Origin of the sequence: Pseudomonas asplenii (assembly GCF_001293465.1) — a bacterium.
GTDB lineage: Bacteria > Pseudomonadota > Gammaproteobacteria > Pseudomonadales > Pseudomonadaceae > Aquipseudomonas > Aquipseudomonas fuscovaginae_B.
Window position 1 is genome coordinate 1 of sequence record NZ_JSYZ01000006.1, and the last position, 115,343, is coordinate 115,343.

Annotated in this window: 98 protein-coding genes, 2 tRNA genes, 1 other RNA gene and 2 pseudogenes (1 of these 103 running past the window's edge); 52 read left to right on the top strand and 51 right to left on the bottom strand. The window is 62.4% G+C overall.

Features of this window, described 5'->3' with window-relative positions; genetic code table 11:
• Positions 1–204: 204 nt before the first annotated feature.
• The 6 genes from msrQ to PF66_RS08740 form a co-directional block, all read right to left on the bottom strand.
• On the bottom strand, positions 205–816 hold the full coding sequence (gene msrQ / locus PF66_RS08715; protein ID WP_054062473.1) for a protein-methionine-sulfoxide reductase heme-binding subunit MsrQ: 612 nt from the start codon (positions 814–816) through the stop codon (positions 205–207).
• The gene (msrP, locus tag PF66_RS08720; protein WP_054058222.1) at positions 816–1,829 is read right to left on the bottom strand and encodes a protein-methionine-sulfoxide reductase catalytic subunit MsrP; all 1,014 of its coding nucleotides are present in this window, start codon (positions 1,827–1,829) and stop codon (positions 816–818) included. The genes msrQ and msrP overlap by 1 nt, the downstream gene beginning before the upstream one ends.
• 63 nt (positions 1,830–1,892) lie before the next feature.
• Positions 1,893–2,750 (bottom strand): CDP-diacylglycerol--serine O-phosphatidyltransferase, encoded by an 858-nt coding sequence (gene pssA, locus PF66_RS08725; RefSeq protein ID WP_054062474.1) that lies wholly within the window; start codon positions 2,748–2,750, stop codon positions 1,893–1,895.
• Between the two features lie 145 nt (positions 2,751–2,895).
• Complete coding sequence (gene ilvC, locus PF66_RS08730) at positions 2,896–3,912, bottom strand: ketol-acid reductoisomerase (protein WP_017903922.1); 1,017 nt, start codon at positions 3,910–3,912, stop codon at positions 2,896–2,898.
• A 52-nt stretch (positions 3,913–3,964) separates the two neighbouring features.
• Positions 3,965–4,456, bottom strand: coding sequence for an acetolactate synthase small subunit (ilvN, locus tag PF66_RS08735; protein ID WP_010444113.1), 492 nt, complete (start codon positions 4,454–4,456; stop codon positions 3,965–3,967).
• A 1-nt stretch (position 4,457) separates the two neighbouring features.
• Positions 4,458–6,182, bottom strand: a complete 1,725-nt coding sequence (locus tag PF66_RS08740; protein WP_054058267.1) for an acetolactate synthase 3 large subunit — start codon at positions 6,180–6,182, stop codon at positions 4,458–4,460.
• A 402-nt stretch (positions 6,183–6,584) separates the two neighbouring features.
• On the opposite strand from PF66_RS08740, the gene PF66_RS08745 reads away from it, so the two are divergent.
• The gene (locus PF66_RS08745) at positions 6,585–7,016 is read left to right on the top strand and encodes a DUF4124 domain-containing protein (protein WP_054062475.1); all 432 of its coding nucleotides are present in this window, start codon (positions 6,585–6,587) and stop codon (positions 7,014–7,016) included.
• A gap of 126 nt (positions 7,017–7,142) precedes the next feature.
• Here PF66_RS08745 and PF66_RS08750 read toward each other — a convergent pair whose 3' ends face one another.
• Genes PF66_RS08750 through mrcB form a run of 3 tightly spaced genes read right to left on the bottom strand, consistent with a single transcriptional unit; the run spans position 7,143 to position 10,556 of the window.
• Positions 7,143–7,472 (bottom strand): YqcC family protein, encoded by a 330-nt coding sequence (locus tag PF66_RS08750; protein ID WP_054058226.1) that lies wholly within the window; start codon positions 7,470–7,472, stop codon positions 7,143–7,145.
• Positions 7,472–8,215, bottom strand: a complete 744-nt coding sequence (locus PF66_RS08755) for a tetratricopeptide repeat protein (protein ID WP_054062476.1) — start codon at positions 8,213–8,215, stop codon at positions 7,472–7,474. Before PF66_RS08755 ends, PF66_RS08750 begins: the two co-directional genes overlap by 1 nt.
• A 16-nt stretch (positions 8,216–8,231) precedes the next feature.
• Entirely contained in the window at positions 8,232–10,556 is a 2,325-nt protein-coding gene (gene mrcB, locus PF66_RS08760; RefSeq protein WP_054058228.1) for a penicillin-binding protein 1B, read from the bottom strand.
• A gap of 115 nt (positions 10,557–10,671) precedes the next feature.
• Between mrcB and PF66_RS08765 the strand changes: the two genes are divergently transcribed.
• From PF66_RS08765 to PF66_RS08780, 4 genes are all read left to right on the top strand, one after another.
• Positions 10,672–12,228, top strand: coding sequence for an AAA family ATPase (locus PF66_RS08765; RefSeq protein WP_054062477.1), 1,557 nt, complete (start codon positions 10,672–10,674; stop codon positions 12,226–12,228).
• A 90-nt stretch (positions 12,229–12,318) separates the two neighbouring features.
• The gene (locus PF66_RS08770) at positions 12,319–12,663 is read left to right on the top strand and encodes a pentapeptide repeat-containing protein (protein ID WP_017904163.1); all 345 of its coding nucleotides are present in this window, start codon (positions 12,319–12,321) and stop codon (positions 12,661–12,663) included.
• Positions 12,664–12,897: 234 nt separating this feature from the next.
• Positions 12,898–13,170, top strand: a complete 273-nt coding sequence (locus PF66_RS08775) for a TfoX/Sxy family protein (protein ID WP_010444127.1) — start codon at positions 12,898–12,900, stop codon at positions 13,168–13,170.
• Positions 13,171–13,185: 15 nt separating this feature from the next.
• On the top strand, positions 13,186–13,986 hold the full coding sequence (locus PF66_RS08780) for a Crp/Fnr family transcriptional regulator (RefSeq protein WP_054058230.1): 801 nt from the start codon (positions 13,186–13,188) through the stop codon (positions 13,984–13,986).
• A 210-nt stretch (positions 13,987–14,196) separates the two neighbouring features.
• Here the strand turns inward: PF66_RS08780 and deoC are convergent, their stop codons facing one another.
• The 4 genes from deoC to PF66_RS08800 form a co-directional block, all read right to left on the bottom strand.
• The gene (gene deoC / locus PF66_RS08785) at positions 14,197–14,976 is read right to left on the bottom strand and encodes a deoxyribose-phosphate aldolase (protein WP_054062478.1); all 780 of its coding nucleotides are present in this window, start codon (positions 14,974–14,976) and stop codon (positions 14,197–14,199) included.
• Between the two features lie 207 nt (positions 14,977–15,183).
• On the bottom strand, positions 15,184–16,002 hold the full coding sequence (locus PF66_RS08790; RefSeq protein ID WP_425357890.1) for a heme ABC transporter ATP-binding protein: 819 nt from the start codon (positions 16,000–16,002) through the stop codon (positions 15,184–15,186).
• Positions 15,951–16,934, bottom strand: a complete 984-nt coding sequence (locus tag PF66_RS08795) for a FecCD family ABC transporter permease (protein WP_193394197.1) — start codon at positions 16,932–16,934, stop codon at positions 15,951–15,953. The genes PF66_RS08790 and PF66_RS08795 overlap by 52 nt, the downstream gene beginning before the upstream one ends.
• A 50-nt stretch (positions 16,935–16,984) precedes the next feature.
• Positions 16,985–17,860 carry a heme/hemin ABC transporter substrate-binding protein gene (locus PF66_RS08800; protein WP_054062481.1) on the bottom strand — a complete coding sequence of 292 codons (876 nt, stop codon included), beginning with the start codon at positions 17,858–17,860 and terminating at the stop codon, positions 16,985–16,987.
• 213 nt (positions 17,861–18,073) lie between these two features.
• Between PF66_RS08800 and PF66_RS08805 the strand changes: the two genes are divergently transcribed.
• Positions 18,074–18,391, top strand: a complete 318-nt coding sequence (locus tag PF66_RS08805) for a Rieske (2Fe-2S) protein (RefSeq protein ID WP_054062550.1) — start codon at positions 18,074–18,076, stop codon at positions 18,389–18,391.
• On the opposite strand, the gene sfsA is transcribed toward PF66_RS08805, so the two are convergent.
• Positions 18,388–19,095 (bottom strand): DNA/RNA nuclease SfsA, encoded by a 708-nt coding sequence (sfsA, locus tag PF66_RS08810; RefSeq protein WP_054062482.1) that lies wholly within the window; start codon positions 19,093–19,095, stop codon positions 18,388–18,390. The genes PF66_RS08805 and sfsA overlap by 4 nt on opposite strands.
• Positions 19,095–20,267: a pyridoxal phosphate-dependent aminotransferase gene (locus PF66_RS08815; protein ID WP_054062483.1), complete on the bottom strand. Its 1,173-nt coding sequence runs from the start codon at positions 20,265–20,267 to the stop codon at positions 19,095–19,097. Before PF66_RS08815 ends, sfsA begins: the two co-directional genes overlap by 1 nt.
• A gap of 309 nt (positions 20,268–20,576) precedes the next feature.
• Between PF66_RS08815 and dksA the strand changes: the two genes are divergently transcribed.
• From dksA to PF66_RS08885, 14 genes are all read left to right on the top strand, one after another.
• Positions 20,577–21,020 (top strand): RNA polymerase-binding protein DksA, encoded by a 444-nt coding sequence (dksA, locus tag PF66_RS08820; RefSeq protein ID WP_017904154.1) that lies wholly within the window; start codon positions 20,577–20,579, stop codon positions 21,018–21,020.
• Positions 21,021–21,116: 96 nt separating this feature from the next.
• Positions 21,117–22,016 (top strand): tRNA glutamyl-Q(34) synthetase GluQRS, encoded by a 900-nt coding sequence (gluQRS, locus tag PF66_RS08825; protein ID WP_054062484.1) that lies wholly within the window; start codon positions 21,117–21,119, stop codon positions 22,014–22,016.
• A 76-nt stretch (positions 22,017–22,092) separates the two neighbouring features.
• The gene (locus PF66_RS32650) at positions 22,093–22,269 is read left to right on the top strand and encodes a hypothetical protein (protein ID WP_003176118.1); all 177 of its coding nucleotides are present in this window, start codon (positions 22,093–22,095) and stop codon (positions 22,267–22,269) included.
• Entirely contained in the window at positions 22,253–25,207 is a 2,955-nt protein-coding gene (locus PF66_RS08835) for a sensor histidine kinase (protein WP_162491334.1), read from the top strand. The genes PF66_RS32650 and PF66_RS08835 overlap by 17 nt, the downstream gene beginning before the upstream one ends.
• A gap of 22 nt (positions 25,208–25,229) precedes the next feature.
• Positions 25,230–26,666, top strand: a complete 1,437-nt coding sequence (locus PF66_RS08840) for a sigma-54-dependent transcriptional regulator (protein ID WP_054058239.1) — start codon at positions 25,230–25,232, stop codon at positions 26,664–26,666.
• Between the two features lie 734 nt (positions 26,667–27,400).
• Positions 27,401–28,789 (top strand): polynucleotide adenylyltransferase PcnB, encoded by a 1,389-nt coding sequence (locus PF66_RS08845; protein ID WP_054062485.1) that lies wholly within the window; start codon positions 27,401–27,403, stop codon positions 28,787–28,789.
• A 4-nt stretch (positions 28,790–28,793) separates the two neighbouring features.
• Positions 28,794–29,276, top strand: coding sequence for a 2-amino-4-hydroxy-6-hydroxymethyldihydropteridine diphosphokinase (gene folK, locus PF66_RS08850; RefSeq protein WP_054062486.1), 483 nt, complete (start codon positions 28,794–28,796; stop codon positions 29,274–29,276).
• A 427-nt stretch (positions 29,277–29,703) separates the two neighbouring features.
• A complete protein-coding gene (panB, locus tag PF66_RS08855; RefSeq protein WP_054058241.1) occupies positions 29,704–30,504 on the top strand; it encodes a 3-methyl-2-oxobutanoate hydroxymethyltransferase in 801 nt (266 codons plus the stop codon).
• Positions 30,501–31,361 (top strand): pantoate--beta-alanine ligase, encoded by an 861-nt coding sequence (gene panC, locus PF66_RS08860; protein WP_054058242.1) that lies wholly within the window; start codon positions 30,501–30,503, stop codon positions 31,359–31,361. The genes panB and panC overlap by 4 nt, the downstream gene beginning before the upstream one ends.
• 306 nt (positions 31,362–31,667) lie before the next feature.
• Complete coding sequence (gene pgi / locus PF66_RS08865; RefSeq protein WP_054058243.1) at positions 31,668–33,332, top strand: glucose-6-phosphate isomerase; 1,665 nt, start codon at positions 31,668–31,670, stop codon at positions 33,330–33,332.
• A gap of 193 nt (positions 33,333–33,525) precedes the next feature.
• A complete protein-coding gene (gene acs / locus PF66_RS08870) occupies positions 33,526–35,463 on the top strand; it encodes an acetate--CoA ligase (RefSeq protein ID WP_054062487.1) in 1,938 nt (645 codons plus the stop codon).
• A gap of 110 nt (positions 35,464–35,573) precedes the next feature.
• Positions 35,574–36,590, top strand: a complete 1,017-nt coding sequence (locus tag PF66_RS08875) for a class I SAM-dependent rRNA methyltransferase (RefSeq protein WP_054058245.1) — start codon at positions 35,574–35,576, stop codon at positions 36,588–36,590.
• A 109-nt stretch (positions 36,591–36,699) separates the two neighbouring features.
• Positions 36,700–39,624, top strand: a complete 2,925-nt coding sequence (locus PF66_RS08880; RefSeq protein WP_054058246.1) for a DUF748 domain-containing protein — start codon at positions 36,700–36,702, stop codon at positions 39,622–39,624.
• Between the two features lie 2 nt (positions 39,625–39,626).
• Positions 39,627–39,929, top strand: coding sequence for a DUF2845 domain-containing protein (locus tag PF66_RS08885; protein ID WP_054058269.1), 303 nt, complete (start codon positions 39,627–39,629; stop codon positions 39,927–39,929).
• Positions 39,930–40,189: 260 nt separating this feature from the next.
• Here the strand turns inward: PF66_RS08885 and PF66_RS08890 are convergent, their stop codons facing one another.
• The 16 genes from PF66_RS08890 to rlmE form a co-directional block, all read right to left on the bottom strand.
• Positions 40,190–40,546: a BON domain-containing protein gene (locus tag PF66_RS08890; RefSeq protein ID WP_054058247.1), complete on the bottom strand. Its 357-nt coding sequence runs from the start codon at positions 40,544–40,546 to the stop codon at positions 40,190–40,192.
• A gap of 290 nt (positions 40,547–40,836) precedes the next feature.
• Entirely contained in the window at positions 40,837–42,942 is a 2,106-nt protein-coding gene (gene pnp, locus PF66_RS08895) for a polyribonucleotide nucleotidyltransferase (RefSeq protein WP_054062488.1), read from the bottom strand.
• Between the two features lie 225 nt (positions 42,943–43,167).
• Positions 43,168–43,437 (bottom strand): 30S ribosomal protein S15, encoded by a 270-nt coding sequence (rpsO, locus tag PF66_RS08900; protein ID WP_017904137.1) that lies wholly within the window; start codon positions 43,435–43,437, stop codon positions 43,168–43,170.
• A gap of 114 nt (positions 43,438–43,551) precedes the next feature.
• The gene (gene truB / locus PF66_RS08905; protein ID WP_054058249.1) at positions 43,552–44,469 is read right to left on the bottom strand and encodes a tRNA pseudouridine(55) synthase TruB; all 918 of its coding nucleotides are present in this window, start codon (positions 44,467–44,469) and stop codon (positions 43,552–43,554) included.
• 3 nt (positions 44,470–44,472) lie between these two features.
• Positions 44,473–44,889 (bottom strand): 30S ribosome-binding factor RbfA, encoded by a 417-nt coding sequence (gene rbfA / locus PF66_RS08910; protein WP_054062489.1) that lies wholly within the window; start codon positions 44,887–44,889, stop codon positions 44,473–44,475.
• A gap of 159 nt (positions 44,890–45,048) precedes the next feature.
• On the bottom strand, positions 45,049–47,565 hold the full coding sequence (gene infB, locus PF66_RS08915; RefSeq protein WP_054058251.1) for a translation initiation factor IF-2: 2,517 nt from the start codon (positions 47,563–47,565) through the stop codon (positions 45,049–45,051).
• 27 nt (positions 47,566–47,592) lie between these two features.
• Positions 47,593–49,074, bottom strand: a complete 1,482-nt coding sequence (nusA, locus tag PF66_RS08920; RefSeq protein WP_017904133.1) for a transcription termination factor NusA — start codon at positions 49,072–49,074, stop codon at positions 47,593–47,595.
• Between the two features lie 47 nt (positions 49,075–49,121).
• Positions 49,122–49,580: a ribosome maturation factor RimP gene (gene rimP, locus PF66_RS08925; protein WP_054058270.1), complete on the bottom strand. Its 459-nt coding sequence runs from the start codon at positions 49,578–49,580 to the stop codon at positions 49,122–49,124.
• Between the two features lie 141 nt (positions 49,581–49,721).
• Positions 49,722–49,798, bottom strand: a tRNA-Met gene (locus PF66_RS08930).
• Between the two features lie 96 nt (positions 49,799–49,894).
• Positions 49,895–49,980, bottom strand: a tRNA-Leu gene (locus PF66_RS08935).
• A gap of 29 nt (positions 49,981–50,009) precedes the next feature.
• The gene (secG, locus tag PF66_RS31880) at positions 50,010–50,393 is read right to left on the bottom strand and encodes a preprotein translocase subunit SecG (RefSeq protein ID WP_081005950.1); all 384 of its coding nucleotides are present in this window, start codon (positions 50,391–50,393) and stop codon (positions 50,010–50,012) included.
• Positions 50,394–50,396: 3 nt separating this feature from the next.
• Positions 50,397–51,152 (bottom strand): triose-phosphate isomerase, encoded by a 756-nt coding sequence (tpiA, locus tag PF66_RS08940; RefSeq protein ID WP_054058252.1) that lies wholly within the window; start codon positions 51,150–51,152, stop codon positions 50,397–50,399.
• Between the two features lie 66 nt (positions 51,153–51,218).
• Positions 51,219–52,556 (bottom strand): phosphoglucosamine mutase, encoded by a 1,338-nt coding sequence (gene glmM / locus PF66_RS08945; protein WP_054058253.1) that lies wholly within the window; start codon positions 52,554–52,556, stop codon positions 51,219–51,221.
• 16 nt (positions 52,557–52,572) lie between these two features.
• Positions 52,573–53,424 (bottom strand): dihydropteroate synthase, encoded by an 852-nt coding sequence (gene folP, locus PF66_RS08950; RefSeq protein WP_054062490.1) that lies wholly within the window; start codon positions 53,422–53,424, stop codon positions 52,573–52,575.
• 8 nt (positions 53,425–53,432) lie between these two features.
• The gene (gene ftsH, locus PF66_RS08955) at positions 53,433–55,343 is read right to left on the bottom strand and encodes an ATP-dependent zinc metalloprotease FtsH (protein WP_054058255.1); all 1,911 of its coding nucleotides are present in this window, start codon (positions 55,341–55,343) and stop codon (positions 53,433–53,435) included.
• Between the two features lie 199 nt (positions 55,344–55,542).
• Complete coding sequence (gene rlmE / locus PF66_RS08960; RefSeq protein ID WP_017904126.1) at positions 55,543–56,175, bottom strand: 23S rRNA (uridine(2552)-2'-O)-methyltransferase RlmE; 633 nt, start codon at positions 56,173–56,175, stop codon at positions 55,543–55,545.
• Positions 56,176–56,271: 96 nt separating this feature from the next.
• Here rlmE and PF66_RS08965 point away from each other — a divergent pair, with 96 nt between their 5' ends.
• Positions 56,272–56,580: a YhbY family RNA-binding protein gene (locus PF66_RS08965; protein WP_054058256.1), complete on the top strand. Its 309-nt coding sequence runs from the start codon at positions 56,272–56,274 to the stop codon at positions 56,578–56,580.
• Between the two features lie 12 nt (positions 56,581–56,592).
• Here the strand turns inward: PF66_RS08965 and PF66_RS08970 are convergent, their stop codons facing one another.
• From PF66_RS08970 to grpE, 8 genes are all read right to left on the bottom strand, one after another.
• Positions 56,593–56,997 carry a hypothetical protein gene (locus tag PF66_RS08970; RefSeq protein ID WP_054058257.1) on the bottom strand — a complete coding sequence of 135 codons (405 nt, stop codon included), beginning with the start codon at positions 56,995–56,997 and terminating at the stop codon, positions 56,593–56,595.
• Between the two features lie 28 nt (positions 56,998–57,025).
• Positions 57,026–57,502: a transcription elongation factor GreA gene (greA, locus tag PF66_RS08975; protein WP_054058271.1), complete on the bottom strand. Its 477-nt coding sequence runs from the start codon at positions 57,500–57,502 to the stop codon at positions 57,026–57,028.
• 2 nt (positions 57,503–57,504) lie between these two features.
• On the bottom strand, positions 57,505–60,726 hold the full coding sequence (gene carB, locus PF66_RS08980; RefSeq protein WP_054058272.1) for a carbamoyl-phosphate synthase large subunit: 3,222 nt from the start codon (positions 60,724–60,726) through the stop codon (positions 57,505–57,507).
• A 105-nt stretch (positions 60,727–60,831) separates the two neighbouring features.
• Positions 60,832–61,968 carry a glutamine-hydrolyzing carbamoyl-phosphate synthase small subunit gene (carA, locus tag PF66_RS08985; protein ID WP_054062491.1) on the bottom strand — a complete coding sequence of 379 codons (1,137 nt, stop codon included), beginning with the start codon at positions 61,966–61,968 and terminating at the stop codon, positions 60,832–60,834.
• Between the two features lie 357 nt (positions 61,969–62,325).
• Complete coding sequence (dapB, locus tag PF66_RS08990; RefSeq protein ID WP_054062492.1) at positions 62,326–63,132, bottom strand: 4-hydroxy-tetrahydrodipicolinate reductase; 807 nt, start codon at positions 63,130–63,132, stop codon at positions 62,326–62,328.
• Between the two features lie 9 nt (positions 63,133–63,141).
• Positions 63,142–64,266, bottom strand: a complete 1,125-nt coding sequence (dnaJ, locus tag PF66_RS08995; protein WP_054062493.1) for a molecular chaperone DnaJ — start codon at positions 64,264–64,266, stop codon at positions 63,142–63,144.
• Positions 64,267–64,416: 150 nt separating this feature from the next.
• Positions 64,417–66,333: a molecular chaperone DnaK gene (gene dnaK / locus PF66_RS09000; protein ID WP_054058261.1), complete on the bottom strand. Its 1,917-nt coding sequence runs from the start codon at positions 66,331–66,333 to the stop codon at positions 64,417–64,419.
• Positions 66,334–66,432: 99 nt separating this feature from the next.
• Complete coding sequence (grpE, locus tag PF66_RS09005) at positions 66,433–66,999, bottom strand: nucleotide exchange factor GrpE (protein ID WP_017904117.1); 567 nt, start codon at positions 66,997–66,999, stop codon at positions 66,433–66,435.
• Between the two features lie 239 nt (positions 67,000–67,238).
• On the opposite strand from grpE, the gene recN reads away from it, so the two are divergent.
• On the top strand, positions 67,239–68,912 hold the full coding sequence (gene recN, locus PF66_RS09010; protein WP_054058262.1) for a DNA repair protein RecN: 1,674 nt from the start codon (positions 67,239–67,241) through the stop codon (positions 68,910–68,912).
• Between the two features lie 88 nt (positions 68,913–69,000).
• On the opposite strand, the gene fur is transcribed toward recN, so the two are convergent.
• On the bottom strand, positions 69,001–69,405 hold the full coding sequence (gene fur / locus PF66_RS09015) for a ferric iron uptake transcriptional regulator (protein ID WP_026145177.1): 405 nt from the start codon (positions 69,403–69,405) through the stop codon (positions 69,001–69,003).
• 98 nt (positions 69,406–69,503) lie between these two features.
• Between fur and PF66_RS09020 the strand changes: the two genes are divergently transcribed.
• Positions 69,504–70,034 (top strand): outer membrane protein assembly factor BamE, encoded by a 531-nt coding sequence (locus tag PF66_RS09020; protein ID WP_054058263.1) that lies wholly within the window; start codon positions 69,504–69,506, stop codon positions 70,032–70,034.
• Positions 70,035–70,144: 110 nt separating this feature from the next.
• Here PF66_RS09020 and PF66_RS09025 read toward each other — a convergent pair whose 3' ends face one another.
• Positions 70,145–70,459, bottom strand: coding sequence for an RnfH family protein (locus tag PF66_RS09025; protein ID WP_054062494.1), 315 nt, complete (start codon positions 70,457–70,459; stop codon positions 70,145–70,147).
• Positions 70,452–70,886: a type II toxin-antitoxin system RatA family toxin gene (locus PF66_RS09030; protein WP_054058265.1), complete on the bottom strand. Its 435-nt coding sequence runs from the start codon at positions 70,884–70,886 to the stop codon at positions 70,452–70,454. The genes PF66_RS09025 and PF66_RS09030 overlap by 8 nt, the downstream gene beginning before the upstream one ends.
• 127 nt (positions 70,887–71,013) lie before the next feature.
• Here PF66_RS09030 and smpB point away from each other — a divergent pair, with 127 nt between their 5' ends.
• The gene (gene smpB / locus PF66_RS09035) at positions 71,014–71,496 is read left to right on the top strand and encodes an SsrA-binding protein SmpB (protein WP_010447282.1); all 483 of its coding nucleotides are present in this window, start codon (positions 71,014–71,016) and stop codon (positions 71,494–71,496) included.
• Positions 71,497–71,703: 207 nt separating this feature from the next.
• Here the strand turns inward: smpB and PF66_RS09040 are convergent, their stop codons facing one another.
• Entirely contained in the window at positions 71,704–72,471 is a 768-nt protein-coding gene (locus tag PF66_RS09040) for an FCD domain-containing protein (RefSeq protein WP_054062495.1), read from the bottom strand.
• A gap of 261 nt (positions 72,472–72,732) precedes the next feature.
• Here PF66_RS09040 and PF66_RS09045 point away from each other — a divergent pair, with 261 nt between their 5' ends.
• From PF66_RS09045 to ssrA, 5 genes are all read left to right on the top strand, one after another.
• The gene (locus tag PF66_RS09045; protein WP_054062496.1) at positions 72,733–74,427 is read left to right on the top strand and encodes a lactate permease LctP family transporter; all 1,695 of its coding nucleotides are present in this window, start codon (positions 72,733–72,735) and stop codon (positions 74,425–74,427) included.
• 69 nt (positions 74,428–74,496) lie between these two features.
• Complete coding sequence (gene lldD, locus PF66_RS09050) at positions 74,497–75,642, top strand: FMN-dependent L-lactate dehydrogenase LldD (protein WP_054062497.1); 1,146 nt, start codon at positions 74,497–74,499, stop codon at positions 75,640–75,642.
• Between the two features lie 85 nt (positions 75,643–75,727).
• Positions 75,728–78,565 carry an FAD-binding and (Fe-S)-binding domain-containing protein gene (locus PF66_RS09055; protein ID WP_054062498.1) on the top strand — a complete coding sequence of 946 codons (2,838 nt, stop codon included), beginning with the start codon at positions 75,728–75,730 and terminating at the stop codon, positions 78,563–78,565.
• Between the two features lie 236 nt (positions 78,566–78,801).
• A complete protein-coding gene (locus PF66_RS09060; RefSeq protein ID WP_054057150.1) occupies positions 78,802–79,080 on the top strand; it encodes a hypothetical protein in 279 nt (92 codons plus the stop codon).
• Between the two features lie 85 nt (positions 79,081–79,165).
• Positions 79,166–79,554: a transfer-messenger RNA gene (gene ssrA, locus PF66_RS31885) on the top strand.
• 176 nt (positions 79,555–79,730) lie between these two features.
• On the opposite strand, the gene PF66_RS09065 is transcribed toward ssrA, so the two are convergent.
• Positions 79,731–80,099 (bottom strand): hypothetical protein, encoded by a 369-nt coding sequence (locus tag PF66_RS09065; RefSeq protein ID WP_054057151.1) that lies wholly within the window; start codon positions 80,097–80,099, stop codon positions 79,731–79,733.
• 372 nt (positions 80,100–80,471) lie between these two features.
• Between PF66_RS09065 and PF66_RS09070 the strand changes: the two genes are divergently transcribed.
• From PF66_RS09070 to PF66_RS09105, 9 genes and pseudogenes are all read left to right on the top strand, one after another.
• The gene (locus PF66_RS09070; protein WP_054062499.1) at positions 80,472–81,071 is read left to right on the top strand and encodes a type IV toxin-antitoxin system AbiEi family antitoxin domain-containing protein; all 600 of its coding nucleotides are present in this window, start codon (positions 80,472–80,474) and stop codon (positions 81,069–81,071) included.
• On the top strand, positions 81,068–81,985 hold the full coding sequence (locus PF66_RS09075; protein WP_054062500.1) for a nucleotidyl transferase AbiEii/AbiGii toxin family protein: 918 nt from the start codon (positions 81,068–81,070) through the stop codon (positions 81,983–81,985). Before PF66_RS09070 ends, PF66_RS09075 begins: the two co-directional genes overlap by 4 nt.
• A gap of 77 nt (positions 81,986–82,062) precedes the next feature.
• The gene (locus PF66_RS09080; protein WP_241494307.1) at positions 82,063–83,541 is read left to right on the top strand and encodes a Fic family protein; all 1,479 of its coding nucleotides are present in this window, start codon (positions 82,063–82,065) and stop codon (positions 83,539–83,541) included.
• Between the two features lie 158 nt (positions 83,542–83,699).
• A pseudogene (locus tag PF66_RS33390) lies at positions 83,700–83,888 on the top strand (site-specific integrase); the annotation flags it as partial.
• 80 nt (positions 83,889–83,968) lie between these two features.
• The gene (locus tag PF66_RS09085; RefSeq protein WP_152972992.1) at positions 83,969–85,027 is read left to right on the top strand and encodes a hypothetical protein; all 1,059 of its coding nucleotides are present in this window, start codon (positions 83,969–83,971) and stop codon (positions 85,025–85,027) included.
• Positions 85,028–85,037: 10 nt separating this feature from the next.
• On the top strand, positions 85,038–85,535 hold the full coding sequence (locus PF66_RS09090) for a hypothetical protein (protein WP_054062503.1): 498 nt from the start codon (positions 85,038–85,040) through the stop codon (positions 85,533–85,535).
• A gap of 408 nt (positions 85,536–85,943) precedes the next feature.
• Complete coding sequence (locus tag PF66_RS09095) at positions 85,944–86,327, top strand: nucleotide pyrophosphohydrolase (protein ID WP_054062504.1); 384 nt, start codon at positions 85,944–85,946, stop codon at positions 86,325–86,327.
• A gap of 29 nt (positions 86,328–86,356) precedes the next feature.
• Positions 86,357–88,258, top strand: coding sequence for a DUF2075 domain-containing protein (locus tag PF66_RS09100; RefSeq protein WP_054062505.1), 1,902 nt, complete (start codon positions 86,357–86,359; stop codon positions 88,256–88,258).
• Between the two features lie 314 nt (positions 88,259–88,572).
• Positions 88,573–90,333 (top strand): DNA/RNA helicase domain-containing protein, encoded by a 1,761-nt coding sequence (locus PF66_RS09105; RefSeq protein ID WP_054062506.1) that lies wholly within the window; start codon positions 88,573–88,575, stop codon positions 90,331–90,333.
• Between the two features lie 69 nt (positions 90,334–90,402).
• On the opposite strand, the gene PF66_RS09110 is transcribed toward PF66_RS09105, so the two are convergent.
• Together PF66_RS09110 and PF66_RS09115 are read right to left on the bottom strand one after the other, a co-directional pair.
• A complete protein-coding gene (locus PF66_RS09110) occupies positions 90,403–90,759 on the bottom strand; it encodes a hypothetical protein (protein WP_054062507.1) in 357 nt (118 codons plus the stop codon).
• 416 nt (positions 90,760–91,175) lie between these two features.
• Positions 91,176–92,858: an AMP-binding protein gene (locus PF66_RS09115; RefSeq protein WP_054062508.1), complete on the bottom strand. Its 1,683-nt coding sequence runs from the start codon at positions 92,856–92,858 to the stop codon at positions 91,176–91,178.
• Positions 92,859–93,093: 235 nt separating this feature from the next.
• Between PF66_RS09115 and PF66_RS09120 the strand changes: the two genes are divergently transcribed.
• From PF66_RS09120 to PF66_RS09140, 5 genes are read left to right on the top strand one after another with little or no spacing between them, the layout of a single operon-like run.
• The gene (locus PF66_RS09120; protein WP_054062509.1) at positions 93,094–93,549 is read left to right on the top strand and encodes a type IV pilin protein; all 456 of its coding nucleotides are present in this window, start codon (positions 93,094–93,096) and stop codon (positions 93,547–93,549) included.
• A complete protein-coding gene (locus PF66_RS09125; protein WP_054059339.1) occupies positions 93,549–94,013 on the top strand; it encodes a pilus assembly FimT family protein in 465 nt (154 codons plus the stop codon). The genes PF66_RS09120 and PF66_RS09125 overlap by 1 nt, the downstream gene beginning before the upstream one ends.
• Complete coding sequence (locus PF66_RS09130; RefSeq protein ID WP_054062510.1) at positions 93,997–94,410, top strand: hypothetical protein; 414 nt, start codon at positions 93,997–93,999, stop codon at positions 94,408–94,410. Before PF66_RS09125 ends, PF66_RS09130 begins: the two co-directional genes overlap by 17 nt.
• On the top strand, positions 94,407–95,144 hold the full coding sequence (locus PF66_RS09135) for a PilW family protein (protein ID WP_054062511.1): 738 nt from the start codon (positions 94,407–94,409) through the stop codon (positions 95,142–95,144). The genes PF66_RS09130 and PF66_RS09135 overlap by 4 nt, the downstream gene beginning before the upstream one ends.
• Before the next feature lie 11 nt (positions 95,145–95,155).
• A complete protein-coding gene (locus PF66_RS09140; protein ID WP_054062512.1) occupies positions 95,156–97,324 on the top strand; it encodes a beta strand repeat-containing protein in 2,169 nt (722 codons plus the stop codon).
• A 75-nt stretch (positions 97,325–97,399) separates the two neighbouring features.
• On the opposite strand, the gene PF66_RS09145 is transcribed toward PF66_RS09140, so the two are convergent.
• Both PF66_RS09145 and PF66_RS09150 read right to left on the bottom strand, forming a co-directional pair.
• On the bottom strand, positions 97,400–98,107 hold the full coding sequence (locus PF66_RS09145) for a dienelactone hydrolase family protein (protein ID WP_054062513.1): 708 nt from the start codon (positions 98,105–98,107) through the stop codon (positions 97,400–97,402).
• A gap of 94 nt (positions 98,108–98,201) precedes the next feature.
• Positions 98,202–99,842: a glycosyltransferase family 39 protein gene (locus tag PF66_RS09150; RefSeq protein ID WP_054062551.1), complete on the bottom strand. Its 1,641-nt coding sequence runs from the start codon at positions 99,840–99,842 to the stop codon at positions 98,202–98,204.
• A gap of 188 nt (positions 99,843–100,030) precedes the next feature.
• On the opposite strand from PF66_RS09150, the gene ggt reads away from it, so the two are divergent.
• Complete coding sequence (ggt, locus tag PF66_RS09155; RefSeq protein ID WP_054062514.1) at positions 100,031–101,857, top strand: gamma-glutamyltransferase; 1,827 nt, start codon at positions 100,031–100,033, stop codon at positions 101,855–101,857.
• A 141-nt stretch (positions 101,858–101,998) separates the two neighbouring features.
• Positions 101,999–103,453, top strand: coding sequence for an ArnT family glycosyltransferase (locus PF66_RS09160; protein WP_054062515.1), 1,455 nt, complete (start codon positions 101,999–102,001; stop codon positions 103,451–103,453).
• Positions 103,454–103,512: 59 nt separating this feature from the next.
• Here the strand turns inward: PF66_RS09160 and PF66_RS09165 are convergent, their stop codons facing one another.
• Entirely contained in the window at positions 103,513–103,848 is a 336-nt protein-coding gene (locus PF66_RS09165; protein ID WP_054062516.1) for a hypothetical protein, read from the bottom strand.
• A 128-nt stretch (positions 103,849–103,976) separates the two neighbouring features.
• Complete coding sequence (locus PF66_RS09170; RefSeq protein WP_416770651.1) at positions 103,977–104,651, bottom strand: histidine phosphatase family protein; 675 nt, start codon at positions 104,649–104,651, stop codon at positions 103,977–103,979.
• A gap of 563 nt (positions 104,652–105,214) precedes the next feature.
• On the opposite strand from PF66_RS09170, the pseudogene PF66_RS33875 reads away from it, so the two are divergent.
• Positions 105,215–106,099: pseudogene (locus tag PF66_RS33875) on the top strand (methyl-accepting chemotaxis protein); the annotation flags it as partial.
• Positions 106,100–106,297: 198 nt separating this feature from the next.
• The gene (locus PF66_RS33880) at positions 106,298–107,002 is read left to right on the top strand and encodes a methyl-accepting chemotaxis protein (RefSeq protein ID WP_425357891.1); all 705 of its coding nucleotides are present in this window, start codon (positions 106,298–106,300) and stop codon (positions 107,000–107,002) included.
• 124 nt (positions 107,003–107,126) lie between these two features.
• On the opposite strand, the gene PF66_RS09180 is transcribed toward PF66_RS33880, so the two are convergent.
• Positions 107,127–109,058, bottom strand: a complete 1,932-nt coding sequence (locus PF66_RS09180) for a sigma-54-dependent Fis family transcriptional regulator (RefSeq protein ID WP_054062519.1) — start codon at positions 109,056–109,058, stop codon at positions 107,127–107,129.
• A gap of 404 nt (positions 109,059–109,462) precedes the next feature.
• Here PF66_RS09180 and exaC point away from each other — a divergent pair, with 404 nt between their 5' ends.
• The 5 genes from exaC to PF66_RS09205 all read left to right on the top strand — a co-directional run.
• On the top strand, positions 109,463–110,983 hold the full coding sequence (exaC, locus tag PF66_RS09185) for an acetaldehyde dehydrogenase ExaC (protein ID WP_054059792.1): 1,521 nt from the start codon (positions 109,463–109,465) through the stop codon (positions 110,981–110,983).
• A gap of 223 nt (positions 110,984–111,206) precedes the next feature.
• The gene (eat, locus tag PF66_RS09190; RefSeq protein ID WP_054059793.1) at positions 111,207–112,577 is read left to right on the top strand and encodes an ethanolamine permease; all 1,371 of its coding nucleotides are present in this window, start codon (positions 111,207–111,209) and stop codon (positions 112,575–112,577) included.
• A 138-nt stretch (positions 112,578–112,715) separates the two neighbouring features.
• Positions 112,716–114,110 carry an ethanolamine ammonia-lyase subunit EutB gene (locus tag PF66_RS09195; RefSeq protein ID WP_054059794.1) on the top strand — a complete coding sequence of 465 codons (1,395 nt, stop codon included), beginning with the start codon at positions 112,716–112,718 and terminating at the stop codon, positions 114,108–114,110.
• Positions 114,107–114,937, top strand: a complete 831-nt coding sequence (gene eutC / locus PF66_RS09200; protein WP_054062520.1) for an ethanolamine ammonia-lyase subunit EutC — start codon at positions 114,107–114,109, stop codon at positions 114,935–114,937. Before PF66_RS09195 ends, eutC begins: the two co-directional genes overlap by 4 nt.
• 107 nt (positions 114,938–115,044) lie before the next feature.
• Positions 115,045–115,343, top strand: the 5' portion of a protein-coding gene (locus tag PF66_RS09205; RefSeq protein WP_054058412.1) for a GNAT family N-acetyltransferase. Its footprint extends 160 nt past the window's final position; 299 of the gene's 459 nt are visible here — the first part of the coding sequence; the start codon lies at positions 115,045–115,047; its stop codon lies off the right edge, out of view.

A 115,343-nucleotide genomic window follows, 5' to 3' on the forward strand; every position in this document is an offset into this window, starting at 1 on the left:
AGTGGGGCGCATTATAGGCCCCTGGGAATGAGCGTCAACCGTTATTTTCAGATTTCTGTCATAAAGGCCAAAACACCCAACCCGCACCACCCAGCATCCCTGTAGGAGCCGGGCTTGCCCGCGAATACGCCCTCAAGCCTTGCGTCGCCAGGACAACCCTATTCGCGGGCAAGCCCGGCTCCTACAGATTGGAGGGTATGCGCCCTAGAGGGAGGCGGCGTTTTTTGGGGTGAGGCGCGGCATCCGCCGTGCAACCATCGGGATACGCAAAAGCAGGAGCAAGGCACCTATGACGGCATACACCGTCCACTCCTTCAGATCCGCCCTGACGATCCACAACATGTGCAACAATCCCAGCCCGAGGATCACATAGGCCAGGCGGTGCAACTTCTTCCACGCCTTGCCCAGCCGACGCTGGCTATAGCGGTTCGACGTAACGGCAAGCACCAGTAGCCCCAGAAAACCCAGGGCCCCGACAATGATGTAGGGCCGCTTGCTCAACTCCACACCCAATTGCGACCAGTCCAGCCCCAGCACAAAAACCAGGTAGGCCGCCAGGTGCAACACCCCATAAGCAAAACACCACAACCCCAACTGCCGCCGCACCGCTATCCAACCCGGCCAGCCACTCAACTTCTGCAATGGCGTCATCCCCAGGGTCACCAGCAGCAGAATCAATGCCCCCAATCCCAACCGGTCCACCAGCACCTTGCCCGGGTCCGGCCCCAGGGCAAAGATCCAGGCCTGATACAACCAGAGCAACGGCCAGACCATTGCCGCGACAAACACACTCAAACGCCAGAACGGATATCGCATCAGTAGTTCTTCCGCAGATCCATGCCGGCATACAAGGAGGCGACCTCCTCCGAGTAACCATTGAACATCTGCGTCTCCCGCACATTCGGGCTGAACAGTCCGCTGGGCAGGCGCCGCTCCCGGGCCTGAGTCCAGCGCGGATGGTCAACTGTCGGATTGACGTTGGCATAGAAGCCGTACTCATTCGCCGCGATACTCTGCCAGGTGGTCTTCGGCTGTTCCTCCACCAGACTGATGCGCACGATGGACTTGACGCTCTTGAAGCCATATTTCCATGGCACCACCAGACGCAACGGCGCACCGTTCTGATTCGGCAGTTCCCGTCCATACATGCCCACCGCGAGGATCGCCAGCGGATTCATCGCCTCATCCAGGCGCAGCCCCTCCACATAGGGCCAGTCGATCAGGGCAAACCCGGAGCGCTGCCCCGGCATGCTCTTCGGATCCTGCAGAGTCTCAAAACGGATGTATCTGGCCTTCGAAGTCGGCTCGACCTGCCTGAGCAAGGCCGAGATCGGGAAACCGATCCACGGGATGACCATCGACCAGGCCTCGACACAGCGCAGCCGATAGATCCGCTCCTCCAACTGATAGGGCTTCATGAAGTCTTCGAGGGCATAGCGGCCAGGCTTGCCAACCTCGCCATCGATCACCACCGACCACGGCTCGGTCTTCAGCGAACCGGCATTCTGCGCGGGGTCGCCCTTGTCGGTGCCGAACTCGTAGAAGTTGTTGTAGTGCGTCGCGTCCTTGTACGGCGTGATAGCTTCGTCCTTGACCGTTACCGCACCCCAGCGGGTATCCGGCAGCTTGCCGGCAAACCAGGACGGCGCATGGCCTGCCTCGACATCGGCATAGGGCGCCATCTGTTCGGCACCGGCCCAACCCGGCATGCCAGCGAGCGCCAAGGCAGCCACGGAGCCACCCAACAGGCTGCGACGGGAAAGATAGAGTGCTTCAGGCGTGACCTCCGACTCCCTGGAGTCGGAGGTTCTGGAAAGCTTGATCAGCATGGCGACTCCGCAGTATTGGATGACAGATGCATCAATAGACTACGGAGTCTGGAGGAAATTACATCACTTGCCGTTGTTGTTCCGACGTAAATGCAGCAGGTACTGGATAGGCCCCGACGCCGCATAGGCGAGGAAAATCAGCAACAGGATGCGTGGCGGGTCGCTGAAGACCACGGCAAACACCAGCACCACGGCCAGGATCGCCACGAACGGTACGCGGCCCTTGAGATCCAGCTCCTTGAAACTGTTGTACTTGATGTTGCTGACCATCAGCATTCCAGCCGCCGCCACCAGCAACGCCACCAGGAACGACATCTTCGACCCCTGGATACCGTAGTCGCTGAACGCCCAGACCGTGCCGGCCACCACACCGGCTGCCGCCGGGCTGGCCAGGCCGATGAAGTAACGCTTGTCGGCCGTGCCGACCTGGGTGTTGAAGCGCGCCAGACGCAACGCCGCGCCCGCCACATAAATGAAGGCCACCATCCAGCCGACCTTGCCCATGTCCCCCAGCGCCCAGCCGAAGGCCAGCAGGGCCGGAGCGACGCCAAAGGCGACCATGTCGGACAGCGAGTCATATTCGGCACCGAAGGCGCTCTGCGTATTGGTCATCCGGGCCACACGCCCGTCCAGGCCATCGAGCACCATGGCAACGAAGATCGCGATGGCGGAAAACGCGAAATACTTGCTCGCTCCGGCCGGATCGCCGGCACTGGCGGCGCTTTGCGCACTCATCGCACTGATGATGGCGTAGAAACCGGCGAACAGGTTCGCGGTGGTAAAGAGGTTAGGCAGCAGATAGATACCACGATGCCGGACCTTACGGCCTTCGGCGTCATGCCCTTCTTCGACATGTTCATCGATCGGCAGCAGGCTTTCGGCGTCAGGAGCCTGGCTCGGCTCTTCGGGACGTTCGCTCATGGACAGTACCTTGCAACGGTGAAAAGTGATTCGACAGGGGTTCGCAACCGGCGTTCGGCGGCAAAACGATGCAGCTTTATACCAGAAGCCGCCCCCTAAACGAAAAAACGCGGCCTAGGCCGCGTTTTTCCAGACAGACTCGAACTTAGTTCTTGGTCTTGTCGACGATCTTGTTGGCGCTGATCCAAGGCATCATCGAACGCAGTTGCTCGCCGATGATCTCGATGCCGTGAGCAGCGTTGTTACGACGCTTGGCGGTCATCGATGGGTAGCCGGTGGCACCTTCGGAAATGAACATCTTCGCGTATTCGCCGTCCTGGATGCGCTTCAGAGCGTTGCGCATGGCCTGACGGGATTCGGCGTTGATGACTTCCGGACCGGTCACGTACTCGCCGTACTCGGCGTTGTTGGAGATCGAGTAGTTCATGTTGGCGATACCGCCTTCGTACATGAGGTCAACGATCAGCTTCAGTTCGTGCAGGCACTCGAAGTAGGCCATTTCCGGCGCGTAGCCTGCTTCAACCAGGGTTTCGAAACCGGCCTTGACCAGCTCGACGGTACCGCCGCACAGAACGGCCTGCTCACCGAACAGGTCGGTTTCGGTCTCGTCCTTGAAGGTGGTTTCGATGATGCCGGTACGGCCGCCACCGACGCCAGCAGCGTAGGACAGCGCGACGTTCTTGGCGTTGCCCGAGGCGTCCTGGTAGATAGCGATCAGGTCAGGGATACCGCCGCCCTTGACGAACTCGGAACGTACGGTGTGGCCTGGAGCCTTCGGCGCGATCATGATCACGTCCAGGTCGGCACGTGGAACGACCTGGTTGTAGTGGATCGAGAAGCCGTGGGAGAAGGCCAGGGTAGCGCCCTTCTTGATGTTCGGCTCGATCTCGTTCTTGTACAGCTGGCCCTGGAACTCGTCCGGGGTCAGGATCATGACCAGGTCGGCCGCGGCAACGGCGGTGGCAACGTCAGCCACTTTCAGGCCATGGGCCTCGGCCTTGGCAACGGTGGCCGAGCCTTTACGCAGGCCGACGGTCACGTCGACGCCGGAGTCTTTCAGGTTGCAGGCTTGCGCGTGGCCCTGGGAACCGTAACCGATGATGGCGACTTTCTTGCCCTGGATGATCGACAGGTCGCAGTCTTTATCGTAGAAAACTTTCATGAAATACCCCTATATATCCAGGCCATCAGGCCATTCGCTAAATTGATTGAAATCAGATGCTCAGTACTTTGTCGCCACGGGCAATCCCGGTGACGCCACTGCGTACGGTTTCCAGAATCGAGGCCGTCCCGATCGCCTGGATGAAGCTGTCCAGCTTGTCGCTCGTACCGGTCAGTTGCACGGTATAGACGCTGGCGCTGACATCGACGATCTGCCCACGATAGATATCGGTGGTGCGCTTGATCTCGGCGCGCTGGGCGCCGGTGGCCTTGACCTTGACCAGCATCAGCTCGCGCTCGATATGAGCACTTTCCGACAGATCGACCAGTTTGACCACTTCGACCAGCTTGTTCAGGTTCTTGGTGATCTGCTCGATGATCTCGTCATGCCCGACGGTGGTCAGCGTCAGACGCGACAGGGTCGGGTCTTCGGTCGGTGCCACGGTCAGGCTTTCGATGTTGTAGTTGCGCTGCGAGAACAGGCCGACTACACGGGACAGAGCACCCGGTTCGTTTTCCAGAAGCAGGGAAATGATGTGCCGCATGTTAGGTACGCTCCGTCTTGCTCAGCCACATATCGCGCATGGAGCCGTCTTTGATCTGCATCGGGTAGACGTGCTCGCTGGTATCGACCTGGATGTCGAGGAACACCAGGCGATCCTTCATGGCGAACGCTTCTTCCATCTTCGGCTTCAGGTCTTTCAGATCCGTGATACGGATACCGACGTGACCGTAGGCCTCGACCAGCTTGACGAAGTCAGGCAGCGATTCCATGTACGAGTGCGAGTGGCGGCTGCCGTAGCTCATGTCCTGCCACTGGCGGACCATGCCGAGCACACCGTTGTTCAGGTTGACGATCTTCACCGGCAGGCCGTACTGCATGCAGGTGGACAGTTCCTGGATGTTCATCTGGATACTGCCCTCGCCGGTGACACAGGCGACGTCAGAATCCGGGAAGTTCAACTTGACGCCCATGGCCGCCGGGAAGCCGAAGCCCATGGTGCCCAGGCCACCGGAGTTGATCCAGCGGTTGGGCTTGTTGAACTTGTAGTACTGCGCCGCGAACATCTGGTGCTGGCCCACGTCGGAGGTGACGAAGGCATCGCCCTTGGTCACTTCGCACAGGGTCTCGATCACGGTCTGTGGCTTGATGATACTGCCGTCGCCCTTGTCGTAAGGGAACAGGCCGCGATCGCCGCGCCACTCGTCGATCTGCTTCCACCAGCTGGCAACCGACTCCTTGTTCGGGGTCTCGCCGATTTCCTTGAGGGCTGCAACCATTTCGGTCAGCACGCTCTCCACAGGACCCACGATAGGCACGTCTGCCTTGATGGTCTTGGAGATCGATGCCGGGTCGATATCGACGTGGATGATCTTGGCGTTCGGGCAGAACTTCGGCGCGCCGTTGATGACACGGTCATCGAAACGCGCACCGACGGCCAGGATCACGTCGGCGTGGTGCATGGTCAGGTTGGCGGTGTAGCTGCCGTGCATGCCGAGCATGCCGACGAACTGACGGTCGGTGCCAGGGTAGCCACCCAGGCCCATCAGCGTGTTGGTCACCGGCAGATTGAGCATCTTTGCCAGTTCGGTCAGCGGTGCGGAACCGCCGCCAAGGATCACGCCACCGCCGGAGTAGAGCACCGGACGCTTGGCGGCCAGGAGCATTTCGGCAGCCTTGCGGATCTGGCCGGAATGGCCACGGACCGCCGGGCTGTAGGAACGCAGCTTGGCTTTCTTCGGAAAAACGTATTCGAACTTCTCGGCCGGGTTGGTCATGTCTTTCGGGACATCGACAACGACAGGACCAGGACGGCCGGATTGCGCCAGGTAGAACGCCTTCTTCATGACCTCCGGGATTTCCGAGGCGTGCTTGACCATGAAACTGTGCTTCACGATCGGCCGGGAGATACCGATCATGTCGGTTTCCTGGAACGCGTCGGTACCGACCAGGGTGCTCGGCACCTGACCGGAGATGATCACCATCGGAATGGAGTCCATGTAGGCCGTGGCGATACCGGTGATGGCGTTGGTCGCGCCAGGACCGGAAGTCACCAGTACCACGCCGGCCTTGCCGGTGGCACGGGCGTAGCCGTCAGCCATATGGGTAGCGGCCTGCTCGTGACGAACCAGGATGTGGGTTACTTCCGGTTCCTTGAACAGGGCATCGTAGACATGAAGAAGAGCACCACCCGGGTACCCGTAGATATATTTGACGCCTTCGTCACGCAAGAAGCGGACGAGCATCTCACCGCCAGATAAAAGCTCCACGTTGTTCACCTCTAAAACGCCAGAATACCGTCCACAGACACTGGAGACGGGTCTTAATAGGTTTACTTCTCGACAGAGCATGAGCGACGGTGGTCGCCGACTACGTCAGCACTGACTGAGCAAGTATTGGGAGTGCCCCAAGTGTTGCGGGGGTTTCCCACCCAGCGCGAGGTAACGCGTTGCGGGTGTAACAGGTCGGCGCGGATGTGCGCCTCATGATCTGCCGAGTGGGTCTGCTTCTGGCAGTCCCTCTACAGCGGACTTTGGATTGTTCTGATTCGCCTCGCTCAAGTCAAGTCATCTATGCGCTTTCTTCGAACCAAGTGCATGAGAATGCAGCAGAAAACCCTGACACAAGGTATATGCTAGCTTGCTGATTGAACTGCCTGACAAGGAAACCCGATGCGTACGAGCATTCTCACGGCCAGCCTGCTGTTTGCCCTGAGCCCGCTGTGCCTGGCCGCTCCGATCTACAAATGGGTGGACGCCCAGGGCGTGACCCATTTCGACGCAACCCCTCCTCCCGGGCAGTCCGCGACCGTGGTGACCCCGGCGATCAGCCCCAACCCGACCTCGCCGACCAGAGGCGACGTCCCGGCCAGCAAGCCGGTGGGCGACCAGAATGCCGTGGATGCCAAGGTCAGGAAGCAGGTGGCCGAGCAGGAAGCGGCGCGCAAGGTGTTCTGCGAAAAGGCCAGGACCAACCTGGCGCAACTACTGAACGACCCGCGGGTTCGGGAGGAAGTGAACGGGGAATTGCATCGGCTGACCGATGAGGAACGGCAGACACGCCTGATCGAGACGCGCAAGGTGATCGAGGATCACTGCTCCTGAAGGTTCGTGGCGCCCTCTTCGCGGACAGATCCTGCTCCCGCAGTGTCAGCGCCGTTCGCAGGATTCATGCATGGCGCGAGCACCTGTAATAGCCGGATTCATCCTTGAAGGTGCTCGCTGGTCGAACTAGCTGGACTCGCCGATCAATCGATCGAACTGCGCCAGCAATGCCTGCAACTCCACGCCCTCTCCCGGACGCTGGCCGTAGACCATCTCGGCCATGGCCAGGATGCCCGAAGCGCTGGGCAGCGGCAGATCCTCTTCGAGGATGATCTTCATCCTCGGCAGGAAGATCCATTGCAGCCACTGCTCGAACTCCAGCGTATCGACACTGAACGGCTCGACACTGGACAACGCCTCCTCGCTCGGCGCCTCCTCGTCCCACCACCCCTGGGCACGCAGCTCACGCTCGATCAGCAGCAACTGGTCGGCGATCAACGGAAAGCGGCTATCCATCAGAGATTGACCCTGGCCTTCTGGCGAGCCTGGGCAGCACCGGCGGCGTCACCCTGCTTTTCCCGGGCCTGGGCGATCAGTTCCCAGAGGCTGGCCTGCAGGTCCGGACGACCGTTGGCAAACCCCAGGCCACGCCGTGCCAGTTGCTCGGCCTGCGGCGCATCGCCCTGGGCCATGCGCACCTGGGCCAGGCGATACAGCACTTGCGGCTCACGCGGTGCCACACGCTGGGCGCGCTCCAGGCTCGACGACGCACCGTTCAGGTCGCCGCCGGACTGCTGCTGTTGGGCCGTGGTCAGCAGTGCCAGCACCGGACCATCCAGTTGTTCGTCCGCCGACAGGCCACCGCTGTTGCCGGATGGAATGCCGGTCGGTTGCGACAGGCCGTAGCCGCCCTGGTTGATCGACGACGTCTGGATCGGCGTGCTGTCCACCGGACCCGGCGTGATCGGACCGGTGGTGGAAGGACCGGGCGTCCACGGCTCGCTGCTGATCGGCGCGGACGTCGTCGCCCCACCACCGGGCACCATCACCACCACGCCGGAATCCTGCGGAACGGCCTGGGTCTGGTTCGGCGCGGCACGGCGGATGGTGGTCTGGCGGAAGCCGCCGTTGGCCGAAATCCGGTCATTGTTGGAGACGGCTGTCCCGGAGTCGACGACCGGGATCGAACCATGGGGCACGCTCGAGCAACCGCCAAGCAAAGCCAGAGCTGTAAAAGCTGGAAACCACCATTTGTTCACTGCAAACCCTCTTCGCTTAATTCAACCAGCCCTTGACCCAATCCATCACTTCGCTGGCCGGCGCGGGCGCCGAGCCACCGCAAGCCGCACCGGGTGCCGGCTCGCTGCCGCGAATATACGGCATCTGTACCGCACCGGGGCAATTGGCATCGGAGCCCTGCCCGGTATGTGGATCGATCCAGGCCTGAACAATGTTATCCGGTTGCGGCATGTCCAGCGGCAGCGGATCGGATTTCTTCATGAAACTGGTCCACACCTGCAGCGCGCCGGTGGCACCGGTGAACGGCGTCTTGCCGTTGTCGTCGCGCCCCAGCCAGACCACGGCCAGCAGGTCCTGGCTGAACCCGGCGAACCAGCTGTCCCGGGAGTCGTTACTGGTACCGGACTTGCCCGCCAGGGTCAGGGTCCGGGGCAGGACGTTATAGGCACTGGCCCCGGTCCCCTCGCGCATCACCCGCTGCATCGCCGCCTGGATCAGGTAGATCGAGCCCGGGTCGAAACGCTGCTGGACCTGGAACGGATAACGCTTGAGCGGTTCGCCCTCAGCCGTCAGGACGCTGCGGATACCGCGCATCGGCGTATTGAAACCGCCGTTGGCGAGGGTCTGGTACATGGTCGCCACTTCCATCGGCGTCATGCCGCCGGCCCCCAGCAGAATCGACGGATAGGCCGGGAATTCGCGGGTAATGCCGAGTCGGGCAACCGTCTTGAGCACGTTCGGCACCCCGACTTCCAGGCCGAGGCGCGCCGTCGACAGGTTGTAGGAGTGCGCCAGCCCCTGGTACAGGAAAATCGTGCCATGGGAGCGGCGATCGAAGTTCTGCGGTTTCCAGACCTGCCCGTCCGCGCCTTTCACCGAGAACGCCTCGTCCGACAGCCAACTGGTCAGGGTGTACTGGCTCGGTTTCTCCAGCGCCGTCAGGTAGACCGCCGGCTTGATCAGCGAGCCGATGTTGCGCACGGCATCCAGGGCACGGTTGAAACCGGCGAAACCGGGCTGGCGGCTGCCGATCATGGCCTGGACCTCACCGGTTTCCGGGTTGGTCACCACCATGGCCGCTTCCACATCCTCGGCGCCCTTGCGGGCCCCCAGGCGCTTGAAGGTGTCATTGACCGACGCCTCGGCCTTCATCTGCAGGATCGGGTCGAAGCTGGTGAAGATCCGCAGCCCTTCCTCGGTCAAGTCTTCGTCACGGTAGTCTTCGCGCAACTGGCGCTTGACCAGGTCAAGGAAGCCGGGGAACGAGCTGTCGGCCAGGCTGCCGCGCTTGGTCACACCCAGCGGCATCTTCTTCGCCGCCTCGGCCTGCTCGGTGGTCACCACGCCCTGCTGGGCCAGCAGGTCGAGCACCAGGTTACGCCGCTCCAGCGCCCGGTCCGGATAACGCCGCGGGTTGTAATAGGAAGGGCCCTTGACCATCCCCACCAGCAATGCCACCTGGTGCAGTTTCAGCTCGGCCAGCGGCTGGCTGAAGAAGAACTGGCTGGCCAGGCCGAAACCGTGCACCGCGCGCTGGCCGTCCTGGCCGATGAAGACCTCGTTGAGGTAGGCCTCGAGAATTTCCTGCTTGCTGTAGTGCATCTCCAGCAGCAGGGACATCATGGCCTCGGTGAGCTTGCGGCTCAGGCTGCGTTCGTTGGTCAGGAAGAAGTTCTTCACCAACTGCTGGGTCAGGGTACTGCCGCCCTGGCGCATCTGCCCGGAGGAAGTGTTGACCCAGACCGCCCGGGCGATCGACTTCGGCGAAACCCCGAAGTGGTGATAGAAATCGCGGTCTTCCACGGTGACCAGGGTATCGAGCAGGTAGGGCGGCACCTGGTCGAGCTTGATCAGAATCCGGTCTTCGAGGTTTTTCGGGTACAGGCCGCCGATCAGCAGCGGCTCCAGGCGCACCACCGAGAGTTTCGCGCCGTTGAGCCCGGCCAGCTCCGCCACATAGTCGCCGGAGAAGCGCACCCGTACCGGCTGGGCAGCCTCCATTCCTTCGTAGAACTGGAAGCCACGGGTGTTGAGGTCGACCGTGTTGCCATTGACGGACGCCGCGCCGGGGCCATTGACCACCGACTCACGGCGGTAGCCCAGGGCATCGAGCTCGGTCAGGAAGTCTTCCTTGCTCAGCTTCTGGCCGACGAACAGCTCCAGCGGCCGGGCATAGACCTTGGCCGGAATGGTCCAGCGCTTGCCGGAGAACTTCTCCTGCACCACGGCATCGAGGTAGACGGCAAAGCCGGCCAGCACCACGAGACCGACCAGGCTGAGCTTGAGCGCCCAGCCGAGCCAGGGACGAAGGCCACCGGACGGAGGTTTGGGTTTGGAACGAGGGGATCGGGTACGAGTCATGGGCGCGGATTATACGCACTTTATTCATGATCAACATGTACACCCGGCGGTTTGCACTCCCCACCTTAGCGGCCATAATGACGCCCTTGAATTTCTGACCTCTGAAGGATCGCTCGTGAGCCAGTCCCTAATCGCCGCCCTGCAAAACCCGGCCCTCTACCCGCATCCGGTAGAAGGGTTCCAGCTCATCGAAACCCATATTTCCTGGGTGCTGCTCACCGGCTCCTACGCCTACAAGATCAAGAAGCCGATGAACTTCGGCTTCCTCGACTTCACCGAACTGTCCGCCCGCGGCCACTTCTGCAATGAAGAACTGCGCCTGAACCAGCGCCTGACCGACGATCTGTACCTGGAAGTCCTGCCGATCACCGGCAGCGCCGAGGCGCCACAACTGGGCGGCGACGGCCCGGCTATCGAATACGTGCTGAAAATGCGTCAGTTCCCCCAGAGCCAGTTGCTCAGCACCCTGCAGGCCAACGGTGAGCTGACCACCCGGCATATCGACGAGATGGCCCAGCAGATCGCGCAGTTCCACCTGAACGCCCCGCACGTTCCCCAGGAGCACTACCAGGGCACGCCGGAAGCGGTCATGGACCCTGTCCGCCAGAACTTCGAGCAGATTCGCCCCTTCCTCCAGGACAAGGCCGACCTGCAGCAGCTCGATGCGCTGCAAGCCTGGGCCGAATCCAGCTTCGAGCGCCTCAAGCCGCTGTTCACCCAGCGCAAGGCCGAAGGCTTCATCCGCGAGTGCCACGGCGATATCCACCTGGGCAACGCCACCGTGATCGACGGCAAGGTGGTGATCTTCGACTGCATCGAGTTCAACGAGCCGTTCCGCTTCACCGACGTCTATGCCGACACCGCGTTCCTGGCCATGGACCTGGAAGACCGCGGCCTCAAGAGTCTGGCCCGACGCTTCATCAGCCAGTACCTGGAACTGACCGGCGATTACCAGGGCCTGGAAGTGCTGAACTTCTACAAGGCCTATCGGGCCCTGGTGCGGGCCAAGGTCGCGCTGTTCAGCCTGTCGCCCGAAGCCACCGCCGTGCAGCGCGCGACCACCCTGCGCCAGTACCGCAACTACGCCAACCTGGCGGAAAGCTACAGCACCATTCCATCGCGCTTCCTGGCGATCACCCACGGCGTCTCGGCAGTCGGCAAGAGCCACGTCGCCATGCGCCTGGTCGAGGCGTTGGGCGCGGTACGCCTGCGCTCGGACGTCGAACGCAAGCGCCTGTTCGGCCTCCAGCAGGGCAAGCAGGACGTCGGCGCCGGCATTTACAGCCAGGACGCCAGCGCGCAGACCTACCAGCGCCTGCACGAGATCGCCGACATCATCCTGCGTGCCGGCTTCCCGGTGGTGATCGACGCCACCTACCTCAAGCGCAACCAGCGCGACGCCGCCGCCAAGGTGGCCGAGGCCACCGGGGCGCCGTGCCTGATCATCGATTGCGACGCCCCCCAGGCCGTCATCGAAAGCTGGCTGGCACAACGCCAGGCCGACGCCGTCGACCCATCCGATGCGACCCTGGAAGTCATCGCCGCGCAACAGGCTTCCCGCGAAGCACTGGGTGCCGATGAAATTCTCCACACCAAGCGTGTCCAGACCAATGAAAGTGGCAGTCTCGACACCCTGATCGCGCAAATTCGCCTGCGTTTGCCTAATCTGTAGAAACTATATTCAGCCGTGAAGCCGCATTCGCTTCACGGCTGAAACATAGTGGCATTATACTGGCGTCATAAATCCAACGGGAGACGCCCCATGAGCCAGCCCAAGCTTCTCGACTCTGCCTTGTATGCCCTGCTGCACAAAGATGATATTGCCGGCTTCAACAAGGCCCGTCCCAAGGACGGCCCGATCGACATGCGCGGTGGTGATTTCCGCGGTCTCGACCTGCGCGAACTGAATGCCGACGGGATCGACTTCACCAACGCCTACTTCCGTTCTGCCGACCTGCGCGGGGTGGACTTCCAGAACTCCCGGCTCGAAGGTGCCAGCGTGGCCCACGCACAGATCTCCGGCGCCTACTTCCCTCCCCAACTGAAGGCTGCGGAAATTCTGATGTCGGTCCAGTTCGGTACGCGGATGCGCTACGAACCGGAATAATCCGTCCGGCAACATCACACTCGTCGAGTCCGGCGCCAGTCGATGCCCCGGACAGCGGCAGGTATCGCTTATCCCTTCCCAGCCCCCGCCTGACCAGGGCGGTTTCGCACTGGCCCTTAGAAGCTTTTGCGCCCAAACCGACCAACGAACCACGCTTTTCCTACTGACCGCTACACTCTTTTCAGGCTTGCCTACTCTCGTCAACGCAGCGTTCGGCCATCGCAAGGAGGCTTGATGAACGATGAACTGCAACATCTGAAAAACCTGGGCAAGACGTCGGCGCAATGGCTGCACGCGGTGGGCATCCACAGCGCATCGGACTTGCGGCGGCTAGGGGCAGTGGACGCCTATCGCGCAGTCAGAACCCGGGGATTCAGAGCATCGAAAGTGCTGTTGTACGCCATCGAGGGCGCCTTGATGGACATTCACTGGAACGACATCCCGCTGGAACGTAAAGAGGCCTTGAATAAACAACTGGAAGCGATATCGTCACGCCATAAAAATTGATTGTGCAGGTTTGTCATGTATCTACTCGGGGAGCAACCGGCGTACGCCGATGAATTGATCAATCGGCTGCAGAGCATTCCCGCTCGGCTACTGGAGGGCTTGTCTCCCTGTGACGAGGCCGTCGAACTGGAGGAGACTGCCGACCTCTCCGCGCAGTTGGCCGACGACCGGCTCTACCTGATCGAAAGCGGCCTGGTGCATGCCAGGGTCGACGAACGCCCCCTGTTCTACCTGCATGAAGGCGACCTGGTGGGCTTGCGCCAGGGCATCGACTGGCCACGCTGCCTGCTGAGCAGCGATGGTCCGCTGCGCCTGCTGCCCTACCGGCGGCGCGAGGTGTTCCAGCATATCCATGCCGACGAAACCCGCAGCGAAATGCTGCTGCGCTACCTGGTGGGGCACACCGCCCTGCTGTCGGATGCCGTCACCCGCCTCAAGCAGCCGGAATTTCGCAGCAGCAACGGCTTCCAGCAGGTAGCGGCCGGCGAGGTGCTGATCCGCCAGGGCGACGATGCCGATCACGTCTTCATTATTATCGAGGGGCACGCCGAGGCCTTTGTCGACGGCCACAAGGTCGGCGATGTGCCCAAGGATGAGATTTTCGGCGCCATGGCGGTGTTCACCGGCGAGAAACGCAGCGCCACGGTGATCGCCAGCCAGGCCTGCTCGGTCATGCTGATTCCCAAGGACCAGTTCCTCAGCCTGACCCAGAGCAACCCGCGCATTGCCCACAGCCTGATCCAGAGCATGGCGCGCCGCATCGACCTGCTGAACCGGGAAGTCACCCGCCTGAACACGGCCAGGCTGTCCGGTTGAGCCCGCCCAGGGAACGGCGACGGGCGGTCGAAAAAAAGCTGTTGACTTAGAAATGAGAATCGTTATGATTATCACAACTGATCGCGAGATCGGTTGGATTTTCTGAAAGGCCCTTGGTTCGGACTCTTCAGATTATCTCCTCATCAGGCTAATCACGGTTATTGACCCGGCTTTTTGCCGGGTCTTTTTTTGTCTGGAACAAGCCCCTGCTCAGTCGCTGCCCGAAGGCTCCGCCGACCACTCCAGGTGCGCCAGCAGTTCGTCCAGCAGCCCCGAAGCCCCCAGACGCAGATGATCGGCGTCGACCCAGCCCGCGCCGAAGCGACTCCTGGCCAGTTCGATGTAGGTACGGGCATCGGCCAGCGTGCGAATACCGCCCGCCGCTTTCAGGCCCACCAGCCCACCACGCTCGGCAATCGCCTCGAGCATGATCCGCACCGCCTGTTCGGTCGCGTTGACCAGCACCTTGCCGGTACTGGTCTTGAGAAAATCGGCACCGGCGGCAATCGCATCCTGGCTGGCCTGACGAATCATCTGCGGGTCGCGCAACTCACCGGTTTCCAGGATCACCTTGAGCCTGGCCCGGCCAGTGCACAGGTCACGGCAGGCCGACACCATGGTCAGCCCCGTCTGCGTGTCGCCCATCAGCAGCGAACGATAGGGATAGACCAGGTCCACCTCGTTCGCGCCGGCCCTGAGCACCGCTTCCGTCTCCGAGACGGCCGAGGCCACGTTCGGCCCGCCATAGGGGAAATTGACCACCGTGGCCACCCGAATTCCCGGTGCGCCCAGGCCATCGAGCGTCTTGCGCGCCAGGGCGACGAAGCGTGGAAAGACACACACCGCGGCCACCGGCCCGAACGGCGTCATGGCCCGCTGACACAGCGAAACGATTCGCTCGGCATCGTCGTCATTGCTCAACGAGGTCAGGTCGAGCAGACCCAGGGCCTGGTGCGCCAACTGCCGATCCGTCTGATTAATCTGCTTCATGTTTGCTCCCACATCCGATCACACCTCCCGGACACAATAAAGGACTCATTCGGCGGAAATCATGGAGAGCCAAAGACAAGGACCCTGACTACACAAGAACAGGAAAAATCTTTGCCCACCCAGGTGTCGGTCCCACAAAAATAAGCCTGTCGACTCATGACGACAGCATTTGCGAAGCGACCTACATGACGCGGCGATGCGCGCCGCTCAACGGGCGACGATCAATGGGTGCCCGCGCTCGGGATGAGGCAACACCAGCACCTCCAGGCCGAACACCGTCTTGAGCATGTCGGCCTGCAGCACCTCTGCCGGGCTTGCCAAGGCGCGGGGGCAGCCCTGTTCCAGCAATAGCAGGCGATCGCAGTAGCGTGCCGCCAGGTTGAGATCGTGCAGGATGATCAGCACTGCGGCACCGCGGTCGGCGAACTCGCGAATCGCCTGCAGGGTGGTGTGCTGGTGCAGTGGATCGAGCATCGAGGTGGGCTCGTCAAGCAGCAGCGTCTGGCCGCTGTGCCCCGGCCAGAGTTGCGCCAGCACACGGGCCAGGTGCACCCGCTGACGTTCGCCGCCGGACAACGCCAGGTAGCTGCGCCCGGCCAGGTGAGTGGCGTCGGCGGCTTGCAGGGCCTCGCTGACGATTTCCCGATCGCGTACCTGCCCGGTCTGGTGTGGCAGGCGCCCCATGCCGACCACCTCTTCGACGCGAAAGGCGAAATCGAGGGTCGAGGTCTGCGGCAGCACCGCCAGACGCTGTGCCCGCTGCGTGCCCTGCCAGTGGGCCAGGGGCTGCCCACCGAGCCAGACACGCCCCTGGCTCGGTGCCAGTTCGCCGCATAGGGCGCCGAGCAAGGTGCTCTTGCCGGCGCCGTTCGGGCCGAGCACGCCCAGCAGCTCACCGGGCTTGAGCTCAAGATCGATGTCGGCCAGCACGGTCTTCACGCCGCGACAGACCGTCAGCTTCTGCGCGCGCAGCATCAGGCCCGCCCCCGCAACAGCAGATACAGAAAGAAAGGCGCGCCCAGGAATGCCGTGACGATGCCGATCGGCAGTTCCGCCGGCGCCAGCGCCAGACGTGCCACAAGATCGGCGAACAACAGCAGGCAGCCTCCCGCCAGCATCGATGCCGGCAACAGCACCCGGTGATCCGGGCCCGCCAGCAGCCGGACCAGGTGCGGCACCACCAGGCCGATGAAGCCGATCATGCCGGCAGCCGCCACCGCCGCCCCAACGCCCAGGGCCGTGCACAGTACCAATTCGCGCTTGAGCCCTTCGACATCGATGCCCAGGTGGCCGGCCTCCGACTCGCCGAGCAGCAGCGCATTCAGCGCCCTGGCCCGACGCGGCAACCACAGCGCCACGCCTGCGGTGACCAGCAGCAGCGGCCACAAGCGTGCGTAGCTGGCGCCATTGAGGCTGCCCAGGTTACAGAAGGCCAGGGTACGCAAGGTCGCATCGTCGGCCAGGTAGGTAAAGAGCCCGACCGCCGAGCTGGCCAGGGCGGTCAGGGCAATCCCCGCCAGCAACATGATCGCCACGCTGGTCTGGCCGTTGCGCCGTCCCAGCCGATAGACCAGCGCCGTCACCGCGAGCCCGCCGAGGAAAGCGCAGAGCGACAACAGATAGGGCCCCATCACCTCCGGCACTCCACCGAATGCCGCCCCGCCGACAATCGCAATCGCCGCACCGAGCGCCGCACCGCTGGAAACGCCCACCAGCCCCGGGTCAGCCAACGGGTTGCGGAACAAGCCCTGCATGGCGACACCGGACAGCGCCAGCACCCCACCCACCGCCAGCCCCAGCAAGGTCCGCGGCAGGCGGATCTGCCCGAGGATCAGTTCCGCCTGCTCCAGCCCCTCGGCCGGCAACGGCAGGCCCAGCAGGCGCAATGCCGCACGCAGGATATCGGCCAGCGGCAGACTGACCGGCCCCAATGCCAGCGACAACCAGGTTGCCAGCAGACACAGCAGGCCCAGGCCGATGAACAGGGCGCGGGGTTTGACCGGCGCGGTCATGGCGTGGCCGGGGCCTTTGCGTAGAGCTCAGTGGTCAGTTTTTTCAGCGACTCGGGCAACCGCGGACCGAGACCACCCACCAGCAGGGTCGGGTCGAGCTCAAAGAGCCGGCCGGACCTGGCCGCCCGGGTCGAGGCCAGAATCGGGTTTTCCTTCAGCAGCGCCTGGCGGGCAGCCTCACCGGTCAGGCTGCGATCGGCGAATACCAGCACCTCGGGATTCAATCCGGCCAGGGCTTCGACCGAAAACGGCTTGTAGCCAGTGTGGCTCGCCAGGTTATGCCCACCCGCCTGGGTCAACAGCCACTCGGCGGCGGTGCCCTTGCCGGCGATCAGCGGCTTGCCACCGGCGTTGCCGATCAGCAGCAACACTTCTGGCGCCGGCTGCCGGGCCTGGACCTCCCTGAGCCGGGCCTGCTGCCGGTCGAGCTGTTGTCGGAAGCCCTGAAACAGCTCTGCGGCCCGATCCTCATCGCCCAGCAACCGGCCCAGGTGTTGCAGATTGCCTTGCAGGGTCGGCAAGTCCGGCTCGGCAGAGAACAGTTCCACCTGTACCCCGGCTCCGCGGACCTGCGCCAGCACGGGTGGCGGCCCCATCTCCTCGGTGCCGATCAGAATCTGCGGGCGCAGGCTCAGGATGCCTTCGGCCGACAACTGCCGCTGATAACCGATGCTCGGCAACGCCTTGAGGGTTTCGGGGTGCTGGCTGGTGGTGTCGACGCCAACCAGCCGCGCCTGCCCGCCCAGCGCACTGACCCACTCCGACAACGCGCCGCCGGCGCTGACCCAGCGTTGCGGCACCTCATCCGCCAGCGCCGCATGGCTGAGCGATAGCGCGGCTCCCAGTGCAATCAGACGTGAACTCAGGCGCATGGACAGACATCCTTGGAAAGGTGATCGAGCGACAGGCCCAAAGGAAGAAAGGCAGCAGACGCCCCTCAGGCAAATATCTATTTGATAATTATTTGCATTTGACCGTCAACCCGGAACATCTCTTGTCACAGGTTTCTCCCCATACCACCGATTGCCTTATCCTTCTCCCATGAAGGCAAGACCGGCTTGCAAAAGATCGATGAAAGGATCGGGATGAAATTTCTCTGCGCTTCAGACACCCTCGCCAACAATAGCAGCCGCGGCTTCGAGCTGGACGGCAGCGCATTGCTGGCCGTGCGTCGTGACGGTCGGGTGTATGTCTATCGCAATCGCTGCCCGCATCGCGGCATTGCCCTGGAGTGGCGGCCCGACCAGTTTCTGGATGCCAGCGCCAGCCTGATCCAGTGCGCCACCCACGGCGCCCTGTTCCTGATCGAAAGCGGCGAATGCGTGGCCGGGCCCTGCACCGGGCAATCGCTGACGGCGCTGGACTGCCGGGAAGACGCCGAGGGCGTCTGGGTCCGCGCCTAGAACAGCACCGGCAGGCGCCGATCCACGCGGATTTCCTCGGCACTGAGGCTGACCCCATAGGCAAGCACCTCGACGCCCGCCGCCACCGCCTCCCGCAGTGCCTGGGCGTAGGCCGGGTCGATTTCCCGGGCCGGACGCACCGCCTCGATCCCCGTCAGGTTCACGCAGTACAGTTGCACCGCCCGCACGCCCTCACGCGCCAGGGTGGCCAATTCACGCAGGTGCTTGGCCCCGCGCTGGGTCACCGCATCCGGAAACGCCGCCACCGCGCTGTCGTCAAACCCGAGGGTGACGCTTTTCACCTCGACGAACGCCGGCCCCGCCGGATAGTCCAGGCGAAAATCGATCCGGCTGTTTTCCTGGCCGTAGGCGACCTCGCGCTTCAACCCGGTGAAGCCGGCAAGCTCGCTGATCAGCCCGGCACGCAGGGCCTCCTCGATCAACGGATTGGCCCGCGCGGTGTTGATGCACGCCAGCCGGCCCTGGGGCGTCTCGCCGATTTCCCAGGTGCCGGGCAGCTTGCGCCTCGGATCGTTGGAACGGCTGAACCAGACCAGCCCACCTTCGACCATACAATTGAGCATCGAGCCGGTGTTCGGGCAGTGGATGGTCAGAAATTCACCGCTGACGGTCTCGATGTCCGCCAGGAAGCGCTTGTAGCGCCTGATCAGCCGCCCCTCTTCGAGTGCAGGAGAAAAACGCATCAGCCTTGCCAGCTCCGCAGGCCACGGGCAATCCGCTCCACCGCTTCCTGCAGGCGCGGCAGGCTTTGGGTGTAGGCGAACCGCACATGCCGGCCGGCCAGGTGATGACCGAAATCCAGGCCCGGGGTGAACGCCACGTGCTCAGTCTCCAGGAAATGTTTGCAGAACGCGAAGGCATCACCGCCGAACGCGCTGACATCCGCGTAGAGGTAGAACGCCCCTTCAGGCTCCACCGCGATGCCGAAACCCAACTCGCGCAACGCCGGCAGGAGGAAGTCCCGGCGACGGGCGAACTCGGCCCGACGCTCCTCGAGAATGCTCAGGGTCTGCGGTTCGAAACACGCCAGGGCAGCATGCTGGGCCATGCTCGGAGCGCTGATGTAGAGGTTCTGGGCCAGTTTCTCCAACTCGGCCACGGCCTGCGGTGGCGCCACCAGCCAACCCAGGCGCCAACCGGTCATGCCGAAATATTTGGAAAAGCTATTCAGGACAAAGGCACCGTCGTCGACTTCCAGCACGCTGGCGGCGTCGCAGCCATAGGTCAGCCCATGGTAGATCTCGTCGACCACCAAGTGACCGCCATGGGCCGTGACCGCTTTCGACAGCCCCGCCAACTCGTCACGGCTCAGCAGGGTTCCGGTCGGGTTCGCCGGGGAAGCGACCAGGGCGCCGACGCTGTCAGGGTTCCAGTGCCGGTCCACCAGTTCGGCGGTCAGCTGGTAGCGGACATCCGGCCCCACCGGCACCAACTGGGCGGCACCTTCCACCAGGCGCAGGAAGTGGCGATTGCACGGGTAACCCGGATCGGCCAGCAGCCAGTGCTTGCCCGGGTCGACCAGCAGGCTGCTGGCCAGCAGCAGCGCCCCGGAGCCGCCGGGGGTGACCAGGATGCGCTGCGGATCGATGTCCAGGCCGTAGCGCTGCCGGTAGAACCCGGCGATCGACTCGCGCAGTTGCGGCAGGCCGCGGGCGGCGGTGTAGCTGGTCTTGCCCGCCGCCAGGGCCGCCTGGCCGGCCCGGATGATCGGCTCGGCGGTGGTGAAATCCGGCTCACCGATTTCCAGATGGATCACGTCGTGCCCGGCGGCCTGCAGCTCGTTGGCGCGCGCCAGCAGGGCCATCACGTGGAACGGTTCGATCGCGCGACTGCGCGCACTGTAGAGCTGAGCCATTGGCCTTCCTTGCATTCGGGTGGGCAAAATCGCTTTGGGCAAAGCCTGATCTTACCCGAGCGCAGCCCGCCGGGAACCTTTAAAAGATCGCCGAAGTCCATGAATACCGGTAACGAAGCATTCCGACATCATGGCCAGGATTGACTAAAATGAATGATCAGTGATCCCTTCCCGCCAGGCTCGACAACCGGGAGTAGCGCGCCCCGATTTGATCTGGTAAGTTCGCCCGCTTGCAGCCGCAGGGCCGGCAGGTGTCGGTAACGTTTCAATCCTGCGCAATGGATTAGAAGAGTAGAGGCGGTCCATTACATGCCCACCCAAGCAAAGCAGCAAAACATCCAGTCGATCAGCGGCTTCGAACCCTACGTTGAAAGCCAGGGCGAGGAGTACATGGGTGAGCCCATGCGCAAGCACTTCACCAAGATCCTGCAGAAGTGGAAGCAGGACCTGATGCAGGAAGTCGACCGCACCGTTGATCACATGAAAGATGAAGCAGCCAACTTTCCTGATCCCGCCGACCGAGCCAGCCAGGAAGAGGAATTCAGCCTCGAACTGCGCGCCCGCGACCGCGAACGCAAACTGATCAAGAAGATCGACAAGACCCTGCAGCTCATCGAGGACGAAGAGTACGGCTGGTGCGAATCCTGTGGCGTCGAGATCGGTATCCGCCGTCTGGAAGCCCGTCCGACCGCCGACATGTGCGTCGACTGCAAGACCCTTGCAGAAATCAAGGAAAAACAGGTCGGCAAGTAAACGTCGCCGGACTGAACGAACGGAGCGTGCGAACGCTCCGTTTTCGTTTCTGCGTCTACTGGCACCACCCGCGGACTCTCCAGTACCCTGCCCGTCATGACTGCCCTTACCGCTTCTCCCGCCTACATCGGGCGCTTCGCCCCGACGCCCAGTGGGCACCTGCACTTCGGCTCGCTGGTCGCGGCGCTGGCCTCCTACCTGGACGCCCGCGCGGTCGGCGGCCGCTGGCTGCTGCGCATGGAAGACCTCGACCCTCCGCGGGAAGAGCCCGGTGCCCAGGCGGCGATTCTCGACGCCCTGGAGCGCTACGGTTTCGAGTGGGACGGCGAACTGATCCGCCAGAGCGAGCGCCATGACGCCTACGCCCAGGTGCTCGAACGCCTGTTCAGCCAGGGCCTGGCCTACGCCTGCACCTGCTCGCGCAAGGAACTGGAGGCCTACCACGGCATCTACCCGGGCCTGTGCCGCAACCTCGGCCATGCCCGCGAGAACGCCGCCATCCGCCTGCGGGTCCCGGAACTCGGCTACAGCTTCCAGGACCGGGTCCAGGGCGAGTTCCGCCAGCACCTGGGCCGCGAGGCCGGCGACTTCGTGATCCGCCGCCGCGACGGCCTCTACGCCTACCAACTGGCGGTGGTCCTCGACGACGCCTGGCAGGGTGTCACCGATATCGTGCGCGGTGCCGACCTGCTCGACTCGACGCCGCGCCAGCTCTACCTGCAGGAACTGCTCGGGTTGCCGCAACCGCGCTACCTGCATGTGCCACTGATCATCCAGCCCAATGGCAACAAGCTCGGCAAGTCCTACCGTTCACCGCCGCTGACCGGCGACCAGGCCACCCCCTTGCTGCTGCGTGCCCTGCGCACCCTGGGCCAGCAACCACCGGCCGAACTGCAACAGGCCACCCCGCGGGAAGTGCTCGACTGGGGAATTGGCCATTGGGATGCCACACTGATTCCCAGGGTCGCGACCCTGGCCGAGGCGCAATTGCACTGACGCCCCTTGCAGGTTGGCGCCCATCCGTTACCATCGCCGCACGTTTTCGGGCACGTCACAAAAAAGAGAGGCCAGGATGTACATCTATCGTTTGGTCCTGCTCCTGGTCGTCGGGATCTACCTGTTCTCGCCAGCGATCATGGATTGGTGGATCGACGCGACAGGCGCCTGGTATCGGCCTTACCTGCTCTGGCTGATCCTGATCGTCGTGACCTTCATCCTGCAGAGCCAAAAAGATGCCGATGAGCTTTAGCCTGACCCAGATGTTGCTGGTCAGCGCCGCGTACCTGCTGGCGCTGTTCGGCGTGGCCTGGATCAGTGAACGGGGTGTGATCCCGCGCTCGATCATTCGCCACCCGCTGACCTACACCCTGTCGCTGGGCGTCTACGCCAGCGCCTGGGCGTTCTATGGCACGGTGGGCTTGGCCTACCAGTACGGCTACGGCTTCCTCTCCAGCTACCTCGGCGTCTCCGGCGCGTTCCTGCTGGCGCCGGTGCTGCTCTACCCGATCCTGAAGATTACCCGCACCTACCAGTTGTCCTCGCTGGCCGACCTGTTTGCCTTTCGCTTTCGCAGCACCTGGGCCGGGGCGCTGACCACAGTGTTCATGCTGGTCGGCGTCTTGCCGCTGCTGGCCCTGCAGATCCAGGCGGTGGCCGACTCCATCGGCATCCTCACCCGCGAGCCGGTGCAGCACCGCGTGGCCCTGAGCTTCTGCGCACTGGTCACGCTGTTCACCATCTTCTTCGGCTCGCGGCACATCGCCACCCGGGAAAAACACCAGGGCCTGGTGTTCGCGATCGCCTTCGAGTCGGTGATCAAGCTGGTGGCCATCGGCGGGGTCGGCCTCTACGCCCTCTATGGCGTATTCGACGGCCCGCAGCAACTGGAGCTGTGGCTGCTGCAGAACCAGACCGCCCTCGCCGCCCTGCACACGCCGCTGCAGGAAGGCCCCTGGCGCACCCTGCTGCTGGTGTTCTTCGCCTCGGCCATCGTCATGCCGCACATGTATCACATGGCCTTCACCGAGAACCTCAACCCGCGCTCGCTGGTCAGCGCCAGTTGGGGCCTGCCGCTGTTCCTGCTGCTGATGAGCCTGGCGGTGCCGCTGATTCTCTGGGCCGGCCTGAAGCTCGGCGCCACCACCAACCCGGAATACTTCACCCTCGGCATCGGCATCGCCGCCAACAACCCGGCCCTGGCCCTGCTGGCCTATGTCGGCGGACTCTCGGCGGCCACCGGGCTGATCATCGTCACCACCCTGGCCCTCTCCGGCATGGCCCTCAACCACCTGGTGCTGCCGCTCTACCAGCCACCGGCCGAAGGCAATATCTACCGCTGGCTGAAGTGGACCCGCCGTGCCCTGATCGTCGCGATCATCATGGCCGGCTACGGCTTCTACCTGCTGCTGGGCGCCGAGCAGGACCTGGCCAACCTGGGCATCGTCGCCTTCGTCGCCACCCTGCAGTTCCTGCCCGGCGTGCTCTCGGTGCTGTACTGGCCGACCGCCAATCGCCGCGGCTTCATCGCCGGCCTGCTGGCCGGGGTGCTGGTGTGGGTGGTGACCATGATGTTGCCGTTGATCGGCAATCTGCAGGGTTTCTATATTCCATTACTGAACATGATCTACGTGCTGGACGACACCAGTTGGCATATGGCGGCCATTGCCTCGCTGGCGGCCAACGTGCTGATGTTCACCCTGGTCTCCCTGTTCAGCAACGCCAGCGCCGAGGAAGCCAGTGCCGCCGAGGCCTGCGCGGTCGACAACGTCCGCCGCCCGCAACGCCGCGAACTGCATGCCGCCTCGCCCCAGGAATTCGCCACGCAACTGGCCAAGCCGCTGGGGGCCAAGGCTGCGCAGAAGGAAGTCGAGCAGGCCCTGCGTGATCTCTACCTGCCCTTCGACGAACGCCGCCCCTACGCCCTGCGCCGCCTGCGCGACCGCATCGAGGCCAACCTCTCCGGCCTGATGGGGCCGAGCGTGGCCCAGGACATGGTCGAGACCTTCCTGCCCTACAAGGCCGGCGGCGAAAGCTACGTGACCGAGGATATCCACTTCATCGAGAGCCGCCTCGAGGATTACCACTCGCGCCTGACCGGCCTCGCCGCCGAACTCGATGCCCTGCGCCGCTACCACCGCCAGACCCTGCAGGAACTGCCGATGGGCGTCTGCTCGCTGGCCAAGGACCAGGAAATCCTGATGTGGAACAGGGCCATGGAAGAACTGACCGGCGTCGCCGCGCAACGGGTGGTCGGCTCGCGTCTGCCGACCCTGGGTGAGCCCTGGCGAGAATTGTTACAAGGTTTTATCGACCTGCCGGACGAACACCTGCACAAGCAGCGCCTGGCCCTTGACGGCCAGACCCGCTGGCTGAACCTGCACAAGGCGGCGATCGACGAACCGCTGGCCCCCGGCAACAGCGGGCTGGTGCTGCTGGTCGAGGACCTGACCGAAACGCAGATGCTCGAGGACAAACTGGTGCACTCCGAGCGCCTGGCGAGCATCGGCCGCCTGGCGGCCGGGGTCGCCCATGAAATCGGCAACCCGATCACCGGTATCGCCTGCCTGGCGCAGAACCTGCGCGAGGAGCGCGAGGAAGATGGCGAGATCACCGAAATCAGCGGGCAGATCCTCGAACAGACCAAGCGCGTATCGCGCATCGTCCAGTCGCTGATGAGCTTCGCCCATGCCGGCAGCCACCAGCACAACGACGAAGCGGTGTGCCTGGCCGAGGTCGCGCAGGATGCCATTGGTCTGCTGGCCCTGAACCGGCGCAATTTCGAAGTACAGTTCTTCAACCTCTGCGACCCGGACCATTATGTCGAGGGCGACCCGCAGCGCCTGGCGCAGGTGCTGATCAACCTGCTGTCCAACGCCCGTGACGCGTCGCCCGCCGGCAGCGCGGTACGGGTCAAGAGCGAGGCCTTCGAACATACCGTCGATCTGATCGTCGAAGATGAAGGCAGCGGTATTCCGAAGAACATCATGGACCGATTGTTCGAACCCTTCTTCACCACCAAGGATCCTGGCGAAGGTACCGGACTGGGCCTTGCACTGGTCTATTCCATCGTTGAAGAGCATTATGGACAAATCACCATCGACAGCCCGGCTGACACCGAAAGCCAACGTGGCACCCGTATACGGATAACCCTGCCCCGTCATGTCGAAGCGACGTCCGCTGTGAACTGAGACCGTCGAGAGAACCGAATCAATGCCGCACATTTTGATCGTCGAAGACGAAACCATCATCCGCTCCGCGCTGCGCCGCCTGCTGGAGCGCAATCAGTACCAGGTCAGCGAGGCCGGCTCGGTACAGGAAGCCCAGGAACGCTTCAGCATCCCCTCGTTCGACCTGATCGTCAGCGACCTGCGCCTGCCCGGCGCACCGGGCACCGAACTGATCAAGCTCGGCCAGGGCACCCCGGTACTGATCATGACCAGCTACGCCAGCCTGCGCTCGGCCGTCGATTCGATGAAGATGGGCGCGGTGGACTACATCGCCAAGCCGTTCGACCACGACGAAATGTTGCAGGCCGTCGCGCGCATCCTGCGTGATCGCCAGAACGGCCAGGCCGCCCCCGCCGAGCGCAGTGCGCCCAAGAGTGGCGGCGCGGCGGAGAAATCCCTGGGCGGCAACAGCAACGGCGAGATCGGCATCATCGGCTCCTGCCCGCCAATGCAGGATCTCTACGGCAAGATCCGCAAGGTCGCGCCCACCGACTCCAACGTGCTGATCCAGGGCGAGTCGGGCACCGGCAAGGAGCTGGTGGCCCGCGCCCTGCACAACCTGTCCAAGCGGGCCAAGGCGCCGATGATCTCGGTCAACTGCGCGGCCATTCCGGAAACCCTGATCGAGTCCGAGCTGTTCGGCCACGAGAAAGGCGCATTCACCGGTGCCAGCGCCGGTCGCGCCGGCCTGGTAGAGGCTGCCGACGGCGGCACGCTGTTCCTCGACGAGATCGGCGAATTGCCACTGGAGGCCCAGGCCCGCCTGTTGCGCGTACTGCAGGAAGGCGAGATCCGCCGGGTCGGCTCGGTGCAGTCGCAGAAGGTCGATGTGCGCCTGATCGCCGCGACCCACCGCGACCTCAAGAGCCTGGCCAAGATCGGCCAGTTCCGCGAAGACCTGTATTACCGCCTGCACGTGATTGCACTGAAGTTGCCGGCCCTGCGCGAACGCGGTGCAGACGTCAACGAGATCGCCAACGCCTTCCTCGCCCGCCAGAGCGCGCGGATCGGCCGCAACGACCTCAAGTTCGCCGCGGACGCCGAACAGGCCATCCGCCACTATTCCTGGCCGGGTAACGTCCGGGAACTGGAGAACGCGGTCGAGCGCGCGGTGATCCTCTGCGAGAACCCGGAAATCTCCGCCGACCTGCTGGGCATCGACATCGAGCTGGGCGACCTGGAGGAAGAGGAATTCATCGGTCTCACGCCGGCGCCGAGCAACCCGGCCAATACCAGTCATGAGCCGACCGAGGACCTGTCGCTGGAAGACTACTTCCAGCACTTCGTCCTCGAGCACCAGGACCACATGACCGAGACCGAGTTGGCGCGCAAGCTCGGGGTCAGCCGCAAGTGCCTGTGGGAGCGCCGCCAGCGCCTGGGCATTCCACGGCGTAAAACCGGAGCGACCAGCGAAAGCTGAGTGGGGAGCCAGCCCCACAGGTAACACCCTCCTCTGTGAAAAAACTGTTACCTCAGATTTTTCACGTAACAAAAGCCGGGTCTATCGGTAACGAAAGCCCGGCTTTTTTTCGGCCATGAAAAACTGGAAAACCCTCGAAACCCCCGGTTTTGCTGGGGTTTGCAAAAGTTGGCACGGCACCTGCTATATGTCTGACACAAGAACAATAACAAGCAACGTACAAGACAATAAAAATAAGACGAATCGACTCACGCATAACAAAAACAACACGGCGGAGGCGCAGCTAACTGATTCTTTTGGAGAGGCGTTGTATTTGGGGCTTGCCCCACGACCAGGCCGAGAACAACAAAAACTGCACTTGACGCAGAGCCTGAACTGGTTGGATCCACGGATCACCACAACACAGCGACCAAAACAATCCGTTTGCTCTTATCTCCCGATTGGGAGATGTCACAGGCAAGAAGACCTGCGACACAGGGCAATCACAAAAACAAGAAGCCCGCGACCATAATAAAAAGAGCACACAACTACTTCTGGGGGAGCCTCGAGCTCCCCTTGTAGTTTCCGCAACATCCTTCCCGCCCCTGTTTCAGCCCCGCGCCACAAGGCCTCAAGCCACCTTGGGCTCTCGTCCCGCAGCGTCCTACACCATCCCTCGACTAAATGCTAGAATCCCCGCCCATCATGCGGCCATTATCCGTGCTCGCCGAATATTCCTTCAAACAGTGCATCCCATGCTGAAGAAGCTGTTCCAGTCATTCCGTTCTCCCTTGCGTCGAACGCAACACAAGCGCAGTACCCCTGAAGTGCTCAACAGCAGCCAGCATTCGCTGCAAAAGGCCCAATTCAGCCGGTATGCGGTGAATATCGTCGAACGCCTGCAGAACGCCGGCTACCAGGCCTACCTGGTCGGCGGATGCGTGCGCGACATGCTGCTGGGTATCACGCCCAAGGACTTCGACGTCGCCACCAGCGCCACGCCGGAACAGATCCGTGCCGAGTTTCGCAACGCCCGTATCATCGGACGCCGGTTCAAGCTGGTGCACATTCATTTCGGCCGGGAAATCATCGAGGTCGCGACCTTCCGCGCCAACCATCCGCAGGATGAAGACGAGGAAGACAGCAACCAGTCCTCCCGCAACGAAAGCGGGCGCATCCTGCGCGACAACGTCTACGGCACCCTCGAAGACGACGCCCAGCGCCGTGACTTCACGATCAATGCCCTGTACTACGACCCGGTCAGCGAGCGCATCCTCGACTACGCCAATGGCGTGCACGATATCCGCAACCGACTGATCCGCCTGATCGGCGACCCGATCCGCCGCTACCAGGAAGACCCGGTACGGATGCTGCGGGCCGTACGTTTCGCCGCCAAGCTCGACTTCGGCATCGAACGCCATACCGTCACCCCGATCCGCGACCTGGCGCCGCTGCTGCGCGAGATCCCGTCGGCGCGGCTGTTCGAGGAGGTACTCAAGCTGTTCCTCTCCGGCCATGCCGCCGACACCTTCGAGATGCTGGTCGACCTGAACCTGTTCGAGCCCCTGTTCCCGGCCAGTTTCGAGGCGCTGGAAAACAATCCGACCTACACCCACACACTGATCAGCCAGGCGCTGATCAACACCGACCTGCGCATCAAGCAGAACAAGCCGGTGACCCCGGCGTTCCTGTTCGCCGCGCTGCTGTGGCCGGCCCTGCCGGCGCGGGTGCTGCGCCTGCAATCACGCGGCATGCCGCCGATTCCGGCGATGCAGGAAGCCGCCCACGAACTGATCAGCGAACAGTGCCAGCGCATTGCGATCCCCAAGCGGTTCACCCTGCCGATCCGCGAGATCTGGGACATGCAGGAACGCCTGCCACGTCGCAGCGGCAAGCGCGCCGACCAGTTGCTGGACAACCCGCGCTTCCGCGCCGGCTACGACTTCCTGCTGCTGCGCGAAACCGCCGGCGAGCAGACCGATGGCCTGGGCGACTGGTGGACCGACTATCAGGACGCCACCGATGCCGGCCGCCGCGACATGATCCGCGACCTCAGCGGCAAGGAAGAGAGCAGCGGTGCGCCCCGCAAGCGGCGGCGCAGCAGCGCCGGCAAACGCAAGCGCACCGCCGGTTCGGAAGAGTGACGTGATGGAACGCATCTACATCGGCCTGGGCAGCAACCTGGCGGACCCGGCGGAGCAATTGCGCAACGCGGTACAGGCCCTGGCCCAACTGCCGGACAGCGAACTGGCCGGCGTTTCCGCGTTCTACCAGAGCGACTCGCTGCTTCCCGGCCAACCGCGCTACACCAACGCGGTCGCGGCCCTCGACAGCCGCCTGGCGCCCCTGGACCTGCTCGACGCCCTGCAGCGCATCGAACTCGACCAGGGCCGCGAGCGCCACGAGCGCTGGGGCCCGCGCACGCTGGACCTGGACATCCTGCTGTTCGGTGACCGCCTGATCGACGAACCGCGGCTGAAAGTCCCGCACTACCACATGCAGGCGCGCCCGTTCGTGCTGTATCCGTTGGCGGAACTGGCTCCGGCCGACCTGCAACTGGCCGATGGCCGCAGCCTGCAGAACCTGCTCGCCGAATGCCCGTTCGTCGGCCTGGAGCGCCTGGCCCAGTAATCCCCCTCCCTGTAGTAGCCGGGCTTGCCCGCGAACCGCCAAGGGCGGCCATCCGCCGAGATGTTCGCAGCCTGCCCAGGCATAGGCGGCGCCAGCGAGGGGCCTTCGCGGGCAAGCCCGGCTCCTACAGGCCGCGTTTCAACCAGCACCCCGAATTTCATCAACACAGGGTTGCGTTTTTTTTTCGGCAACACTGCTGAATCGCATCAGTCAGAGCGGTAACACTTGTGCCGTAACATCGCGGTAACACACACGATTGACTTCCCCAGTCCTCCTCACGACTATAGGCGTCCCATTGCCGCCCCTGCGGCGTTAAAGGGCGCAATCCAGGCTTTATAAGCACGACAGAAGAACGTGCGCCTGTATAAATGACGAATCACGCGCGTTACTCGCAGTAATTTGCACGGCGCCTGAAGAGGACTTTTTCATGCCAGACATTACCCTGACCACCTTGCAAGGCCTCAAGCAGAAAGGTGAGAAAATCACCATGCTGACCTGCTATGACGCCACCTTCGCCCATGCCAGCTGTGAAGCCGGCGTAGAGGTGCTGCTGATTGGCGATTCGCTGGGCATGGTTTCCCAAGGGCATGACAGCACACTGCCAGTGACGGTGGCCGAAGTCGCCTACCACACCGCCAGCGTCAAGCGCGGCAACCAGGGCGCCTTCATCGTCGCCGACCTGCCGTTCATGGCCTACGCCACCGTCGAACAGACCCTGCACAACAGTGCCCAACTGATGCAGGCCGGCGCCAACATGGTCAAGGTCGAGGGCGCCGCCTGGCTGGCCGAGTCCATTCGCCTGCTGGCCGAGCGCGGTGTGCCGGTGTGTGCGCACATGGGGCTGACCCCGCAGTCGGTGAACATCTTCGGCGGCTACAAGGTCCAGGGCCGCGGCGAAGCCCAGGCGCGACAGATGCGCGCCGACGCCATTGCCCTGGAACAGGCCGGCGCCGCGATGATCCTGCTCGAATGCGTACCGAGCGACCTCGCCGCGGAAATCACCCAGGCGGTCAAGGTACCGGTCATCGGCATCGGTGCCGGCAGTGCGACCGACGGCCAGGTGCTGGTGCTGCACGATATGCTCGGCCTTTCCATCAGCGGCCGCGTGCCCAAGTTCGTCAAGAACTTCATGGCCGGCCAGACCAGCATCCAGGCCGCCATCGGCGCCTACGTGAGCGAAGTCAAGGCAGTCACCTTCCCTGGAACCGAACACGGGTTTTCGGCATGAACACAGTAAAGACCGTCCGTGAACTGCGGGCCGCCGTCGCGCGCGCCCGCAGCGAAGGCAAACGCATCGGCTTCGTGCCGACCATGGGCAACCTGCACGCCGGCCACGCCGCGCTGGTGACCAAGGCCGCACAACGGGTGGACTTCGTGGTGGCGAGCATCTTCGTCAACCCGCTGCAGTTCGGCGCCAACGAAGACCTCGACAAGTACCCGCGCACCCTCGCCGCCGACCAGGAAAAACTGCTGGAAGCCGGCTGCCACCTGCTGTTCGCGCCAACGGTGGAAGAGATGTACCCCGACGGCATGGCCGGCCAGACCCGGGTCAGCGTCCCGCAATTGTCCCAAGGCCTGTGCGGCGCCAGCCGCCCCGGGCACTTCGAAGGCGTGGCGACCGTGGTCAGCAAGCTGTTCAACATGGTCCAGCCGGATCTGGCCGTGTTCGGCCAGAAGGACTTCCAGCAACTGGCGGTGATTCGCGCGCTGGTCCACGACCTGAACATGCCGATCCAGATCATCGGCGAGCCGACGGTGCGTGCCGCCGATGGCCTGGCGCTGTCCTCGCGCAACGGTTTCCTCAGTGAAACGGAGCGTGCCACCGCCCCGGCCCTGTATCGCAGCCTGAGCCAGATCGCCACGGCCATCGAGCAGGGCGAGCGCGATTATCCGAAGCTGCTCGCCGAGCAGACCCGGCTGATCGAGGCCGCCGGTTTTCGGGTGGACTACCTGGAAATCCGCCACGCCCTGAACCTGCGCACCGCCACCGCACAGGATCGCGACCTGGTGATTCTGGTTGCGGCGTTCCTCGGTACCACCCGCCTGATCGACAACCTGCACCTGAACCTCGACACCCCGGCCTGAGCAGCGATTGCCCGAGCCCCAGGCTTCGGGCAAACTGCCGCCGCACCTGGACTTCCATACGACCTCGGAACTGTTCGCCCACCCACCGGAAAACCCGGGGAGTGCGAAAAAGTACCGGGAAAAGGTCAGACAAAGCCAAGACAGACGCCAGCGCGAGGTTTACTGTAATCGCGCTGCGTCTCCCCAACCGTGCCGACGCAGGTTGCCGGACACTGCCACCGATAAAAGCAGGACGTTCCGGCGTTTCTGGTGTCCAAAAAAGCCACATGTCCAAAAGGCAGTTCTCGTAAAAGGAAATCCGCAGCGATGGCGTACTACCGCACTCCTCACGACGTGACCGCTCTGCCCGCCTGGCAGGCGCTGAATCAACACCGCGAAAACATGCACAACTTCAGCATGCGCGAAGCCTTTAATGCCGATCCGCAGCGCTTCAACCAATTCACGCTCAGCAGCTGCGGGTTGTTTCTCGACTACTCCAAGAACCTGATCACCAGCGAGACCCGCAACCTGCTGGTCGGCCTGGCCAACGAAGTCGACCTGCAAGGCGCGATCAAGGCACTGTTCGCCGGCGAGCCGGTCAACTCCTCCGAGGCCCGCCCGGCACTGCACACCGCCCTGCGCCGGCCGGTCGGCGACAAGCTGCTGGTCAACGGCGTCAACGTGATGCCCGACGTGCACAAGGTGCTGAACCAGATCACCGAACTGGTCGGGCGCATTCACGACGGCCTGTGGCGCGGCTACAGCGAGAAGCCGATCACCGACGTGGTGAACATCGGTATCGGTGGCTCGTTCCTCGGCCCGGAGCTGGTTTCCGAAGCCCTGCTGTCCTACACCCACAAGGGCGTGCGCTGCCACTACCTGGCGAACATCGACGGCAGCGAGTTCCACGAACTGTCGGCGAAGATTCGCGCCGAGACCACCCTGTTCATCGTCTCGTCGAAATCCTTCAACACCCTCGAAACCCTGAAGAACGCCCAGGCCGCCCGTTCCTGGTACCTGGCCCAGGGCGGTTCCGAGGCCGAGCTGTACAAGCACTTCATCGCGGTGTCGAGCAACAATGCCGCCGCCGTGGCCTTCGGTATCCGCGAAGAGAACATCTTCCCGATGTGGGACTGGGTCGGCGGCCGCTACTCGCTGTGGTCGGCCATCGGTCTGCCGATCGCCCTGGCCATCGGCATGTCGAACTTCAAGGAACTGCTGTCCGGTGCCTACACCATGGACCAGCACTTCCAGAACGCGCCGTTCGAACAGAACATGCCGGTGCTGCTGGCCCTGCTGGGCGTCTGGTACGGCAACTTCTGGGGTGCGCAGAGCCATGCGATCCTGCCGTACGACCACTACCTGCGAAACATCACCAAGCACCTGCAGCAGTTGGACATGGAATCCAACGGCAAGAGCGTACGCCAGGACGGTACGCCGGTTTCGACCGACACCGGCCCGGTGATCTGGGGCGGCGTCGGCTGCAACGGCCAGCACGCCTACCACCAGTTGCTGCACCAGGGCACCCAACTGATCCCGGCCGACTTCATCGTGCCGATCGTCAGCTTCAACCCGGTCGCCGACCACCACCAGTGGCTGTACGCCAACTGCCTGTCGCAGAGCCAGGCGCTGATGCTCGGCAAGACCCGCGCCGAGGCCGAAGCCGAGCTGCGTGAGAAAGGCCTGAGCGAGGCCGACGTGCAGAAACTGGCGCCGCACAAGGTGATTCCGGGCAACCGTCCGAGCAACACCCTGGTGGTCGAACGCATCAGCCCGCGCCGCCTGGGCGCCCTGGTCGCAATGTACGAGCACAAGGTTTTCGTGCAGAGCGTGATCTGGGGTATCAACGCCTTCGACCAGTGGGGCGTGGAGCTGGGCAAGGAGCTGGGCAAGGGCGTCTACAACCGCCTGACCGGCACCGAAGAGTCCGCTGCCGAAGACGCCTCGACCCAGGGGTTGATCAACTACTTCCGCGGTCGTCATCGCGGTTGATTCCGGGCGCTCTCTCCCGGCGGGAAAGGTCCCGGGGTCTGGGGTAGGGTTTGCCGGCCCATTCGCGGGCAAGCCCGGCTCCTAAAGGGGGCCGAGAGAGGCCCCTACAGAAGACAGGCCCACCACGGGCCTGTCTTTTTTCGCCAACTGGGCGCACCCTTAGGCTTGTCGCAGACAAGAACAAGGAATCGCCATGTTCGATATCAGCACATACCCCCAGGCCGAAGCCACCCGCCAGGCCGCACAACTGAGCCAGGACGACTACCAGCGGCTCTACCGGCAATCCATCGACCACCCCGACACCTTCTGGGCCGAGCAGGCCAGGCGCTTTCTCGACTGGTCCAGGCCCTGGGACACGGTCCGCCAATACGACCTGCGCACCGGCCAGGCGCAATGGTTCGGTGGCGCCCAACTGAACGTCAGCTACAACTGCATCGATCGCCACCTCGCCGCGCACGGCGACAGCACCGCGCTGCTCTGGGAAGGCGACAATCCGGCCGAGTCGGCACAGATCACCTATCGCAAGCTGCATCATCACGTCTGCCGGCTGGCCAACGTGCTGAAACAGCGTGGCGTGAAGAAAGGCGATCGGGTGTGCATCTACATGCCGATGATTCCCGAGGCGGTCTATGCGATGCTCGCCTGCACGCGGATCGGCGCAATCCATTCGGTAGTGTTCGGCGGCTTCTCGCCCGACGCCCTGCGTGACCGCATCCTCGATGCCGGCTGCCAGACCGTGATCACCGCCGACGAAGGCGTGCGCGGCGGCAAGTACATCCCGCTCAAGGAGAACGTCGACAAGGCGTTGCGCAGTTGTCCCGAAGTCGGCAGCGTGCTGGTGGTGCAGCGCACCCAGAGCCCCGTGCCCTGGCTCGAAGGCCGCGACCTCTGGTACCACGAGGCCGTGCACGGGGCCAGCGACGACTGCCCGCCCGAGCCGATGGACGCCGAAGACCCGCTGTTCATCCTCTACACCTCCGGCAGCACCGGCAAACCCAAGGGCGTGCTGCACACCACCGGCGGCTACCTGCTGCAGGCGGCGATGACTTTCAAGCATGTCTTCGACTACCGCCAGGGCGAGGTTTTCTGGTGCACCGCCGATGTCGGCTGGGTCACCGGCCATAGCTACATCGTCTATGGCCCGCTGGCGAACGGCGCCACCAGCCTGATCTACGAAGGCGTGCCGAACTACCCCGACAGCTCACGCTTCTGGCAGGTGGTCGACAAGCACCAGGTGAACATCTTCTATACCGCCCCGACCGCCATCCGGGCGCTGATGCGCGAGGGCGCCGAGCCGCTGAAACGGACCTCGCGGGCCAGCCTGCGGCTGCTCGGCAGCGTCGGCGAACCGATCAACCCCGAGGCCTGGGAGTGGTACTTCAATGTGGTGGGCGAGCAACGCTGCCCCATCGTCGATACCTGGTGGCAGACCGAGACCGGCGGCATCATGCTCACCCCGCTGATCGGCTCCCGGCAGCTCAAGCCCGGCTGCGCCACCCAGCCGATGTTCGGCGTGCAGCCGGTGCTGCTGGATGAACAGGGTCAGGAGATCTGCAGTGCCGGCAGCGGCGTGCTGGCCATCAAGTCCAGTTGGCCCGGGCAGATCCGCAGCGTCTACGGCGATCCGCAGCGTATGGTCGACACCTACTTCAAGCCCTACCCCGGCTACTACTTCACCGGCGACGGCGCGCGCCGCGACGAGGACGGTCATTACTGGATCACCGGGCGGATCGACGACGTGATCAACGTCTCCGGGCACCGCATCGGCACCGCCGAGGTGGAGAGCGCCCTGGTCCTGCATGAAAGCATCGCCGAGGCCGCCGTGGTCGGTTATCCCCATGACCTCAAGGGTCAGGGCATCTATGCCTTCGTCACGCCCATGAAGGGTGTCGAGGCGGACGACGACCTGAAGAAGGCCCTGCTGGCCCATGTCAGCCAGGAAATCGGCAGCTTTGCCAAGCCGGACCTGATCCAGTGGGCGCCAGCGTTGCCGAAGACCCGCTCGGGCAAGATCATGCGGCGCATTCTGCGCAAGATCGCCGGCAACGAACTGGACAGCCTGGGCGATACCTCGACCCTGGCCGATCCGAGTGTGGTCGAGAACCTGACCGCTCAACGCCTGAACCGCTGAGCCTCGTAACAAAAACCACTCCCAGCCCCCGTATGACGGGGGCGACGGGAAGGATCGCCCAGCAAAAGGCTGGTAGAATCGCCCGCCAATTCCGACCCAAGGCGCGCTCCATGTCTTCCTTGAACCAGGCGCTGCGCGCCGCCCTCGACCAACGCCAGGACCTGCTGGCCGAACTGCATGCCCAGGGCACCGACTGCTACCGGCTGTTCCATGGCAGCCAGGAAGGCGCCGGCGGCCTGACCATCGACCGTTACGGCCCGCAACTGATGGTGCAGAGTTTCCACCAGACGCTGGACCGCGAGTCGCTGCTGACCGCGCACGAGGCCGTCAACCGGGCCCTGGGACTGGAGACCCTGCTGGTCTACAACGACCGCTCCCGTGGCCATTCGCGGATCGACCGGGAAGACCCGGTCTACCGCGCCGAGGACAGTGCCCTGGCCGACCTGGTCGGCCACGAGTGGGGCCTCAACTACCGGGTCCGTGGCCGCCACGCCGGGCAAGACCCGCTGCTGTTCCTCGACCTGCGCAATGCCCGGGGCTGGGTCAAGCGGCACAGCCGCGGCAAAAGCGTGCTCAACCTGTTCGCCTACACCTGCGGCGTCGGCCTGAGTGCGGCGGCCGGTGGGGCGCGGGAAATCTGCAACCTCGATTTCGCCGAGGGCAACCTGGCGGTGGGCCGCGAGAACGGCCAGCTCAATCCCGAACTGCCGGCCATGCAGTTCGTGCAATCCGACTATTTCCCGGCCATCCGCCAACTGGCCGGGCTGCCGATTGCCCAGCGCCGGGGTCAGAAGTTGCCCAGCTATCCGCGTCTGGAACAACGCCAGTACGACCTGGTGCTGCTCGACCCACCCGCCTGGGCCAAGAGTGCCTTCGGCACCGTCGATCTGCTGCGCGACTACCAGAGCCTGCTCAAGCCCGCACTGCTGGCCACCGCCGACGATGGCGTGCTGATCTGCTGCAACAATCTGGCGAAGGTCGGCCTGGACGACTGGCGCGAACAGGTGCTGCGCTGTGCGCAAAAGGCCGGCCGCCCGGTCCGCGACTGGCAGGTGCTCAAGCCCGCCGAGGACTTTCCTTCCATGGACGGTCAGCCACCGCTGAAGACACTGGTCCTGCAGCTCTAGAAATGACGCCAGAAAACCGGGGGTTGCGAAGAAAAAAGGGGATTGCTTCGCAACCATAAACGCGTGCCATACTCCAAGGCACCTCCGACTGAGAAAGACGACGCATCACATGTCCAAAGGATTGAAACGCGCCCTGGGCGCCTTGCTGACCGTCCTCGCGCTGTACACCGTGCTGGGCTTTTTCATCCTGCCGGGCGTGGTGCTGCGCATCGCCAACCAGCAACTGGCAAACTACGCCACGGTGCCTGCCAAGCTCCAACGCCTGGAACTCAACCCGTTCAGCCTGGAAGTCACGCTGTGGGGGCTGAACATCGGTGAGCCGGGCAAGGAACAGGTGGCGTTCGAGCGCCTGTACGTCAACCTGCAGATCGACAGCCTCTGGACCCACGCCCTGCACCTGGCGGAGGTCCGGCTCGACAAGCCCCACACCGAAGTGGCCTTCAACAAGGACGGCACGCTGAACCTGGCCCAACTGTTCAAGTTGCCGGCCAGCGAACCGACGCCGGCCGACCCGAATGCCAAGCCGTTCCCGGTGCGCATCGACAAGATCGCTCTGGATGACGGTTACCTGCACTTCCAGGACCTGCGCCCCAGCGAGCCCATCGAGTTCGTCTACGACAAGCTCGACCTGCAACTGAAAAACCTCAGCACCCTGCCCGACGACAGCGCCGACATGGTGCTGGTGGCCGCCGGCCCCGAGGGCGGGCGGATCGACTGGAAAGGCAACTTCAGCCTGACGCCGATCACCTCCGAAGGCTCGCTGAAAGTCACCGATGGCAAGATGAAACTCTGGTGGCCCTATGTTCGCGACGCCCTGCCGCTGGTGCTGGAAGATGGCCTGCTGAATCTCAGCACCGACTACAAGCTCAGCCTCGCCAAGGAAACCGAGATGTTGCTGAGCAACGCCTCGGTCAGCGTCGCCCCCTTCGCCATCAAGGCCCCCGACGGCCGTCCGCTGGCACGCCTGGAACGCCTGGACGTGAGCGAAACCAGCGTCGACCTGGCCAAGCAGCAGGTGGTGGTGGGCAAGATCCACAGCACCAAGCTGGAAACCTGGGCCGCCCGCGAAGCCGATGGCCAGCTCGACTGGCAGAAACTGTTCGCCAGCCAGCCGGCCAAGCCCGAGGCGAAGAAACCGCCGCCGGCCACCGCCGATGCGCCACCGCCGGCGCCGGCCGCGCCGAGCAAGCCTTGGCAGGTGCTACTCAAGGACGTGCAACTGCGCGACTACCGCGTGCACCTGGCCGACCGCGCGAACAAGACCCCGGTCGCGCTCGAGGTCGGCCCGCTGAACCTGGACCTGCAGAACTTCGACAGCCTCAACCAGTCGCCCTTCACCCTCAAGCTCGACAGCGGGCTGGGCAAGCAGGGCAAGGTCCTGGCCAGCGGCGAGGTCAACCTGAGCCCCATCAGGGCAAAATTGAAGGTCAACACCAAAGACATCGACCTGCGGGTGGCACAGGCCTACGTCGAGCCGTTCATCCGCCTGGAGGTGCGCAGCGGGATGCTCGGCAGCGACCTCGACGTCAACCTGAAAAGCGTCGAACCGCTGGCCTTCAGCGTCACCGGCCGGGCCCAGGTCGACCAGATGCATACGCTCGATACTCTCAAGAGCCGCGACTTCGTCAAATGGCAAAAACTGCAGGTCGATGGCCTGAACTACCAGCACGGTGACAGCCTGTCGATCGACAAGGTCAGCCTGTACCAGCCCTACGCACGCTTCATGATCAACGACGACCGCACCACCAACGTCGATGACCTGCTGATTCCTCAGCCCGCTGGCGGCGACAAGAAATCGGCGAGCAAAGCCGCCCCGTCGAACAGCAAGCCGCTGGGTATCCATATCGGCGGCATTGCCATCAATGACGGCTCGGCCAACTTCGCCGACTTCAGCCTGACGCCGAACTTCGCCACCGCCATCCAGCAGCTCAACGGCCAGATCGGCACCATCGACAGCCGCCAGGCGAAACCGGCGGATGTCGACGTCAAGGGCAAGGTCGACCGTTACGCACCGGTGACCATCAAGGGCGCGCTGAACCCCTTCGACCCGATGGCCAGCCTGGATATCGCCACCAGCTTCAAGCGTGTCGAGCTGACCACGCTGACCCCCTACTCCGGCAAATTCGCCGGCTATCGCATCCGCAAGGGGCGGCTCAACCTAGACCTGCACTACCTGATCACCAAGGGTCAGCTCAAGGCCGAGAACAAGCTGGTGGTCGAACAGTTGCAATTGGGTGAGAAAGTCGACAGCCCGGATGCCGTCGACCTGCCGATCAAGCTGGCCATCGCCCTGCTCAAGGACACCGACGGCAAGATCTCCATCGAGCTGCCGGTTTCCGGCGACTTGAACAACCCGCAGTTCAGCGTGATGCCGATCGTCTGGCAGACCCTGCGCAACCTGATCCTGCGCGCGGCGACAGCGCCCTTCAAATTCATCGGTGGGCTGATTGCCGGTGGCGATGCCCAGGACCTGAGCAACGTATCGTTCGAACCGGGCTCCAGCGACCTGAGCAAGGACGCCGAGTCGTCGCTGACCAAACTGGCCGAGGCACTGAAAGAACGCCCCAACCTGCGCCTGGAAATCGAAGGCACCAGCGCCCAGAGCAGCGACGGCATGCTGATCGCCCAACAGCGCCTGGAGCGCGAATACCAGGCGACCTACTACAAGATGCTCCAGCGCCGCGGTGACAAGGTGCCGGCCCAGGCGGCGCAACTGCAGGTGCCCGAAGACGAGAAGGCACCGATGCTGGAGGGCATCTACCGCAACCTGATCAAGCAGCAGCCACCGGCCGAATGGGCGCAACTGAGCCGCGACGAGCGTACCGCCAAGCTGCGCGACGGCGTGCTCAAGAACTGGAGCGGCAACACCGTGCTGTTGCGCAAGCTCGGCCAGGATCGTGCCAGCAGCATCAAGGACTTCCTGGTGGACAAGGGGCAGCTGGCAGACGATCGTGTGTACTTCATCGACGCCGCCATCGGCCAGGCCGAGAGCGATGGGCGCGTCGTCACCCCCATGCACTTGGATAGCGAATGACCATGGGAAAACCCCTCCTCTTCAGCCTGGCGCTCATCCTGTCGATGGCCGGCCAGGCCCAGGCCACCACCCTGCGCTGCGAGAAGGGCCTGATCAGCTACGGCGACAGCACCTACGACGTCACCACCAAGTGCGGCACGCCAGTGGCGGTGATCGACAAGGGCTACATCGAAATACGCCATGGCAACCGCCGGGACGGGGTCAAGGTCGAGGAATGGATCTACACGCCCAGTGGTGGCATGAAACAGTCGTTGCGCTTCGAGGGTGGCCAATTGGTGGATATCCGCAGCAGCCGCAGCCCTTGAGCCGGGGCTGAGCTTCAGGGCCTATTCGCGGGCGAGCCCCGCTCCTACAGGTTTGGGGTATGCCCGCAATGCTGTGCGACGCCTGCGGAGCTTGCCCGCGAAGCTTTTGAAAATCCAGATAGAACAGGCCCCGACGCAATACGCCGGGGCCTGTAATGGCTACGTCCCTGTTGCCTGTCGCATGAACCTCAAGGCTCAACGGATGGACCACAGACTCATCCGTTTCGCCCTACTGCCGGTTCTGGCGAAACCCTGGGTACTTACTCGGTTTTCAGGGCTTCAGCGGTAACGCCTTTAACGCCCTTGATGTTCTTGGCGATGTGCACCGCGGTTTCCTTCTGGGCGGCGGTCACCTTGGTTTCCGAGGACAGCGAAACGACGCCCTTCTCGGTTTCAACCTTGATGTCGCTGCCTGGAATACCTTTTTCGGTCAGCAGGTCGGCTTTGACCTTGGTGGTGATCCAGGTGTCGGAGGTCTCTTCCTTGGCCTTGGTGACTTCACCGGCGGCGAGCATCATCGGCTTGGAGGCCTGAGTCTGTTCAGCCGCGAAGGCAGCGTTGGCCAGGGTCAGAGTCAGAGCGGTGGCAGCTGCGGTAGCGATAGCGAACTTTTTCATATGAGTCACTCCTGTTCTTCTGGAAAATCTGCGCCGTGTCCTGGCAGCAGGGTTACCAGGGATATTGCAGGCGCTGTGCCAACCGCGAATAAAAATAAAATCCTTTAAAATCAATTAGTTAAAACAAACGCTTAAAACATCGATCGTGCAGATTGCATGACCGACCCGCGTGAATGCATGCAAGTTGCAGCTTCTTTCTGCCAGCAGCCCGTCACCCGGCCAACTTTTTCCTCGCCCATGAAAAAAGGACCCCGAGGGGTCCTTTTTTCAGCACAAGATGGCGGGGTCGATCAGACGCCCGATGCCTTGGCTGCGGCGACGTCCTTGATGGACAGCTTGATACGGCCGCGGTTGTCCACGTCCAGTACCAGCACTTCAACTTCCTGGCCTTCCTTCAGGATGTCGGTGACCTTCTCCACGCGAGCGTCGCTCAGCATCGAGATGTGCACCAGACCGTCCTTGCCCGGCAGGATGTTGACGAACGCGCCAAAGTCGACGATACGCTCTACCTTGCCCAGGTAGATCTTGCCGATCTCGGCTTCCGCGGTGATGCTCAGGACGCGCTGGCGAGCAGCCTCGGCCGCTTCCTTGGTTTCACCGAAGATCTTGATCGAGCCATCGTCTTCGATATCGATCGAAGCCTTGGTTTCTTCACAGATCGCACGGATGGTCGCACCACCTTTACCGATCACGTCACGGATCTTGTCGGTGTCGATCTTCATCGAGATCATGGTCGGAGCGTTGGCGGACAGTTCGCTACGGGACTGGCCGATCACCTGGTTCATCTGGCCGAGGATGTTCAGGCGCGCTTCCAGGGCCTGGCCCAGGGCGATTTCCATGATTTCTTCGGTGATGCCCTTGATCTTGATGTCCATCTGCAGCGCGGTGACGCCCTTGGCGGTACCGGCTACCTTGAAGTCCATGTCGCCCAGGTGGTCTTCGTCACCCAGGATGTCGGTCAGGACGGCGAACTTGTCACCTTCCTTCACCAGGCCCATGGCGATACCGGCCACGGGTGCCTTCATCGGTACACCGGCGTCCATCAGGGCCAGGGAAGCACCGCAGACCGAAGCCATCGAGCTGGAACCGTTGGACTCGGTGATTTCCGATACCACGCGGATGGTATACGGGAATTCGCTGTCGCTTGGCAGCATGGCCTGTACCGAACGACGGGCCAGACGGCCGTGGCCGATTTCACGACGGCCAGCGCCGCCCATGCGACCACATTCACCGACCGAGAACGGTGGGAAGTTGTAGTGCAGCATGAAGGCGTCTTTCTTTTCGCCTTCCAGGGTGTCCAGCAGTTGCGCGTCACGGGCGGTACCCAGCGTGGCCACGACCAGGGCCTGGGTTTCGCCACGGGTGAACAGGGCCGAACCGTGGGTCTTGGACAGAACGCCGACTTCGATGTTCAGCGGACGTACGGTGCGGTTGTCGCGACCGTCGATACGTGGCTTGCCGTTGACGATGTTTTCGCGAACGGTGCGGTATTCGATCTCGCCGAAAGCGGCCTTGACTTCACCGGCCGAAGGCTGGCCTTCCTCGCCCGACAGCTTGGCCACGACCTGCTCGCGCAGCTCGTCCAGGCGTGCATAACGCTCGGCCTTGACGGTGATGGTGTAGGCCTGGGAGATCGCTTCGCCGAACTCGGCGCGGATAGCGCCCAGCAGGTCGCTGGCTTCGGCTTGCGGAGCCCAGCTCCAGGCCGGCTTGGCGGCTTCGGCAGCCAGCTCCTTGACGGCCTGGATCACGGCCTGGAATTCGTCGTGGGCGAACAGCACGGCGCCCAGCATCTGGTCTTCGGTCAGTTCCTTGGCTTCCGACTCAACCATCAGTACCGCTTCGGAGGTACCGGCCACGACCATGTCCAGGCTCGAGGCTTTCAGTTGTTCGTAGGTCGGGTTCAGCAGGTAACCGGTGCTTTCGTGGAAAGCCACGCGAGCGGCGCCGATCGGGCCGTCGAACGGAATACCGGAGATGGCCAGGGCAGCCGAGGTACCGATCATCGCCGCGATGTCCGGATCGGTCTTCTTGCTGGTGGAGACGACGGTGCAGACGACCTGCACTTCGTTCATGAAACCTTCAGGGAACAGCGGGCGGATCGGACGGTCGATCAGGCGCGAGGTCAGGGTCTCTTTCTCGGAAGGACGGCCTTCACGCTTGAAGAAGCCGCCAGGGATCTTGCCGGCAGCGTAGGTCTTTTCCTGGTAGTGCACGGACAGAGGGAAGAAGCCCTTGCCCGGATCGGCTTGCTTGGCGCCAACAACGGTCACCAGCACGCTGACGTCGTCGTCAACGGTGACCAGCACTGCGCCGGAGGCCTGGCGAGCGATGCGACCAGTCTCGAGGGTAACGGTCGACTGACCGAACTGGAATTTTTTGATTACCGGGTTCACGGTGTCCTACCTTCTTTGTGGCTCTTGGGGGAACTGGCTTCTTGCGAAATCCTTGGTCAGCACCGGGCATCGGCCCGGTTCTGGATCATTACGAAAACCGCCTGCGGGGCAGCTTTCGTAATGATCCGGCACTCCAGATAAAACTTGAGGCTGGGAGCCTGCCCCATGCCCGTGGGAAACCCACTGACACAGGACAGACAACCAACCTCTAGCACGATCGCTGGATCAGCGACGCAGGCCCAGACGACCGATCAGGGTGCTGTAGCGAGTCACGTCCTTGCCTTTCAGGTAGTCCAGCAGCTTGCGACGCTGGTTTACCATGCGGATCAGACCACGACGGGAGTGGTGGTCCTTGCCGTTGGCCTTGAAGTGACCTTGCAGCTTGTTGATGTTGGCGGTCAGCAGTGCAACTTGCACTTCTGGCGAACCAGTGTCACCAACGGCTTGCTGGTAGTCGGCAACGATTTGAGCTTTTTCTTCAACGCTGAGTGCCATGTGGCAATCCTTCTATCAGGAAACCATCCAGGGACGGTTTCAACAGGCCGGAGACAAATCCCCGCATTTATAAAAGAGTAGTGACCGTGCCTGTTGACAGCCACCCTCGTCCGGTCATTCTGACCGAATCAGTCGACGCGGCGCGATGCGCCCGTCTTCGCTCACTTCACCGATACCGATGAAGCGGCCGTTATGATCCTGTACCCGAACCATGCCGTACTTCGGCGCGTCCGGGGCACGTACTGGCTGGCCGTTGAGCCAGTAGAACGCACTGTGCTCGGAGAACTTGAGCAAAGGCCAATCCTGCAGGCCACTGTCCGAGGGCATCAGGAAGCGGTCGACCGCCTCGTTGCCACCTTCGGCATGAACGGCTTCCAGCTCTTCGAGCGTCACCGTCTGGGCCAGGCTGAACGGTCCGGCCTGGGTCCGGCGCAGTTCGGCGACATAAGCACCGCAACCGAGCCGCTCACCGATATCCTCCACCAGGGTACGAATATAGGTGCCCTTGCTGCACTCCACTGCCAGTCGGGCAGTATCGCCTTCGCAGGCGAGCAATTCCAAGCGCGCAATAGTAACAGAACGCGGTTCGCGCTCCACTACTTCCCCTGCACGAGCCAACTTGTACAAAGGCTGTCCATCACGCTTGAGCGCCGAGTACATGGGCGGTATCTGACTGATTTCGCCCCGAAAATCCGGCAGGACCGCTTCGATATCGGCACGACCAACGGTCACCGGGCGGGTCTGCAGAACCTCGCCTTCGGCGTCCGCGGTGCTGGTGGTCTTGCCCAGTTGCATCAGGGTCTCATAACCCTTGTCGGAATCGAGCAGGTATTGTGAGAACTTGGTGGCCTCGCCGAAGCACAGCGGCAGCACGCCGGTCGCCAGCGGATCGAGGCTGCCGGTGTGGCCGGCCTTCTCGGCGTTGAGCAGCCAGCGAACCTTCTGCAGCGCCGCATTGGAGGTGAACCCCAGCGGCTTGTCCAGCAGGATGATACCGCTGACGTTGCGGCGGATACGTTTGACCTGGGCCACCGCTTACTCCCGACCGTCTTCTGGTTGGGCGGTCTGAGGGTCGCTGCCCTCGCCATGCAGGCTGTCTTCGGCCACGGCGCGCTCGATCAGGGCCGACAGATGGGCACCGCGGGCGACGCTCTCATCGTAGTGGAAGTGCAACTGCGGCACGCTGCGCAGCTTCATTTCACGGGCCAGTTGCATACGCAGGAAACCGGCCGCCGAGTTGAGCACCTTGATGCTCTGGGCGATCTCTTCCAGGTTGTCCTGGCCCATCACGGTGATGTAGACCTTAGCGTGGCCGACGTCACGGCTGACGTCGACCGCGGTGATGGTGATCAGGCCGACGCGCGGATCCTTGACTTCACGACGGATCAGCTGTGCCAGCTCGCGCTGCATCTGATCGCCGATACGTTGGGTACGGCTGTATTCTTTTGCCATGTCTTGTTACCTGTTACTGCCCCGGGGCAAAACCCTCGAGGTCTGAAAGCGGCAAACGCCCGGCCTGGCAGAAGCCGGACCGGGCGTTGCGTTTAGAGTCCGCTCGCGGCCTGCGCAGCAAGGCTGCGGCAGGCCATCGCGGCTCTTGAAGCATGCGAGTCAGAGGCTGCGAGCAACCTGGACCTTCTCGAAGACTTCGATCTTGTCGCCGACCTTGACGTCGTTGTAGCTCTTCACGCCGATACCGCATTCCATGCCGGCACGCACTTCGGACGCGTCATCCTTGAAGCGGCGCAGGGATTCCAGCTCGCCTTCGAAGATCACGATGTCTTCACGCAGTACGCGGATCGGACGGTTACGGTGCACGCTACCCTCGATCACCATGCAGCCGGCGATGGCGCCGAACTTGGGCGAACGGAACACGTCGCGGACTTCGGCCACGCCCAGGATGTTCTCCCGTACGTCGCTGCCCAGCATACCGGTCAGGGCTTTCTTCACGTCTTCGATGATGTCGTAGATCACGTTGTAGTAACGCATATCCAGACCTTCCTGCTCGACGATCTTCCGTGCGCCGGCATCGGCACGCACGTTGAAGCCGAACAGCACGGCGTTGGAGGCCAGTGCCAGGTTGGCGTCGGACTCGGTGATACCACCGACACCGCCACCGACGACGCGCACTTGCACTTCATCGTTACCCAAACCGTTGAGCGCGCCTTGCAGCGCCTCCAGCGAACCACGGACGTCGGACTTGAGGACGATGTTGAGCGTCTTCTTCTCTTCCTGGCCCATGCTTTCGAAGATGTTTTCCAGCTTGCCGGCATGAGCGCGAGCCAGTTTGACTTCACGGAACTTGCCTTGGCGGAACAGCGCGACTTCACGGGCTTTCTTCTCGTCAGCCACCACGCTCATCTCGTCGCCCGCATCCGGGGTACCGTCCAGGCCGAGGATCTCGACCGGAATCGCCGGGCCGGCTTCCTTGATCGGCTTGCCGTTCTCGTCGAGCATGGCACGCACGCGGCCATAGTTCGAACCGACCAGGACCATGTCGCCCTGACGCAGGGTACCGTCCTGAACCAGAACGGTCGCCACCGGACCACGACCCTTGTCCAGGCGCGACTCGACCACCACGCCACGGCCAGGAGCCGAAGGGGTCGCCTTGAGTTCCAGAACCTCGGCCTGCAGCAGCACCGCTTCGAGCAGTTCGTCGACGCCAGTACCGACTTTCGCCGACACCGGAACGAACGGCGTATCGCCACCCCAGTCTTCCGGGGTCACGCCGTGGGTCGCCAGCTCGCTGCGGATGCGATCGAGGTCGGCACCCGGCTTGTCGATCTTGTTCACCGCCACCACCAGCGGTACGCCGGCGGCCTGGGCGTGCTGGACCGCTTCGATGGTCTGTGGCATCACGCCGTCGTCGGCCGCGACCACCAGGATCACGATGTCGGTCGCCTTGGCACCACGGGCACGCATCGCGGTAAACGCGGCGTGGCCCGGGGTGTCGAGGAAGGTGACCATGCCGCGGTCGGTTTCCACGTGGTACGCACCGATGTGCTGGGTAATACCACCGGCTTCGCCAGCGGCCACCTTGGCACGACGGATGTAGTCGAGCAGCGAGGTCTTGCCGTGGTCAACGTGACCCATGACGGTCACGACTGGCGCGCGGGAGAATTCCTCACCTTCGAACTTCAGCGACTCGGCCAGGGAATCTTCCAGGGCGGTGTCGCTGACCAGGGTCACCTTGTGGCCCAGTTCCTCGGCAACCAGTTGGGCAGTTTCCTGGTCCAGAACCTGGTTGATCGTCGCCGGAGTACCCAGCTTGAACATGAACTTGATGATTTCGGCAGCCTTGACCGACATCTGCTGGGCCAGGTCGGCCACAGTGATGGTCTCGCCGATCTTCACGTCACGGACCACAGGACCGGTAGGGTTCTGGAAACCGTGAACGTTGCGTTTCTTCGGCTTGGCCTTGCCACCGCCGCGACCGCCACGACGGAAGCCATCGCTTTCCTCGTCGGTGGTACGTGGGGCAACACGAACGGCCGGAGCCTTTTCCTTGACCGAAGCGCGGTGCGGAGCGTTCTTGCGCTCGCCGTCGCCACGACGATTCTCGTCGCCACGGGACTTGTCGGAGCGACGCGGCTCTTCGCGCTTGCGCTCGGCAGCCGGCGCAGGCGCGGCAACCGGCGCTTCACGCACAGGCTCGTCGAGCTCGACCGGAGCGGCAACCGCTTCGACCACAGGCTCGACCACAGGGGCAGGCGCAGGCTGGCGACGCGCTTCTTCTTCGGCGCGACGCTTGGCTTCTTCTTCCGCCTTCTGACGGGCCGCATTTTCTACGGCGCGACGTTCTTCCTGCTCGCGCTTGCGCTCGGCTTCGATTTCTTCCGGGCTGCGCTGTACGAAGACTTTCTTCTTGCGTACTTCAACACTGATGCTCTTGCTGCCGGCAACACGCAGGGTACTGGTGGTTTTGCGCTGCAAGGTGATCTTGCGCGGTTCTTCCACTTTCGCCTTGTGGCTGCTCTTCAGGTGAGTCAGCAGCGACTGCTTCTCGCTGTCGCTCACATGTTCCTCGGCGGCGGTGTGCGGCAGACCTGCCTCACGCATCTGCTGCAACAGGCGCTCTACCGGTGTTTTGACCTCATCGGCCAGTTGTTTCACCGTGACTTGCGTCATGCACTTCTCTCCTCAGGCCGCGCCTAATTACTCGAACCAGTGGGCTCGGGCGGCCATGATCAACTTGCCGGCACGATCATCGTCGATGCCGTCGATGTCGAGCAGGTCGTCAATCGACTGCTCGGCCAGGTCTTCGCGGGTAATGACGCCGCGCACCGCCAGTTCCATCGCCAAATCCTTGTCCATACCCTCAAGCGAGAGCAGGTCTTCGGCCGGATGGGCGTCTGCCAGCTTTTCCTCTGTAGCGATGGCTTTGGTCAACAGGCGATCCTTGGCACGAGCGCGAAGCTCGTTGACGATTTCCTCGTCAAAGCCGTCGATGTTGAGCATCTCTTCCAACGGTACGTAGGCAATTTCTTCCAGGCTGGTGAAACCTTCATCGACCAGCACCTGTGCCAGCTCTTCGTCGACTTCCAGCTCGTCGATGAAGTTGCGCAGGATGTCACCGGTTTCTGCCTGTTGCTTAGCCTGGATGTCCGACTCGGTCATCACGTTCAGGGTCCAGCCGGTCAGCTGGCTGGCCAGACGCACGTTCTGACCGCCGCGGCCGATGGCCTGGGCCAGGTTGTCGGCACCCACGGCGATGTCCATCGCATGGGCGTCTTCGTCAACGATGATCGCCGCGACTTCAGCCGGCGACATGGCGTTGATGACGAACTGCGCCGGGTTGTCGTCCCACAGCACGATATCCACACGCTCGCCACCCAGCTCGCCGGAGACGGCCTGGACGCGCGAACCACGCATGCCGATGCACGCGCCCTGCGGGTCGATACGCTTGTCCTTGGAGCGGACAGCGATCTTGGCACGCGAACCCGGGTCACGGGACGCCGCCATCACCTCGATCAGCCCTTCGGCGATCTCGGGCACTTCGATACGGAACAGCTCGATCAGCATTTCCGGCGCGGTACGCGACAGGATCAGCTGAGGACCGCGGTTCTCGGTGCGGATTTCCTTGAGCAGTGCACGAACCCGTACACCGACGCGGAAAGTCTCGCGGGAAATGATGTCTTCACGCGCCAGCAGCGCCTCGGCGTTGTTGCCCAGGTCAACGATGACGTTGTCGCGGGTGACCTTCTTCACGGTACCGGAGATGATTTCGCCCAGGCGCTCGCGGTAGGCATCGACCACCTGCGCACGCTCGGCTTCGCGAACCTTCTGCACAATGACTTGCTTGGCGGTCTGGGCAGCGATGCGACCGAACTCGATGGACTCGATCTTCTCCTCGACGACATCGCCAACCTTGGCACCCGGATGGGTCAGGGCCACCTTGCTTGGCCAGGTCTCGATCGCCGGATCGTCAAGATCGGCTTCCTCGACCACAGTCCAACGACGGAAAGTCTCATAGGAACCGGTGTGGCGGTTGATTTCCACACGCAGGTCAACTTCGTCTTCAAAGCGTTTCTTGGTAGCAGTCGCCAGAGCAATCTCCAGCGCCTCAAAAATCACGCCTGCCGGTACACCCTTTTCATTGGATACCGACTCAACAACCAGCAATACTTCTTTGCTCATCGTACGCCTCGCCTTTCGCAAGCCATTGGATCCGCGGGATCCGCGTCTCAGTCAAAACTGGGAATAATGTTGGCCTTGTCGATCAAATCGATCGGCAACAGGAACTCGTGGTCATCTACCTGCACCACGACGTCCTGCTCTTCCACTCCACGCAGAAGGCCCTGAAAGTTGCGTCGTCCCTCGAAAGGCGAGCGCAGCCTTATTTTCACTTGTTCGCCGGCATGCGAGGCAAACTGTTCAAGGGTGAACAGCGGGCGTTCCATGCCAGGAGAGGAAACTTCAAGGGTGTATTCAGTGGAAATCGGATCTTCGACATCCAGCACGCCACTGATCTGGCGACTGACGATGGCGCAGTCATCCACCAGAACACCACCCTCTTTATCGATATAAACGCGCAACACGGAATGGCGGCCTTGAGCGGAAAACTCGATACCCCAGCATTCATAGCCCAGGGCCACGACCACCGGGGCCAGCAAGGCCTGCAACTGTTCTAGCTTGCTCGACACCTGAACCCCCTCGTGCATGATGTGCATGCGATTTAAGAAAACAAAAAATGGGCGAATCGCCCATCCCTGAAATGCCGTCGAAATGCGGCATCGATTGTGTCCAGCTAACAAAAAGCCCCTGAAAAGGGGCTCCGCTAAAACTGGTTGCGGGGGCCGGATTTGAACCGACGACCTTCGGGTTATGAGCCCGACGAGCTACCAGGCTGCTCCACCCCGCGACAAAGCTGGGGCAAAAGTATACGACTGATCCCTTTTTGGGTCAATGTAACCTTCCACCTACAAGAAAGCCCGCAACAGCGGGCTCTCCTGATAATTGGTACCGAGAAGGGGACTCGAACCCCTACACCCTATGGGCACAACCACCTCAAGGTTGCGTGTCTACCAATTCCACCACCTCGGCAATACAACGTTTACAGCATGAAACCCGTTTTACTTCTGCTCTGGAGCCTGAGGTACATCGCCTGCCGGAGTGGCCGACTTCTGCTCCTGGAGCACCGGTACATCATCAGATGCCGGCTTTTGCTTTGGTGCTTCCAACACTGCCGGGCTTGGCAGACCTGCTTGAGTCAGCTGGTGAGCTTTCTCTTTAGCAAAGTATCCTAACCCTAAGCTGGTTATGAAGAAACCTGCGGCAAGTATAGCAGTAAACTTACTAAGAAAGGTAGAGGAACCTTGGCTTCCGAACACAGTATTTGAAGCACCTGCGCCGAAAGATGCACCAGCTTCCGCACCTTTACCCTGTTGCAGCAGTACGAGAGCAACAACCCCCAGTGCAGCCAACAGATGAAGAACGACTACGATCGTTTCCAGCATTTCTCAGTTTCCCGCAGCGCGACAAATCGCACCGAATTCATCTGCATTCAGGGAAGCCCCACCAATGAGCCCCCCATCGATATCCGGCATGCCGAACAGTTCGACCGCATTGGCCGCCTTCACGCTGCCGCCGTACAGAAGCCGCACACCTTGAGCGACTTCGGAATTCTCTGCCGCCAACTGCGCGCGAATGGCTGCATGCACATCCTGCGCCTGTTGCGGCGAAGCTGTCAGCCCGGTACCAATGGCCCAGACCGGCTCGTAAGCGATGACAGCCTTGGCAAAAGCACCGACACCCAACTCTTCGATGATGCTGCCCAACTGACGCGAAACCACTTCCAGCGTCTTGCCGGCTTCACGCTGCGCCTGGGTTTCCCCTACACACAGCACCGGAATCAGCCCGCAAGCCTGCGCTGCCGCAAACTTGCGATTGAGCATCCGATCGGTCTCGCCCATTATCTGGCGACGCTCAGAGTGCCCAACCAGCACCAGGGAACAACCTGCATCGACCAACTGGCTCGGTGCGATCTCACCTGTCAAGGCGCCTTGCATGGATTCCACTGCAGAGTTCTGCGCGCCGACCGAAATCGACTTGCCCTTCAAACCATCGACCACTTGGGTGATATGCAAGCAAGGCGGGAATACCGCAACATCAACACCGCTCGGCAGGGCCAGATTCCGCAGCCCCTTGATCAGCTCAGCGACGCTGGCGCGGGTACCGTGCATTTTCCAGTTACCAGCTACCAGGGGGCGACGCATGCTCTACCTCGCGGGTTAAAGTGGGCGCAGATATTACCCAACCAGATCATCACTGGCAAGCCAAATTCAGGCACAAACTTCAGCAACCAGTTTTGCCAGCCCTTCGGCATGCCCACGAACGGACGCTTCGTCCTCGCCTTCGACCATCACACGCACCAGCGGCTCGGTCCCCGACTTGCGCAGCAGTACCCGACCACGACCGTTCATGGCCTCGGTGACACGCTCGCATTCGGCAACCACCTGCGGGTGCTTGACCGGGTCGACACCGCCGCCGAAACGCACGTTGACCAGCACCTGTGGGCATTTGCGCACGACCTGGCGCGCCTCGGCCAGGGTCTCGCCACGACGACGCAACGCCAGCAGCACCTGCAGCGCCGCAATGATCGCGTCCCCCGTGGTGTTGTGATTCAGGCACAGGATATGCCCCGAGTTCTCGCCACCGACCAGCCAGTCGCGCTCGAGCAGTTCGGCGATCACATAACGGTCGCCGACATTGGCGCGCACGAACGGAATATCCAGCTCCTTCAGCGCCAGTTCCATTCCGAGGTTGCTCATCAGAGTGCCAACCACGCCACCGTTGAGCTTGCCGCGCTCGGCCAGGTCACGGGCAATGATGAACACCAGTTCATCGCCATCGACCACCGTACCGGTGTGATCGACCATCAGCACCCGGTCGCCATCACCGTCGAAGGCGATGCCGAGGTCAGCCTGCTCGGCCAGCACCGCGGCCTGCAACGGCTTGATGTGGGTCGAGCCGCAGTTGTCGTTGATGTTCAGCCCGTTGGGCTGCACCGACAGCGCGGTGACCTGCGCGCCCAGCTCGCGGAAAACGCTGGGCGCCACCTTGTAGGTCGCACCGTGGGCGCAATCGAGCACAATCTTCAGGTTGGACAGCTTGGTACCGGTCGGCACGCTGCCCTTGCAGAATTCGATGTAGCGACCGGCCGCGTCGTTGATCCGCGAAACCTTGCCGAGCTTTTCCGATTCGACCACGGTCATCGGCGCATCGAGCAGCTCCTCGATCATCAGCTCGACTTCATCCGGCAGCTTGGTGCCTTCGCCGGAGAAGAACTTGATGCCGTTGTCGTCATGGGGGTTGTGCGAAGCACTGATGACGATCCCCGCCTCAGCGTGGAACGTACGGGTCAGGTAGGCGATGGCCGGGGTCGGCATCGGCCCCAGCAGCATCACGTCGGCGCCTGCCGCGGAGAGACCGGCCTCCAGGGCGGATTCGAACATGTAGCCGGAGATCCGGGTGTCCTTGCCAACCAGGACGCGACAGGTGCCCTGCTTGCGGAACGCCATACCGGCGGCCCAGCCCAGCTTGAGCATGAAATCAGGGGTGATCGGATACTGTCCGACGCGGCCCCGAATACCGTCGGTGCCGAAATATTTCTTCTTCATACGTGCTCCATCGTTCTTATTCGGCAGCTTCAACCGCAGCGAGCATCTTGACCACGTCGGCCGTTTCGGCCACATCGTGGACGCGCAGGATCCGCGCGCCCTTGCTCATCGCCAACGCCGCCAGGGCCAGGCTGCCATACAGGCGCTCACCCACCGGTCGCCCCAGTGTCAGGCCTATCATGCTCTTTCGCGAAACACCCACCAACAGCGGCCTACCCAGCACGTGCAACTGCTCCATATGCTTGAACAGGCTCAGGTTGTGCTCCAGGGTTTTCGCAAAGCCGAATCCCGGGTCCAGGACAATCCGCTCGGCAGGAATTCCCGCGGCTTCACACTCACGCATACGCTCGACGAGAAACGCCTGCACTTGCTGCGTGACGTTGTCGTAGTACGGGTTGTCCTGCATGTCGCCAGGTTCGCCGAGCATGTGCATCAGGCACACCGGCAAACCGGTAGCCGCTGCCGCGTCCAGGGCACCGTCGCGCTGCAGCGAGCGCACGTCGTTGATCAGGCCGGCACCGAGTCGCGCGGTTTCACGCATCACCGCCGGCGTCGAGGTGTCGACCGAGATGATCACATCCAGCTCACGGTGGATGCGCTCGACGATCGGCGCCACCCGCTCCAGTTCTTCCAGCGGCGAAACGACCCGCGCACCCGGCCGGGTCGATTCACCACCGACATCGATCAGCGTAGCTCCGGCCTGGACCATGCCTTCGGCATGCCGTAACGCCGCGTCCAGCTGACTGAAGCGCCCGCCATCGGAAAAGGAATCGGGGGTAACGTTGAGAATGCCCATGACATGCGTCCGGGCCAAATCAAGAACCCGGTTGCCGCAAGGCAACCGGGTCGAGGACTGAACAGAAGTCATTTCAAACCTTAGTGATCAGCCGCAGGGCCGCCAATCGGAGCTTCAGGACGCTCGTTCTTCACCACCGGAGGCGTGGTGCCCGAAGAGCCCGAACCACCCCAGTCACGCGGCTCGCGTGGAGTACGACCGGCCATGATGTCGTCGATCTGGTCGGCATCGATGGTCTCGTACTTCATCAGCGCATCGGCCATGGCGTCGAGCTTGTCGCGGTTGTCGGTGAGGATCTGCTTGGCCGTGCCATAGCACTGGTCAATGATGCTGCGCACCTCGGAGTCGATCAGCTTGGCCGTCTCGCCGGAGAAGCTGGCGTTCTGGCCACCACCGCCACGCCCCAGGAAGACTTCCTGATCTTCCTCGGCATACATCAGCGGGCCAAGCTTCTCGGACAGGCCCCACTTGGTGACCATGTTCCGGGCAATCTGGCTGGCGCGCATGATGTCGTTGGAGGCACCGGTGGTCACACCGTCGAAGCCCAGGGTCATCTCCTCGGCGATACGACCGCCGTACAGCGAGCAGATCTGGCTGATCAGCGCGCGCTTGGACAGGCTGTAGCGATCCTCTTCCGGCAGGAACATGGTCACACCCAGCGCGCGACCGCGCGGAATGATCGAGACCTTGTACACCGGGTCATGCTCGGGCACCAGACGGCCGACGATGGCGTGACCGGCTTCGTGATACGCGGTGTTCTGCTTTTCCTTCTCGGACATGACCATGGTCTTGCGCTCGGCGCCCATCATGATCTTGTCCTTGGCCAGCTCGAACTCCTTCATTTCGACGATGCGCTTGCTGGCGCGGGCGGCGAACAGGGAGGCCTCGTTGACCAGGTTGGCCAGGTCGGCACCGGAGAAACCCGGGGTACCACGGGCAATCACGGCAGGCGCGACGTCGTCACCGACCGGCACCTTGCGGATATGCACCTTGAGAATCTGCTCGCGACCGCGGATATCCGGCAGGCCGACCACCACCTGGCGGTCGAAACGGCCGGGACGCAGCAACGCCGGGTCGAGCACGTCGGGACGGTTGGTCGCGGCGATGACGATGATGCCGTCATTCATTTCGAAACCATCCATCTCCACCAGCAACTGGTTGAGGGTCTGCTCGCGCTCGTCGTGACCGCCACCCATGCCGGCGCCACGATGGCGACCCACGGCGTCGATCTCGTCGATGAAAATGATGCACGGTGCGTGTTTCTTTGCCTGCTCGAACATGTCGCGCACGCGGCTGGCACCCACACCGACGAACATTTCGACGAAGTCGGAACCGGAAATGGTGAAGAACGGTACTTTCGCCTCACCGGCGATGGCCTTGGCCAGCAGGGTCTTACCGGTACCCGGAGGGCCGACCATCAGCACGCCGCGGGGAATACGACCGCCCAGACGCTGGAACTTGCCCGGATCACGCAGGAACTCGACCAGCTCACCAACCTCTTCCTTGGCCTCGTCGCAACCGGCGACGTCGGCCAGGGTGGTTTTCACCTGGTCTTCGGACAGCAGGCGCGCCTTGCTCTTGCCGAAGCTCATCGGCCCGCCCTTGCCGCCCGCACCGCCCTGCATCTGGCGCATGAAGAACATGAACACCGCGATGATCACCAGGATCGGGAAACTGGCCACCAGCAACTGGGTCCAGATGCTCTGCTGCTCAGGCTGCTTGCCTTCGATCACGACGTGGTTGTCGACCAGGTCGCCGATCAGGCCGTTGTCCTGGATCGCCGGACGAATGGTCTTGAAGCTGTCGCCATCGTTGCGCTTGCCGGTGATCACATAGCCATCCACGGCGACACGCTCGACCTTGCCGTCCTTGACCTGCTGGATGAAGTCGGAATAGTTGAGGGTCTGTGGCTCGTTAGGGCTGGAGAAGTTGTTCATCACCGTCACCAGGACGGCTGCGATGATCAACCACAGGATCAGATTCTTTGCCATATCGTTCAATTAAGTGCCCTCTGAAGCCAGCTCCGCTTGTGGCGCGCGCTTCGCATGAAATTCACCGGCGTAACTTACTACATTACCTACAGCTGCGCAGGAGCCGTCTGTAACCCTTTGTGAAACATTGACTACACAATATTCGCTTATGTTCACGAGGCGAAATGCGAATTTCCTATTGCCCAGCCCAAAAAACCTATTACTCGGTATCGCGTCCGCGGAAACCACGCCCCAGCAGGTACTGCTCGCGGGAACGATCGCGGGACGAACTCGGCTTGCGCATCTGCACCTTCTCGAACATCTTGCGCACGTTCTTGTGGTACTCGTCGAAGCCTTCGCCCTGGAAGATCTTGATCAGAAAATCACCACCAGGGCGCAACACACGCCCCGCCAGGTCCAGCGCCAGCTCGCAAAGGAACATCGAGCGCGGCATATCCACAGCGGGCGTACCACTCATATTGGGGGCCATATCGGAAATCACAAGGTCCACCTCGGAATTTCCGACCGCCTCAAGGATTTGCGCCAGCACGGCGTCCTCGGTGAAGTCGCCCTTGATGAAGGTCACGTCGGGAATGGCGTCCATATCCAGGATATCGGAGGCGATCAGGCGACCCTGGCCACCAATCAGACGACTGGTCACCTGCGACCAGCCACCCGGCGCCGCGCCGAGGTCGATCACGCTCATGCCCGGACGGATCAGCCGGTCCTTCTCCTGGATCTCCAGCAGCTTGTAGCTGGCACGGGAACGATAGCCGTCCTTTTGCGCCATTTTGACGAATGGGTCGTTGAAATGCTCTTTCAGCCAGTTATGGCTGGTCTTGGAACGGGCCACGGGCCACCTCGAAAAATAGATTAACTGGGCGGTCCCGGACTCGCTCGGGTAAACTAGCCGCCATTTTTTTACCAGATCAGACGCAGGGGTCAGATTATGCCGCTCACTCAAGAGCAGAAGAAACAGTACAAATCCATTGGCCACCATCTGAAACCAGTATTGACTGTGGCTGACAACGGTTTGACTGAAGGTGTGCTAGCCGAACTCGAGCGCGCCCTGAACGACCACGAGCTGATCAAGGTCAAGCTCAACATCCTCGATCGCGAGCAACGCCAGGCGCACATCGCGGAACTGTGCAAGGTCGGCAAGGCGGACCTGGTTCAGGTCATCGGCAAGATGGCACTGATTTATCGCCGCAACTTCGACGTCAACAAGCAACTGTCGAACGTTCACCGCTACAAGTGATACCCGGCAGGGTCAAGGGTACGCTTCGCGTGCCCTGCCACCCTCGCCCGGCACGGGCTGCAGCACCAGCACCAGGCCGGACAGGCCGAGCACCAGGTAACTGAACAACTGCCAGCGCAAGGCTTGCGGCTGCCAGTAACGCACCGCGAAATACATCGCGCACGCATACCAGCCCATCAACAGCAATTGCCCACGGGTATCGCGCCACAGGCTCGACCGACCTTCGGCAAAAACCAGCACCAGGACCTGCACGGTCACGCAGACCACTGCAAATCCCACCAAAAGGACGCCCAACTGAGCACCGATCTCCTCGATCAGCAACGGAGCCAGGCCGATTTGCGCAAGGACCGGCAACAGTCCCACATGCAATAGCCACAAGCCGCCGACCCAGAGCATCTGGGCCAGCTGCCAGAGCATGGCGCCCGCGCGTAGCGGGCGTCTGCGCTCAGATGTGACGGACTGCGACAATCTCGTACTCGATCACGCCACCAGGCGTCTTGACGGTCACGACATCGCCTTCTTCCTTGGCGATCAGGGCACGGGCGATGGGGGAAACCACCGAGATCTTGCCCTGTTTGATGTCAGCTTCATCCTCACCCACGATGTGATAGGTCACGCTCTCGTCGGTCTCGACGTTGGCGATCTCCACCGTGGTGCCGAAAATCACCTTGCCGGTGTGCGGAATAGTCGTGACATCGATGATCACCGCGTTCTGCAGACGACCTTCGATATCGCGGATCCGCGCCTCGACCATACCCTGCTGCTCGCGGGCAGCATGGTATTCGGCGTTTTCCTTCAGGTCACCCAACTCGCGGGCCGTGCCGATGTCCTGGCTCAGCTTGGGACGGACGACCTTGGTCAGGTGAGCGTGCTCATCTTCCAGGGCTTTGGCACCCTGAACAGTCATGGGGTACTTGGTTATGCTCATGCCTTCAATCCTGCGTGTAGATCCTGCAAGCGACGCACGGTCTTCTCGGGACCGAACTTGAGCGCTTCGCAGATGGCTTCGCCAGCAGCAATGGTGGTTGTGCAGTAGATCTTGTGCTGCAGCGCGTTACGACGAATGGAGTACGAGTCGGCAATCGACTGGCGACCTTCGGTCGTGTTGATGATCAGGGTGACTTCGTCATTCTTGATCATGTCCACGACGTGCGGACGGCCCTCGGTCACCTTGTTGACCCGGCGCACTTTCAGGCCTGCCGCCTCGATCACCTTGGCAGTACCGGCGGTCGCCACCACTTCGAAGCCCAAGTTGATCAGATCACGGGCCACGCCTGCAACCAGTGGCTTGTCGTCGTCACGCACGCTGATGAACGCGGTACCGCCGGTCGGCAGCACTTCGCTGGCCCCCATCTGCGCCTTGGCGAAAGCTTCGCCGAAGGTATCGCCGACACCCATCACCTCACCGGTGGACTTCATCTCAGGGCCGAGGATCGGGTCGACGCCTGGGAATTTGGCGAATGGGAACACCGCCTCTTTCACACTGTAGAAGTTCGGGATGATTTCCTTGGTGAAGCCCAGTTCCTTCAGGGTCTTACCAGCCATCACGCGGGCGGCGATCATGGCCAGGGACACACCGATGCACTTCGACACGAACGGCACGGTACGCGAGGCACGCGGGTTCACTTCGATGACGTAGATGTCCTCGCCCTGCAGGGCCAGTTGCACGTTCATCAGGCCGACCACGCCCAGTTCCAGGGCCATTTTCTTGACCTGTTCGCGCATCTCGTCCTGGATGTGCGCCGGCAGCGAGTACGGTGGCAGCGAGCACGCGGAGTCACCGGAGTGAACGCCGGCCTGCTCGATGTGCTGCATGATCGCGCCGATCACCACGTCGGTGCCGTCGCTGACCGCGTCCACATCCATCTCGATGGCGCAGTTGAGGAAGTGGTCGAGCAGGACCGGGCTGTCGTTCGACACCTGGACCGCTTCACGCAGGTAGCGCTTGAGCTCTTCCTCTTTGTAGACGATTTCCATCGCCCGGCCGCCCAGAACGTAGGACGGACGCACCACCAGCGGATAGCCGATCCTGCTGGCCGCACGCACGGCTTCGTCTTCGCTGCGCACGGTGGCGTTCGGCGGCTGACGCAGGTTCAGGCGCTCGACCATCTGCTGGAAGCGCTCACGGTCTTCGGCACGGTCGATGGCGTCGGGGCTGGTGCCGATGATCGGTACGCCGGCCGCTTCCAGGGCACGCGCCAGTTTCAGCGGAGTCTGGCCGCCGTACTGGACGATCACGCCTTTGGGCTTCTCGACGCGGACGATTTCCAGCACGTCTTCCAGGGTCACCGGCTCGAAGTACAGGCGATCGGAGGTGTCGTAGTCGGTGGAAACGGTTTCCGGGTTGCAGTTGACCATGATGGTCTCGTAGCCGTCATCGCGCAGCGCCAGTGCCGCGTGTACGCAGCAGTAGTCGAACTCGATGCCCTGACCGATACGGTTCGGGCCGCCACCCAGGATGATGATCTTGTCGCGGGTCGATGGGTTGGCCTCGCACTCTTCCTCATAGGTCGAGTACAGGTAGGCGGTGTCGGTGGCGAACTCGGCCGCGCAGGTGTCGACGCGCTTGTAGACCGGGAACACTTCCAGCTTCTGGCGGTGGGTACGCAGGTTCTTCTCGGTCACGCCCAGCAGCTTGGCCAGACGCTGGTCGGAGAAGCCCTTGCGCTTGAGGCGGAACATCAGGTCACGGTCGATGGCGGCCATGCCCAGGGTCTTGACGCGCTCTTCTTCCTTGACCAGGTCCTCGATCTGCACCAGGAACCAGGGGTCGATCATGTTCATGCCGAAGATTTCTTCGACGCTCAGACCGGCGCGGAAGGCGTCCGCCACGTACCAGATACGCTCGGCGCCCGGCACGGTCAGTTCGCGCTTGAGCACGCTCATGCTTTCCGGATTGCTCAGGTCGACTTTCTCGTCCAGGCCGCAGACGCCCACTTCCAGGCCGCGCAGGGCTTTCTGCAGGGACTCCTGGAAGGTCCGGCCGATGGCCATGACTTCACCCACCGACTTCATCTGGGTGGTCAGGCGCGCATCGGCCTGGCCGAATTTTTCGAAGGCGAAGCGTGGCAGCTTGGTGACGACGTAGTCGATCGACGGCTCGAAGGACGCCGGGGTCTTGCCGCCGGTGATGTCGTTCGACAGTTCGTCCAGGGTGTAGCCCACAGCCAGCTTGGCGGCGACCTTGGCGATCGGGAAGCCGGTGGCCTTCGAAGCCAGCGCCGAGGAACGCGATACCCGCGGGTTCATCTCGATGACGACCATGCGGCCGGTGTTCGGGCAGATACCGAACTGGACGTTGGAACCACCGGTTTCCACGCCGATCTCGCGCAGTACCGCCAGGGAGGCGTTACGCAGGATCTGGTATTCCTTGTCGGTCAGGGTCTGGGCCGGCGCCACGGTGATCGAGTCACCGGTGTGCACGCCCATCGGGTCGAAGTTCTCGATGGAGCAGACGATGATGCAGTTGTCCTTTTTGTCGCGGACAACTTCCATTTCGTATTCTTTCCAGCCGATCAGCGATTCGTCGATCAGCAGTTCCTTGGTCGGCGACAGGTCCAGACCACGGGCACAGATTTCTTCGAACTCTTCACGGTTGTAGGCGATACCGCCACCGGTGCCGCCCATGGTGAAGGACGGACGGATGATGCACGGGAAGCCGAGCTTCTCGAGGACCGCATTGGCCTCTTCCATGCTGTGGGCGATACCGGAACGCGGGCATTCCAGGCCGATGGATTTCATCGCCTTGTCGAAACGCGAACGGTCTTCGGCCTTGTCGATGGTGTCGGCGTTGGCGCCGATCATCTCCACGCCGAACTTCTCCAGCACGCCTTCGCGCTCCAGGTCCAGAGCGCAGTTCAGGGCGGTCTGGCCACCCATGGTTGGCAGCAGGGCGTCCGGACGCTCCTTCTCGATGATCTTGGCCACGGTGCGCCACTTGATCGGCTCGATGTAGGTCGCATCCGCCATGGCCGGGTCGGTCATGATGGTCGCCGGGTTGGAGTTCACCAGAATGACGCGGTAGCCCTCTTCGCGCAGGGCTTTACAGGCCTGGGCGCCGGAGTAGTCGAATTCGCAGGCCTGGCCGATGACGATCGGGCCGGCACCGAGAATCAGGATGCTTTTAATGTCTGTACGTTTTGGCATGGGTTTGTCACTCAAATCCGCGGGTCAGTCGGCAAGCCGTTGAACAATCCTTGAAGTTGCCGAGGGGGCCTCCGCGTGGCGGGGCCGCCCTGGGCGTTCAGGCAATCAACGACGCTTGGCCATCTCATTGATGAAGCGATCGAACAGCGGTGCCACGTCGTTCGGGCCCGGGCTGGCTTCAGGGTGGCCCTGGAAGCTGAACGCGCTCTTGTCGGTGCGCTCGATGCCTTGCAGCGAGCCGTCGAACAGCGACTTGTGGATAGCCCGGACATTGCCTGGCAGGGTCGCTTCGTCCACGGCGAAACCGTGGTTCTGGCTGGTGATCATGACGACACCGGTGTCCAGGTCCTGTACCGGGTGGTTGGCACCGTGGTGGCCGTGACCCATCTTGATGGTCTTGGCACCGGAGGCCAGGGCCAGCAGTTGGTGACCCAGGCAGATGCCGAACACCGGGATGTCGGTTTCCAGGATTTCCTTGATGGCCTGGATCGCATAGTCGCAAGGCTCCGGATCGCCAGGGCCGTTGGACAGGAACACGCCATCCGGGTTGAGGGCCAGGGCTTCGCTGGCAGGCGCCTGGGCCGGCAGCACGGTGACGCGGCAGCCGCGCTCGACCAGCATGCGCAGGATGTTCGACTTGATGCCGTAGTCGTAGGCCACGACGTGGTAAGGCAGGTCGGCGGCATCGATGGTCGCGTGACTGTCGGTCTTCAGTTCCCAGACGGTCGAACGCCACTCGTAGGCTTCCCTGGTGCTGACGACTTTCGCCAGGTCCATGCCCTTCAGGCCCGGGAAGCCGCGCGCTGCGGCGATGGCCGCTTCCTCGGTGATGTTGTCACCGGCCAGGATGCAGCCGTTCTGCGAGCCTTTTTCACGCAGGATGCGGGTCAGGCGACGGGTGTCGATACCGGCGATGGCCACGACATTGTTGGCCTTCAGGTAGTCAGACAGGGACAGGGTGTTACGCCAGTTGCTCGCCACCAGCGGCAAGTCGCGGATGACCAGGCCGGCCGACCATACACGGTTGGACTCGGCGTCTTGCGGCGTGGTGCCGGTGTTGCCGATGTGCGGGTAGGTCAGGGTAACGATCTGTTGGGCGTAGGAAGGATCGGTAAGGATTTCCTGATAGCCGGTCATTGCGGTGTTGAACACCACCTCACCAACGGTCTGGCCGTCGGCTCCAATGGCTTCGCCGCGAAAAATGCTGCCATCAGCAAGGGCAAGTATGGCTGGCTTAGTCAAGAAGACCTCCCGTAAATAAAGCCTGAAAGGGCGATCGCAGGTTGTAAAAAAGCGGAGTGACGTATGGACACGTCACCCCGCTTCTTTCACTGAATTATTCTGCGCGCTTTTAGTGGACACACTAAAGCTGTAGCTTACAGAAAAATGCTTTTTTAATCCACCGCTAATGAGCCTTGAAGGCCAGGAAATGCGACAGGACGTCGCCAAGCGGTGTGAGAGGCATGCGCCCGCTCCTGTCACACCCCTGCCGGAGCGCGGCTTGCCCGCGAAAGCGACCCCGAGGCCGCTAAAAGCTTCGCAGGCAAGCCCTGCTCCTACAAGAACGAGGCGCACCAGAAACAGGTGTCCGCCCTGACATCAATGCAGGTCGAGCACATCCTGCATGTCGTACAGCCCGGCCGCCTTGCCATCCAGCCACAGCGCCGCACGCACGGCTCCCTTGGCGAACGTCATGCGGCTCGAGGCCTTGTGGGTGATTTCCAGGCGCTCACCCTCGGTCGCAAACAAGACGGTGTGATCGCCCACCACGTCACCACCGCGCACGGTGGCAAAGCCGATGGTGTCACGCGCCCGCGCGCCGACATGACCTTCACGCCCATAGACCGCGACCTTTTGCAGGTCACGCTCCAGCGTATCGGCAATCACCTCGCCCATGCGCATGGCCGTCCCCGAAGGCGAGTCGACCTTGTGCCGGTGATGGGTCTCGATGATCTCGATGTCCGCATCCTCGCCCAGCACGCGGGCGGTCAGCTCCAGCAGTTTCAGCGACAGGTTGACGCCCACGCTGAAGTTGGCGGCGAAGACGATCGGAATGTCCTTGCCCGCCTCCACCAGCAACTGTTTCTGCTCGCCCGTCAGGCCAGTGGTACCGATGACCATGGCCTTGCCGGCCTTGCGGCAGAACGCCAGGTTCTTCAGCATCACTTCCGGCAGGGTGAAGTCGATCAATACATCGAACTCTTGCGCCACCTTCTCCAGGGCATCGGACAACGGCACGCCGATACGCCCCAGGGAAGCCAGCTCACCGGCATCGGCGCCGACCAGCGAACTGCCCGGACGCACCACGGCCGCCGTCAGGCCGGCAACCGGCACCTGCTGCTGTACCGCCTCGACCAGGATCTTGCCCATGCGCCCGGCGGCACCCATCACAGCTATACGTCGCATAAACGCTCCTTACAGGTCGCCGAAGAAGCGCTTCATGCCCTCGAACCAACCGCTGGCCTTGGGCGAATGGGAGCTGTCGACATCCAGCGAAGCGCGGAATTCTTCCAGCAGCTCGCGCTGACGACGGCTCAGGTTCACGGGCGTCTCGACGGCCACGCGGCACATCAGGTCGCCCGCCCCACCGCCACGCACCGGCGCCACACCCTTGCCGCGCAGACGGAACTGCTTGCCGGTCTGGGTGCCTTCCGGAATCTTCAGCTTGACCCGGCCATCGAGGGTCGGCACTTCCAGCTCGCCCCCCAGGGCCGCATCGACGAAGCTGATCGGCACTTCGCAGTACAGATGCTTGCCGTCGCGCTGGAAGATATCGTGCTCACGCACGTTGATCACCACATACAGGTCGCCGGTCGGACCACCCTGGGTGCCCGCCTCGCCCTCGCCGGACAGGCGAATACGATCGCCGGTATCGACGCCCGAAGGCACCTTGACCGACAGCGTCTTGTACTCTTCGACACGGCCCTGGCCATGGCAGGAGTCGCACGGATCGGAAATGATCTTGCCCTGGCCATGGCAACGCGGGCAGGTCTGCTGCACCGAGAAGAAGCCCTGCTGCATGCGCACCTGGCCGATACCGCCACAGGTCGGACAGGTCACCGGCGAAGAACCCTTCTTCGCGCCGGAACCGTCGCACGGCTTGCAGTTGACCAGTGTCGGCACACGGATATTCACGGTGGTCCCGCGCACCGCTTCTTCCAGGTTCAGTTCCAGGGTGTAGCGCAGGTCACTGCCGCGCTGGGCGCCGCCACGGGAACCGCCGCGACCACCACCAAAGAAATCGCTGAACACATCGCCGAAGATGTCGGAGAAGTTCTGCCCACCGAAACCGGCACCACCGCCACCCATGCTCGGGTCGACGCCGGCATGACCGTACTGGTCGTAAGCGGCGCGCTTGCTGGAATCGGACAGAACCTCGTAGGCCTCGTTGGCCTCCTTGAATTTCTCTTCCGCAGCCTTGTCATCCGGGTTGCGGTCCGGGTGATATTTCATCGCAAGACGACGATAAGCCTTTTTCAGCTCCGCCTCGCTGGAGCCACGCTCGACCCCCAATACCTCGTAATAGTCACGCTTTGCCATAAATTGCCCCTGAGGCCAGCACCCGAGCGTAGTCGCATGCTGTAAAAATTTGCGTACTCCAGACACGCCAACGCGGGAGCAAGCTCCCGCGCGGCGACATCCTACCAGTCACCGCGCAAACGCAGTCAACCGGCCGACCAACAAGCAGAATTACTTGTGGTCTTTGACTTCTTCGAACTCGGCGTCGACGACGTCGTCCTTGTGCGCTTCTTCCTGGGCAGGCTGCGCACCGGCTTCAGGCTTGGCGCCCTGCTCGGCGTACATCTTCTGCGCCACAGGTGCGGAGACCTTGGACAGCTCCTCGACCTTGGCGTCGATGGCTGCCTTGTCGTCGCCCTTCACGGCGGCTTCCAGGGCAACCACGGCGGCTTCGATCGCGGTCTTCTCTTCCGCGGTCACCTTGTCACCGGCGTCAGCGACCATCTTGCGAGTCGAGTGAACCAGCGCATCACCCTGGTTACGGGCAGCGGCCAGCTCTTCGAACTTGCGGTCTTCCTCGGCGTTCAGCTCGGCGTCGCGCACCATTTGCTGGATTTCTTCATCCGACAGGCCGGAGTTGGCCTTGATGGTGATCTTCTGCTCCTTGCCGGTAGCCTTGTCCTTCGCGCCGACGTGCAGGATGCCGTTGGCGTCGATGTCGAAGGTCACTTCGATCTGCGGCACGCCACGTGGCGCTGGCGGGATCTCGGACAGGTCGAACTTGCCCAGAGACTTGTTCTGCGCGGCCTGCTTGCGCTCACCCTGCAGCACGTGGATGGTCACGGCGCTCTGGTTGTCGTCGGCAGTCGAGAACACTTGCGACTTCTTGGTCGGAATAGTGGTGTTCTTCTCGATCAGCGCGGTCATCACGCCACCCATGGTTTCGATACCCAGGGTCAGCGGGCTGACGTCCAGCAGCAGCACGTCCTTCACGTCACCGGCCAGTACGGCGCCCTGGATCGCAGCACCCATGGCAACGGCTTCGTCAGGGTTGACGTCCTTGCGTGGTTCCTTGCCGAAGAAATCGGTCACGGCCTTCTGCACCAGCGGCATACGGGTCTGACCGCCGACCAGGATCACGTCGTTGATCGAACCGACGTCGATACCGGCGTCTTTCAGAGCGATGCGGCAAGGCTCGATGGTGCGCTGAACCAGGTCTTCCACCAGCGCTTCCAGCTTGGCGCGGGAGATCTTCACGTTCAGGTGCTTCGGACCGGTGGCGTCAGCCGTGATGTACGGCAGGTTGACGTCGGTCGACTGCGAGGACGACAGCTCGATCTTGGCCTTTTCGGCAGCTTCCTTCAGGCGCTGCATCGCCAGCGGGTCACCCTTGAGGTTCATGCCGCTTTCTTTCTTGAATTCGTCGACGAGGTAGTCGATCAGACGGATGTCGAAGTCTTCACCACCGAGGAAGGTGTCACCGTTGGTGGCCAGTACTTCGAACTGGTGCTCGCCATCGACTTCGGCGATCTCGATCACGGAAACGTCGAAGGTACCACCACCCAGGTCATAAACGATGACGGTGTGGTCGCCCTTGGCCTTGTCCATGCCGTAGGCCAGTGCGGCCGCGGTAGGTTCGTTGATGATGCGCTTGACGTCCAGACCGGCGATACGGCCGGCGTCTTTGGTAGCCTGACGCTGGCTGTCGTTGAAGTAGGCCGGAACGGTGATCACCGCTTCGGTCACGGCCTCGCCGAGGTAGTCTTCGGCGGTCTTCTTCATCTTCTTCAGGATTTCAGCCGAAATCTGTGGCGGAGCCATCTTCTGGCCGTTCACTTCAACCCAGGCGTCACCGTTGTCGGCCTTGGCGATCTTGTACGGAACCATCTTGATGTCTTTCTGTACGACTTCTTCGTCGAACTTGCGACCGATCAGACGCTTCACCGCGTACAGGGTGTTGTGCGGGTTGGTTACAGCCTGACGCTTGGCCGACTGGCCAACCAGGGTTTCGCCATCGTTGGCGTATGCAATGATCGACGGCGTGGTGCGAGCGCCTTCGGCGTTCTCGATCACCTTGACGTTGCCGTTTTCCAGAATGGAGACGCAGGAGTTGGTAGTCCCCAGGTCGATACCGATAATTTTGCCCATTTCACTCTCCCGAAACTTGGATTTTTTGCCGCAGCGGTTATTGCCAACTGCGGTAGCACTTAAACGCTTGACTTATAGATGGGGTCGCTACGACCGATTTCAAGCCTGCTCGTCGATAGTCGGCGAAACCGGTGCAACCGCCTTGCTCACCACCACCATGGCCGGACGCAGCAGGCGACCGTTGAGCTGGTAGCCCTTCTGGAACACCTTCAAGACGCTGTTCGGCTCGACATCGGCGCTCTCCTGCATGGCCATGGCCTGGTGCAGCGAAGCATTGAAGGGTTCGCCATGGGGATCGATGGCTTCCAGCTGGTGACGCTTGAAGGTGTCCTGGAACATCTTCAGGGTCAGCTCGATACCTTCGCGCATCGGGCGAATGCTTTCGTCATCGGGATTGGACAGCTCCAGGCCGCGCTCCAGGCTGTCCAGGATCGGCAGCAGATCACCGGCGAATTTTTCCAGGGCGAACTTGTGCGCCTTCTCGACATCCTGCTCGGCACGGCGGCGAACGTTCTGCAGGTCGGCGGCTACGCGCAACCCCTGGTCCTGTGCAGCGGCCAGTTGCTCTTCGAGCACCTGCACGCGGGTTGCCAGGTCATCGCTCGAAGCCTCGGCAGCCTGATTGGCTTCCTGATTTTGCGCATCCAGATTCTGTTCGTCAGCCATAAAAACCTCCTTTCAATATCGTCCGCGGGCTCGGCCCGCGCTTCTGCCCCCGTATATGGGGCCGCATTTTCCAGGTTCAAGTGCCCAAAACATGCTCTTCACCCGATCGATGGTGGCCATGCATCGCCGATCGCACTAAAAAATCCGGTCATTCAAGCGAATCGAACTAAAGGCAGGCATTGTCAGGCAAAATCAAAACACTGTATAAATAACCAGACCTGAACCTGGGAGCGGCCTTCATGCTGGTGCACCTGTCCGTACACAACTACGCAATCGTCGAGCACCTCGACCTGGAACTCGACCGCGGGATGAGCGTCATCACCGGCGAAACCGGTGCCGGCAAGTCGATCATGCTCGACGCCCTCGGCCTGACCCTCGGCGATCGCGCCGACAGCGGCGTGGTGCGGCCCGGCGCGGACAAGGCCGACATTCTCGCCACCTTCGACCTGCAGGACATCCCGGAGGCGCGCCACTGGCTCGCCGAACGCGACCTGGACAGCGACGGGCCGTGCATCCTGCGCCGGGTCATTACCGCCGAAGGGCGCTCCCGCGGCTACATCAACGGCTCGACCTGCCCCCTCGGCGACCTCAAGGCCCTGGGCGAACTGCTGATCGATATCCACAGTCAGCACGAACACCAGTCCCTGCTCAAGACCGACACCCACCGCCGCCTGCTCGACGAGTACGCCGGCGCCACCGACCTCGCCCGCCAGGTGCAGCTCGCGGCCCAGCGCTGGCGCCAGACCCGCCAGGAGCTGGAGCGCCTGTCCAACTCCGGCGACGAGCAGCGGGCGCGCCACCAGTTGCTCAGCTATCAGCTCGAAGAACTGGAAAACCTCGCGCTCGGCGAAAACGAGCTGGATGAACTGGAGCAGGAACACAAGAACCTGACCAACGCCGAGACGCTGCTCGGCGTCTGCCGGCAGGTGGTCGAGCAGTGCAGCGAAAGCGACTCGGGCAACGTGCTCCACGCCCTCACCACCTGCCTGAACCGCCTGACCAGCGTCAGCAACGGCTCCGGCGCCCTGGGCGAAGCCGCCAACCTGCTGGCCAGCGCACAGATCCAGGTAGAGGAAGCCGTCGGCGAGCTGAACCGCTTCGTCGACCACTTCGACGCCGACCCGGGCCGCCTGCAGTATCTCGAAGAGCGCCTGGACGCCATCTACACCCTGGCACGCAAGCACCGCATCCAGCCCACCGAGGTGGCGACCCTGCAGCAGAAGCTGCTGGACGAAATCGAAACCATGAACGCCAACGACGAGGCCATCGAACGCCTCGGCGAAGAACTGGCCGCCTACGCCCGGCACTACCAGGAGCGCGCCCGCGAACTCAGCGAACTGCGTCGCGAGGCTGCCACCGGCCTGGCCAGCGCGGTCGAGCAGGAAATCCAGCGCCTGGGCATGCCCGGCGGGCGCTTCAGCATCGAGCTGCACGCCAATACCAGCGACGAACCGCTGCCCTATGGCCTGGAACAGGTCGAGCTGCTGGTCAGCGCCAACCCCGGCCAGCCCCTCAAGGCCCTGGCCAAGGTCGCCTCGGGTGGCGAGCTGTCGCGTATCAGCCTGGCGATCCAGGTGATTACCGCGCAGACCTCACGCATACCGACCCTGGTCTTTGACGAAGTGGATGTGGGCATCGGCGGGCCGACTGCGGAAATCGTCGGCCAATTGCTGCGCCGCCTCGGCGACCGCGGCCAGGTCCTGACCGTCACCCACCTGCCGCAGGTGGCCGCCCAGGGTCACCATCATCTATTCGTGCACAAGGTGCGCGGCAGCGATGCGACCCACACGGCCGTGTCCAAGCTGGGCAAGACCGAACGGGTCGAGGAAGTCGCGCGGATGCTCGGCGGCATCGACCTCACCAAGGAGTCCATCGCCCACGCGAAAAAGATGGTGGTCACCGCCAAGAGCTGAGCCACAACATTTCAGGTAACAAAAAACACGAAGGCGACCCTGGGGTCGCCTTCGTTCATTTCACCGGAGCTGAATCCGCACGGCAGGATTACTTCTTCTTGCGTACGTACAGCACCAGGTTGTGATCCACCAGCTCGTAGCCATGCTGCTCGGCAATGGCGTGCTGGAGCTTCTCGATTTCCGGGTTGATGAACTCGATGACCTCGCCGGAATCCACGTTGACCATGTGGTCGTGGTGGCCGCCGTCCGCCAGCTCGAACACCGCATGGCCGCCATCGAAGTTGTGGCGGACCACCAGCCCGGCCGCTTCGAATTGGGTCAGTACACGGTAGACCGTCGCCAGGCCGACGTCCTCGCCAGCTTCCATCAGCGCCTTGTAGACATCCTCGGCACTCATGTGACGCTGCTCGGTGGAATCGAGCATCTGTAGAATCTTGACCCGTGGCAGAGTCACTTTTAAGCCAGCTTTGCGTAGTTCGCTATTTTCAACCATGGTCAGCTTTCTCGCCGATGCTGCTTCGCAGCTTCTCTTAATACGGGTATGATCGGGGTTTACGTTGTCCCAGCCAAGATAGTGGAAGTCGCCCACCGATGCAAAACACCAAGCTCTTGCTAACCAGTTTCACCTTAGTGGGACTGCTCGCACTCGCCGGTTGTTCATTCCCCGGGGTTTACAAAATCGACATCCAACAGGGCAATGTCGTCACGCAGGACATGATAGACCAGTTGCGCCCCGGAATGACCCGGCGGCAAGTACGGTTTATCATGGGCAACCCCTTGCTGACCGACACATTCCACGCCAATCGCTGGGATTATCTGTACAGCCTGCAACCGGGTGGCGGTGAGCGCCAGCAGGAGCGCGTCAGCCTGATCTTCAGTGACGACGACAAGCTGGTGAACCTCGCGGGCGACTTCATGCCCGGCGTGAGCCGTGACGAAGCCATTCTCGGCAAGGACAGCGGCACCACGGTCGAAGCCCCGGCGCAGAACACCGAAACGCCGAAGAAGAAGGAAAAGCCGGCCAAGCCAGGCTCGCTGCTCGACCAGATCCAGAAAGACGTCGATGGCGTGAAGACCGTGCCGGTTCCGACCCCGGAGCCGCTGGATACCTCGCCGCAGTAATATTGCGACGCAAAAAAGCCCGGCATGTCCGGGCTTTTTATTGCCTGCCAATCGGCGCAAGACTCCTTGTTGATCGTTCCCACGCAGGAGCGCGGGAACAATCAATCCTTCTACAAATTCTGCGCCCGCGCCCTGGCCGCCTTTTCCGCCCGCAACCGCCGAACCTCTTTCGGGTCCGCCAGCAACGGCCGATAAATCTCGATGCGATCCCCTTCAACCACTACCCTGGCCTCGGGATCACTCACCACCTTGCCGAAGATTCCCAACGGGCAGCCCGACAGATCGACCCCGGGAAACTGCTGGGCCATCCCCGACAAGCCAACCGCCGCCCGCACTGTCGTCCCCGCCGGCACCGACACCTCCAGCAGGCACTGGCGCCCGACCTCGGCGTACACCACCTCGATGGCCACTAACGACTCAGCCATTAAGTTGCTTCGCCCGCTGGCAGAACGCATCCACCAAGGTATTCGCCGCCTGGTTGAACAACGGCCCCAGCGTCGCACGCACGATGGGCCCGGCGTAATCGAAGGTCAGGTCGAGGCTGATCTTGCAGGCCTTCTCGCCCAGTGCCTTGAACACCCACACACCATGCAGTTGAGTGAACGGCCCCTCTTCGAGATTCATCTCGATCGACTGCCCCGGCACCAGGGTATTGCGCGTCACGAACTGCTGGCTCAGACCACCCTTGGCTACCGACAGCGTGGCGCGCATGTGCACGTCCGAGCTTTCCAGCACCTGGGAGGCCGAGCACCACGGCAGGAATTCCGGATAACGTGCGACGTCGTTCACCAGGTCATAAAGCGCCTGCGCCGGATAGGGCAGCAAGGCCGAACGTTGAATATGGGTCGTCATGTCAGCGTCAATTCCACGGCTGGGCAGCATACAAAAGAGGGCGCATTGTCCGGGATTCATCCTACGCGCTCAAGCACGCAGCTTCACCGTAGCCGACGGACGCGCAACCCCCTATAATGCCGCCCCTATGGCTAAACAGAAGAAACACCCTACAGGGACCATCGCGCAAAACAAAAAGGCGCGCCACGATTACTTCGTCGAACAACGGTTCGAGGCTGGCCTGGTCCTGGCCGGTTGGGAAGTAAAGAGCTTGCGGGCGGGCAAGGCACAACTGGTCGACAGTTACGTGCTGCTCAAGGATGGCGAAGCCTGGCTGTTCGGCAGCCACTTCACGCCGTTGACCACCGCCAGCACCCACGTCATCGCCGACCCGACGCGCACGCGCAAGCTGCTGCTCAACCAGCGCGAGCTGGAGAAGATCTTCGCCGGCGTGCAGCAGAAGGGCTACACCTGCGTCTGCCTCTCGCTGTACTGGAGCAAGCACCTGGTCAAGTGCGAGATTGCCCTGGGCAAGGGCAAGAAGGAATACGACAAGCGCGATACCGAACGCGAACGCGACGCCGGTCGCGAGCTGCAGCGTGCGGTGCGCAACAAGGGCAAGGAAGACTGACGCCCCGGGCACCGCCCTGTATGTAGGGGCCGGGCTTGCCCGCGAAGTTTTTGGCGGCCTCGAGGCCTTCTTCGCGGGCAAGCCCTGCTCCTACAGGTCCGTACCGCACACCAATTCCGAGTGCGGCCCGTCCACTGCGGAAGCCGGCCTGCTGGCGATTGCGATCCAAAGGCAACCGCTCCCACCCGAACAAACGCAACCGCCTGCTCAAATCCCCTTGCGCCGCTCCGCCCGCGCCACCCGCTGTGCCTCCTGCCTGACCTCCTCCAGCACCTCCTGCACATACAGGATATGCCGGCTCGACACCTCCCGCGCCTGCTCAGCCCGCCCCTCGATGATCGCCAGGTACAACTCCCGATGCTGCGCGATCAGCATGTCGCGCGTCTCTGTGCGCTGCTTGTACATCCCACCAATATTGGTCACCACATTACGCTTGAGCAGATCGAACAACCCACGAATGGTGTGCAGCAACACCGCGTTATGACTGGCCTCGGCAATCGCCAGGTGGAAGTTCGCATCGGCCTCGCCCTCCTCCGCGCGACTCACCTCGTCCGCCCGCGAATAACAGCTTTGCAATCGCTCGAACGCCACCCTCAGCCGTTCCCGATCCACTTCGGTGGCACGCATCGCCGCGTAATAGGCACAGGACGCCTCCAGCGTATGACGAAACTCGAGCAGGTCACGCTGGGCCTCGGGATTGTTTTCCAACAGGTGCAGCAGCGGATCGCTGAACGTCGAACCCAGCGTCTCCACCACGTAATTGCCGCCGCCCTGTCGACTGGCCAGCAGCCCCTTGGCCACCAGCTTCTGGATCGCCTCGCGCAACGACGGCCGCGACACGCCGAACTGCTCGGCCAACACCCGTTCGGCCGGCAGGCGCTCACCGGGCTTGAGCGTCCCCTCGAGAATCATCCCCTCGAGCCGCTCGACAATATCGTCAGACAAACGGCGCTGACGAATCTGATCAAACCCCATCACTCACTCCTCACGCTCCCGAGCCCTTGCCGGGGCTGCCTATTCTGGCCTATTGACGCCGCGCCAGCACCCACCAGAGAGCGTCTGAATCACCCGATCAGTTCCTTTTCCCGACCGCTGTGCGACGAAAGTTTCAGGGCGGCAAATTGACACATGCCCTGCAAGGCTTTTAACCTAGCGCTCAGCGATTGTAAATTGGTATTACCAATTACCCAAATCGACTTATCTGCGCCTACCAACAACAATTAGGGGCCACCCCATATGCAAACCTGGCAACAGCTCTACAGCCCGCTCGGCAGCCTCGGCCTGTCCGCTCTCGCGGCCGTCATTCCCATCGTGTTCTTCTTCCTCGCCCTGGCGGTGTTCCGCCTCAAGGGGCACGTGGCGGGCAGCATCACCCTGGCGCTGGCGATCCTGGTGGCGATCTTCGCCTTCAAGATGCCGGTGGACATGGCACTGGCCGCTGCCGGCTATGGATTCGCCTACGGCCTCTGGCCAATTGCCTGGATCATCGTCGCCGCGGTGTTCCTCTACAAACTGACGGTCAAGAGCGGTCAGTTCGAAATCATCCGCAGCTCGGTGCTGTCGATCACCGACGACCAGCGCCTGCAAGTCCTGCTGATCGGCTTCTGCTTCGGCGCCTTCCTCGAAGGTGCGGCCGGCTTCGGCGCGCCCGTGGCGATCACCGCCGCGCTGCTGGTGGGCCTGGGTTTCAACCCGCTGTACGCCGCCGGCCTGTGCCTGATCGCCAACACCGCGCCAGTGGCCTTCGGCGCCCTGGGCATCCCGATCATCGTCGCCGGCCAGGTCACCGGCATCGATGCGTTCAAGATCGGCGCCATGACCGGCCGCCAACTGCCGCTGCTGTCGCTGTTCGTGCCGTTCTGGCTGGTGTTCATGATGGACGGCCTGCGCGGCGTGCGGGAAACCTGGCCGGCCGCGCTGGTCGCCGGCCTGAGCTTCGCCATCACCCAGTACTTCACCTCGAACTTCATCGGCCCGGAACTGCCGGACATCACCTCGGCCCTGGCCAGCCTGATCAGCCTGACCCTGTTCCTGAAAGTCTGGCAGCCACGCCGCACCGCCGGCGCACAGATCGCCGGTGCCACCGCGGGCGCCGCCGTCACGGCCAGCGCCGGCGGCTTCGGCCAGCCACGCCGCACCCTGGCCTCGCCCTACAGCCTGGGCCAGATCTTCAAGGCCTGGTCGCCGTTCCTGATCCTCACCGTGCTGGTGACGATCTGGACCCTGAAGTCGTTCAAGGCGATGTTCGCCACCGGCGGCGCGATGTACAGCAGCGTCTTCAGCTTCGCCGTACCGCACCTGGACCAGCTGGTGATCAAGACCGCACCGATCGTCGCCAACCCGACGCCGATTCCGGCGGTGTTCAAGCTCGACCCGATCTCCGCCACCGGCACGGCGATTTTCTTCTCCGCCCTGGTGTCGATGCTGGTGCTCAAGATCGACTTCAAAACTGGTCTGACCACTTTCAAGGAGACCTTCTACGAGCTGCGCTGGCCGATCCTGTCCATCGGCATGGTGCTGGCCTTCGCCTTCGTCACCAACTACTCGGGCATGTCCTCGACCCTGGCCCTGGTACTGGCGGCGACCGGCGCAGCGTTCCCGTTCTTCTCGCCGTTCCTCGGCTGGCTGGGCGTGTTCCTGACCGGGTCGGACACCTCGTCGAACGCGCTGTTCAGTTCGCTGCAGGCCACCACCGCACACCAGATCGGCGTCAACGACACTCTGCTGGTCGCGGCCAACACCAGCGGTGGCGTCACCGGCAAGATGATCTCGCCGCAGTCGATCGCCGTGGCCTGCGCCGCCACCGGCCTGGTGGGCAAGGAATCCGACCTGTTCCGCTTCACGCTCAAGCACAGTCTGTTCTTCGCCACCCTCGTCGGCCTGATCACCCTGGCCCAGGCCTACGTGTTCACCGGCATGCTGGTGCACTAACGTGATAGGTGCCGGGGCCCGTCGACGGTCCCGGCAGCCGTTACCCGTCAACCCACGCTGCGAGTTCCCATGATCATTTCCGCCTCTACCGACTATCGCGCAGCCGCCCAACGCAAGCTGCCACCGTTCCTGTTCCACTACGCCGACGGCGGCGCCTACGCCGAGCACACCCTGCGCCACAACGTCGAGGACCTGGCCGGCATCGCCCTGCGCCAGCGCGTGCTGAAGAACATGTCCGAACTGAGCCTGGAAACCCGGCTGTTCAACGAAACCCTGAGTATGCCGGTGGCCCTGGCCCCGGTCGGCCTGACCGGCATGTACGCCCGCCGTGGCGAAGTGCAGGCCGCCCGCGCGGCCACCGCCCACGGCATCACTTTCACGATGTCGACGGTCTCGGTGTGCCCCATCGAGGAAGTCGCCCCGGCCATCGACCGGCCGATGTGGTTCCAGCTCTACGTGCTGAAAGACCGCGGCTTCATGCGCAACGCCCTGGAACGGGCCAAGGCCGCCGGCGTGACCACCCTGGTGTTCACCGTCGACATGCCGGTCCCCGGCGCCCGCTACCGCGACGCCCACTCCGGCATGAGCGGCCCGAACGCGCCGCTGCGCCGCGTCTGGCAGGCCATGACCCACCCGCGCTGGGCCCTCGATGTCGGCCTGCTGGGCAAGCCCCATGACCTGGGCAACATCTCGCGCTATCGCGGCAACCCGACCGGCCTGGCCGACTACATCGGCTGGCTCGGCGCCAACTTCGACCCGTCGATCTCCTGGAAGGACCTGGAGTGGATCCGCGAATTCTGGGACGGCCCGATGGTCATCAAGGGCATCCTCGACCCGCAGGATGCCAGGGACGCGGTGAAATTCGGCGCCGACGGCATCGTCGTCTCCAACCATGGCGGGCGCCAGCTCGACGGCGTGCTGTCCAGTGCCCGCGCGCTGCCGGCCATTGCCGATGCGGTGAAGGGCGAGCTGAAGATCCTCGCCGACTCCGGCATCCGCAGCGGCCTGGACGTGGTGCGCATGATCGCCCTCGGCGCCGACACCGTGCTGATCGGCCGCGCCTTCCTCTACGCCCTCGCCACCGCCGGCGAAGCGGGCGTGAAAAACCTGCTGGAGCTGTTCGAGAAGGAAATGCGCGTTGCCATGGTGCTTACCGGTGCCAAGTCGATCAGCGAGATCACCCGTGATTCGCTGGTCCGTGAACTGGGCGCCTGAACCGTCGCGCCCGCACGAATTACCGCCTGATTGAACGGGGCCGGCCAGGGCACGCCAGATGCCAACGGCCTCGTTAGGAGTTTGCATGAGCCTGCCCACCCCGTTCCTCCGCTCGGTAGAACAGCTGATTCCCCGCGAGCGCCGCTTCGACGACGCGCTCTCGACCCTGGCCTTCGGCACCGATGCCAGCTTCTACCGGCTGATTCCGCAACTGGTGATCCGCGTCGAATCCGAAGACGAAGTGGTCGCCCTGCTCAAGCTGGCCGCCCGCGACCAGGTGCCGGTGACCTTCCGCGCCGCCGGCACCAGCCTGTCCGGCCAGGCCATCAGCGACTCGGTGCTGATCGTCCTCGGTGACAACTGGAACGGCCGCGAGATTCGCCAAGAGGGCCGGCAGATCCGCCTGCAACCCGGGGTGATCGGCGCCCAGGCCAACGCCTGGCTGGCACCGTTCGGGCGCAAGATCGGCCCGGACCCGGCCTCGATCAATGCCTGCAAGATCGGCGGCATCGTCGCCAACAACGCCAGCGGCATGTGCTGCGGCACCGCGCAGAACACCTACCACACCCTGGCCGGCCTGCGCCTGGTGCTGGCCGACGGCAGCCGCCTGGACACCGAGGACCCGGCCAGCGTCGCGGCCTTCCGCCAGAGCCACGGTGCCTTGCTCGACCAATTGGCGACCCTGGCCCGCGAAACCCGCGCCAACAGCGAACTGGCCACGAAGATCCGCCACAAGTACCGGCTGAAGAACACCACCGGCCTGTCCCTCAACGCCCTGGTGGATTTCGACGAGCCGCTGGACATCCTCAGCCACCTGCTGGTCGGCTCCGAAGGCACCCTCGGCTTCATCAGCGCGGTGACCTACGACACCGTGGTCGACCACCCGCACAAGGCCTCGGCGCTGATCGTCTTCCCCGACGTGGAAACCTGCTGCACCGCCGTCACCGTGCTCAAGCGCCAGCCGGTGTCCGCCGTCGAACTGCTCGACCGCCGCAGCCTGCGCTCGGTGCAGGACAAGCCCGGCATGCCGGCGTTCGTGCGCGAGCTGTCGAACAACGCCTGCGCCCTGCTGATCGAATCCCGCGCCGCCAGCTCGTCGCTGCTGCACGAACAACTGGCGCAGATCATGGCCTCGCTGGCGAGCTTCCCGGTAGAGAAACAGGTCGACTTCAGCGAAGACCCGGCGGAAAACGCCAGGCTCTGGGCGATCCGCAAGGACACCTTCCCGGCGGTCGGCGCCGTACGCCAGACCGGCACCACGGTGATCATCGAGGACGTGACCTTCCCGGTCGAACAACTGGCCATCGGCGTCAACCGCCTGATCGAGCTGTTCGACAAGCACCACTACGACGAGGCGATCCTGTTCGGCCACGCACTGGAAGGCAACCTGCACTTCGTCTTCACCCAGGGCTTCAACAGCGCCGCGGAAGTCGCCCGCTACCAGGCGTTCATGGACGACGTGGCGCAACTGGTGGCCGTGGAGTTCGGCGGTTCGCTCAAGGCCGAGCACGGCACCGGGCGCAACATGGCGCCCTTCGTCGAACAGGAATGGGGCAGCGACGCCTACCAACTGATGTGGGCGATCAAGCGCCTGCTCGATCCCCAGGGCATCCTCAACCCGGACGTGGTGCTCAGCGACGACCCGCAGATCCACCTGAAAAATCTCAAGCCGCTGCCGGCCGCCGACGAGATCGTCGACAAGTGCATCGAGTGCGGCTTCTGCGAACCGGTGTGCCCATCCAAGGGCCTGACCCTCAGCCCGCGCCAGCGCATCGTCATCTGGCGCGATATCCAGGCGAAAAAGCGCGCCGGCATCGACACCACCGAACTGGAAGCCGCCTACCACTACCAGGGCATCGACACCTGCGCCGCCACCGGCCTGTGCGCCCAACGCTGCCCGGTGGGCATCAACACCGGCGAGCTGGTGAAGAAGCTGCGCGGCCGCGAAGCCACCCAGGTGAAGCGCGCCGACTGGCTGGCGACGAACTTCGCCACCACGCTGCAAGGCGCGCGCTTCACCCTGCACGTCGCCAACGGCGCCCGCATGCTGCTCGGCGCCCCGCGCCTGGCACGGCTGTCGGCCGGGCTGACCCGCCTGTCCAAGGGTCGCGTGCCCCTGTGGACCAACGCCATGCCGCAACCCGAGCGCGCGGTGCGCTTCAGCCCGGCGGTCAACGATGAACGCCCACGGGTGGTCTACCTGGCCGCCTGTGTCTCACGGGTGATGGGCCCGGCGGCGGGCGACAAGGAACAGGTCTCGCTGCTCGACAAGACCCGCTCGCTGCTGGAAAAGGCCGGCTACCAGGTGGTGTTCCCGGACAACACCGACCAGTTGTGCTGCGGCCAGCCGTTCGCCTCCAAGGGCTACGTCGAACAGGCCGAACACAAGCGCCAGGAACTGATCGGCGCCCTGCTGCACGCCAGCCGCGGCGGCCTCGACCCGATCTACTGCGACACCAGCCCGTGTACCCTGCGCCTGGTCCAGGACCTGGGCGACAGCCGCCTCGACCTCTACGACCCGGTGCGCTTCATTCGCACGCACCTTGTGGATAAGTTGACCTTCACCCCGCAGGACGCGCCGATTGCCGTCCACGTGACCTGCAGCACCCAGCACCTGGGGGAAAGCCAGGCGCTGATCGACCTGGCGCGGCGCTGCAGCCACAACGTGGTGATCCCCGAAGGCATCCACTGCTGCGGATTCGCCGGCGACAAGGGCTTCACCACCCCGGAACTCAACGCCCACTCGCTGCGCACCCTCAAGGATGCGGTGCAGTACTGCGAAGAAGGCATTTCCACCAGCCGCACCTGCGAAATCGGCCTGAGCCAGCACGGCGGCATCGACTACCACGGCCTGGTCTACCTGGTCGATCGCGTCACCCGGCCCCTGAAAACCCTCCCCCCACTGACCACCACCATCGACTAAACGCGACCATACAACTGTAGGAGCGTGGCTTGCCCGCGAATGCGCCCTCGAAACCGCTAAAAAGCTGCGCGGCGGTTAGGGCCCCGACAAGCCACGCTCCTGCAGGCCCCACCGCGCTCAACAAAAACAGAACCTTGAACACCCCGCGCAGTCTACCGAGCAAGCCGCCACCAATCGGGGCCTCCCTGCCACTTCGGCAACCTCGCAGCCTGAACCCCAGGTTCAAGGAGATCCACATGAAACGTTCCGTACTGCCCGGCCTGTTCGTAGTCACCGCACTCCTTGCCGCCCCGGCCTTCGCCGATGGCGAGAAAGACCTGTGCACCACCAACCTGCAAACCATCAACAACGCCAAGACCACCATCCTCGCCGCCGACCTGCAGGGCGAAATCGCCAACAGCGTGCAGCAGGCCCAGGCCGCCCAGGCGAAAAACACCGCCGAAGGCACCAAGGACTGCATCGCCATCACCCAGCGCGCGATCCAGCAGATCCAGAACAGCCAGAAAGGCGGCTAGTCAAAACCGCACGCCACGCTTTGGGATGGCCTTTCGAGCCACAGTGGCGTACACTGATCCTGCCTACTGAGAAGTAAGCCGGTTCGGGGCCGTTTTGGATTCGACGCTGGTTGCGAAACTCTAGGTGCATGCCGAGTTGGTAACAGAACTCGTTAATCCACTGTTGCAACTTCTATAGTTGCCAACGACGACCAATACGGTGCTGCTCTCGCTGCTTAATTGCAGCTGACATGCACTTCTGGTGCCTTCGGGCCCAGCAATCATCAGGGGATGTCTGTAAACCCGAAATGATTGTCATACAGAACAGAATCGCCGCGTAGTACGTTGTGGACGAAGTGGCTAAAACTTACACAACTCGCCCAAAGCACCCTGCCCGTCGGGTCGCTGAGGGTTAACTCAATAGACACGGCTAAGCATGTAGGACCGACAGCGGAGTACTGGCGGACGGGGGTTCAAATCCCCCCGGCTCCACCAAACAAAGCAAACAAAGCCCGCCTTGTGCGGGCTTTGTCGTTTCTGGCGTTTGCCTCTCGCCCATACCCCGCTCCCCTGTAGGAGCCGGGCTTGCCCGCGAATACGCCAGCCGCCGCAACCTGATCTTCCTGCTGCGCCGACCTTCATCTTTCAAAAAAAGGGGCCGAACCGGGCAATTACTTGACTACCGTCCAGCCCTTGCCATCCTGACCAGCCCCGGTCATACAGCTCACCACCTGCTTACGCTTCATCTCCAGCAACACCTCTGGCTTGATGCTCTGACCATAGAGCTGCGCCAGTTTCTTGCTGCTCGCCAGGGACTCCTCATAGTGTTTTTGCGCCTGCACTTCACAGCCGTCGATATCGGCCTTGAAGCTGCCGACCTGCACGGCAGGAGCAATTCCCGGCTTCTCGAAACGGGTACTCTCATAAAGCTGCTGCGAATAATCGATGTTCGCAGAGCCGGTGGCGGTCGAGGTGGCGCAGCCGGCCAGGCTTGTGGTCAAAACAACGGCCAGACAGCTCAGCGAAAAATGGCGTGGCATGATTTCTCCTTTGAAAATTTTCCATTGGCACAAAACGGTGATAACCGAATCCACAGGTCGGCTATGGAGATGCTTTCTTGAGCTGGGCCTTGATACGTATCAGGAAGCATCCCGCTGAATGACCTGTTCGGTCACTTCATCTCGATTGCGCTTGCTTGCCATTCCTGGCCTCAGTCCGTGTTTTCGAAAACCGCGCCAACTGCGCCAACCTAACTGGCGCAGTTCCAAAAACTGCGCCAAAACTGCGCCACTTTCCTCACCCCGCTCACCTGTGGGAGCTGGTGATGCAGCGATCCAGCTTGCTCGTAAAGAGGCCGTTGCATTTCGTCGGTAGTTATTGGCAACTACCGACGAAATGCAACATCATGAGGCATGGAAACTTCCCATCAGCATATTCTGGATCTCGCCACCCGGCGCGGCCTGATACGCCCACGTGATCTCGCCGAGTATGGGCTGCCCCGTGTCGCCCTCACGCGGCTGGTTCGTCAGGGGCTACTGACCCGCGTAGGCCGCGGCCTGTACGCCCGGCCTGATCGCACCGTGTCCGAACATGGAACGCTGGCCGAAGTCGCGCGCAAACATCCGCAGGCCATCATCTGCCTGCTGTCAGCGCTGCGCGTGCACGATCTCACCACGCAGTCGCCATTCGAAGTCTGGCTCGCCATTCCCAACAAGGCCCGTGCGCCGAAGATGGATTATCCGCCGCTGCGAATCGTGCGCTTCTCCGGCGCCGCATTGACCGATGGTATCGAAGACCATCAGGTCGATGGCGTGAGCATGCGCGTGACCAACGTCGCCCGGACCGTGGCCGACTGCTTCAAGTTTCGCAACAAGATCGGCCTTGATGTAGCCCTGGAAGCGCTGCAGGAGGCTTGGCGATCCAAGCGGGCCGGCATGGATGAACTCTGGCGTTATGCAACCCTGTGTCGCGTGGCCAACGTGATGCGACCCTACATGGAGAGTCTGTCATGACGGAACGAAACATCGCGGCCTCGGTGCGAGCCCGCCTGCTCAACCGAGCACGCGCGACCAAGCAGGATTTCAACCTGGTCCTCACACGCTATGCCATTGAGCGTCTGCTGTACCGGATCAGTATCTCGAAACACGCGAATCAGTTCCTGCTCAAAGGCGCGCTGCTGTTTGACCTGTGGTTCGACATCCCGCACCGCCCGACGAGAGATGCTGACTTCCTGGGTTTTGGCTCGGCGCAATTACCGCACATCGAAGACCTCTTCAAGGAACTCTGCACAATCGAAACCAACGATGGCGTGATCTTTGAGCCCGACACCGTGCACGCTGCCGAGCTCCGCAAAGAGGCGAACTATGCCGGTGTGCGCGTCATGCTGCGTGGTGTGATCGATGGCGCGCGCTGCCTGATTCAGGTCGACATCGGGTTTGGCGATGCCGTGACACCTGGGCCGGAGGAAGTCGAGTACCCGGTCATGCTCTCAGAGTTCGCGGCACCCAAATTGCGCGTCTATCCCCGCTACACGGTCGTCGCCGAAAAATTCGAGGCGCTGTCGACGCTCGGTATCGCCAACAGTCGCATGAAGGATTATTTCGACTTGTGGATTCTGGCGCGGCACACGGAATTTGACGGAGACATCCTCCGCCAAGCGGTTCAGGCAACATTCGAACGTCGCAAGACCGCACTGAGTGGGCACGCCCCCTTGGGGCTCACCCATGCGTTTGCGCAAGATCCACAGAAACAAACGCAGTGGCAGGCATTCCTGAGAAAGAATCGACTGGAAGCTCTGGCGTTGAACGATGTCATTGCAGAGCTGACCACCTTCATGTTGCCGGTCATTGAGGCGGCCAGTGCCAACGCCATGTTCCCGACTGGTTGGCAGGCTGGCGGTCCGTGGTTACCAATGAGGGCTGGTTAACGTTTAGCGCGAAAATAAATGCGCCCCGTTTTCCGTACGTCCCCGTTTTCCGCCTGGCGCTTCCTAGGGAACAGGTCGTGACAGCCTCTGGTTTTCGAAAACCGCGCCAACTGCGCCAACCTAACTGGCGCAGTTTCAAAAACTGCGCCAAAATCGCGCCATCCCCCCTCTCAAACCGCGCCAACACAGCCATGCCATCCAGCACCGAACTACTGAGCAGCATTCAAGCATCCACCCATGGATTGACCTTGGCCGAGCTACTTGCGCAGCACGACGGCATTGCCAGGCGCAGCGCCCAGCGCCTGATCGCGAAGCTCATCGAGAGCGGCCAAATCACTGCACAAGGTGAAGGTAGGGCCCGCCGCTATTTCAGCGCCAGCGCCGCGGCAGCCAGTACGGAGCCACTGAACGCGCCAAGCGATGTTTTCCCAAGCGCGATTCCTCTCTCCGCCGACAGCCAGGAGGTGCTTGCTTACATCAACCTGCCCCCGCAAGCACGCAAGCCCGTGGGCTACCAGCGTGAATTTCTCGACGACTACCAACCCAATACGACCTGGTACTTGTCCGAGCCGCTGCGCCGCCAATTGCACAAGATGGGCAAAACCACCGAACTCAACGAGCCGGCCGGCACCTACAGCCGCGCCATTCTGAATCGGCTGCTGATCGACTTGTCATGGGCCTCGAGCCACCTGGAGGGCAACACCTACTCACGCCTCGATACCCGTGAACTCATCGAGCATGGCAAAACCGCGCAGGGCAAAGCGGCCATCGAAACCCAGATGATCCTCAACCACAAGACGGCCATCGAACTGCTGGTCGCCAATATCGACAGTGCCGAGTTCAATCGCTACACCGTGATGAACCTGCACAGCGCCCTGGCGGAAAACCTGCTGCCCAACCCTTCGGACGAGGGACGGGTTCGACAACATGCCGTCGACATCGGCCAAAGCGTCTACCGCCCGCTGTCTCCCCCCCAGCAACTCGAAGACACCCTGGACATACTGCTGGGCAAGGCCAACCAGATTCGCGACCCGTTCGAACAATCCTTTTTCATCATGGTGCACCTGCCCTACCTGCAGCCCTTCGCCGACATCAACAAACGCACCTCCCGCCTGGCCGCGAACCTGCCGCTGTTCCGCGCCAACCTGTGCCCACTGACCTTTCTGGATGTGCCAGAGCAGGCCTACAGCCGGGCCACACTTGGCGTGTATGAGATGACCCGAGTGGAATTGCTGCGGGACCTGTATGTCTGGGCCTATGAGCGCTCGACGCAGGAATACCTGGCTATCAAGCAGGATTTGGTCGAGCCGGATCCTTTGCGATTGGCGTGGCGTGATCTCATCAAGCAGGCTATCCGTGAGGTCATTCAACAGCCCGAACTTGATCCGCTCAGCGTGATCCAGGAAGTTGTGAGCGATAGCGTTCCAGAACCCGAACAAGCCGACGTCAGGGCTTTGCTGATTGAGGAACTGCGGCGGCTGCATGAGGGGATGTTGGCGCGTTATGGCTTGCGGCCGTCTGAGTTCGCCGCTTGGAAAGCGGCGCATGGGCATTGAGGGGTACTAACGTCGCCCCTCTTCACGCCATGTCACAGCTACGACTGTAGGAGCAGGGCTTGCCCGCGAAGAGCCCGGCTGCTGAAACTCCTATCTTCTGCTGCATCTACCGCAGCCCTCTAAATAGATCCGTCCCCGTTTCCCGCGTCCCCGTTTCCCGTCACCCGTACCGGACCCGGCACACCTACGCCTCGATGATGCTTTCTGCCGGCGACCACCCGATGTAGGTGGCAAAGCAGATGGGACACAGCGACTGGACAATGATTGCGAGAGTCTATGGTAGGTGGATACCTCTTACTGGCGATGACTCCGGTAGGCGGGCAGGGACGCTATTCGGGCTGACGTAGCTCGGAAAACCACCGCAACCAATAGCGCTTAGCCACCATCAATGGTAATTTGAGGCAAACCTCATAAAAGGATTTTGGGAATGCTTCAGAGTGGCTATATTAATTTCTTCAGTGTAAATAAATGTGGGCTGTATCGTCATTTCGGAGAAACTCCGGCTGCTTTGGACCTAGCAGAAACTTTTGCGAAGCTAAAATCTTGGAAAGAAGATCGAAACTTCGAAGCTACCAACCCCTGGGATTCTTCCAAGAAAAGAAATAAAACTCACTGTTACTGTCACGCCATTCACCACGACGAGAGCAATGGCGATTTTTTCTTGGTTTTATGGAAAGGCGACTCCGATCGTCACGGCCCTCTGTATGGAATCACGGTAAACCCTGATGGGTCTATCGAGCAAGTCGTTGAGCAAACAAAGACCAAAGGAAACAAACAAATGATCTGGGGGCGACCATGCTACTACTGGGTAATACCAGAACTTGACATGGTTGCCTCCATAAAATTTGACAATTCAAGAACTGACTCTGCAATGTTCCAGGATTGGGTGAGCGGCTGTATAAACTTTCGAGTACCGCTACCTGAATATGTCACGTCCACAACAGAAAAAGGTTTTACGCTGTTTGAAATTAAGGACGACAAGTTTAAATACTACTTTCAGTTTGACGTATCAATGAAATCCCTTTCCACCTCCTCTGCAGAGATGCAAGAGCTGGCGCGGAAGGTAACACAGATAGTTAGACGCGAAACCGTCTCGATTAAAGAGGTAAACAAGAGGAAAGGGTTCGCAAGAATATTCAAAAATTTTGAAGTACCCTACATCTCCGCCGAAGACAACTCCGTTCGCCAAGTAGAGTTACGTGTAGAGGCCAAACCTACTGTTCAAGAGATCGAATATATCATAGAGACTTATGCAGCCGATCATGATGTAAAGTCATGGGAAGATGTAGGCTTCGTACTTGACAAGTCAAACACCATTGTATGGGCCAGCAAGTATAGATTAACGGAACACATCTCTCTAGATGACAAAAATCAGCCAATTTTCAAGGCCGATGAAATTTATGCTAAAATAAAAGAGGATCGAGAAAGGTATCTATCCCCAATCAAAAAAGACATGTTGAGAAAACAGGTCCTCGCGAATGGCTAGATTATGCATAATGGCTATAACTTCCATCATCATAGGCGCATCCGCATACTTTTATGGATTAAAGTTTAGCTACTCAGATTTCAAGGACTACTGCAACACACTACTATCTATCTCAGGAATGATCTTCACAATTATGGGTATATGGATAGCATTCGTATATCCTATTGCGATCAAAAGACTGCAAGACCCTGACAAGATAAAAATTGCTGACTTCACAGCCACAATGCAGGAAACTCGCCGACTTGAAAGCATTGTCGGCAGCATAATGGAGTCAGGATCTGTAGCAATATCCATTACTTTAATTTATCTTGGAAAACTTTTAATAACGGGCTCTCCATTTTTTTTAGAATATCGCGAGGAGATAAAATCTGCGAGCATAGCGATTGTAATTTTTCTCACGCTTGTCCAGTGCTCTGCGGTGTTCAGCGTAATCTATGCCAACTACCTTTTTATCGATGACCTGCACACGCGGCGAGAAGTGCAAGAAAAAAACTCCGACATTCGTTAATGATAGCTTTATGCCAGCCTTGAGGCTGGAAGCCGCTGATCATAAGGGCTAGACGGGGATTCAAATCCCCCAGTTTCCTCAAGCAAAGCCCGTCTTGTGCGGGTTTTGTCGTTTCTGGGCTCGCCTTTCGCCACACTCCGCCTTTCGCACCATAGCCCGGCCCCTGGGTAAGCGCCCGGCAAACCCACCTTCCGAACTCTGGGAAATGGGGACAAATTTATTTCTCCATTTCCAGCCTTGCTCAAGCAGGTCATGCTGAAACAAACCCAACAATTTCCCTCATGCCTCAAAGAAATGTCGTACGTACTTCCTCATATTGACTGTAGGAAGTATGGTGTCGAGCATCCGCACTAAAGGCAAAATACTGGCCCTCCCGCCCTTGCCTGCTCGACACCACAGGACACCTCCGTGACCACACCCAGCCACACCTCTACCCAGCTCGTCGACACCACCCGACTCGCTCAAGCCCTAGAAAAATTCGCCAGCGACCGTAACTGGGCCCAGTTCCATTCCCCCAAGAATCTGGTCATGGCCCTGAGCGGCGAAGTCGGAGAACTGACCGAAATTTTCCAGTGGCTCACCGAAGACGCGTCCAAGGCCGCCGCCCGCACGCCCGAAACCGCCCAGGCAGTCGAAGAAGAGCTGGCTGACGTGCTCATGTACCTGGTACGCCTGGCCTCGGTGCTTGGCGTCGATCTGAACGCCGCGGCCCAACGCAAGCTGCAACTCAACGGCGAGAAGTACCCGGTCGAGAAGGCCCGAAACAGCGCAAAGAAATACGACCAACTCTGATTGCCCGGCTCCAGTAAGGAAGAAGGATCTTGATCGTTTACGAAGCGACCAAACAGCAGTTCCTGGCAGACAACGATAACGACGATATCGAGGACGTGATCCTCCGTAGTTTCGAGTCAGCCACCGGCCGGATCGTCGCAGCCGCAGAAATGAACGCCTGGAAGAACTCTCTCGGAGCCATGTCACGGGTGTTGCGCGACGGAGAAATCCCCAATGACATCGGCGTGGCCATTGAGCTGCACATCCCACAGACCTCCAAGCGTATCGACATCACCCTGACCGGCATGGATGCCAGCGGCAAGCAAAACGTGGTGCTGGTTGAGCTGAAACAATGGGCTGAAGCCAGTGCCACATCCAAGGACGCCATTGTCAAAACCCTCCTAGGCCGCAAGATCCGGGAAACCGTGCACCCGTCCTATCAGGCCTGGTCGTATGCCTCGCTACTGGAAGGGTTCAACGAAGCCGTGTATTCCGGCGGCATCCAAGTGCATGCCTGCGCCTATCTGCACAACTACATGCCAGATAACGTCATTGACGGGCCTCACTACCAGGCCTACATCAACAAGGCCCCGCTGTTCATGAAAGGCAAGGATGAACTGGCCCGTATGCGGGCGTTCATCAAGCAGTACATCGCCAAGGGCGATGAAAAGCGCGTGCTGCATGAACTGATGGCGAGCCCCATTCGCCCGTCGAAGGCTCTAGCCGACTCGCTGGTGAAACTGCTGAAAAAGCAGGCCGAGTTCGTTCTTATCGACGACCAGAAAGAAATCCATGAGAACTGCATGGCCGCTGCGACAGGCGCTTCGACGGAGCGCCCAAAAGTCGTGATCATCGAGGGCGGGCCGGGTACCGGTAAATCCGTGGTGGCACTCAACCTGCTGGTCAACCTCACCAGTCGCGGGCTGGTGGGCAAATACGTGTCGAAAAACTCCGCCCCTCGGCAGGTGTACGAAAGCAAGCTGACCGGCGCCCTGCCCCGTAGCCATTTTTCGCAGTTGTTTACCGGCTCCGGCTCGTTCATGGAGTCATCCACCAGCGCATTCGATTTCCTGGTGGTGGACGAAGCCCATCGCCTGACCGAGAAAAGCGATCTCTACGGCCAGAAAGGCGATAACCAGATCAAGGAACTGATCAATGCCGCGAACTGCACGATCTTCTTTATCGACGAAGACCAACGCGTCACGCTGAAAGATATCGGCAATCGCGAAGCAATCCGCGCTTTTGCCAAGGCACGCGGTGCCGAGGTCGAGGAATACGTTCTCACCTCGCAATTCCGTTGCAGCGGCTCGGATGGCTATCTGGCTTGGCTCGACAATGCACTCCAAGTGCGGGAAACAGCAAACCGGCATCTCGACACCGAGGAATACGAGTTCAAGGTATTCGATACACCGCAAGCCATGCATGCCGCGATCCAGAGCAAGAACGGCAACAACAAGGCTCGTGTTGTCGCCGGCTACTGCTGGCCCTGGAACAGCAAGAAGCGGGCAAGCGACGACGATATCGTCATTGGTGAGCACTACCGCCGCCAGTGGAATCTGGAGGAAGACGAGAAGCGCTGGATCATTGCGCAGAACTCTGTCGAACAGGTGGGTTGCATCCACACCTGTCAGGGCCTGGAGGTGGACTACATCGGCGTGATCATCGGCCCGGACCTGATCATTCGGGGAGGCAATGTGGTGACGGTGCCGGAGCAGCGAGACAAGAACGATCGCTCGGTCTTCGGCTACAAAAAGCTCATGAAAGCCGAGCCGGAAAAGATGCGGCAGCTACTCGACCTGATCATCAAGAACACCTACAGGACTCTGATGACCCGCGGGATGAAGGGTTGTTACCTGTACTGCACAGATGAAGAAACGGCCCAATACTTCCGCGAACGGCTGCTCGTACGCAAGCCGGATACCTCCGCTCGTTCCAAAGCACTCTCGGCCTAGTGCAATGGCTCTCATTTGGGCCCATCGGGGCCCAATGAATCCCCTTTCAATTAACATAGAAATGTCGTACGCACTTCCTCATCATGTATGTAGGAAGTAAGGTGTCGAGCATCCGAAATAAAGGCGAAATAGTGGCCATCACAGCTTCGCCTGCTCAACACCACAGGAATCTTCGTGACCATTGCTGCCAGCTCCCAGCTCCCAGAAACCATCCGCCTAGCCCTTGAGCAATTAACCAGCAGCCTGGGCTGGCTTCAATTTCGTGCGCCTGACGCATTGGCGCTGAGTCATGAATTCGGCATTGGGTGGTGACAATGGCGGCTCTTGCGACCCTCAAGATCGAAGACTTCTGCTCGAACGCAGCCAATCCGGAGTTCATCAAAAAACTGTGCAAGGACTTCGCCTTGACGTTTCCCGATTCGAAACTATCGGAATCCGAAATCCGCTCCTGGAGGAACTCCCTACCTGAACTTGCCAAGTTGCTCCAGCAACAGCAACCGCCACTCCGGGGGCATATCCTGATCGAGTATCCGATGCCGATTGGCTCTGAACGTGCCGATTGCATCCTGGTAGGCGAGAGCGAAGCGGGTCCGGAAATCATCGTCATCGAGTTGAAGCAATGGACACAAGGTTCCGTCACATTGCACGGCAAACACGGCGTCACCTGGCTGGAGGTTGCCGCCACCGATCCTTACACAAGCAAACACCCCTGTGAGCAAGTGAATATCTACCGATCGGCGCTGGAGCATGCGCTCAACTTCGGAGACTTCAAGCCCATCATCAACACACTGGTTTTTCTTCATAACTACCAGGAAAAACCAAAAGAGGAAGTGTTGCGTGCCAATGAGTTCAGCTCACATGTCAACAGTTCCTTGCTCCGCTCTCTAAACCATGGAGAACTGGATGCCGCACTGCTGCTATCCCGACTTAAGCGTCCGACACAGGCACTTGCCCACCTGACCTCGCCACAGAGAAAGTACTCGGACGCCTTTATCCTGAACTTCAGCGAAAAACTCAATTGCAGTGACCTTTTCAAGGCGACTGGTCAGCAAACGCATGCGTTCAAAAGGATTGCGCCACTGGTGCAACAGGCACAGACGAATACTTGCGTAATCATCCACGGATTGGTCGGCACCGGAAAAACCGTTCTCGCCATGAAGCTTGTGCAGCACCTCATGAAGCTGGGCAAGAATCCTAAGTACTACGTCAAGTCAGCCGCTATCGGCCAGTGCATAAAAGGCTTGGACTTCGCGGTAAATGGCAAGGCGGTCACTCCTTATCTGGTCGTTGATGAAGCCCATCGCCTGACAAAAGCAACAGCCGCAGGCTTGATGGACAACAAGCACCTCATTGTCTTTTTCATCGATGATTCTCAATGGATCAGTCCAGAGGAGAACTGCCGCAGCGATGATATCCAGCAAATGGCCCATGCACGTGGCTACCACGTGATAACCCATGTACTGGACGAGCAGTTGAGATGTCGTGGCGCCAACAGCTATGTGGATTGGGTCTACGATCTGGTATTCGGAGCAGCAACCCAGGCGTATTCATCAGTACCGGAATTCTCAGTGCAGGTGGCTGAATCCCCCCAAGCCATGGAGGACCACCTGAGAGCGCAGGCCCGAGGCAATGCATCAGGCCGAATCGTGGCGGGTTACTGCTGGCACTGGCAGACGGAGCGCACGCCCGGGGTAGGCACAGACATCCATATTGGGCCATGGCAGGCTCGCTGGAACCAGAAAATGGCATTCAAGGAGTGGAATCAACTCGTCGGATACCATGAGGAAGTCGGTGCCATTTATACGGTACAAGGATTTGAGTATGACTATGTAGGGGTCATTCTTGGACCGGACATCGTCCTGAGAAATGGTCGAATCGAAATTGAGCCCAGCTGCAACGCGGACAAGAGACTGAGTAATATGCGAACAGATCCTGCCGTACGCAAACAAGTCATTCGAAACATCTATTACGTACTTCTAACTAGGGCTCGTCGAGGAGTTGTGCTGTACGCGGTCGATCCGGCACTGCAACAGTTTATGCTCACAAACATCACAGCGAAAGTTAGAGGTCACTGACATCCTCTCTTTGACAGTTGCAACGAAGAAGCCGCCCTACTGAGGCGGCTTCATGCTTGTGTTGATCAATCAAACATCCAGCGACGGCGGCGATCCTTCAAGCAAAGCATCCACCACAGCCTTCGCCACCTCCACTGAATGCAGCATTCCCCAGAACAACGTCCGTTCCACCGGGTTCTCATGCAAGCTGATCTCATCACCGTTCAGCTCAGCAACCTCCAGCAATTTCGACACATAGCTCAACGCATCATGAGCCGTAACACCGGATTGAATAGCAAAAATCGTGGTACAGAGCGGATCACTGTGATCGACGGTTTTAGAGAGGGTCAACGCGAGGCTATCAAGCAATCTGGCCGCATCAGGTCTCTTCGATTCCAGAGGTTCATTGGAAACAGAAGGTGGATCAGGAGTGATTTTTTTCACCATGGTGGATCTCCAAAATCATTAAGGGGATCACCACACTGGCTGCGAAACCAAGGGTGGCGAACTGTACGCAGGTTCGCAGACCGGTGATCTTGGAAACCGGCAGGCATAAGCCTCCTGCGCACAGCCCGCCATAACGCTGGCAAAGAAAAGCCGCTTACGCGGCACTGTGCGCCAAGACACTACACGGGCTGCGAAACCCATATCGCTGAATTTGCAGCGACATCGAGAATGTAGGCACGGTCATTGGCGCACACAATATTCTCCCACGCCTAAATCACGTAGGAAAAGTAAGTTCATTTTGAAAGCTATTTCTACTCATTACGAGACGCCATCGAGCCATAGGTGAGAAGGGAAAACCTCTCACCTACCCGCTCGAAAACGCCGACATCAGTCGGGGTAAAAATCGGAGACAGCCCTCACCCCACCTTCTCCCCCACCAACCTCTCCAAACTCATCTCCCGCATCCGAAACTTCTGCACCTTCCCCGTCACCGTCATCGGAAACGCCTCCACGAACAGGAAATGCCGCGGCACCTTGAAGTGCGCGATCTTCCCCTTGCAGAACGCCTTCAACTCTTCATCACCCGCACTATGTCCCGGATGACACTTCACCCACGCCACAATCTCCTCGCCATAGCGTTCATCCGGTATCCCGATCACCTGCACATCCGCCACCGCCGGGTGCCTGAACAGAAACTCCTCGATCTCCCGCGGGTACACGTTCTCGCCCCCGCGAATGATCATGTCCTTGTTGCGCCCGACGATGCTCACGTACCCCGCCTCATCCATCACCGCTAGGTCGCCGGTGTGCATCCAGCGCGCGCCGTCGATGGACTGGGCGGTGGCCTCGGCGTCGTTCCAGTAGCCGAGCATCACGCTGTAGCCGCGGGTGCACAGTTCGCCGATCTGCCCGCGCGGCACGATGCGCCCGGCTTCGTCGATGATCTTGCTCTCCAGGTGCGGCTGGGTGCGGCCGACGCTGGCGACGCGGCGCTCCAGGTCGTCATCGGCTGCGGTCTGGGTCGACACCGGGCTGGTTTCGGTCATGCCGTAGGCAATCTGCACTTCGACCATGTGCATTTCGCCGATCACCCGTTTCATCACTTCGATCGGGCAGGTGGCGCCGGCCATGATGCCGCTGCGCAGGCTGGACAGGTCGAATTCGGCCCGGCGCGGGTGGTCCAGTTCGGCGATGAACATGGTCGGTACACCGTACAGCACGGTGGCGCGTTCCTCGGCCACCGCCTGCAGGGCGGTCAGCGGGTCGAAGGCGTCGCCCGGGTAGATCAGGGTGCTGCCGTGGGTCAGGCCGCCGAGGTTGCCCATGACCATGCCGAAGCAGTGGTACAGCGGCACCGGGATGACCAGGCGATCCTGCTCGGTCAGGCCCAGGCTTTCGCCGACCAGGTAGCCGTTGTTGAGGATGTTGTAGTGGCTGAGGGTCGCGCCCTTGGGGAAGCCGGTGGTGCCGGAGGTGTACTGGATGTTGATCGGTTCATCGAACTGCAATTGCGCGCTGCAGGCGCGCAGGTCTTCGGCGGCGACACACTCGGCGCGCTCCTGCAGCGCCGCCCAGCCGAGCATGCCGGCGGCCGGGCTGTGGCCCAGGCTGATCACGCCGCGCAGTTCCGGGAGCAGGCGGCTGTGCAAGGCGCCCAGGGCGCTGCCGGCCAGTTCCGGCAGCAGTTCGCCGAGCATGGCGTGGTAGTCGCTGGTCTTGAAGGCGTCGGCGCAGATCAGCCAGCGGCAGCCGGAGTGCTTGAGCGCGTATTCCAGTTCGCTGACGCGGTAGGCCGGGTTGATGTTGACCAGGATCACGCCGACCTTGGCGCTGGCGAACTGGGCGATGCACCACTCGGCGCAGTTCGGCGCCCAGATGCCGAGGCGCTCGCCCGGTTGCATGCCGATCGCCAGCAGCGCGCGGGCGCAGCGGTCGACCTGTTCGGCCAGTTGCGCCCAGCTGTAGCGCACCTGCTGGTGGCGCACCACCAATGCCTCGCGCTCGGCAAAGCGCGCCACGGTCTGGTCGAATGCGGCGCCAATGGTCATGGCCAGTAGCGGCTTGTCCTGTCGGCCGCGGGTGTAGCTGGGTGAAGTCATGGTGTCCCCTCGATCTTGTACTTGTGTGCCGTCCTGGCGGGGAGGCCTTGCCTGAGGATGCCAAGCAGTGAAGTACAAAACCGCGGAGGACGCGAAATCCCACAGCGAAATCCAGCGGACAGCCGGAGCAAGAAAGATTACCCAACGGTAGTGGGGACAGTCACCGAAACGTTACGCAATAGTGGCATAATGCGACCCGCCCACGGGCTCTCCGGAACACATCGGTCAAACATCCATGAAGCACAATCCAGCACAGTCGGGTTTCACCCTGGTGGAACTGATGGTCAGCGTCGTCGTGGTCGCCATCCTGGCCGCCATCGCCGTTCCGGCCTACAGCAGCTACGTCAACAAGAGCACGATCAAGGCCGCCCAGGCCGACCTGGTTGCCCTGAGCCTGAACCTGGAAAACAGCTACCAGAAACAGCTGGTGTATCCGACCTCCACCGCCAGCGGTGTCACCCAGATCCAGTGCGCGCTGATCGGTAACCCGTCGCCCTGCACCAGCCCGTCGTCGGGCTGGCAGCCGAGCCAGTCGGGCAAGTTCAACTACTCGATCAGTTCCACCTCGACCACCTACACCGTGACCGCGACCGGCAACGGCGGCGCACTCAACGGTTGCACCATCACCCTGGACCAGAGCAACAGCCGCAGCATCAGCTCGTGCAGTTCGTACAACGGTAGCTGGCTGTAATGCGCTGCCGCGGCTTCACCCTGGTCGAACTGATGATCACCGTCGCCCTGCTCGGCCTTATCCTGATGGTGGGCGTACCACTCACCCAGTCCTGGACCAACAGCAGCTACCAGCGCGATGCCGCCGGCCTGCTCAAGCAGGGCATCAGCCGCGCCAAGGCGACCGCGCTGCGCAACCAGGGCGCCGTGCAGGACAGCGCACCCGCCGCCGTGCTGTGCCGCTCCGGGCAGAATCTCAAGCTGTTCCGGCTCAACGCCGGGCAATCGATCGATTGCAACGCCACCAGCCAACCGGTCTGGAGCAGCACGATCCCGGCCGCGGCGGGAATCAAGGTCGCCGGGGTCGACATGGCCTGCGTCGCCTTCAGCAACCGCGGCCTGGCGGTCAGCGGCAACAGCTGCAGCACCGGTACGCTGCAGGTCACGGCGGGCAGCGAGAGTTCGGTCGATGTCCCGCTCATTTAAGCTGCGCCGGCTCCAGCGCGGCGATGTCCTGCTCGAATCGCTGATCGGCATCCTGTTGATGGCGACCATCGGCCTGGGCATCACCTATGCCTCATCACGGGCGGCCATCAGCCAGCGCGACATGAAGCTGCAGAACATCGTGGTCAACCAGATGCGCAGCCTGCTGGAACAGAACGGCGCGCTGCTGTGCTCGAGCAAGGCCTCGCTGCTGGTGGTGTCCATTCCCAGCCAGACCGACACCGTGCCGATCACCGCGACCTGCACCAACGCACCGAGCGTCACCGTCGGCACCAGCACGATCACCGGCGGCACGCCGCAAAGCTCGGTGGTGCTCACCACCCGCGCCCAGGACAGCAGCCTGTTCGGTGGCATCATCCGGGTCGGAGACGAGTCTTGAACCGCGCGCAGCGTGGCTTCACGCTGATCAGCCTGCTGATCGGCACGACCATTTCCCTGATCAGCATCCTGGCCATGCTCGCGCTGTACAAGAACGTGGTCTACAACGCCCTGGCTTCATCACAGAGTTCGCGCCAGGACGGCCAGGTGGCCTCGGCGCTGATCACCGCCCAGCGCGAACTGATGAATGCCGGCTTCTGGAGCGGCAGCGCCACGGCGCGGGCCACCTCCGACATCGACAACAACTTCATCCTGCTGTCCGGCGCCCTGCTGAGCAACGGCACCCTGAGCGGGACCGCCACCGCCCAGACCAGCTTCCCGACCCTGACCAGCACGGCGCCGAACGGCATCAGCGGCAATGCAATCATCTGGTCCTACCAGACCAGTGCCACCGCCACCGCCAGTTGCGCCGGGTTGCTGATCAGCAACGGCGCGCTGCTCAGCCTGAAGGCCGCGGCGAGTTGCACCCAGGCGTCGACGCAGTGGAGCAGCACCACCTGGACCAGTACCCCGCTGATCGAAAGCGGTCAGGGCACCGCCTCGCTGTCGGTCGGTTTCGCCACCTGCTGGCCCTATGGCCGAACCACCGACACCACCAATAGCGCCTATCGGCTGCAGGTCAGCCTGAGTGCCAACAACAGCACGCTCGATCCCAACAGCACCGATCCCCAGCCCGCCTACGTCAAAAGCAAGGCGACGGCCTGTCTGATCAATTTCGAAAAACCCACTTCCTGACCGAGCGCCCGATGCCTGCACCCGCGTTTTTCCGATCGACGCGCGCTTCCCAGCGCGGCATGGCCGCCACCCTGATGATCCTGTTCGTCGGCATGGCTCTGAGCGTCACCGCGCTGAGCATGATGTACGGCATCGGCGGTGCCCAACAGCAGCAGATGGCGGCCCATGCCACGTCGCCGGCGGAGTCTCGGGTGTGGAGCGGCGTGGAATGGGTGCGCCTGTACCTGCAGGGCCAACTGACCCAGGACAGTACCCTGGCCAACGTTACCGTCGGCAACCTGCCGATCAGCGCCACCGGGCTCAGTGCGCAGATCGTCTCCAAGGTCGCCAGCGGCAGCAGCACCCTGGTCACGGCCACCATCACCGCCACCAACAACCTGGCCACCAATACTCTCCAGGTGGTGTATGTGCTGACCCCGGCCAGCAGCACGCCTGCAACGCCGGCCGGTGGCAGCCTGCCGCCGGCGCTGCAGTTCAACGGCAACTTCAACTACACCGGCGGCAGCCTGTCGATCACCAACGGCACGACTTTGGCGAACATCGTCGTCAACGGCGTACTGAGCATCTCCAACGGCGCCAAGGCCTATGTCTCCGGTTGCGCCAAGGGCGGCATCAACCTCAGTGGCGGCGGCATCGCGGACAACGCGACGCTCAACACCGAGGGCACCTTCTCCATGAGTTCCAGCAGCGCGCCGGTCAACCTGACGGTGGGTGCCAAGTCGATCAATATCACCCAGTCCGGCGGCAGCTACGTGGCGATCCAGGCCGGCGCGTTCCGCGCCAACGTGCTGTCGGGCGGCTCGACCATCGGCACCGCGCTGGTCGGCGGTACCCGCAACAGCGACAACTCGATCACTGCCGCCAGCAGCGGCACCGCGCTGATCACCCTGAGTTCCGGGGCGGTCTACACCCTGGACCTGAGCAAGGCCACGCAGTCGGCCGGGGCCATCAGCACCAGCAACGCGCAACTGATCTCCGGCACCGGCACCCTGCCCGCCAGCATCTCGCTGACCTACAACGCGGTCTATGGTGGCGACGTCAATTTCCTCACCGGCACCGTCAGCACGTTCTGGGGCAACACCCTGGCGCTGACCGGCTACAGCGCCACCTACAACACGCTCAAGGCCAACAGCGACGTGTCGATCCTCACCGCCAACGTCGGCAAGTTCCAGGGCGGCGGCAACCTCAGCGTGACGCAATGGAACACGCCGACCTTCAGCACCGCCAGCCAGATCGCCGGACAGATCCTCAACCAGAACGGCACGCCCTACACCGGCAACACCATCGCCAACCTGACCGCGAACGTCGCCGGCGCCTCGCCCGGCCTGCCCGGCGTGCCGTACTGCAACATCACCGCCACGCCGGTGGATGTCACGCCGCTGAAAAGCCAGGCCAACTACGTGTTCTCGTTCTCCGGGAACACGCCGATGCTGACCATCCAGAACGTCAAGACCGCGGCCGGCACCACGGTTTCCGCCGGGCCCTACAACCTGGCGACCACCGACCTGCGCACCCTGCTGGGCAACAACTTCATGATCTGCAACTACGGCAACAGCACCTGCGGCAACGGTGCCACGCCGGGCAACGGCTGGAACCTGACCGGCATCACCGCGTTCCCGCCGGGCGTGCTGTGGTTCGACGGCAACGTCACCTTCAACGGCGTGCAGAGCATGAGCCGCCTGACCAACACCGTGCTGACCACCGGTGACGTGACCCTGACCAGCAGCGGCATGGTGCCGCTGTACTCGCCGAACTTCTCCGGCTATTCGAACCTGTGCACCGGCTCGTTCTACCCGACCAACCTGTGCAACAAGAGTGCCTCGCCACCGGGCCTGGCCACCTGGACCGACTCCTCCAACGTCACCCACAGCGGCCTGCCCATCGGCAACATCGCGATCGAGGCCAACGGCGGGCTGTCCACCAGTGGCTGGACGCTCTACGGCAACGTGATTCTCGGTGGCCTGGTCAGCACCTCGGGCGCCACCACCAACATCAAGGGCTCGCTTACCACCGGCAACAACAGCCCCAGCCCGACCACCATTTCCCAGGGCGGTATCGCCATCGACGTCTCCTCGGTGACCAGCGACCAGACCATCACCAACCCGTCGACGCCGAGCACGGGCAGCGGCGGCACCTCGACCCAGGCGACGACTCGGGTGCGGTGGGTGCGGGCGTACTGAAAAACCCCGAGCGCCTCCCCACACGGAGCTCCGATCGTTCCCACGCGGAGCGTGGGAACGATCAGTGCCAAGGGATCAATTCTGCCAAAGGGTCTTGCCGAAGAACGTCAGGGTGCGGTCCCAGGCCAGTTGCGACCACACCGGGTCGAACTGGGTGCCGGCGATGCGGCCATTGCCCACGGCGGTTTCGTTGGCGAAGGCATGGTGGGCCAGGTAACGGTGGAAGGTGGCATCGACGCCGGCCTCATGCAGCTTGGCTTCCAGGGCATCGACGGTCTCGATTGCGAAGAACAGGTCCTGGGTCGCCCAGTGGCCAAGCAGCGGTGCCTTGATTGCCGAGGCGTCGAGGTACTCCAGCGGCGGGAAGCCGTACCAGACCACGCCAGCGGTCAGCTCGGGGATCGCATTCAGCGACAGCAGGGTCAGCGCGCCACCCATGCAGAAGCCGGTCACGCCGATGTTCTTCGTGTAGCCGCCCAGGTACTGCACCGCGCCACGGATGTCCTGGCTCACCGCTTCGGCGAAGTCGAGCTTGCTCATCAGGTGGTGGGCTTCTTCCTCTTCCACCGTGGACTCGCCACGGTACAGGTCCGGCACCAGCGCCAGGTAACCGCTGGCCGCCAGGCGATCGGCGACACCGCGGATCTGGTCGTTCAGGCCCCACCACTCCTGGATGACCACGATGGCCGGGGCACCTTCCAGCTTGGCCGGGCGGGCCAGGTAGCCGCTGACTTCGCGGCCGTCCGGGCGTTTGAAGCTGACCGGGTTGTTTGCTTGGGACATGGCTCGTCACCTCGAATCGGGTTGAATGGAATCGGACCCGATTAAAGCCCCATGTCCCGGCCTTGGCGAGCACTATTTGAACGAAGGCTGTCCCTTACTTCAGCTCGAACACCAGGCAGGGATTGCCGTTGAAGCGCCCTTCGAACGCCGGCTCCGCCTTCTCCAGCGAGGTGCCCGCCAGCAGGTTCTGCTCCTTGCGCGACAGGATCACCCAGGCCGGGCGCGGCAGCGAATCCAGGCTGGGCGCATTCCTGGCCGCGATGAACAGCGGCTTCTCGTCGTGGTCCAGGTTCATCATGTAGCGCACCGCCCAGGTGTCCTGGCCCAGATTGAGGAACACCAGCGGCCCCGGATTCGCCGCACGCAGGTGCTCCACCGGGCCAACGAAGCCCCGGGTGTCGAATTCCAGGTCCTTGGCCGGCTCGACCACCTTCACCAGCAGCAGCCACTGGGCCGCCAGGGCGATCAGGCTGAGCAGCACCAGGCGCCGCCCCGGTTCGGCGGATGGCTTCAGCCAGAGCCTGGCGGCGAGCACCTGCAGCACCACCAGCACGCCCACCAGCAACGGCACCGACACCTGCGGCCAGAACCCATGCTTGAGCCAGGAATGGCGCAGGACGAACACCACGACAATCCCCAGCCCCGGCAGCAACGCCACCAACCCGGTATAAAAACGCCGCACACCCGCCAGCCAACCGTGCGCGTTCAACAACCCATAGGCCGCCACCGCCGCGAACATCGGCACCATCGGCAGGATGTAATAGGCTCGCTTGAAGTGCGGCACCGACAAGCCCAGCAGAATCATCAGGCCACAGGCTCCCAGCCGCAGGGCCAGTTGCACCTCATCGTCGCGGTCACGCTGCGTCCATGTGTGGCGCAGCGCGATCAGCGTTGCCAGCGCCAGCGGTACCACCGGGAAGTAGCGGTAGAGGCTGAGCTGGAAGTAGAAGAAGAACGGCTCGCCACTGTCCCCCAGGCGCCCGCCGATCTGCATGGTGTAGACCTGCCTGGCGAAGTCCTCGCCACCGCTCAGCCGGGCCAGGCTCATCAGCGCCCACCAGCAGGCCGCCAGCAACAGCAGGCCGACCACGCCGTAGCCCAACACCCTGCGCACGACCTGCAGCGTCTCGGCCCGCGACCGGCAAACGCCCATGGCCCAGTAGACACAGGCCACGCCACAGACCTCGATCAGCCCCAGCGGCCCGCGAATGACGAAGCCCAGCACGAACAGCGGGAACACCGCGTATTGTCGCAACCGCGAACCGAGGCGTTCGCCGGTGTGCAGCAGGTAGAAGCAGGCCAGGCACAACAGCGAGGTCATCTGGTCCAGGCACACCGAGCGCGACTTCTCCAGCAGTTGCGTCGTCAGCGCGGTCAGCAGCACCGTCAGCAGCGCCCAGGTGCGCCCCGATGGCGCCAGCAGCCGGTAGATCATCGCCAGCACGCCCGCCGAGGCCAGCGCCGTCGGCATGACGTTGGCCAGGTGGTTCGGCGCGCCGAACAGCCGGGCGAACAGGTAGCTCAGGAAAGTCGCGGTGCCCGGGTAATCGGGATAGGGCTCGCCATAGGTCGTGGCGAAAAAGCCCGGACCATGACGGAACATTTCCTCGAGGAACAGCCACCAGCGGCCGTCGAACCCCTGGGCCGTCTGGTCCCAGATGCCAAGGGTGAAGAGCAGCAGGGCGACCAGGAAGATCGACAACGATTCGAGGCTAAGGCGTTTTTCGTGGGCCATCGGCATACGACTCATCCGCAACGACAGGGTGGACGGGCAAACCCTAATGGTGCCGTGCGGGGCACTGAATGCTGCCTGAACGAAGGCCAGAACCCGCGTGACTGGGAATCCTTCTCGGCAGGTTGTGCTACCCCCGGCCCCTGGCACCCTCTATAGTCCCCAGTCAGTCCAAGGTAGGAGCCTACGCAGTGCACTCCAGAATCACTCTCCGCCACCAGTTCCTTCGTACCCTGACTTTCGCCCTTTCGCTGGCCCTGTTCAGCGCCCCGAGCCAGGCCAAGGCCCTGCCCGACGCCCCGGAGATTGGCACCGGCTATCGCAGCGGCATGCTCACCCGGCAGGCGAGCAGGCACATGGCCGCCGCCGCCAACCCGCTGGCCGCCGAAGCCGGGCGCGAGATCCTGCGCCAGGGCGGCTCTGCCGTGGACGCGGCGATCGCGATGCAGGCCGTGCTGACCCTGGTCGAGCCGCAGGCCACCGGGATCGGTGGCGGCGCCTTCATCATGGTCTGGGATGGCAAGCAGGTGCACGCCTACGACGGCCGCGAAACCGCTCCGGCCGGGGCCAACGAAAAACTGTTCCTGAACGCCGACGGCACCCCGATGGCTTTCACCCAGGCACAGATCGGCGGCCGCTCGGTCGGCACACCCGGCGTGATGCGTGCCCTGGAACTGGCCCACCGCAGCAACGGTCGGCTGCCCTGGGCCAAGCTGTTCGAGCCGGCGATCCGCCTGGCCGAGCAGGGTTTCCCGATTTCGCCACGCCTGCACAAGCAGATCGCCGCCAGCCCGTTCCTGCCGAAATCGCCGGCCATGGCCGCCTACTTCCTGGACGCGGATGGCCGCCCGAAAGCGGTCGGCACGGTACTGAAGAACCCGGCGTTGGCCGCGGTGCTCAAGCGTATCGCCAACGAAGGCAGCGACGCGTTGTACAAAGGCCGCATCGCCGAGGAGATCGTCGCCGCGGTCAATGGCAGCGCCAACCCCGGCAGCCTGTCGCTGGCCGACCTGCAGGGCTACCAGGCCAAGGAACGCACGCCGATCTGCTCCGACTACAAGCAATGGAAACTCTGCGGCATGCCACCGCCCTCCTCCGGGGCGATCGCCCTCGCGCAGATCTTCGGCACGCTGCAGGCGTTGGAAGCCCGCGACAAGCGCTGGGCGCTGCCGGCACTGCCGCCCCTGAAAACCTCGACCGCCGCCGGCCTGGAACCCCGCCCGGAGGCCGTGCACCTGATCGCCGAGGCCGAGCGGCTGGCCTATGCCGACCGCGGCCTGTACGTGGCCGACAGCGATTTCGTGCCGGTACCGGTGGCCGGCCTGATCGACCCGGCGTACCAGGCCCAGCGCGCCCGGCTGATCAGCGAACGCAGCCTGGGCAAGGCCGAACCCGGCGTACCGAGCGGCGTGCAGGTGGCCCTGGCCCCCGACCGCTCGCCCCTGCGCATCTCCACCTCGCAGATCGTCGCCGTGGATGACCAGGGCAGCGCGGTGTCCATGACCACCACGGTGGAAAGCTCGTTCGGTTCGCACCTGATGGTCGAGGGCTTCATCCTCAACAACCAGCTGACCGACTTCTCCTTCATCCCCAGCGAAAACGGCAAGCCGGTGGCCAACCGCGTCGAGCCGGGCAAGCGCCCGCGCTCGTCGATGGCGCCGACCCTGGTGTTCGATCGCCAGAATGGCGAATTCCTCGGTACCGTCGGTTCGCCGGGCGGCTCGCAGATCATCGAGTACGTGGCCAAGACCCTGGTCGGCCTGCTGGACTGGCAGCTCGACCCGCAGGCCGCGATCAACCTGCCCAACTTCGGCAGCCGCAACGGCCCGACCGAGCTGGAGCCCGGCCTGTTCTCGCCACAACTGATCGACACGCTGAAGCAGCAGGGGCATGAGGTCAACGAACTGGAAATGACCAGCGGCACTCAGGCGATCATGCGCGTGCGTGATGCCCAGGGCCGTACGTCCTGGGCCGGTGGCGCCGACCCGCGGCGCGAAGGCGAGGCGCTGGGCGACTGACGTGCAAGGACGGTGGCGGGCCCGCTCGCCACCGTTGCCGGGCCTGCTACACAGTCATTCACAATTTATTAAGATATTCCTCCGTATAGTGCCGGGTCATCTGGAGGCCTCAGGGCCGACTTTCCTTTCCCCGGTATCCCCATGCGCACGACACGTCCCGTTATCCTGCTGTTCCTGCTTGGCTGCCTGCTGTTCTTCTTTGCCCTGGGCAACCATGAGTTGCAGGGTTCCACCGAATCCCGGGTGGCCGGGATCGCCATGGAAATGCACCTGAACAACGACTGGATCACCCCGCGCCTGCTGGGCGACCCGTTCCTGGAAAAACCCCCGCTGAGCCTCTGGCTCGATGCCACGGCGATCAAGCTGCTGGGCGGCACGCCCCTGGCGGTGCGCCTGGCCTCGGCGTTCGCCGGGCTGTTCACGGTGCTGGCGCTCTACGGTTTCATGCGCAGGATCGGCCGCCCCACCCTGTTGGCCTGGGCCGCCGCCGCAATGCTGATGACCATGGCCAGCTACCTGGGCAATGCCCGCCAGGTCGGTGAGGACGCCATTCTCAGCCTCGGCGTATCGCTGGCGCTGTTCGCCTTTTTCCAGGCCAATGAGCAGCGCAAGCGCCAGGCCGCCACCCTGGGGAGCTGGCTGGTGTTCATGCTCGGCATCGCGATCGCGACCCTGACCAAGGGCGTACTGGGGCTGGCCCTGCCGGGTGTGGTGATTTTCTTCTATCTGGTCAGCGAGAGCCTGCTCGAGCGGCGCTTGACCCTCGGCAACTGGCTGCGCCCGGCACTGTTCACCCTGGTGGGGCTGATCCCGCTGCTGATCTGGCTGAAACTGCTATACGGGCAGGGCGGCGCGGATGCTGTCCGTGAAGTGCTCTGGGCCAACAGTGTCGGCCGCTTCAGCGGCTCGTTCACTGCGGCCGGCCACTACGAGCCCTTCTACTATTACTTCACCAAGTTGCCGGAGGCGTTCCTGCCCTGGAATCTGCTGGTGTACCTGGGGCTCTGGCACCTGCGCAAGGAGCTGGTGCGCAAACGCCACCTGCTGTTCGCCAGCGTCTGGTTCCTGGCCCAGTTCACCCTGCTGACCCTGGCCTCGAGCAAGCGCATGGTGTACATGGTGTCCATGGCGCCCGCCGCCGCTATCATCGCCGCCGAATACAGCGCGGTGGTTCTCGCCTGGCTGCGTCGGCGCTCCGCCACCTCCACGCTCAGCCGCCAACTGGTCGACAAGCGCCGCCCGCTGGCTGCGGCGCTGCTGGCCGTGGTCGTCTGCGGTTATCTGGTGGCCGCCTGGCGGGCGCCGCTGGCCGACCGCAACACCTCGTTCAAGCCGGTGACCGACCAGGTCATCGCCCTGCAGGCCAGCGGCAAGCAGGTCGCGCTGTACCAGCCGGACGAACGCCTGGCCTCGACCGTGTTCTACACCCAGCGCCAACAAGCGGTGGTACAAACCCAGGAACAGTTGGACGCGTTCCTGCAGGCCTCGCCGGACAATGTCGCCGTGGCCCAGAACCAGCAACCCGATGCCTCGCACAAGGTACTGGCCACCGTCACCATCGGCGGCAAGCGCACTTACTACTTCTACACCCGCTGAACACTCATGGGCATAAAAAAACGGCGCTCCTGGAGCGCCGTTTTTCATGGGGCGGGTACTTACTGAACGTTCTTCAGCTTGACCACGTCGCCGGACACCTTGGTGGTGTAGCCGGTCAGGACCCAGGCCCAGAACCAGTTTTCCTGGACCTGGGTGTTGATCAGTGCGTCACCGCCCTTGGCCTGGATGGCAGCAGTCTGGGCACGGACGAAACGGTCGTTCTGGCGGATCGGGATGAATCCGAACAGCAGCATGCCGGTAGCGGTCGCTTCGCTGTGACCGACCACGGTGTACTGGTTGCTGTCCAGCTGCCGGGTTTTCATCGCCGTGCCGGTGCAACCGCCCAGCGCCAGGGTAACCAGCAGGGAAGCGGCGATTTTGCTCGCGTATTTCAAGGGATAACTCCATGGGAAAAACCCCGGGAGTCATTTCCCGGGGACGCGTACTGTAAAGGGGATAGCGGCAAACTCAAATGCTTCATCGAGTGCCATGTGGTCTGGGCCTGGCGATTCTCGGCGTTGCCCTAGGGCTTGAACACCTGCGGCCAGTCCGGGGCTTCGATATAACCCATCACCTTCGGCGCCTGGCTGGCCGAATGCTCGGTCAGGAACAGCGCCAGCCCGTAGCCTGGCGACGGCATGGAGAAATTCATGGCGTCTTCCAGTGCCCCCATGCATTCGCTGTGGGTGACCAGCACCAGGTTGCGCCCCGGCACCTTGTAGCGGCGAATGTCGCGCAGCAGGGTCTTGCGGCAATTGAACAGCCAGTCCTGGGTGCTGCTGGCGTGGTTGAACATGTAGGCGGAGGTCTGCACGGCACGGGTCAACGGGCTGTTATAGATATCCGTTCGGGACAGGCCGAGCCTTTCGAAGCGCGCGCCCAACGCCACCGCCACGTCGCGAGCGCGATCGGTGATGCCGTCCGGCTCCGCCAGGCAGGGCGCCCTGGAGCGGTCGCAACGCTCGACATGGCGCACCAGCACCACCATTTCGCCCCTGGCCCACCCCGCAGTCAGCGCCATCGCGCTATCATTGCCAGCCTGGGCCAGATCGACAACGGCAGCGGGCCGCAACATCACCAGCGTCAGCGGAATGACGAGCAGCGCTGCCAGCGATACCAGCAGGGCGTTCCGGTACCGGACGAGGCGGTTCAGTTCGAACGAGCGCTTCAACCAGCTATACGGCAGTCTTGATTCCACGTTCGGCTGCCTCTGCGAAAAAGGCCGGTTGAGTAGGCAATGTCGGCGACGCTACAGCACAAAAATGACAACTGAGCCTCGGGCTTGACTGCCGCTGGAGAAACCGCTTCCCTGCCTGCTGCAAACTCATTCGAACACAGAGCCTAGGTTCGTGAAGGTCGCGTCGCGGTGAAAGGAATGTGAAAAATTCCTCAATCGCCGACCTCGATCCGGCCTGGCTGAACGCCCCTGACGAAACGTAAACACCCTCGAAACATCCGAATCTCCTGCAAGAAGTTACAATTGGTGAAACACCTTCCCCGAGAAAAACCTTTCAGCTATCGGCTTTCCCGCCGATACAGCCCTTACGAACAAATTCAGCTGGCACCAATAACAACACCTTCCAGCCACCCGATGAGCAAGCAACACCAAGTTACTGGAGGAATTCAATGAATAGCTGGTTTGGCAATATCAGCGTCAATCTGAAACTGGGCCTGGGCTTCGGCCTGGTCCTGGCGCTGACCACGATCCTGGCGCTGACCGGCTGGACCAGCCTGGGCGGTCTGATCGACCGCAGCAACTGGATGAGCGACATCACCCAGCTCAACGCCTCGCTGACCAAACTGCGTGTGGCCCGGCTGCAATACATGCTGACCAACGGCGACGAAACCGCCGCGCAGAACGTGCAGGTCAACCTCGACGCGTTCATCGTCCAGCAGCAGAAACTGCTCAACAGCTTCAAGAGCCCGGAAAACGTCAAGCTGCTCAAGGAGCAGGCGGCGACCATCACCGCCTACCAACAGTCGCTGAACAAGATGCGCGAGGCCTACCGCACCGGTAACGGCGCCCGCCAGAGCATGAGCGAGACGGCCGAAGTCGTGCAGAAACTGATCGCCACGATCCACGACAACGTGCTGCAGATGGCTCCAGGCGAGGACAACCGCTTCGAGCGCTTCCAGGCCATCATCCGCGCCAAGGAACAATTCCTGCTGACCCGCTACGAAGTGCGTGGCTACACCGGCAACAGTAACCCGGAAACCGAACAGAAGGCTGCCAATCAGCTGAACGAAACGATTGCCGGCCTCAAACAACTGGCCGAGCATTTCAGCAGCAGCCAGCAGAGCGAACTCCAACAGCTGGAAACCGGCCTGGCCAACTACCGTACGGCCGTGCTGGCGTACAAGCAGGCCAACAACGATGTCGTGCAGGCCCGCAAGGAAATGACCGACCAGGGCAACAGCATCGTCGCCCTCAGCGAGCAGCTGTACCAGATCCAGCTGGACCGCCGTGACAGCGACAGCGCCCAGGCCCGCAGCCTGCAACTGGGCAGCACCCTGCTCGCGCTGCTGTTCGGCATCCTCGCCGCCGTGGTCATCACCCGCCAGATCACCCGCCCGATCCAGGAAACCCTGGGCGTGGTGGAACGCATCGCCTCCGGCGACCTGACCCACAACCTGGTGGTCACCCGCCGGGATGAACTGGGCGTGCTGCAACAGGGCATCCAGCGCATGGGCGCGACCCTGCGTGACCTGATCAGCGGCATTCGCGATGGCGTGACCCAGATCGCCAGCGCCGCCGAACAATTGTCGGCAGTCACCAGCCAGACCAGCGCCGGGGCCAACAGCCAGAAGGTCGAGACCGACCAGGTGGCCACCGCCATGCACGAAATGACCGCCACCGTGCAGGAAGTGGCGCGTAACGCCGAACAAGCTTCGACGGCAGCCTCCGCCGCGGACGGCGAAGCCCGTGACGGCGACCGGGTGGTCGGCGAGGCCATCGCCCAGATCGAACGCCTGGCCAGCGAAGTGGTGCGCTCGACCGAAGCGATGAGCGTGCTGCAACAGGAAAGCGAGAAGATCGGCAGCGTCATGGACGTGATCAAGGCCGTGGCCGAGCAGACCAACCTGCTGGCCCTCAACGCCGCCATCGAGGCGGCCCGTGCCGGTGAGGCCGGCCGTGGTTTCGCCGTGGTCGCCGACGAGGTCCGCGGCCTGGCCCAGCGTACCCAGAAGTCCACCGAGGAGATCGAAGGCCTGGTGGCGGCCCTGCAGAGCGGTACACAGCAGGTGGCAACCGTGATGAACAACAGCCGCTCGCTGACCGACAGCAGCGTCGAGCTGACCCGCAAGGCCGGGGTTTCGCTGGAAAACATCACCCGCACGGTGTCGAACATCCAGTCGATGAACCAGCAGATCGCCGCGGCGGCCGAAGAGCAGAGCGCGGTGGCCGAAGAGATCAGCCGCAGCATCATCAACGTTCGCGATGTCTGCGAGCAGACGGCGGCCGCAAGCGACGAGACGGCCGCCTCCAGCGTCGAGCTGGCACGCCTGGGCAGCCAGTTGCAGACGATGGTCAGCCACTTCCGGGTCTGAGCGGATCGGAACGGTACCTGGACCAGGCCTGTGGGTGACACCCGGGTTCTGGGCCAGGCCCGCGAAAAGGCCTGTCAGCCTTGCCCACCCCTGAAATCCCTCTCAAGACGGTGAGAGGGGTTGCTCACAGGCTCCGCTCCTGGCGGGCGATCCCGTGCTTGCGCAGCTTTCTGTACAGGGTGTTGCGACTGACTCCGAGCTGCCCGGCCGTGTTGGTCATATGCCAACGCTGCTGCTCCAGCGCATGGAGCAGCGCCAACCGCTCGGCGTCTTCCAGCGGATGCGCGCCAGCCGGTTCAGCCGGCACATCCTCGACCAGCGGCCGCGTCTGGCGAATCATCGCCGGCAGATCCGCCACGCCGATCCGACCGTCCTCGCACAGCGCCACCAGGGTACGCAGTACCGTGCGCAACTGCCGAACGTTCCCCGGCCAGGCAAACCCCAGCAGGGCCTGACGCGCCGCCGCATCGATCGACACCCCCTGCCCCGCCGCCTCCTGCGCCAGCAGGAAATCCAGCAACCGGGACTTGTCGCTGCGCTCGCGCAAGGCCGGCAGAGCGATCTCCAGGCCGTTGAGCCGGTAATACAGGTCCTCGCGGAAACCACCGTCCTGTACCCGCTCCAGCAGATGGCGATGGGTCGCGCTGATGATCCGCACGTTGACCGCCTCCGGCTCACCGCCGATCGGCACCACCTGCCGGTCCTCCAGCACCCTCAGCAGGCGGGTCTGCAATGCCAGCGGCATGTCGCCGATCTCGTCGAGGAACAGCGTGCCGCCATCGGCCTGTTGCAACTTGCCGCGCATGCCTTCCTTGCGCGCGCCGGTAAAGCTGCCGCCGCGATAGCCGAACAGTTCGCTCTCGATCAGGCTTTCCGGAATCGCCGCGCAGTTGAGCGCGACAAACGGCTTGTCGGCGCGCTGGCTGGACTGGTGCACCGCCTTGGCGAACGCCTCCTTGCCCGAGCCGGTTTCGCCGTTGATCAACAGCGGCACATCACGCTCGAACACCCGCAAGGCCTTGCGAAAATCGCTCTGCAGGGTCTCGTCGTCCAGGCAGATGTCCGCCGCAGCGACCCGCCCGACCGCCACCGCCGCCGGCACCAACGGCCTGGGCACGCTGCGCGGCTGGCCACGCAGCACCGCGAACAGGCTGCGGCCATCGCGGGTCCGCAAGGGCCAACTGGCGCTGGCCTGGGTACTGGCGCGGCCGAGCAGCTCATCCAGCGAACAATCGAAAAACGCCTCTACCGGCTGCCCGAGCAAACCGCCGCGGCCAAACCCGAGCAGGTTCAGCGCACTCTGGTTGACCGCGCAGATCCGCCCTTCACCGTCGAACGCCAGCAGCCCTTCGCTGAACAGGCCGACGGATTCGGCCTGCAGATGAAAACGCAGCAACCAGTGCTGGTCGTAATGCCGCAGGAAATAGCAGCTCTCGATCATCTTTGCCGACAGGTTCACCAGCGCCATGGTATGGAACTGGCTCTGCCGGGACACATCCGGGCGGGCCGAGGAAACATCCAGCACCGCCAGCAGCTCGCCCTGGGGATCGAACACCGGGCTGGCCGAGCAGGTCAGCCCGGTATGGCGGCCGCGAAAGTGTTCGTCCTGGTGAATGGTCAGCGCCTGACGCTCCACCACGCAGGTGCCGATGCCGTTGGTGCCTTCGCAGGCTTCGCTCCAGTCGGCGCCGAGCCAGAGCCCCGCGCGCTCGAAGATCTTGCGCTCGGACGGCGCAGTGACACAGTTGAGGATCACCCCGCGGGCATCGGTCAGCAGCACCGCGTGACCGGCGCCGGACAACTGCTGGTGCAGGCTGGTCATCTCGTTGCCGGCAATCTGCAGTACCTGGCGCAGGCGCTCGCGGCTTTCCAGCAGGCGACCGTGTTCGAGCACGGTGGGGGCGATGCTCAACGAGGGGTCGAGGTGGTAATCCTCCAGGCAACGCAGCCAGGAACGGGCGATCGATGGATCACTGCCCGGGCCGCCGCTCAGGGCCTTGCCCTGGGTCACGGTGAGCACCTGCCGGGCGTGACGACTCAGATGGTTGTTCTGCATTTCTTATTGTTCTCCCCCGTCCAGGAATGGCCTCTCCCCCACAACCACTCCGGGAGCCGGATTGTGTGGGAGCGGGCTTGCCCGCGAATAGGCCATCAAGCGTGGCCCAGGGCGCCAGGCCCCGCAGCACGTTCGACTTCACCTCAACGCCCAGCATCCTCCTGCACGGCGAGCATTGCAATCGCCCCGCGACCGATGAGTCATGGGCTGTGCCACAGGCGTGACAAAGTGTCACCCCCGACTGTACCAACCGTGTCACAACCCGGCGGCCCACGTGTTAGTCCAACCAGACCGGGCCCCGACATAGAGCGCTTTCAACGCACTGGCCCGACCTTTGCTCTACGCTTGTCAGACGCTAAACCGCGTACTCCCTAATAAGCACAAAAGCCAAGGAGACACTCACCATGCGTTATGCCCACCCTGGTACTGCCGGCGCCATCGTTTCGTTCAAGGCCAAGTATGGCAACTACATCAATGGCGAATTCGTCGCGCCCGTCGACGGCCAGTACTTCACCAACACCTCGCCGGTGAATGGCAAGCCCATCGCCGAGTTCCCCCGCTCCAACGCCAAGGATATCGACAAGGCCCTCGACGCCGCCCATGCCGCCGCCGATGCCTGGGGCAGCACCTCGGTGCAGGCCCGTTCGCTGATCCTGCTGAAAATCGCCGACCGCATCGAACAGAACCTGGAAACCCTGGCGATCACCGAAACCTGGGACAACGGCAAGGCCGTGCGCGAAACCCTCAACGCCGACATCCCGCTGGCCGCCGACCACTTCCGCTACTTCGCCGGCTGCCTGCGCGCCCAGGAAGGCAGCGCCGCCGAGATCGACGGCAACACCGTGGCCTATCACATCCATGAGCCACTGGGCGTGGTCGGCCAGATCATCCCGTGGAACTTCCCGCTGCTGATGGCCGCCTGGAAACTCGCCCCGGCCCTGGCCGCCGGCAACTGCGTGGTGCTCAAGCCCGCCGAGCAGACCCCGCTGGGCATCTGCGTGCTGCTGGAACTGATCGGCGACCTGCTGCCTCCCGGCGTACTGAACGTGGTGCACGGTTTCGGCAAGGAGGCCGGCGAAGCCCTGGCCACCAGCAAGCGCATCGCCAAGATCGCCTTCACCGGCTCGACCCCGGTCGGTTCGCACATCATGAAGTGCGCCGCCGAGAACATCATTCCGTCCACCGTGGAGCTGGGCGGCAAGTCGCCGAACATCTTCTTCGAAGACATCATGCAGGCCGAGCCGAGCTTCATCGAGAAAGCCGCCGAAGGCCTGGTACTGGCATTCTTCAACCAGGGTGAAGTGTGCACCTGCCCATCCCGGGCGCTGGTGCAGGAGTCGATCTACGACGAATTCATGCAGGCAGTGATGAAGAAGGTCGAGCAGATCAAGCGCGGCGACCCGCTGGACACCGACACCATGGTCGGCGCCCAGGCCTCCGAGCAGCAGTTCGACAAGATCCTCTCGTACCTGGAAATCGCCAAGAAGGAAGGCGCCCAGTTGCTGACCGGCGGCCAGGTGCAGAAACTCGACGGCGACCTGGCCAGCGGCTACTACATCCAGCCGACGCTGCTCAAGGGCAACAACAAGATGCGTGTGTTCCAGGAGGAAATCTTCGGCCCGGTGGTGAGCATCACCACCTTCAAGGACGAGGCCGAAGCCCTGGCGATCGCCAACGACACCGAGTTCGGCCTCGGTGCCGGCCTGTGGACCCGCGACATCAACCGCGCCTACCGCGTCGGCCGCGGGATCAAGGCCGGTCGCGTGTGGACCAACTGCTACCACCTGTACCCGGCGCACGCCGCCTTCGGTGGCTACAAGAAGTCCGGCGTCGGCCGTGAAACCCACAAGATGATGCTCGACCACTACCAGCAGACCAAGAACCTGCTGGTGAGCTATGACATCAATCCGCTCGGGTTCTTCTAAACCCTGAAGCCGCCTTCGCGGGCAAGCCACGCTCCTACAGGTTCATGTGAAACACCATCCCGGGGACGACACCCCACTGTAGGAGCCGGGCTTGCCCGCGAACAGGCCCCCTGACACCCCATAACCTCTGGCTGCCCCGCTACGGGCCCTGCGTGCGCGCTGTACAGCAAATCGACACCCGAAAGTCCAACAACCAAACAATAAGAAAGACAAGCGAGGACTTATGACAACCCAAACCGAACTCAAACCGACCCTCGGCACCCTGCACCTGTGGGGTATCGCGGTCGGCCTGGTGATTTCCGGTGAATACTTCGGCTGGAGTTATGGCTGGGGTACAGCCGGAACCCTGGGTTTCCTCGTCACCGCCCTGCTGGTGGCGACCATGTACACCTGCTTCATCTTCAGTTTCACCGAACTCACCACCGCCATTCCCCACGCCGGCGGCCCCTTTGCCTACAGCCGCCGGGCTTTCGGCGAAAAAGGCGGGCTGATCGCCGGCATCGCCACCCTGATCGAATTCGTCTTCGCTCCACCGGCGATCGCCATGGCCATCGGAGCCTACCTCAACGTGCAGTATCCCGGCCTCGATCCGAAGATCGCCGCCGTGGGCGCCTATCTCGTCTTCATGACCCTGAACATCCTCGGCGTCAGCATCGCCGCCACCTTCGAACTGGTGGTCACCGTGCTGGCCGTGGCCGAACTGCTGGTGTTCATGGGCGTGGTCGCGCCGGGCTTCAGCTTCAGCAACTTCGTCCTCAATGGCTGGTCGGGGTCGAGCACCTTCAGCCTTGACGCGGTCCCCGGTATCTTCGCGGCGATCCCCTTCGCCATCTGGTTCTTCCTCGCCATCGAAGGCGCGGCCATGGCCGCCGAGGAAGCCAAGGACCCGAAACGGACCATTCCCAAAGCCTATGTCAGCGGCATCCTGACCCTGGTGTTCCTGGCCATCGGCGTGATGGTGATGGCCGGCGGCGTCGGCGACTGGCGCCAGCTGTCGAACATCAACGACCCGCTGCCCCAGGCAATGAAAGCGGTGGTCGGCAACAACTCGACCTGGATGCACATGCTGGTGTGGATCGGCCTGTTCGGCCTGGTGGCGAGCTTCCACGGGATCATCCTCGGCTACTCGCGCCAGTTCTTCGCCCTGGCCCGGGCCGGCTACCTGCCGCAGTCGCTGGCCAAGCTGTCGCGCTTCCAGACGCCCCACCGGGCAATCCTCGCCGGCGGAGTGGTCGGCATCGCGGCGATCTACAGCGACGGGCTGGTCAACCTGCAGGGCCTGAGCCTGACGGCGGCGATGATCACCATGTCGGTATTCGGCGCCATCGTCATGTACATCATCAGTATGCTCAGCCTGTTCAAGCTGCGCCGCAGCGAGCCGAACCTGGAACGGACCTTCCGCGCGCCGGGCTACCCGCTGGTCCCCGGCATCGCCCTTGCATTGGCCCTGGTCTGCCTGGTGGCGATGGCCTGGTTCAACACCCTGATCGGCCTGATTTTCCTGGGTTTCATGGTGGCGGGGTTCATCTACTTCCAGTTGACCGCCAGCCAGCGCTCGCAAGCGCCAACGGACGCTATGCTCACCGGTAACTGAGTTGCACCAGGGCGGGGCATGCCAAGCCCCGCCACGGAACAAAAAACACCACGCCCCGCAGGAGCCTCTGTCGTACGCCAGTTTTGGGCAAGACAGGGTAGAGTCATCGATAACCAGGGTTCAGGAGGACACCGCCCCATGGCCACATTCGCCCACTCCGTCGGCGCCCAGACCTATCGCTTCGACAGCCTCAGGGAGGTCATGGCCAAGGCCAGTCCCGCCCGCTCCGGGGACTTTCTCGCCGGTGTCGCCGCGCAGAACGATGGCGAACGCGTCGCGGCCCAGATGGCTCTGGCCAACATTCCCCTCAAGCATTTCCTCGAGGAAATGCTGATCCCCTATGAGTCCGACGAAGTCACCCGGCTGATCGTCGACACCCATGACAAGCAGGCCTTCGCCGCCGTCAGCCACCTGACCGTCGGCGGCCTGCGCGACTGGCTGCTCAGCGATGCCGCCGACGAACAGAGCCTGCGCGCCCTGGCTCCGGGGCTGACCCCGGAAATGGCCGCCGCGGTCTCGAAGATCATGCGCGTGCAGGACCTGGTGCTGGTGGCCCAGAAGATCCGCGTGGTGACGAAATTCCGCGGCACCCTGGGCCTGCGCGGCCGACTGTCGACCCGCCTGCAGCCCAACCACCCCACCGACGACCCGGCCGGCATCGCCGCCAGCGTGCTCGACGGCCTGCTCTACGGCAACGGCGACGCGATGATCGGCATCAACCCGGCCACCGACAGCCTGAGTTCGATCTGCGACCTGCTGAACATGCTCGACGCGGTGATCAAACGCTACGAAATCCCCACCCAGGCCTGCGTGCTGACCCACGTCACCACCTCCATCGAGGCGATCAACCGTGGTGTGCCGCTGGACCTGGTGTTCCAGTCCATCGCCGGCACCGAGGCGGCCAACGCCAGCTTCGGCATCAGCCTGAAAATCCTCCAGGAAGGCTACGACGCCGGGCTGAGCCTCAATCGCGGCACCCTCGGGCAGAACCTGATGTATTTCGAGACCGGCCAGGGCAGCGCGCTGTCGGCCAACGCCCACTTCGGCGTCGACCAGCAGACCTGCGAGACCCGCGCCTACGCCGTAGCCCGGCACTTCAAGCCGTTTCTGGTCAACACCGTGGTCGGCTTCATCGGCCCGGAATACCTGTACAACGGCAAGCAGATCATCCGCGCCGGCCTCGAGGACCACTTCTGCGGCAAGCTGCTGGGCGTGCCGATGGGCTGCGACATCTGCTACACCAACCATGCCGAAGCCGACCAGGACGACATGGATACTCTGCTGACCCTGCTCGGCGTGGCCGGGATCAACTTCATCATGGGCATTCCCGGCTCCGACGACATCATGCTCAACTACCAGACCACCTCGTTCCACGACGCCCTCTACGCCCGGCAGACCCTGGGCCTCAAGCCGGCGCCGGAGTTCGAGCAGTGGCTGGCGAAGATGGGCATCTTCACCCAGGCCGACGGCAAGGTACGCTTCGGCAGCAACCTGCCCCCGGCCTTCCGCCAGGCCCTGGAGCAGCTAGGATGAACGACATGGGCAACGAGATCGACAGCGACAACCCCTGGCTGCAACTGCGCCGCCTGACCCCGGCGCGGATCGCCCTGGGCCGCACCGGCACCAGCCTGCCGACCCGCGCGCAACTGGACTTTCAGTTCGCCCACGCGCAGGCCCGCGATGCCGTGCACCTGCCCTTCGACCACGCCGGGCTCGCCAGCCAACTGGCCGAGCGCGGGCGGGAAACCCTGCTGCTGCACAGCGCCGCCGATGACCGCCACAGCTACCTGCAACGCCCGGACCTGGGCCGCAGGCTCAACGACGCCTCGGCCCGGCAGTTGCGCGACTATGCCCAGGCCCATCCGGGCGGGGTCGACCTGGCGATCGTCGTCGCCGACGGGCTGTCGGCGCTGGCCGTGCATCGGCATACCGTGCCGTTCCTCACCCGCCTGGAAGAACAGCTGGCAGCCGAAGGCTGGTCGCAGTCGCCGGTGATCCTGGTGGAACAGGGCCGCGTCGCCGTCGCCGACGAGATCGGCGAACTGCTGGGCGCGAAAATGGTAGTGATCCTGATCGGCGAACGCCCGGGCTTGAGCTCTCCGGACAGCCTGGGGCTGTATTTCACCTATAATCCAAAGGTCGGCCTGACTGACGCCCACCGCAACTGCATCTCCAATGTCCGGCTGGAGGGCATGAGTTACGGCCTGGCCGCCCATAAACTGCTGTACCTGATGAAAGAAGCCTGCCGCCGACAGCTGTCGGGGGTCAATCTCAAGGACGAGGCCCAAGTGCAAACACTGGAAAGCGAATCGGATGTCCACTCAAGCGGCAACTTCCTACTGGGCTCCCCCCGGGATTGAAGGTCATCCGGATTGCTCTTTTCCCAGGCTTTGGGCAGCATCGGCGTAGCGGCTGCCCGAGAGAGTGAACCGTTTGCCGTCATATCCACGAAGTTGAGGCCTGATCTATGCGGATTACTCAAGCGACCCTGGAACATCTGGACCTGTTGACGCCCCTGTTCGTCAAATACCGTGAATTCTACGGTTCACTGCCCCTTCCCGATTCATCGCGCAGCTTTCTGGAAAAGCGCCTGCGCCGCAAGGAGTCGGTGATCTACCTGGCGTTGGCGGATGATGACGACAAGAAGCTGCTGGGTTTCTGCCAGCTCTACCCGAGCTTTTCCTCGCTGTCGCTCAAGCGCGTGTGGATTCTCAACGACATTTACGTGGCCGAGGACGCCCGGCGCCAACTGGTGGCCGACAACCT

Excerpts from the sequence above, each read along its gene's own strand:
- msrQ (WP_054062473.1), bottom strand. The coding sequence starts at position 816 with ATGCGATATCCGTTCTGGCGTTTGAGTGTGTTTGTCGCGGCAATGGTC.
- msrP (WP_054058222.1), bottom strand. The coding sequence starts at position 1,829 with ATGCTGATCAAGCTTTCCAGAACCTCCGACTCCAGGGAGTCGGAGGTC.
- pssA (WP_054062474.1), bottom strand. The coding sequence starts at position 2,750 with ATGAGCGAACGTCCCGAAGAGCCGAGCCAGGCTCCTGACGCCGAAAGC.
- ilvC (WP_017903922.1), bottom strand. The coding sequence starts at position 3,912 with ATGAAAGTTTTCTACGATAAAGACTGCGACCTGTCGATCATCCAGGGC.
- ilvN (WP_010444113.1), bottom strand. The coding sequence starts at position 4,456 with ATGCGGCACATCATTTCCCTGCTTCTGGAAAACGAACCGGGTGCTCTG.
- PF66_RS08745 (WP_054062475.1), top strand. The coding sequence starts at position 6,585 with ATGCGTACGAGCATTCTCACGGCCAGCCTGCTGTTTGCCCTGAGCCCG.
- PF66_RS08750 (WP_054058226.1), bottom strand. The coding sequence starts at position 7,472 with ATGGATAGCCGCTTTCCGTTGATCGCCGACCAGTTGCTGCTGATCGAG.
- mrcB (WP_054058228.1), bottom strand. The coding sequence starts at position 10,556 with ATGACTCGTACCCGATCCCCTCGTTCCAAACCCAAACCTCCGTCCGGT.
- PF66_RS08770 (WP_017904163.1), top strand. The coding sequence starts at position 12,319 with ATGAGCCAGCCCAAGCTTCTCGACTCTGCCTTGTATGCCCTGCTGCAC.
- PF66_RS08775 (WP_010444127.1), top strand. The coding sequence starts at position 12,898 with ATGAACGATGAACTGCAACATCTGAAAAACCTGGGCAAGACGTCGGCG.
- PF66_RS08780 (WP_054058230.1), top strand. The coding sequence starts at position 13,186 with ATGTATCTACTCGGGGAGCAACCGGCGTACGCCGATGAATTGATCAAT.
- deoC (WP_054062478.1), bottom strand. The coding sequence starts at position 14,976 with ATGAAGCAGATTAATCAGACGGATCGGCAGTTGGCGCACCAGGCCCTG.
- PF66_RS08800 (WP_054062481.1), bottom strand. The coding sequence starts at position 17,860 with ATGCGCCTGAGTTCACGTCTGATTGCACTGGGAGCCGCGCTATCGCTC.
- PF66_RS08805 (WP_054062550.1), top strand. The coding sequence starts at position 18,074 with ATGAAATTTCTCTGCGCTTCAGACACCCTCGCCAACAATAGCAGCCGC.
- sfsA (WP_054062482.1), bottom strand. The coding sequence starts at position 19,095 with ATGCGTTTTTCTCCTGCACTCGAAGAGGGGCGGCTGATCAGGCGCTAC.
- PF66_RS08815 (WP_054062483.1), bottom strand. The coding sequence starts at position 20,267 with ATGGCTCAGCTCTACAGTGCGCGCAGTCGCGCGATCGAACCGTTCCAC.
- dksA (WP_017904154.1), top strand. The coding sequence starts at position 20,577 with ATGCCCACCCAAGCAAAGCAGCAAAACATCCAGTCGATCAGCGGCTTC.
- gluQRS (WP_054062484.1), top strand. The coding sequence starts at position 21,117 with ATGACTGCCCTTACCGCTTCTCCCGCCTACATCGGGCGCTTCGCCCCG.
- PF66_RS32650 (WP_003176118.1), top strand. The coding sequence starts at position 22,093 with ATGTACATCTATCGTTTGGTCCTGCTCCTGGTCGTCGGGATCTACCTG.
- PF66_RS08835 (WP_162491334.1), top strand. The coding sequence starts at position 22,253 with ATGCCGATGAGCTTTAGCCTGACCCAGATGTTGCTGGTCAGCGCCGCG.
- PF66_RS08840 (WP_054058239.1), top strand. The coding sequence starts at position 25,230 with ATGCCGCACATTTTGATCGTCGAAGACGAAACCATCATCCGCTCCGCG.
- PF66_RS08845 (WP_054062485.1), top strand. The coding sequence starts at position 27,401 with ATGCTGAAGAAGCTGTTCCAGTCATTCCGTTCTCCCTTGCGTCGAACG.
- folK (WP_054062486.1), top strand. The coding sequence starts at position 28,794 with ATGGAACGCATCTACATCGGCCTGGGCAGCAACCTGGCGGACCCGGCG.
- panB (WP_054058241.1), top strand. The coding sequence starts at position 29,704 with ATGCCAGACATTACCCTGACCACCTTGCAAGGCCTCAAGCAGAAAGGT.
- panC (WP_054058242.1), top strand. The coding sequence starts at position 30,501 with ATGAACACAGTAAAGACCGTCCGTGAACTGCGGGCCGCCGTCGCGCGC.
- pgi (WP_054058243.1), top strand. The coding sequence starts at position 31,668 with ATGGCGTACTACCGCACTCCTCACGACGTGACCGCTCTGCCCGCCTGG.
- acs (WP_054062487.1), top strand. The coding sequence starts at position 33,526 with ATGTTCGATATCAGCACATACCCCCAGGCCGAAGCCACCCGCCAGGCC.
- PF66_RS08875 (WP_054058245.1), top strand. The coding sequence starts at position 35,574 with ATGTCTTCCTTGAACCAGGCGCTGCGCGCCGCCCTCGACCAACGCCAG.
- PF66_RS08880 (WP_054058246.1), top strand. The coding sequence starts at position 36,700 with ATGTCCAAAGGATTGAAACGCGCCCTGGGCGCCTTGCTGACCGTCCTC.
- PF66_RS08885 (WP_054058269.1), top strand. The coding sequence starts at position 39,627 with ATGGGAAAACCCCTCCTCTTCAGCCTGGCGCTCATCCTGTCGATGGCC.
- PF66_RS08890 (WP_054058247.1), bottom strand. The coding sequence starts at position 40,546 with ATGAAAAAGTTCGCTATCGCTACCGCAGCTGCCACCGCTCTGACTCTG.
- rpsO (WP_017904137.1), bottom strand. The coding sequence starts at position 43,437 with ATGGCACTCAGCGTTGAAGAAAAAGCTCAAATCGTTGCCGACTACCAG.
- rbfA (WP_054062489.1), bottom strand. The coding sequence starts at position 44,889 with ATGGCAAAAGAATACAGCCGTACCCAACGTATCGGCGATCAGATGCAG.
- infB (WP_054058251.1), bottom strand. The coding sequence starts at position 47,565 with ATGACGCAAGTCACGGTGAAACAACTGGCCGATGAGGTCAAAACACCG.
- nusA (WP_017904133.1), bottom strand. The coding sequence starts at position 49,074 with ATGAGCAAAGAAGTATTGCTGGTTGTTGAGTCGGTATCCAATGAAAAG.
- secG (WP_081005950.1), bottom strand. The coding sequence starts at position 50,393 with ATGCTGGAAACGATCGTAGTCGTTCTTCATCTGTTGGCTGCACTGGGG.
- tpiA (WP_054058252.1), bottom strand. The coding sequence starts at position 51,152 with ATGCGTCGCCCCCTGGTAGCTGGTAACTGGAAAATGCACGGTACCCGC.
- glmM (WP_054058253.1), bottom strand. The coding sequence starts at position 52,556 with ATGAAGAAGAAATATTTCGGCACCGACGGTATTCGGGGCCGCGTCGGA.
- folP (WP_054062490.1), bottom strand. The coding sequence starts at position 53,424 with ATGACTTCTGTTCAGTCCTCGACCCGGTTGCCTTGCGGCAACCGGGTT.
- ftsH (WP_054058255.1), bottom strand. The coding sequence starts at position 55,343 with ATGGCAAAGAATCTGATCCTGTGGTTGATCATCGCAGCCGTCCTGGTG.
- PF66_RS08965 (WP_054058256.1), top strand. The coding sequence starts at position 56,272 with ATGCCGCTCACTCAAGAGCAGAAGAAACAGTACAAATCCATTGGCCAC.
- PF66_RS08970 (WP_054058257.1), bottom strand. The coding sequence starts at position 56,997 with ATGCTCTGGCAGCTGGCCCAGATGCTCTGGGTCGGCGGCTTGTGGCTA.
- carB (WP_054058272.1), bottom strand. The coding sequence starts at position 60,726 with ATGCCAAAACGTACAGACATTAAAAGCATCCTGATTCTCGGTGCCGGC.
- dapB (WP_054062492.1), bottom strand. The coding sequence starts at position 63,132 with ATGCGACGTATAGCTGTGATGGGTGCCGCCGGGCGCATGGGCAAGATC.
- dnaJ (WP_054062493.1), bottom strand. The coding sequence starts at position 64,266 with ATGGCAAAGCGTGACTATTACGAGGTATTGGGGGTCGAGCGTGGCTCC.
- dnaK (WP_054058261.1), bottom strand. The coding sequence starts at position 66,333 with ATGGGCAAAATTATCGGTATCGACCTGGGGACTACCAACTCCTGCGTC.
- grpE (WP_017904117.1), bottom strand. The coding sequence starts at position 66,999 with ATGGCTGACGAACAGAATCTGGATGCGCAAAATCAGGAAGCCAATCAG.
- recN (WP_054058262.1), top strand. The coding sequence starts at position 67,239 with ATGCTGGTGCACCTGTCCGTACACAACTACGCAATCGTCGAGCACCTC.
- fur (WP_026145177.1), bottom strand. The coding sequence starts at position 69,405 with ATGGTTGAAAATAGCGAACTACGCAAAGCTGGCTTAAAAGTGACTCTG.
- PF66_RS09020 (WP_054058263.1), top strand. The coding sequence starts at position 69,504 with ATGCAAAACACCAAGCTCTTGCTAACCAGTTTCACCTTAGTGGGACTG.
- PF66_RS09025 (WP_054062494.1), bottom strand. The coding sequence starts at position 70,459 with ATGGCTGAGTCGTTAGTGGCCATCGAGGTGGTGTACGCCGAGGTCGGG.
- PF66_RS09030 (WP_054058265.1), bottom strand. The coding sequence starts at position 70,886 with ATGACGACCCATATTCAACGTTCGGCCTTGCTGCCCTATCCGGCGCAG.
- smpB (WP_010447282.1), top strand. The coding sequence starts at position 71,014 with ATGGCTAAACAGAAGAAACACCCTACAGGGACCATCGCGCAAAACAAA.
- PF66_RS09040 (WP_054062495.1), bottom strand. The coding sequence starts at position 72,471 with ATGGGGTTTGATCAGATTCGTCAGCGCCGTTTGTCTGACGATATTGTC.
- PF66_RS09045 (WP_054062496.1), top strand. The coding sequence starts at position 72,733 with ATGCAAACCTGGCAACAGCTCTACAGCCCGCTCGGCAGCCTCGGCCTG.
- lldD (WP_054062497.1), top strand. The coding sequence starts at position 74,497 with ATGATCATTTCCGCCTCTACCGACTATCGCGCAGCCGCCCAACGCAAG.
- PF66_RS09055 (WP_054062498.1), top strand. The coding sequence starts at position 75,728 with ATGAGCCTGCCCACCCCGTTCCTCCGCTCGGTAGAACAGCTGATTCCC.
- PF66_RS09060 (WP_054057150.1), top strand. The coding sequence starts at position 78,802 with ATGAAACGTTCCGTACTGCCCGGCCTGTTCGTAGTCACCGCACTCCTT.
- PF66_RS09065 (WP_054057151.1), bottom strand. The coding sequence starts at position 80,099 with ATGCCACGCCATTTTTCGCTGAGCTGTCTGGCCGTTGTTTTGACCACA.
- PF66_RS09070 (WP_054062499.1), top strand. The coding sequence starts at position 80,472 with ATGGAAACTTCCCATCAGCATATTCTGGATCTCGCCACCCGGCGCGGC.
- PF66_RS09075 (WP_054062500.1), top strand. The coding sequence starts at position 81,068 with ATGACGGAACGAAACATCGCGGCCTCGGTGCGAGCCCGCCTGCTCAAC.
- PF66_RS09085 (WP_152972992.1), top strand. The coding sequence starts at position 83,969 with ATGCTTCAGAGTGGCTATATTAATTTCTTCAGTGTAAATAAATGTGGG.
- PF66_RS09090 (WP_054062503.1), top strand. The coding sequence starts at position 85,038 with ATGGCTATAACTTCCATCATCATAGGCGCATCCGCATACTTTTATGGA.
- PF66_RS09105 (WP_054062506.1), top strand. The coding sequence starts at position 88,573 with ATGGCGGCTCTTGCGACCCTCAAGATCGAAGACTTCTGCTCGAACGCA.
- PF66_RS09110 (WP_054062507.1), bottom strand. The coding sequence starts at position 90,759 with ATGGTGAAAAAAATCACTCCTGATCCACCTTCTGTTTCCAATGAACCT.
- PF66_RS09115 (WP_054062508.1), bottom strand. The coding sequence starts at position 92,858 with ATGACTTCACCCAGCTACACCCGCGGCCGACAGGACAAGCCGCTACTG.
- PF66_RS09120 (WP_054062509.1), top strand. The coding sequence starts at position 93,094 with ATGAAGCACAATCCAGCACAGTCGGGTTTCACCCTGGTGGAACTGATG.
- PF66_RS09125 (WP_054059339.1), top strand. The coding sequence starts at position 93,549 with ATGCGCTGCCGCGGCTTCACCCTGGTCGAACTGATGATCACCGTCGCC.
- PF66_RS09130 (WP_054062510.1), top strand. The coding sequence starts at position 93,997 with ATGTCCCGCTCATTTAAGCTGCGCCGGCTCCAGCGCGGCGATGTCCTG.
- PF66_RS09140 (WP_054062512.1), top strand. The coding sequence starts at position 95,156 with ATGCCTGCACCCGCGTTTTTCCGATCGACGCGCGCTTCCCAGCGCGGC.
- PF66_RS09145 (WP_054062513.1), bottom strand. The coding sequence starts at position 98,107 with ATGTCCCAAGCAAACAACCCGGTCAGCTTCAAACGCCCGGACGGCCGC.
- PF66_RS09150 (WP_054062551.1), bottom strand. The coding sequence starts at position 99,842 with ATGGCCCACGAAAAACGCCTTAGCCTCGAATCGTTGTCGATCTTCCTG.
- PF66_RS09160 (WP_054062515.1), top strand. The coding sequence starts at position 101,999 with ATGCGCACGACACGTCCCGTTATCCTGCTGTTCCTGCTTGGCTGCCTG.
- PF66_RS33880 (WP_425357891.1), top strand. The coding sequence starts at position 106,298 with ATGACCGCCACCGTGCAGGAAGTGGCGCGTAACGCCGAACAAGCTTCG.
- PF66_RS09180 (WP_054062519.1), bottom strand. The coding sequence starts at position 109,058 with ATGCAGAACAACCATCTGAGTCGTCACGCCCGGCAGGTGCTCACCGTG.
- exaC (WP_054059792.1), top strand. The coding sequence starts at position 109,463 with ATGCGTTATGCCCACCCTGGTACTGCCGGCGCCATCGTTTCGTTCAAG.
- eat (WP_054059793.1), top strand. The coding sequence starts at position 111,207 with ATGACAACCCAAACCGAACTCAAACCGACCCTCGGCACCCTGCACCTG.
- PF66_RS09195 (WP_054059794.1), top strand. The coding sequence starts at position 112,716 with ATGGCCACATTCGCCCACTCCGTCGGCGCCCAGACCTATCGCTTCGAC.
- eutC (WP_054062520.1), top strand. The coding sequence starts at position 114,107 with ATGAACGACATGGGCAACGAGATCGACAGCGACAACCCCTGGCTGCAA.